This is a genomic window from Arthrobacter globiformis (assembly GCF_046536215.2).
Classification (GTDB): domain Bacteria; phylum Actinomycetota; class Actinomycetes; order Actinomycetales; family Micrococcaceae; genus Arthrobacter; species Arthrobacter globiformis_E.
This window is the reverse complement of record NZ_JAWMWD020000002.1, coordinates 1-115,343: the sequence shown is the minus strand read 5'-3', so window position 1 is coordinate 115,343 and position 115,343 is coordinate 1. Positions and strand designations below refer to the sequence as shown.

Annotated in this window: 102 protein-coding genes and 6 pseudogenes; 59 read left to right on the top strand and 49 right to left on the bottom strand. The window is 61.9% G+C overall.

Features of this window, described 5'->3' with window-relative positions; genetic code table 11:
* Positions 1 to 252 precede the first annotated feature (252 nt).
* Complete coding sequence (locus tag R5O87_RS23405; protein ID WP_410554574.1) at positions 253 to 1,359, top strand: ATP-binding protein; 1,107 nt, start codon at positions 253 to 255, stop codon at positions 1,357 to 1,359.
* An 87-nt stretch (positions 1,360 to 1,446) separates the two neighbouring features.
* Here R5O87_RS23405 and R5O87_RS23400 read toward each other — a convergent pair whose 3' ends face one another.
* Entirely contained in the window at positions 1,447 to 2,055 is a 609-nt protein-coding gene (locus R5O87_RS23400; RefSeq protein ID WP_410554757.1) for a LacI family DNA-binding transcriptional regulator, read from the bottom strand.
* Positions 2,056 to 2,070: 15 nt separating this feature from the next.
* On the opposite strand from R5O87_RS23400, the pseudogene R5O87_RS23395 reads away from it, so the two are divergent.
* Positions 2,071 to 2,357 (top strand): annotated as a pseudogene (locus R5O87_RS23395) (citrate/2-methylcitrate synthase); the annotation flags it as partial.
* Between the two features lie 516 nt (positions 2,358 to 2,873).
* Here R5O87_RS23395 and R5O87_RS23390 read toward each other — a convergent pair.
* Positions 2,874 to 5,375, bottom strand: coding sequence for a beta-glucosidase family protein (locus R5O87_RS23390; protein WP_410554573.1), 2,502 nt, complete (start codon positions 5,373 to 5,375; stop codon positions 2,874 to 2,876).
* Between the two features lie 263 nt (positions 5,376 to 5,638).
* On the opposite strand from R5O87_RS23390, the gene R5O87_RS23385 reads away from it, so the two are divergent.
* From R5O87_RS23385 to istB, 11 genes are all read left to right on the top strand, one after another.
* Positions 5,639 to 7,189, top strand: a complete 1,551-nt coding sequence (locus R5O87_RS23385; protein ID WP_410554572.1) for an ABC transporter substrate-binding protein — start codon at positions 5,639 to 5,641, stop codon at positions 7,187 to 7,189.
* Positions 7,190 to 7,247: 58 nt separating this feature from the next.
* Entirely contained in the window at positions 7,248 to 8,189 is a 942-nt protein-coding gene (locus R5O87_RS23380) for an ABC transporter permease (protein WP_410554756.1), read from the top strand.
* Positions 8,186 to 9,997, top strand: coding sequence for a dipeptide/oligopeptide/nickel ABC transporter permease/ATP-binding protein (locus R5O87_RS23375; protein ID WP_410554755.1), 1,812 nt, complete (start codon positions 8,186 to 8,188; stop codon positions 9,995 to 9,997). The genes R5O87_RS23380 and R5O87_RS23375 overlap by 4 nt, the downstream gene beginning before the upstream one ends.
* Positions 9,990 to 10,853 carry an ATP-binding cassette domain-containing protein gene (locus R5O87_RS23370; RefSeq protein WP_410554754.1) on the top strand — a complete coding sequence of 288 codons (864 nt, stop codon included), beginning with the start codon at positions 9,990 to 9,992 and terminating at the stop codon, positions 10,851 to 10,853. The genes R5O87_RS23375 and R5O87_RS23370 overlap by 8 nt, the downstream gene beginning before the upstream one ends.
* Entirely contained in the window at positions 10,853 to 12,625 is a 1,773-nt protein-coding gene (locus R5O87_RS23365) for a sulfatase (protein ID WP_410554753.1), read from the top strand. The genes R5O87_RS23370 and R5O87_RS23365 overlap by 1 nt, the downstream gene beginning before the upstream one ends.
* A gap of 130 nt (positions 12,626 to 12,755) precedes the next feature.
* Entirely contained in the window at positions 12,756 to 13,361 is a 606-nt protein-coding gene (locus R5O87_RS23360; RefSeq protein ID WP_410554752.1) for a PadR family transcriptional regulator, read from the top strand.
* Positions 13,362 to 13,390: 29 nt separating this feature from the next.
* Entirely contained in the window at positions 13,391 to 14,353 is a 963-nt protein-coding gene (locus tag R5O87_RS23355) for a formylglycine-generating enzyme family protein (protein ID WP_462836454.1), read from the top strand.
* A 2-nt stretch (positions 14,354 to 14,355) separates the two neighbouring features.
* A complete protein-coding gene (locus R5O87_RS23350) occupies positions 14,356 to 14,757 on the top strand; it encodes a YidH family protein (protein WP_410554751.1) in 402 nt (133 codons plus the stop codon).
* Between the two features lie 10 nt (positions 14,758 to 14,767).
* On the top strand, positions 14,768 to 15,115 hold the full coding sequence (locus R5O87_RS23345; protein WP_410554749.1) for a DUF202 domain-containing protein: 348 nt from the start codon (positions 14,768 to 14,770) through the stop codon (positions 15,113 to 15,115).
* A gap of 268 nt (positions 15,116 to 15,383) precedes the next feature.
* On the top strand, positions 15,384 to 16,619 hold the full coding sequence (gene istA, locus R5O87_RS23340) for an IS21 family transposase (RefSeq protein WP_410554747.1): 1,236 nt from the start codon (positions 15,384 to 15,386) through the stop codon (positions 16,617 to 16,619).
* Positions 16,616 to 17,374 (top strand): IS21-like element helper ATPase IstB, encoded by a 759-nt coding sequence (istB, locus tag R5O87_RS23335; RefSeq protein WP_462836453.1) that lies wholly within the window; start codon positions 16,616 to 16,618, stop codon positions 17,372 to 17,374. The genes istA and istB overlap by 4 nt, the downstream gene beginning before the upstream one ends.
* A 651-nt stretch (positions 17,375 to 18,025) precedes the next feature.
* Here the strand turns inward: istB and R5O87_RS23330 are convergent.
* The 3 genes from R5O87_RS23330 to R5O87_RS23320 are packed head-to-tail and all read right to left on the bottom strand — an operon-like array spanning position 18,026 to position 20,771.
* Positions 18,026 to 19,159, bottom strand: a complete 1,134-nt coding sequence (locus R5O87_RS23330; RefSeq protein WP_410554745.1) for a mandelate racemase/muconate lactonizing enzyme family protein — start codon at positions 19,157 to 19,159, stop codon at positions 18,026 to 18,028.
* On the bottom strand, positions 19,156 to 20,109 hold the full coding sequence (locus tag R5O87_RS23325) for a dihydrodipicolinate synthase family protein (RefSeq protein WP_410554744.1): 954 nt from the start codon (positions 20,107 to 20,109) through the stop codon (positions 19,156 to 19,158). The genes R5O87_RS23330 and R5O87_RS23325 overlap by 4 nt, the downstream gene beginning before the upstream one ends.
* Positions 20,106 to 20,771: a GntR family transcriptional regulator gene (locus R5O87_RS23320; RefSeq protein WP_410554742.1), complete on the bottom strand. Its 666-nt coding sequence runs from the start codon at positions 20,769 to 20,771 to the stop codon at positions 20,106 to 20,108. The genes R5O87_RS23325 and R5O87_RS23320 overlap by 4 nt, the downstream gene beginning before the upstream one ends.
* Before the next feature lie 171 nt (positions 20,772 to 20,942).
* Here R5O87_RS23320 and R5O87_RS23315 point away from each other — a divergent pair, with 171 nt between their 5' ends.
* From R5O87_RS23315 to R5O87_RS23300, 4 genes are all read left to right on the top strand, one after another.
* Positions 20,943 to 22,238 carry an ABC transporter substrate-binding protein gene (locus R5O87_RS23315; RefSeq protein ID WP_410554741.1) on the top strand — a complete coding sequence of 432 codons (1,296 nt, stop codon included), beginning with the start codon at positions 20,943 to 20,945 and terminating at the stop codon, positions 22,236 to 22,238.
* A 4-nt stretch (positions 22,239 to 22,242) separates the two neighbouring features.
* Complete coding sequence (locus tag R5O87_RS23310) at positions 22,243 to 23,172, top strand: carbohydrate ABC transporter permease (protein WP_410554740.1); 930 nt, start codon at positions 22,243 to 22,245, stop codon at positions 23,170 to 23,172.
* Positions 23,169 to 24,068 (top strand): carbohydrate ABC transporter permease, encoded by a 900-nt coding sequence (locus tag R5O87_RS23305; protein WP_410554739.1) that lies wholly within the window; start codon positions 23,169 to 23,171, stop codon positions 24,066 to 24,068. The genes R5O87_RS23310 and R5O87_RS23305 overlap by 4 nt, the downstream gene beginning before the upstream one ends.
* A gap of 73 nt (positions 24,069 to 24,141) precedes the next feature.
* Entirely contained in the window at positions 24,142 to 25,770 is a 1,629-nt protein-coding gene (locus R5O87_RS23300; protein WP_410554738.1) for an aldehyde dehydrogenase (NADP(+)), read from the top strand.
* 238 nt (positions 25,771 to 26,008) lie between these two features.
* On the opposite strand, the gene R5O87_RS23295 is transcribed toward R5O87_RS23300, so the two are convergent.
* From R5O87_RS23295 to R5O87_RS23255, 9 genes are all read right to left on the bottom strand, one after another.
* On the bottom strand, positions 26,009 to 30,175 hold the full coding sequence (locus R5O87_RS23295) for an NACHT domain-containing protein (protein WP_410554737.1): 4,167 nt from the start codon (positions 30,173 to 30,175) through the stop codon (positions 26,009 to 26,011).
* 304 nt (positions 30,176 to 30,479) lie between these two features.
* The gene (locus tag R5O87_RS23290; RefSeq protein WP_410554736.1) at positions 30,480 to 30,902 is read right to left on the bottom strand and encodes a DUF4913 domain-containing protein; all 423 of its coding nucleotides are present in this window, start codon (positions 30,900 to 30,902) and stop codon (positions 30,480 to 30,482) included.
* Positions 30,895 to 32,664 (bottom strand): type IV secretory system conjugative DNA transfer family protein, encoded by a 1,770-nt coding sequence (locus R5O87_RS23285; RefSeq protein ID WP_410554735.1) that lies wholly within the window; start codon positions 32,662 to 32,664, stop codon positions 30,895 to 30,897. The genes R5O87_RS23290 and R5O87_RS23285 overlap by 8 nt, the downstream gene beginning before the upstream one ends.
* Positions 32,664 to 34,283, bottom strand: a complete 1,620-nt coding sequence (locus R5O87_RS23280; RefSeq protein ID WP_410554734.1) for an ATP/GTP-binding protein — start codon at positions 34,281 to 34,283, stop codon at positions 32,664 to 32,666. Before R5O87_RS23280 ends, R5O87_RS23285 begins: the two co-directional genes overlap by 1 nt.
* A complete protein-coding gene (locus R5O87_RS23275) occupies positions 34,283 to 35,794 on the bottom strand; it encodes an SCO6880 family protein (protein WP_410554765.1) in 1,512 nt (503 codons plus the stop codon). The genes R5O87_RS23280 and R5O87_RS23275 overlap by 1 nt, the downstream gene beginning before the upstream one ends.
* 1 nt (position 35,795) lies before the next feature.
* Positions 35,796 to 37,010 (bottom strand): hypothetical protein, encoded by a 1,215-nt coding sequence (locus R5O87_RS23270; protein WP_410554733.1) that lies wholly within the window; start codon positions 37,008 to 37,010, stop codon positions 35,796 to 35,798.
* Positions 37,011 to 37,100: 90 nt separating this feature from the next.
* The gene (locus R5O87_RS23265) at positions 37,101 to 37,823 is read right to left on the bottom strand and encodes a hypothetical protein (RefSeq protein WP_410554732.1); all 723 of its coding nucleotides are present in this window, start codon (positions 37,821 to 37,823) and stop codon (positions 37,101 to 37,103) included.
* Between the two features lie 12 nt (positions 37,824 to 37,835).
* The gene (locus R5O87_RS23260) at positions 37,836 to 38,123 is read right to left on the bottom strand and encodes a hypothetical protein (protein ID WP_410554731.1); all 288 of its coding nucleotides are present in this window, start codon (positions 38,121 to 38,123) and stop codon (positions 37,836 to 37,838) included.
* A gap of 15 nt (positions 38,124 to 38,138) precedes the next feature.
* A complete protein-coding gene (locus R5O87_RS23255) occupies positions 38,139 to 38,732 on the bottom strand; it encodes a DUF6668 family protein (RefSeq protein WP_410554730.1) in 594 nt (197 codons plus the stop codon).
* A 167-nt stretch (positions 38,733 to 38,899) separates the two neighbouring features.
* Between R5O87_RS23255 and R5O87_RS23250 the strand changes: the two genes are divergently transcribed.
* The 6 genes from R5O87_RS23250 to R5O87_RS23225 all read left to right on the top strand — a co-directional run bounded on the left by R5O87_RS23250 (position 38,900) and on the right by R5O87_RS23225 (position 44,744).
* Positions 38,900 to 39,172, top strand: a complete 273-nt coding sequence (locus R5O87_RS23250; RefSeq protein ID WP_410554729.1) for a helix-turn-helix domain-containing protein — start codon at positions 38,900 to 38,902, stop codon at positions 39,170 to 39,172.
* A gap of 33 nt (positions 39,173 to 39,205) precedes the next feature.
* Positions 39,206 to 40,288: a CHAP domain-containing protein gene (locus R5O87_RS23245; protein WP_410554728.1), complete on the top strand. Its 1,083-nt coding sequence runs from the start codon at positions 39,206 to 39,208 to the stop codon at positions 40,286 to 40,288.
* The gene (locus R5O87_RS23240; protein WP_410554727.1) at positions 40,285 to 40,800 is read left to right on the top strand and encodes a hypothetical protein; all 516 of its coding nucleotides are present in this window, start codon (positions 40,285 to 40,287) and stop codon (positions 40,798 to 40,800) included. Before R5O87_RS23245 ends, R5O87_RS23240 begins: the two co-directional genes overlap by 4 nt.
* A gap of 6 nt (positions 40,801 to 40,806) precedes the next feature.
* On the top strand, positions 40,807 to 42,249 hold the full coding sequence (locus tag R5O87_RS23235; protein ID WP_410554726.1) for a MinD/ParA family ATP-binding protein: 1,443 nt from the start codon (positions 40,807 to 40,809) through the stop codon (positions 42,247 to 42,249).
* Positions 42,250 to 42,464: 215 nt separating this feature from the next.
* Positions 42,465 to 42,701, top strand: coding sequence for a hypothetical protein (locus R5O87_RS23230; RefSeq protein ID WP_138605593.1), 237 nt, complete (start codon positions 42,465 to 42,467; stop codon positions 42,699 to 42,701).
* A 201-nt stretch (positions 42,702 to 42,902) separates the two neighbouring features.
* On the top strand, positions 42,903 to 44,744 hold the full coding sequence (locus R5O87_RS23225) for a MarR family transcriptional regulator (protein ID WP_462836456.1): 1,842 nt from the start codon (positions 42,903 to 42,905) through the stop codon (positions 44,742 to 44,744).
* A gap of 157 nt (positions 44,745 to 44,901) precedes the next feature.
* Here the strand turns inward: R5O87_RS23225 and R5O87_RS23220 are convergent, their stop codons facing one another.
* Positions 44,902 to 45,372 carry a hypothetical protein gene (locus R5O87_RS23220; protein ID WP_410554724.1) on the bottom strand — a complete coding sequence of 157 codons (471 nt, stop codon included), beginning with the start codon at positions 45,370 to 45,372 and terminating at the stop codon, positions 44,902 to 44,904.
* Positions 45,373 to 45,641: 269 nt separating this feature from the next.
* On the bottom strand, positions 45,642 to 46,583 hold the full coding sequence (locus R5O87_RS23215) for a ParA family protein (RefSeq protein WP_410554723.1): 942 nt from the start codon (positions 46,581 to 46,583) through the stop codon (positions 45,642 to 45,644).
* Between the two features lie 1,136 nt (positions 46,584 to 47,719).
* On the opposite strand from R5O87_RS23215, the gene R5O87_RS23210 reads away from it, so the two are divergent.
* Positions 47,720 to 48,046, top strand: a complete 327-nt coding sequence (locus R5O87_RS23210; RefSeq protein ID WP_410554722.1) for a hypothetical protein — start codon at positions 47,720 to 47,722, stop codon at positions 48,044 to 48,046.
* A 68-nt stretch (positions 48,047 to 48,114) separates the two neighbouring features.
* Here the strand turns inward: R5O87_RS23210 and R5O87_RS23205 are convergent, their stop codons facing one another.
* Positions 48,115 to 48,384, bottom strand: a complete 270-nt coding sequence (locus R5O87_RS23205) for a hypothetical protein (protein WP_410554721.1) — start codon at positions 48,382 to 48,384, stop codon at positions 48,115 to 48,117.
* Positions 48,385 to 48,602: 218 nt separating this feature from the next.
* Between R5O87_RS23205 and R5O87_RS23200 the strand changes: the two genes are divergently transcribed.
* The 5 genes and pseudogenes from R5O87_RS23200 (at position 48,603) to R5O87_RS23180 (ending at position 54,477) form a co-directional block, all read left to right on the top strand.
* Entirely contained in the window at positions 48,603 to 49,562 is a 960-nt protein-coding gene (locus R5O87_RS23200) for a DNA methyltransferase (RefSeq protein ID WP_410554720.1), read from the top strand.
* 151 nt (positions 49,563 to 49,713) lie between these two features.
* A complete protein-coding gene (locus R5O87_RS23195; protein ID WP_410554719.1) occupies positions 49,714 to 50,736 on the top strand; it encodes a DNA methyltransferase in 1,023 nt (340 codons plus the stop codon).
* Positions 50,737 to 50,742: 6 nt separating this feature from the next.
* A complete protein-coding gene (locus R5O87_RS23190) occupies positions 50,743 to 53,544 on the top strand; it encodes a DEAD/DEAH box helicase (RefSeq protein ID WP_410554718.1) in 2,802 nt (933 codons plus the stop codon).
* 60 nt (positions 53,545 to 53,604) lie between these two features.
* Positions 53,605 to 54,321 (top strand): annotated as a pseudogene (locus tag R5O87_RS23185) (SOS response-associated peptidase).
* Positions 54,322 to 54,330: 9 nt separating this feature from the next.
* Positions 54,331 to 54,477 (top strand): hypothetical protein, encoded by a 147-nt coding sequence (locus R5O87_RS23180; protein ID WP_410554717.1) that lies wholly within the window; start codon positions 54,331 to 54,333, stop codon positions 54,475 to 54,477.
* Here the strand turns inward: R5O87_RS23180 and R5O87_RS23175 are convergent.
* The 4 genes and pseudogenes from R5O87_RS23175 to R5O87_RS23160 form a co-directional block, all read right to left on the bottom strand.
* A complete protein-coding gene (locus R5O87_RS23175; RefSeq protein WP_410554716.1) occupies positions 54,474 to 55,496 on the bottom strand; it encodes an ATP-dependent DNA ligase in 1,023 nt (340 codons plus the stop codon). The genes R5O87_RS23180 and R5O87_RS23175 overlap by 4 nt on opposite strands.
* A 25-nt stretch (positions 55,497 to 55,521) precedes the next feature.
* Positions 55,522 to 55,836, bottom strand: a complete 315-nt coding sequence (locus R5O87_RS23170; RefSeq protein WP_410554715.1) for a hypothetical protein — start codon at positions 55,834 to 55,836, stop codon at positions 55,522 to 55,524.
* Positions 55,837 to 55,872: 36 nt separating this feature from the next.
* Positions 55,873 to 57,171 (bottom strand): Y-family DNA polymerase, encoded by a 1,299-nt coding sequence (locus tag R5O87_RS23165; RefSeq protein ID WP_462836452.1) that lies wholly within the window; start codon positions 57,169 to 57,171, stop codon positions 55,873 to 55,875.
* Positions 57,172 to 57,179: 8 nt separating this feature from the next.
* Positions 57,180 to 57,610 (bottom strand): annotated as a pseudogene (locus R5O87_RS23160) (LexA family protein).
* Positions 57,611 to 58,058: 448 nt separating this feature from the next.
* Here R5O87_RS23160 and R5O87_RS23155 point away from each other — a divergent pair.
* A pseudogene (locus R5O87_RS23155) lies at positions 58,059 to 58,777 on the top strand (HNH endonuclease family protein).
* A gap of 53 nt (positions 58,778 to 58,830) precedes the next feature.
* On the opposite strand, the gene R5O87_RS23150 reads toward R5O87_RS23155, so the two are convergent.
* The 3 genes from R5O87_RS23150 to R5O87_RS23140 all read right to left on the bottom strand — a co-directional run bounded on the left by R5O87_RS23150 (position 58,831) and on the right by R5O87_RS23140 (position 60,346).
* Entirely contained in the window at positions 58,831 to 58,974 is a 144-nt protein-coding gene (locus tag R5O87_RS23150; RefSeq protein WP_410554713.1) for a hypothetical protein, read from the bottom strand.
* A 321-nt stretch (positions 58,975 to 59,295) separates the two neighbouring features.
* Entirely contained in the window at positions 59,296 to 59,967 is a 672-nt protein-coding gene (locus R5O87_RS23145; protein ID WP_462836451.1) for a helicase associated domain-containing protein, read from the bottom strand.
* Positions 59,968 to 59,977: 10 nt separating this feature from the next.
* Positions 59,978 to 60,346: a hypothetical protein gene (locus R5O87_RS23140; RefSeq protein ID WP_410554711.1), complete on the bottom strand. Its 369-nt coding sequence runs from the start codon at positions 60,344 to 60,346 to the stop codon at positions 59,978 to 59,980.
* Between the two features lie 476 nt (positions 60,347 to 60,822).
* On the opposite strand from R5O87_RS23140, the pseudogene R5O87_RS23135 reads away from it, so the two are divergent.
* Positions 60,823 to 62,025 (top strand): annotated as a pseudogene (locus R5O87_RS23135) (IS110 family RNA-guided transposase).
* Positions 62,026 to 62,055: 30 nt separating this feature from the next.
* Here R5O87_RS23135 and R5O87_RS23130 read toward each other — a convergent pair.
* The 5 genes from R5O87_RS23130 to R5O87_RS23110 form a co-directional block, all read right to left on the bottom strand.
* A complete protein-coding gene (locus R5O87_RS23130; RefSeq protein ID WP_410554710.1) occupies positions 62,056 to 62,529 on the bottom strand; it encodes a Mov34/MPN/PAD-1 family protein in 474 nt (157 codons plus the stop codon).
* A complete protein-coding gene (locus R5O87_RS23125; RefSeq protein ID WP_410554709.1) occupies positions 62,526 to 64,250 on the bottom strand; it encodes a ThiF family adenylyltransferase in 1,725 nt (574 codons plus the stop codon). The genes R5O87_RS23130 and R5O87_RS23125 overlap by 4 nt, the downstream gene beginning before the upstream one ends.
* A 589-nt stretch (positions 64,251 to 64,839) precedes the next feature.
* Entirely contained in the window at positions 64,840 to 65,655 is an 816-nt protein-coding gene (locus R5O87_RS23120; RefSeq protein ID WP_462836455.1) for a nuclease-related domain-containing protein, read from the bottom strand.
* Between the two features lie 669 nt (positions 65,656 to 66,324).
* Entirely contained in the window at positions 66,325 to 67,230 is a 906-nt protein-coding gene (locus tag R5O87_RS23115) for a YaaC family protein (RefSeq protein WP_410554763.1), read from the bottom strand.
* A gap of 148 nt (positions 67,231 to 67,378) precedes the next feature.
* A complete protein-coding gene (locus tag R5O87_RS23110) occupies positions 67,379 to 68,023 on the bottom strand; it encodes a DUF4145 domain-containing protein (protein WP_410554707.1) in 645 nt (214 codons plus the stop codon).
* Between the two features lie 89 nt (positions 68,024 to 68,112).
* On the opposite strand from R5O87_RS23110, the pseudogene R5O87_RS23105 reads away from it, so the two are divergent.
* The 6 genes and pseudogenes from R5O87_RS23105 to R5O87_RS23080 form a co-directional block, all read left to right on the top strand.
* Positions 68,113 to 68,361: pseudogene (locus R5O87_RS23105) on the top strand (hypothetical protein); the annotation flags it as partial.
* A gap of 329 nt (positions 68,362 to 68,690) precedes the next feature.
* Positions 68,691 to 69,599: a DNA-processing protein DprA gene (gene dprA / locus R5O87_RS23100; RefSeq protein ID WP_410554706.1), complete on the top strand. Its 909-nt coding sequence runs from the start codon at positions 68,691 to 68,693 to the stop codon at positions 69,597 to 69,599.
* A gap of 567 nt (positions 69,600 to 70,166) precedes the next feature.
* Complete coding sequence (locus R5O87_RS23095; protein WP_410554705.1) at positions 70,167 to 71,192, top strand: DUF4192 domain-containing protein; 1,026 nt, start codon at positions 70,167 to 70,169, stop codon at positions 71,190 to 71,192.
* Between the two features lie 183 nt (positions 71,193 to 71,375).
* A complete protein-coding gene (locus tag R5O87_RS23090) occupies positions 71,376 to 71,528 on the top strand; it encodes a hypothetical protein (protein WP_171059168.1) in 153 nt (50 codons plus the stop codon).
* A 236-nt stretch (positions 71,529 to 71,764) separates the two neighbouring features.
* Positions 71,765 to 72,514, top strand: coding sequence for a MerR family transcriptional regulator (locus tag R5O87_RS23085; protein ID WP_410554704.1), 750 nt, complete (start codon positions 71,765 to 71,767; stop codon positions 72,512 to 72,514).
* A 539-nt stretch (positions 72,515 to 73,053) separates the two neighbouring features.
* Complete coding sequence (locus tag R5O87_RS23080) at positions 73,054 to 74,400, top strand: ParB/RepB/Spo0J family partition protein (RefSeq protein ID WP_410554703.1); 1,347 nt, start codon at positions 73,054 to 73,056, stop codon at positions 74,398 to 74,400.
* A gap of 328 nt (positions 74,401 to 74,728) precedes the next feature.
* Here the strand turns inward: R5O87_RS23080 and R5O87_RS23075 are convergent, their stop codons facing one another.
* Positions 74,729 to 74,956 carry a DUF2188 domain-containing protein gene (locus R5O87_RS23075; protein WP_410554701.1) on the bottom strand — a complete coding sequence of 76 codons (228 nt, stop codon included), beginning with the start codon at positions 74,954 to 74,956 and terminating at the stop codon, positions 74,729 to 74,731.
* Between the two features lie 605 nt (positions 74,957 to 75,561).
* Between R5O87_RS23075 and R5O87_RS23070 the strand changes: the two genes are divergently transcribed.
* The 5 genes from R5O87_RS23070 to R5O87_RS23050 all read left to right on the top strand — a co-directional run bounded on the left by R5O87_RS23070 (position 75,562) and on the right by R5O87_RS23050 (position 77,837).
* On the top strand, positions 75,562 to 75,828 hold the full coding sequence (locus R5O87_RS23070; RefSeq protein ID WP_410554699.1) for a glutaredoxin family protein: 267 nt from the start codon (positions 75,562 to 75,564) through the stop codon (positions 75,826 to 75,828).
* 5 nt (positions 75,829 to 75,833) lie between these two features.
* Positions 75,834 to 76,730: a single-stranded DNA-binding protein gene (locus R5O87_RS23065; protein WP_410554762.1), complete on the top strand. Its 897-nt coding sequence runs from the start codon at positions 75,834 to 75,836 to the stop codon at positions 76,728 to 76,730.
* 123 nt (positions 76,731 to 76,853) lie between these two features.
* Entirely contained in the window at positions 76,854 to 77,216 is a 363-nt protein-coding gene (locus R5O87_RS23060) for a hypothetical protein (RefSeq protein WP_410554698.1), read from the top strand.
* Between the two features lie 61 nt (positions 77,217 to 77,277).
* Positions 77,278 to 77,544 carry a ParB family protein gene (locus R5O87_RS23055; RefSeq protein ID WP_410554697.1) on the top strand — a complete coding sequence of 89 codons (267 nt, stop codon included), beginning with the start codon at positions 77,278 to 77,280 and terminating at the stop codon, positions 77,542 to 77,544.
* Between the two features lie 2 nt (positions 77,545 to 77,546).
* Positions 77,547 to 77,837 carry a helix-turn-helix domain-containing protein gene (locus tag R5O87_RS23050; RefSeq protein WP_410554696.1) on the top strand — a complete coding sequence of 97 codons (291 nt, stop codon included), beginning with the start codon at positions 77,547 to 77,549 and terminating at the stop codon, positions 77,835 to 77,837.
* 101 nt (positions 77,838 to 77,938) lie between these two features.
* On the opposite strand, the gene R5O87_RS23045 is transcribed toward R5O87_RS23050, so the two are convergent.
* Positions 77,939 to 78,247, bottom strand: coding sequence for a hypothetical protein (locus R5O87_RS23045; protein WP_410554695.1), 309 nt, complete (start codon positions 78,245 to 78,247; stop codon positions 77,939 to 77,941).
* Between the two features lie 694 nt (positions 78,248 to 78,941).
* Here R5O87_RS23045 and mobC point away from each other — a divergent pair.
* The 3 genes from mobC to R5O87_RS23030 are packed head-to-tail and all read left to right on the top strand — an operon-like array spanning position 78,942 to position 81,700.
* Complete coding sequence (gene mobC, locus R5O87_RS23040; protein ID WP_410554694.1) at positions 78,942 to 79,334, top strand: plasmid mobilization relaxosome protein MobC; 393 nt, start codon at positions 78,942 to 78,944, stop codon at positions 79,332 to 79,334.
* Complete coding sequence (locus R5O87_RS23035) at positions 79,334 to 80,893, top strand: relaxase/mobilization nuclease domain-containing protein (protein ID WP_410554693.1); 1,560 nt, start codon at positions 79,334 to 79,336, stop codon at positions 80,891 to 80,893. The genes mobC and R5O87_RS23035 overlap by 1 nt, the downstream gene beginning before the upstream one ends.
* Positions 80,894 to 80,911: 18 nt before the next feature.
* Entirely contained in the window at positions 80,912 to 81,700 is a 789-nt protein-coding gene (locus R5O87_RS23030) for a hypothetical protein (RefSeq protein ID WP_410554692.1), read from the top strand.
* Positions 81,701 to 81,809: 109 nt separating this feature from the next.
* Here the strand turns inward: R5O87_RS23030 and R5O87_RS23025 are convergent, their stop codons facing one another.
* Positions 81,810 to 82,166 carry a helicase associated domain-containing protein gene (locus R5O87_RS23025; protein ID WP_410554691.1) on the bottom strand — a complete coding sequence of 119 codons (357 nt, stop codon included), beginning with the start codon at positions 82,164 to 82,166 and terminating at the stop codon, positions 81,810 to 81,812.
* Between the two features lie 514 nt (positions 82,167 to 82,680).
* Between R5O87_RS23025 and R5O87_RS23020 the strand changes: the two genes are divergently transcribed.
* A complete protein-coding gene (locus R5O87_RS23020) occupies positions 82,681 to 83,277 on the top strand; it encodes a DNA-binding protein (protein WP_410554690.1) in 597 nt (198 codons plus the stop codon).
* A 100-nt stretch (positions 83,278 to 83,377) separates the two neighbouring features.
* Here R5O87_RS23020 and R5O87_RS23015 read toward each other — a convergent pair whose 3' ends face one another.
* From R5O87_RS23015 to R5O87_RS22960, 12 genes are all read right to left on the bottom strand, one after another.
* On the bottom strand, positions 83,378 to 84,049 hold the full coding sequence (locus R5O87_RS23015) for a hypothetical protein (protein WP_410554689.1): 672 nt from the start codon (positions 84,047 to 84,049) through the stop codon (positions 83,378 to 83,380).
* A 126-nt stretch (positions 84,050 to 84,175) separates the two neighbouring features.
* Positions 84,176 to 84,556 (bottom strand): hypothetical protein, encoded by a 381-nt coding sequence (locus tag R5O87_RS23010; protein WP_410554688.1) that lies wholly within the window; start codon positions 84,554 to 84,556, stop codon positions 84,176 to 84,178.
* Positions 84,557 to 84,768: 212 nt separating this feature from the next.
* A complete protein-coding gene (locus R5O87_RS23005) occupies positions 84,769 to 85,092 on the bottom strand; it encodes a tudor domain-containing protein (RefSeq protein ID WP_410554687.1) in 324 nt (107 codons plus the stop codon).
* Between the two features lie 446 nt (positions 85,093 to 85,538).
* Entirely contained in the window at positions 85,539 to 85,871 is a 333-nt protein-coding gene (locus tag R5O87_RS23000) for a histone-like nucleoid-structuring protein Lsr2 (protein ID WP_410554686.1), read from the bottom strand.
* 802 nt (positions 85,872 to 86,673) lie between these two features.
* A complete protein-coding gene (locus tag R5O87_RS22995; RefSeq protein WP_410554685.1) occupies positions 86,674 to 87,045 on the bottom strand; it encodes a hypothetical protein in 372 nt (123 codons plus the stop codon).
* The gene (locus tag R5O87_RS22990) at positions 87,038 to 87,769 is read right to left on the bottom strand and encodes a hypothetical protein (RefSeq protein WP_410554684.1); all 732 of its coding nucleotides are present in this window, start codon (positions 87,767 to 87,769) and stop codon (positions 87,038 to 87,040) included. The genes R5O87_RS22995 and R5O87_RS22990 overlap by 8 nt, the downstream gene beginning before the upstream one ends.
* Before the next feature lie 151 nt (positions 87,770 to 87,920).
* On the bottom strand, positions 87,921 to 88,610 hold the full coding sequence (locus R5O87_RS22985) for a MerR family transcriptional regulator (protein ID WP_410554683.1): 690 nt from the start codon (positions 88,608 to 88,610) through the stop codon (positions 87,921 to 87,923).
* A gap of 554 nt (positions 88,611 to 89,164) precedes the next feature.
* The gene (locus R5O87_RS22980; protein ID WP_243542965.1) at positions 89,165 to 90,436 is read right to left on the bottom strand and encodes a M20 metallopeptidase family protein; all 1,272 of its coding nucleotides are present in this window, start codon (positions 90,434 to 90,436) and stop codon (positions 89,165 to 89,167) included.
* Between the two features lie 148 nt (positions 90,437 to 90,584).
* A complete protein-coding gene (locus R5O87_RS22975; RefSeq protein WP_243542966.1) occupies positions 90,585 to 92,078 on the bottom strand; it encodes an aldehyde dehydrogenase family protein in 1,494 nt (497 codons plus the stop codon).
* Positions 92,079 to 92,134: 56 nt separating this feature from the next.
* Complete coding sequence (locus R5O87_RS22970) at positions 92,135 to 93,241, bottom strand: Zn-dependent alcohol dehydrogenase (RefSeq protein WP_243542967.1); 1,107 nt, start codon at positions 93,239 to 93,241, stop codon at positions 92,135 to 92,137.
* A gap of 161 nt (positions 93,242 to 93,402) precedes the next feature.
* Positions 93,403 to 94,830 (bottom strand): aminotransferase family protein, encoded by a 1,428-nt coding sequence (locus R5O87_RS22965; RefSeq protein ID WP_410554682.1) that lies wholly within the window; start codon positions 94,828 to 94,830, stop codon positions 93,403 to 93,405.
* Positions 94,831 to 94,919: 89 nt separating this feature from the next.
* Positions 94,920 to 96,440 carry an APC family permease gene (locus R5O87_RS22960; protein ID WP_166186468.1) on the bottom strand — a complete coding sequence of 507 codons (1,521 nt, stop codon included), beginning with the start codon at positions 96,438 to 96,440 and terminating at the stop codon, positions 94,920 to 94,922.
* Positions 96,441 to 96,823: 383 nt separating this feature from the next.
* Between R5O87_RS22960 and R5O87_RS22955 the strand changes: the two genes are divergently transcribed.
* From R5O87_RS22955 to R5O87_RS22910, 10 genes are all read left to right on the top strand, one after another.
* Entirely contained in the window at positions 96,824 to 98,197 is a 1,374-nt protein-coding gene (locus tag R5O87_RS22955; RefSeq protein WP_166186467.1) for an aldehyde dehydrogenase family protein, read from the top strand.
* On the top strand, positions 98,187 to 99,893 hold the full coding sequence (locus R5O87_RS22950) for a diflavin oxidoreductase (RefSeq protein ID WP_166186466.1): 1,707 nt from the start codon (positions 98,187 to 98,189) through the stop codon (positions 99,891 to 99,893). The genes R5O87_RS22955 and R5O87_RS22950 overlap by 11 nt, the downstream gene beginning before the upstream one ends.
* A 221-nt stretch (positions 99,894 to 100,114) precedes the next feature.
* Entirely contained in the window at positions 100,115 to 101,560 is a 1,446-nt protein-coding gene (locus R5O87_RS22945) for a glutamine synthetase family protein (RefSeq protein WP_243542968.1), read from the top strand.
* A gap of 65 nt (positions 101,561 to 101,625) precedes the next feature.
* The gene (locus tag R5O87_RS22940; RefSeq protein WP_021470782.1) at positions 101,626 to 102,399 is read left to right on the top strand and encodes an SDR family NAD(P)-dependent oxidoreductase; all 774 of its coding nucleotides are present in this window, start codon (positions 101,626 to 101,628) and stop codon (positions 102,397 to 102,399) included.
* 1 nt (position 102,400) lies between these two features.
* Positions 102,401 to 103,141 (top strand): gamma-glutamyl-gamma-aminobutyrate hydrolase family protein, encoded by a 741-nt coding sequence (locus tag R5O87_RS22935; protein ID WP_166186465.1) that lies wholly within the window; start codon positions 102,401 to 102,403, stop codon positions 103,139 to 103,141.
* Positions 103,138 to 104,331 carry a cytochrome P450 gene (locus R5O87_RS22930; RefSeq protein WP_243542970.1) on the top strand — a complete coding sequence of 398 codons (1,194 nt, stop codon included), beginning with the start codon at positions 103,138 to 103,140 and terminating at the stop codon, positions 104,329 to 104,331. The genes R5O87_RS22935 and R5O87_RS22930 overlap by 4 nt, the downstream gene beginning before the upstream one ends.
* Before the next feature lie 5 nt (positions 104,332 to 104,336).
* Positions 104,337 to 104,573 carry a ferredoxin gene (locus R5O87_RS22925; protein ID WP_243542971.1) on the top strand — a complete coding sequence of 79 codons (237 nt, stop codon included), beginning with the start codon at positions 104,337 to 104,339 and terminating at the stop codon, positions 104,571 to 104,573.
* Complete coding sequence (locus R5O87_RS22920; RefSeq protein WP_243542972.1) at positions 104,570 to 105,730, top strand: NAD(P)/FAD-dependent oxidoreductase; 1,161 nt, start codon at positions 104,570 to 104,572, stop codon at positions 105,728 to 105,730. The genes R5O87_RS22925 and R5O87_RS22920 overlap by 4 nt, the downstream gene beginning before the upstream one ends.
* A gap of 4 nt (positions 105,731 to 105,734) precedes the next feature.
* Positions 105,735 to 107,519: a helix-turn-helix domain-containing protein gene (locus R5O87_RS22915; RefSeq protein WP_243542973.1), complete on the top strand. Its 1,785-nt coding sequence runs from the start codon at positions 105,735 to 105,737 to the stop codon at positions 107,517 to 107,519.
* A 206-nt stretch (positions 107,520 to 107,725) separates the two neighbouring features.
* The gene (locus R5O87_RS22910) at positions 107,726 to 108,490 is read left to right on the top strand and encodes a type 1 glutamine amidotransferase (protein WP_243542974.1); all 765 of its coding nucleotides are present in this window, start codon (positions 107,726 to 107,728) and stop codon (positions 108,488 to 108,490) included.
* Positions 108,491 to 108,655: 165 nt separating this feature from the next.
* On the opposite strand, the gene R5O87_RS22905 is transcribed toward R5O87_RS22910, so the two are convergent.
* The 3 genes from R5O87_RS22905 to ald all read right to left on the bottom strand — a co-directional run bounded on the left by R5O87_RS22905 (position 108,656) and on the right by ald (position 111,077).
* Complete coding sequence (locus tag R5O87_RS22905; RefSeq protein WP_243542975.1) at positions 108,656 to 109,150, bottom strand: HtaA domain-containing protein; 495 nt, start codon at positions 109,148 to 109,150, stop codon at positions 108,656 to 108,658.
* Between the two features lie 488 nt (positions 109,151 to 109,638).
* On the bottom strand, positions 109,639 to 109,896 hold the full coding sequence (locus R5O87_RS22900; protein WP_264962717.1) for a hypothetical protein: 258 nt from the start codon (positions 109,894 to 109,896) through the stop codon (positions 109,639 to 109,641).
* A 65-nt stretch (positions 109,897 to 109,961) separates the two neighbouring features.
* Positions 109,962 to 111,077 carry an alanine dehydrogenase gene (ald, locus tag R5O87_RS22895; protein WP_243542976.1) on the bottom strand — a complete coding sequence of 372 codons (1,116 nt, stop codon included), beginning with the start codon at positions 111,075 to 111,077 and terminating at the stop codon, positions 109,962 to 109,964.
* A 92-nt stretch (positions 111,078 to 111,169) separates the two neighbouring features.
* Between ald and R5O87_RS22890 the strand changes: the two genes are divergently transcribed.
* Positions 111,170 to 111,697 carry an Lrp/AsnC family transcriptional regulator gene (locus R5O87_RS22890; RefSeq protein ID WP_410554681.1) on the top strand — a complete coding sequence of 176 codons (528 nt, stop codon included), beginning with the start codon at positions 111,170 to 111,172 and terminating at the stop codon, positions 111,695 to 111,697.
* Between the two features lie 587 nt (positions 111,698 to 112,284).
* On the opposite strand, the gene R5O87_RS22885 is transcribed toward R5O87_RS22890, so the two are convergent.
* A complete protein-coding gene (locus R5O87_RS22885) occupies positions 112,285 to 112,710 on the bottom strand; it encodes a GNAT family acetyltransferase (protein ID WP_243542979.1) in 426 nt (141 codons plus the stop codon).
* Between the two features lie 299 nt (positions 112,711 to 113,009).
* Positions 113,010 to 113,642, bottom strand: coding sequence for a hypothetical protein (locus R5O87_RS22880; protein ID WP_243542980.1), 633 nt, complete (start codon positions 113,640 to 113,642; stop codon positions 113,010 to 113,012).
* Between the two features lie 354 nt (positions 113,643 to 113,996).
* Here R5O87_RS22880 and R5O87_RS22875 point away from each other — a divergent pair, with 354 nt between their 5' ends.
* Both R5O87_RS22875 and R5O87_RS22870 read left to right on the top strand, forming a co-directional pair.
* On the top strand, positions 113,997 to 114,128 hold the full coding sequence (locus R5O87_RS22875) for a helix-turn-helix domain-containing protein (protein WP_316963924.1): 132 nt from the start codon (positions 113,997 to 113,999) through the stop codon (positions 114,126 to 114,128).
* 391 nt (positions 114,129 to 114,519) lie between these two features.
* Positions 114,520 to 115,173, top strand: coding sequence for a plasmid pRiA4b ORF-3 family protein (locus R5O87_RS22870; protein WP_243542981.1), 654 nt, complete (start codon positions 114,520 to 114,522; stop codon positions 115,171 to 115,173).
* Positions 115,174 to 115,343: the final 170 nt, after the last annotated feature.

Below are 115,343 nucleotides of genomic sequence, written 5' to 3'. Positions count from 1 at the left end.
CCGCACGGTACTCTATGGAAGCCTTGGCTCCGGCATTCAGGGTCAGCGTTACCGTTGCAGGGCTTGTGCGCCAGCCCTGGTCGTTGGGCTGGCTGCCCGTCGTGGCGGCCGAGACTTTCAACAAAACGGGACTCGGACCATCCTGACGCCGCCGCAGCTGACGACATAAATGACGAGAGCCCGAGGATTGTAGGACCACAGCGATGAGGAAGTAGACTCACAGCGACTCACAAGACTCACAAGGACTCACAGATGCCCGCGTCGCCCAATCCCTTCCGCCCCACCGCGGGGGCTACTCCCCCGGAACTGATTGGGCGCGAGGGAATGCTTGATGAGTTCGAGTATGGCCTTGGGCTAGGTTCTGGCGCGCCAGGACTGCTGACCATCATCACCGGCGCCCGCGGTATCGGGAAGACTGCGCTGCTGAGCGCGGCCCAGGACAAAGCCCGGCAGCAAGGCTGGATTGTCGTATCCGAGACCGCCACGCCCGGTTTTGTGGGCCGGATCGGCGAGACGATGCGGCTTCATCTGGACGAACTCGGTCCCGGGCCGGCCGGACGCCGAATCACCGCCGTTGGCGTGGCCGGCTTCACGCTAACCACCCAGCTTCCGCCCGAAAGGCAGGTTGACTGGCGGAGGTTGGGCGGCCAACTCCTGAGTCTGCTAGCCGAAAAGAAGACCGGGCTGCTTTTCACTGTTGATGAAATCCATTCGGCTGACCGCACGGAACTGTCCCAGCTCGCCGCGGACGTCCAGCACTTCATTCGCGACGGGCTGCCGATAGGTTTGATTTTCGCGGGGCTCCCGGCGGCAGTTTCGGACCTGCTGAACGAGGGAGTCGCCACGTTCCTGCGCCGGGCAGAACGGATCGACCTGCATGCCGCGGCCGTCATCGAAGTTCAACGCTCCTACGAGGACACGTTCCGGCAGGCCGGAATCAGGATCAATAACGAGCAGATCCGGCGTGCAGCCGAGGCGACCGGCGGCTACCCCTTCCTGATCCAGCTCATCGGCTATCAGTTATGGCGCCAAGCCGAGATCAACGATCTCACCCTGGAGGCGGAGAACGTCACCCAGGCCATTGCTGCAGCCCGTCGCCGCCATGAGATGACGGTGATTGAAGCCGCTCTTTCCACTGCCTCGGAGAAGGACAAGGACTTCCTCCGTGCCATGGCAGAAGACGATGGTGCTGTTGCCGCCGGCGACATTGGCAAGCGGCTCAACGCCAAGAGCAACGTTGTGGCCAACTACCGGGCTCGGCTCATCGCCGCTGGGCTCATAGAGGCACCCGCGTACGGCAAGGTCGATTTCGCCATCCCAGGCCTTCGCGAGTACCTCCGCAAAACACGAGCCACGTAGACGAACCAATCGGGCATAAAGCAAAATCTGGCCGCCCAACCCGACAGAATCTTCAATATCGGCCTTAAGAACGGGCAGGAGAGTCCGCTACTTGTCCTCATGCTTAGCACGAGACGAACTGAAGGGTGTCCCACTGTCGCTGCAGCCCGCCGACTCCCTCTCGGCAACGTTCGGCCCGCGTACACTGCCGCGGAGGACGAGCGTAGGCGGCGGCGTTTCGGCTCTGACGAGGTGGCCGGCGCGCGCCTGTGTGATCGCATCGCCAATCATCTGCCCTATCTGGCGGACGTCGTGACTTACCGCGACCAGGGGCGGGTCGGTCATCTGGCAACGAACGGAGTCGTCCCAGGCGACGATCGAGAGATCGTCTGGTACCAAGCGTCCGCTCTTGCCCGCTTGGGCGAGGCCTCCGAGTGCCATTAGGTCGTTATCGAAAATTATCGCCGTGGGTGGTTGCTCGACGGCGAGCAGCGAGCGAATGGCTTCGGCACCTGATTGACGAGAGTAATCCCCCTGCGTTTCCGAGTGGGCTATGCCGAGCTCCGCCGTCGCCTCCACGAACGCTGCGGATCGCCCTACGTGCCAGGGAGTGCCTGAAGCGTAGGGGGAGCCCGATACGTGCGCGATAACGCGGTGACCTAGATCGTGCAAGGCCACGACGGCGAGCCGCATCGCTCCCGCGTGGTCCGTCCAGATTGCGGGGCGCTCCCCAGACCGGAACTCTTGCGGCTGTACAACGGCCTTGAGCAGGCTATGGAGGAGGCGAAGGCCATCAAGCCAACCTCGATTACCCCACTGGACCTGCATACCACCTTATGGGCTTCGACACCCCGATGTTCACTCCTGTGTTCATTGCCAGCCGTATTACTGGCTGGACGGCGCATCATGGAGCAATTGCCTCGAACTCACTCATTCGTCCGCTAAGCGCATACAACGGGGCAGAAGAACGACACATGTCCTCTGTCTACCAGTACCTGCGACACGCCAAGCCGGACTGAGAGGTACCCCAGGCGAGCGTCGCTAGGTTACAGAATCACAACTATCGGCTCTTTTATTTTGATCGTGGGAGGGGCCGGAAGGTTGCACTGCGCCATCACGCGGCTTTTCCGCGGCTGCTGCACTAGGTCCCCGAGCACGGTGTTGTTCCCACCGATATGGCCAGGGCTGGTGGTGGGAACAACATCGCTTCAAGTCGCTTCGTCTGGGGCTGGGGTTATCCGTGCTGCTGCCGAATAAGTCCATAGGGAACGGCTGGGTGAGCCCGGACAATGTAACTGCCGGCACCGGTCCGGGTGACCAGGACCCCGATACGGTGATGTCTCGCGGCTTCGGTGACAACCGCAATGGCATCTTCCAAGGCTTGATCCACCTCGGCAACGATGGCCACGTTCACTTCCACCATGCCCGGGCGGCTATCGCTCCGGCCTTGGACCGCGCTGGCGGGACCCGGAGTTGACGCGCCCCCGCTCATGAGTTGCATCGATGCGGCTCCTTTCTTCAGTCTTGCGGTGGCCTCAGGCGAGACGGACCGTGGTTGCGAGGGGCAATTGGGTCACGGAGGTGCCGATGCGGAGGGTGTAATCACCGGGTTCGTAGGTCCATTCGTTGTCCCAGTAGGCCAGAAGGCGCGTGGGGAAGTTCAGGACAGCACTGATGGTTTCGCCGGGTTCTGCCCACACCGGGCTGGACGCGACGAGCCAGCGGACTGGGCGGTCAACCGTGGAGCCTTGCTTCTCTGCGTAGACCTGCACCAGGTTCTTGCCCCTGCGGTTGCCGGTGTTGGTTAGCGTCACCATGAGGGGAACGGTGGTGCCCGGAGTTGCTTCAGGGGCCGCCTCGGCGCTGTCCAAAGTCCATTCGGTATAGCCGAGCCCGTAGCCGAATTCGTAGGCGGGGGTGGTGCTGGCTTTGAGCCAGGCGCGGTAGCCGATGTGGATGCCTTCATCGTAGGTTAGGGTCCCGTCTGCCGCGGGCGTGACGTTTATGACGGGCAGATCCTCCTGCGTGGCGGGCCAGGTGGTGGGGAGCCTGCCGCCGGGTTCTATGGTGCCGGTGAGTATGTCGGTGAGGGCGTGGCCGAATTCCTGGCCGCCGAAGTAGCTGATCAGGGTGGCGGCCACCTCGTCGCGCCAGGGAAGCAGGACCGGTGACCCGGAGTTGACGATGACGATGGTGCGGGGGTTGGCGGCGGCGACTGCGTGGACCAAGCGGTCCTGCAGGCCCGGGAGTTCGAGGGTGGTCCGGTCGTAGCCTTCTGATTCGACGCGGGAGTTGGTGCCGACCACGATGATGGCGATATCGGCAGCCTGCGCGGCCTGGACGGCTTCATCTATCAGCGTGTCCGGGTCAGAGTCATCCGACTCAGTGCCGATGGTGATGCTGAGGGCGTTGGACAGCGGTCCGGTGCGATCATCGGTGTCCAGTTCCACTCGTACGTCCAACGGGACCCCGGCGGTGGTTTGGATTTCTACTGACGCTGAGGGCGGTGCAAGGAATGCAGCGCCCAGGTCCGTTCCGACGGGAACGATGTGCTCTTCATGGCGCAGCACATCGTCAACGAAAATCCTGCCGTTGCCTACTGTGGAGAAGCCCAGCCTGATGGTTCCGGTCTCGTCCGGGGTGAATATTGTGTGAAACTCAATCATGGACGAGGCTTCAATCGGAGCGTTACCTCCGAACCAGACGAGGGCGGTGGCTCGGCGGTCCTCCGCAAAAAGCTCCGTTCCCTGGGCATCAAGGAAGCGTACCCGCATCCCTGGATCTTCCGTCTCTGGGTTCTGCAGCCGGTCCAGGGGCAGTTCGGCGATGCCTTCTTGGACCACCGCGCCGACGCTGTAGGTGACCTTGTCGGCGCCGAACACCTCCCGGATACCCGCCAGAGGGGTCACGATCTTTTCGGGCACTACCGTGGCCGAGCCCCCGCCCTGGGTGCGCGCGTAGCGGGCGTTGTGACCAATCACCGCAACTGTCTTCACTGCAGTCGGGTCCAGGGGCAGGACGCCGTCGTTCTTCACCATCACGGTTCCCGCCGCTGAGGCCTCCCGGGCGAAGGCAATAGGGTCTTCCACCTCCGCTTCCTGCAAGCCCACGGCGTCGAAGCCTTGCAGCGCCCCGACCCGGGCAGCGAGCTGCAGGATCCGCAGAACTTTCCGGTCGACGCTTCTCTCCTCGACTTCCCCGGCCTTCACCGCAGCGACCAAGGCTTCACCCCAAGGCCCCTCGGGTCCAGGCATAACAAGATCCTGGGAATGTCGGGCGCTGTTGATGCTCCTGACGGCCGTCCAGTCGCTGATGACCACACCGTCAAAGCCCCATTCGCTGTTCAGCGGGGTTTCCAGCAGCTCGTTTTCGGTGGCAGTTGCACCGTTGATGGAATTGTAAGCGCTCATCACCAGCCAGGCGCGGGATTCCACTATGGCCTTTTCGAACGCCAACAGGTAAAGCTCCCGCAGGGAACGTTCATCCACCAGCACATCAACAGTGAACCGGTCCGTTTCCGAATCATTTGCCACATAGTGCTTCGGGGTGGCACCGACGCCGTTGCGCTGGACGCCGGCTACGTAGGCTGCCGCCAGTTCGGCGGTCAGGACCGGATCTTCACTGAAGGCCTCGAAGTGCCGTCCACCAAGCGGTGAACGGTGCAGGTTGATAGTCGGGCCCAGGACGACGTCGACACCTTTGCGGCGCGCTTCAACTGCGGATGCGGCGCCAAGGCGGTCAGCGATGGCAGGGTCCCAACTTGAGCTGATCGCAGTCGCGGACGGAAAGTTCATGGACGGTTGACGCTCGTCCCACACTTCACCGCGTACGCCCGAGGGTCCGTCGGAAACGAGTACAGGGCGCAAACCGATTTTCTCCATCGGCCACGTCGTCCAAAAATCCCGGCCAGTCAAGAGCTGGACCTTTTCGTCCAGCGTGAGCTTAACCAGCAGCGCTTTCAGGCGCTTGTCAATGCCCTGGTCTTCATTCTGTGCACGGTTTGGGTCAGCGCTCGGATCAGTTGGGAGGGTTTCCATGGACGTCCTTGTCATTTGTTTCGGCGTCGCCGGCGATGGGTCTCTGATAACTGCCAGCTCAGGCTTGCTATGGGAATAGTCCTATAGTAGCGAGTGCATGTCGTCTGTCAATGGGGTCCCGGGCGCCTTCTCTGTACTGGTCATATGAAAGTTGTGATCTGAATTACGCTGCACCCTTGACAACCTCCAGGAGCGCGCCCACTATAGGACTATTCCTATAGCGCCGCCGCGATCGGGGGCCGGAACATTCAAAGGAGAATTCTGTGCAACTAGGTAAACGTGCGGCGGCCGTTCTCGCAGCTGTAACAGTGAGTGGTCTCTTGCTCACCGGTTGTGGTGGCGGCGGAACCTCAGGGACTGGGACTAAGTCGGGGGGCGCCGGCGCAACCGGGGGCACCCTGACACTGGCCAGCCCCTTCGATAACAATTCGTTCGATCCGGCGGCCCTTGAAATCGGTAACAGGGTGCACTACTGGATGCCGGTCTATGACACCCTTCTGGTGCTAGATGAAAATGCGAAGCTTCAGCCAAACCTTGCCACCGAATGGTCATACAACGCCGATAACACGGTTCTGAATCTCAAATTGCGCGAGGGTGTGAAGTTCACTGACGGCGCCCCCTTCGACGGTGCAGCGGTCAAAGCCAACCTTGAGCACCTCAAGAACGGCAAGGGCCAGAACACCTACATGGCGGCATCGATCGCAAGTGTCGACGTGGTCAGCCCCACGGAAGTGAACCTCAACCTCAGCGCTCCGGACCCGGGCCTGGTGTTCTACCTCGGCGTGGTGGGAGGGGCTATGGCGAGCCCCACCGCTGAGTCATCACCGGACATTGCTTCGACCCCCGTCGGCAGTGGTCCCTACAAACTCGATAAGAGCGCAACAACAGCCGGCAGCCAGTACACCTACACCCGGAACCCGGACTACTGGAACAAGGACGCCTTCCCGTACGACAAGATCGTCGTCAAGCCCATCTCCGACAACACCGCCCGGCTCAACGCCCTGAAGTCAGGGCAGGTCGACGCAGGGATTATCGAAGCGAAGAGCGTAAAGGAAGCAGAAAGCAGCCGGCTGAAAATAAGCACCGAGCCCGTGGACTGGCACGGTCTTTTCATCGCCGACCGTGAAGGCAAGACCGTTCCCGCCCTCGGAGACGTGCGCGTACGTCAGGCTATCAACATGGCCATTGACGCCGATTCGATCCTCAAAAACCTCCAGCAGGGCCAAGGCGAGGTCACGGACCAAATCTTCAACACCAAGAGCCAGGCTTACGTGAAGGACCTGGACAACAAATACTCCTTTGATGTCGATGCAGCGAAGAAGCTAATGAGCGAAGCAGGATACGCGGGCGGGTTCGAGGTCCTGATGCCTGACCTCGCCACGTTCCCCCAGATCACGCCGATCATCGAACAGCAACTCGGCGCCCTGAACATCAAGGTCAAATGGCAGAAGGTATCCGCTGACGCATCGATTTCCGAGGTGCTTTCCGGTAAATTCCCGATGTTCTTCTTCTCCCTCGGCAGCCAGTCCGCCTGGCAGGACTTCCAGAAGGTTGCCCTCCCGACCTCCCCGTGGAATACAGCCAAGGTCAACAACTCCGAGCTGAACGCCCTCGTACAGGCGGCGCGCGTTGCCAAGCCGGGAGAGGAACAGGACAAGGCGATGCAGAAAGTCAACACCTGGATGGTGGACAACGCCTGGTTCGCCCCGTGGTACCGGGTAGATAATATCATCGCCACCAGCGCCAAGACCCAAGTCACCGCACAGCCGTGGAACGTGGCGCCCTGGATCCGTAACTACCGGCCTACTTCCTAATCAACCAGAAGGTGGTGGCCCGCCAGCCCCCCCCCCACCACTCCAAGACGGTGAATCAATGATCAATTTCCTGGCACGTCGCCTGCTCTCCGGCGTCGTCCTCATCCTCGTCATCACCACGATCGCTTATGCGCTCATCTACTCCAACGCCGGCAACGCAGCCCGCAACATCCTCGGCGAAAGCGCCACGGCCGAAGACGTCGCCGCAAAAGCCCGGGAGCTCGGCCTGGACCGGCCACTCCCCGTCCAGTACTTCGACTGGTTCTCCCACGCCATTTCAGGCGACCTGGGGGTCTCCTGGTTTACCAGCGAACCTGTCAGTGCACTCCTGGCGAACCGGCTGCCGGTCACCCTTTCGATGGTGATCCTCGCCGTGCTCGTCACCGCAATCATCAGTGCCGTCCTCGGTGTAACAGCCGCCGTACGCGGCGGCTGGCTCGACCGGCTCCTGCAGGTTGTCAGCGTCATCGGATTCTCGTTGCCGAATTTCTGGGTCGCTCTGGTCCTCGTGGTTCTCTTCGCCGTGGCAGTCCCCATCTTCCCTGCCACCGGATACGTGCCCGCCGCCGAATCCCTCACTGGCTGGTTCCTTGCCTTGATCCTGCCTGTGACCGCCCTGGTCCTGGGCGGTATCGCCTCGGCCGCACAACAGATCCGCGGCGCTGTCATCGACGTTCTGGACATGGACTACGTCCGCACGTTGCGTGCCCGCGGCCTCAGTTCAACCAGCGTGCTCCTCAAGCACGTCCTGCGGAACGCAGCTCCCCCGGCCTTGACCGTTCTGTCCCTGCAGTTCATTGCCCTCCTGGGCGGAGCTGTGGTAATCGAGCGCGTTTTCGCCATACCCGGCATGGGCACTTTGACCATCAACTCATCCTTCCAAGGTGACGTGCCCGCCCTGATGGGTGTTGTGGTGGCCCTGGTGATCCTCGTCGTGATCGTCAACCTTGTCATCGACCTTGCCAACGGCTGGATCAACCCGAAAGCGCGCCTGCAATGACCGAAGCAACGACAGCCCTTCCCAGTGCCCCGCTGCCTGCAGCGACCGGACGTGTGTCCATCACGCGGACCGTTCTGCGAAACCCGCTGGGACTCATCGCCCTCATCATCCTGGCCCTCATCATTTTGATCAGCATCGTCGCACCATTCTTCGCCCCCAACAGCCCGACAGAGGTGAAAATTGATAAGATCCTCGCGCCGCCTTCTGCCGAGTACCTGCTCGGTGGCGACGGCGCCGGACGGGACGTGTTCAGCCGTCTCATTTGGGCCGGCCAGAACACGCTCCTCGGAGCTCTGATCGCGGTATCCATCGCCCTCGTGCTCGGCTCCGTTGCCGGTCTGGTCGCCGGGTACTTCGGGAAGGCTTTCGACGCGACCTTTAGTTGGGCCTCAAACATCCTGATGGCACTGCCGGCCATGATTGTCCTGCTAGCCCTCTACCAGACGCTCGGCGGGTCGGTGTACTCCACTATGGCGGTGTTCGGCGTCATGCTCTCACCCGGATTCTTCCGCCTCGTCCGCAACCAGGTCATCGCCGTCAAAAACGAACTCTACGTCGACGCCGCGCGTGTCTCGGGGCTCAGCGACACCCGTATCATCAGCCGCCACATCCTCCGTGTTGTCCGCTCCCCCATCATCATCCAGACCGCCGTCATCGCCGGCATCGCCATCATTATCCAGTCGGGCCTGGAGTTCCTCGGCCTCGGGGACCCAGCCACCCCCACCTGGGGTGGAATGCTGCAGGACGCCTTCAGCAACATCTACATCAACCCACCCGGCATCCTCTGGCCCGGCCTGATCATCGCCGCGACAGTGGCCTCCCTCGTTCTCCTGGGCAACGCCATCCGCGATGGACTCCAAGGCCCCCGTGCTGCCGCTGCCCGCCCCCGCGCCGTCAAGCAGTACGGCCAGGGCTCGGCCACCACTCCCGGCATCGAAGCTCTGGATACCGTCCCCGGGAAGGCGCCCCTGCTGCGCGTCCAGGACATCCAGGTCGGATATGGCAGCGACGCAAACCCGCTCACTGTTGTCAGAGGCGTCAGCTTCGACGTCGCTGCCGGAGAAATCCTGGGAATCGTCGGTGAATCGGGTTCCGGCAAGACCCAGACGGCGTTCTCGATCCTAGGCCTGCTCCCACGTGGCGGCCGGATCCTGTCCGGATCGATCCAATTCCGCGGCAGGGACATCACCTTCGCCCCTGAGAGCGAGATGCGAAAGCTCCGCGGACGGGAAATTTCCTACATTCCGCAGGAACCCATGAGCAACCTGGACCCGTCCTTTACCATCGGCCACCAGCTGGTCGAGCCGATGCAGGCCGTCCTGAAAATCTCAAAGGAGGAAGCACGCAAACGTGCCCTGGCTCTCCTGGCCCGCGTCGGCATCGCCGACCCCGAGCGGACCTTCCGTTCCTACCCCCACGAAATCTCCGGCGGCATGGCCCAGCGCGTCCTCATCGCCGGAGCCGTCTCCTGTGAACCAAAGCTCCTGATCGCTGACGAACCGACCACCGCCCTGGACGTGACAGTGCAGGCCGAAGTCCTGGACCTGCTGCGTGACCTGCAAAGTGAAATGGAGATGGGCATCGTCATGGTCACCCACAACTTCGGCGTCGTCGCCGACCTGTGCAACCGCGTCGTGGTGATGCAGAACGGGCGGGTTGTGGAAACCAACGACGCTGAGACGCTCTTCTACGCACCCCAGGAGGCTTACACCAAGGCCCTGCTGGGCGCGACCCTCGACGACGCCCCGCCGCGGCCCCCGCTCGAGTTGACATCCGCTTCCACCAGCAAAGGAAAAGACCATGCTTGAAACCGACTTAGTGGCTCCCCTGCTGGCGGCCAAGGACGTGGTAGTCGAGTACCCCCGGAAAGGGTTCCGCAAAACACCCGTCCAGGTCCTGCACGGAGTTTCGATCGACATCCTGCCGGGTGAAACTGTCGGGCTGGTTGGCGAATCAGGTTCCGGAAAGACCACCCTGGGCCGAGCCATCCTGGGCCTTGTCCAGCCGGCTTCGGGAACCATCACTTTCGACGGCCAGGACATCACAGCCCTGCCCCGCAAGGAACGCCGTAAGTTGAGCGACTCGATCCAGGTGGTGTTCCAGGATCCCTACACCTCCTTGAACTCCACCATGACGGTGGGCGACATCCTCAGTGAACCGCTGCTGGCGAAACCCGAACTGAAGGGTACCGCCCGTGCCCGCATCAGCGAGCTGCTGGAACAAGTTGGCCTGCCCTCCGGTGCCGTGGACAAGTTCCCGCGTGAATTCTCCGGCGGCCAGCGGCAACGCGTGGCCATCGCCCGGGCGCTGGCGCTTTCGCCCCGCCTGATCGTCTGCGATGAGCCTGTCTCGGCCCTGGACCTCTCCACGCAGGCGCGCGTCCTGGATCTGTTCATTGAAATTCAGGAGCGCACAGGCGTTGCCTACCTCTTCGTCTCCCACGACCTGTCCGTGGTTCGGCACATCAGCCACCGTGTCGCGGTGATGTTCGGGGGCGACATCGTGGAGTACGGCGAAGGCGACCAAGTTACCTCCCACCCATCACACCCCTACACCCAGAAACTCCTCATGTCCGCACCGGTGGCCGACCCCCGGCGGCAGCGTGAGCGAAGGATGGAACGGCGACTACTGCTCTCCGCCACCGGATCGGAAGGTCAGCCCTGATGAGAGCAATCGTCGTCATGTTCGACAGCCTAAACCGCAAAATGCTCCCCCCCTACGGGGCCGAAGGCGTCCATGCCCCAAACTTTGAACGCCTTGCCCGGCAGACGGCCATGTTCAACAACTGCTATGCCGGGAGCATGCCCTGCATGCCCGCGAGGCGTGAAATGCACACCGGCCGGTACAACTTTCTGCACAGGTCCTGGAGTCCGCTCGAGCCCTTCGATGACTCTGTTCCCGAGATACTCAAAGGTCAAGGCGTCTACACCCACCTAGTGACGGACCACCAGCACTACTGGGAGGACGGCGGCGCGACCTACCACAACCGCTTCAACACGTACGAGTTCTTCCGGGGCCAGGAGGGAGACGCCTGGAAAGGGCACGTGGCCAAAGCAATCCCACCAATTACCCTGAACGCCGACAACCAGTTGACCCGGCAGGACTGGATCAACCGCCAGTACCTCACGAATGAAGCGGACCACCCCCAGACGCGTACCTTCAACGCCGGGCTGGAGTTTATGCAAACCAACATCGATCAGGATCAATGGATGCTGCAGATCGAGTGTTTCGATCCGCACGAGCCATTCTTCAGCTACGACGAGTACCGGAAACGGTACGGCTTGGAGGACGCTGAGGGACCCGTTTTCGACTGGCCCTCCTACCGCAGGGTCATCGAAGAGGATGACGTCGTTGACCGGGCCCGGAACGAGTACCTGTCGTTGCTCTCGATGTGTGACCAGTCCCTGGGCCGAGTCATGGACTTCATGGACCGGAACGATATGTGGGACGACACGCTGTTGATGGTTTGCACCGATCATGGATTCCTGCTCGGAGAACATGGCTGGTGGGGCAAAAGCGTTCAGCCCTGGTACGACGAAACCATCCACACCCCGCTTTTCATCTGGGACCCTCGAGCTAAGGTGGCGGGAGAGACACGGGACAGTTTGGTCCAGACCATCGATTTCGGGCCGACACTACTGGAGTTCTTCGGCATCGACCAGACGCCGGACATGCAAGGCAAGCCACTTGTGTCCGTCCTTAAAAAGGATGAGCCGGTCCGGGAAGCTGCACTGTTCGGCATCTTCGGTGCCCACGTGAACGTCACCGACGGGCGGTATGTGTACATGCGGTCGTGCGCTTCAGAGGGCAACGAGCCCTTGTTTGACTACACCCTTATGCCAACCCATATGCGCAGCCGTTTCAGCGTGGAGGAACTGCGCCAGGCCAAGCTGGTGGATGGGTTTTCCTTCACGAAGGGCGTCCCACTGCTTCAGGTGCCGGGATGGACCATGGGCAGCCCTTACGGCTTCGGCACACTTCTTTTCGACCTGGAAACCGACCCGCACCAGGAGAACCCCTTGAACGACGAGGACCTGGAACTGCGGATGGCAACTCTCTTGGTCGGGTTGATGCGGGCAAACGACGCCCCGCCCGAGCAGTACGTCCGCCTCGGCTTGCCGCCTACCGAGCCGGTCGGAAAACAGCACCTGCTTATTAACCAGCAGTGGCCTCAGGTTCAGTCCTCCCGGGAACCAGCCGCACGTGTTCCGGACTTCCCTGCGGAGTCCATTGTGACAACAGTCCCTATCGCCGAGCTGATAAAGGACGAACGACGCCGTCGGACGTTGGTAGAGGCGATTCCCACTTTGGGAAACGAGGCAGCCATGGCAATGTTCGCCGGTCACACAATCCTGGAAGCCGCCGCAATGACCCCAAACCTTCGTTCCCCCCAGATCCGGAAATTGGAAGCGGAACTGGCTGAAACAACTAAGTAGCGGTGTCTGGCGCCCCATCGGTGTAAGTTGCGGCGCCAGGCCCTGGTATAGATGCAGCGGTAAACTGGCGGTCAGCATATGGGCCGCCGAAAGCTCGGCTCCGGCCGGGGCTGAAGACGGGAAGCAAGAAATGAAGTTTGAAGAGATCCTGCTGGCGTTGATCGCCCGGGCGCCCTGCAGCGGGTACGACCTCGGCCGGTGGCTCGGGACGGAAGGGCAATTTGTTCGAGCTAACGCTGACCAGTCCCAGATTTACAAAACCCTGAGTCGGTTGCTGAAACACGACCACATCGAATTTACTGTCGAGGAGCGTGAGGGTGCGCCCGATGCCAAGGTCTACCGCCTCACCGATACCGGTGTTGAGCATCTGACCCGGGTAACCGAGTCACAGTACGTCCCTCCGGCGCGATGGCAGGAACCGGACTTCACCGCCCGGCTGACCTGTCTAGTGCCCCTGAACCCTCCCACCGTTCTCCCGCTCATCGAAACAGAACTCGCATTCCGAAAAGACCAGATCAAACGCTACAGAAATCGCGACCGAGGCGTCCTCCTCGAGCAGAGCCGCTTCCCTATCGACGTTGAATTTATGGCTGAGCTCCTCAACGGAGCGCATAACTACAACGCAGCCCAAGCCGATTCCTGGGTAGCTTGGCTCGAAGCCCAGCACCGGAAATGGACCGCTTACCTCGGCGCCGGGATCGAGCGTTCCGCAACGCTTAACACCACTTCGAGGTGACCTCAGATTAGGATGACTGAAAGTATTTCGTGGATAAGACGACGCAAGCGCCCGAGCCAAGCTGCTGCTCCCCCGAACGAACAACAACGGCAGTGCCCCTGCTGCAACAGATTCCCGGACCCGCCAAAAGACATGTATCGCAGCATGCGGAAGTCCTGATACCGGCGGGGACTTTTCAGATGGGTGACAGCTTTAACGAGGGCTACCCCGCCGACGGCGAGGTCCCAGTCCACGCCGTGGACCTGAAAGAGTTCAGGATCGATACCACGGCTGTAACTAACAAACAGTTCGCAGCCTTCGTGGACGCCACGGGGTACCGTACCGAAGCGGAGAAGTACGGCACGTCGGCCGTGTTCCACCTGGTCGTGCAGGCGGAGCGGAAGGACGTTCTCGGCGCGTCTGCTGGTTCGCCTTGGTGGCTGAATGTTAAAGGGGCGGACTGGGCGCACCCGGCCGGGCCGGGACAGCACTGGTCCGAGATCCCGGACCACCCAGTCGTCCAGGTCTCCCATGATGATGCCCTCGCCTATTGCCGGTGGGCGGGCCGCCGCCTGCCGACCGAGGCCGAATGGGAGTATGCCGCCCGCGGCGGTTTGGAACAGCAGCGCTACCCGTGGGGTAACCAATTGCACGCGGCTGACGGGGCCCATAACTGTAACATTTGGCAAGGTCTGTTCCCGGAAGTCAACACCCGGGCAGACGGATATCTTGCGACCGCCCCGGTCCGTAGCTTTCCCCCGAATGGCTACGGGTTGTACGAAGTCAGCGGCAACGTCTGGGAATGGTGCTCGGACTGGTTCCTGCCCAAGTACTACAGAAATTCACCAGTCGCCAACCCCCAAGGGCCCACCATCGGCAGGGGCCGTGTCATGCGTGGGGGTTCCTACCTGTGTCATGATTCCTACTGCAACCGCTACCGGGTGGCGGCGAGAAGCTCCAACACCCCTGACTCGTCCAGTAGTAATTGCGGATTTCGAACGGCCGCTGACTGAACGTGTCCGCCAACAAAACGCCCGGCACGGCCGCTCCCGTCCCGCCGTCGCGCGGGAAGATCGCCGAGCGCCTGCTCCCTGGCGGCACCGAGCCAGACCCCCGGTTTACGCTGGCTAACGAGCGTACTTTCCTGGCCTGGATCCGCACCTCCCTCGCCCTCTTGGCCGGCGGAATCGCGATCGAGGCGTTCGCATCAGAGCTGTTTGTTGAGTCGTTACGGAAGGGCCTTGCTTCTGTCCTGCTCATCCTCGGCATGCTGCTCAGTGCCGGCTCAGCTGTTCGTTGGCTCCGCGTGGAGCGCAGCATGCGCAGCAAGGAACCGCTTCCACTGCCGATGATCGTACCGCTGCTGGCCGGAGCAGGTGCCCTGGCCGCTGCCGTCATCGTGGTTGTTATCCTTTGAGGGAAGGCTCATGAGGCCCAACCACCCGCCTACCGGCATGCACCGAGACGCTGGTCTGCAACCGGAACGAACCACGCTCGCGTGGGGCAGGACCATGATGGCCCTCGTGACTGTCAGTGCCATATTCCTTCGCTGGCTCCCCCATCACGGGTTCCCCATCCTTGCACTGTTCGCGGTCGCAGTCGCGGCCGCCGCCGCCATCTACTTCACGCAGCGCCGCCGGTACAGCACCAGCTCGCAGGGCATCGCACAGGAAAAGGTGAACGCCGATATTTCATCAGTGCTGTGGACCGCCTTCGCAGCAGCCGCCATGGGAGCAATCGGTATTGCCATCGTCCTCGCTGGTGACGGCAGGTAGGTCAAACGTCGACAGCCAGAAGGCCGTTAACGGGTACAGACCGTTCACCGTTGATCAGCTTCTTGGCTTGGGGATAGTTCGGGGGTGCTCTGGATGGCAGCGGCACTTACTCTGCTACAAGGAATCAGCTCGCATCAGGCCGCCGATTTACTAGCCGGCTACATATTCGATTTCGAACTATTCGCGCACTCTGAACAAGCTGTTGACGCCAACCGAAAGTAGGGCCAATAACGCCAACTGAAAATGAGGCCACTGACCATTATGGAAGGTGATCACATTGGATGTTTGGGCGCAGATACGCCACCGATACGCGACGGAGAAGATCTCCAAGAGGGAGCTGGCTAAACAGCTCGGGGTTTCGCGGGGGACGGTGGACCGGGCGTTGGAGGCGGAGCGGCCGCCGAAGTATGAGCGGAAGCCGGCCGGTTCGAGCTTTGATGCTTACGCGCCACAGGTGCGTGCCTTGTTGGTGCAGACGCCGACGATGCCGGCTTCGGTTCTGGCCGAGCGCGTCGGCTGGACGGGCTCTGCATCCTTGTTCCGGGACAAGGTCCGTGGACTCAGGCCCGAGTATATGCCGGCGGATCCGGTGGACCGGCTGGTTCATGAACCGGGCCAGGCGATGCAGTGCGATTTGTGGTTTCCTCATGAGCCGCTGCCTCTGGGGCACGGGCAGGAGGGCAAGCCTCCGGTGTTGGTGATGACGAGCGCGTTCTCCGGATACATCCAGGCCAGGATGCTGCCGACCCGCACGACCTTTGATCTGCTGGGTGGGATGTGGTCGCTGCTGAAGGAGGCCGGTGCAGTGCCCAAGCAGCTGGTCTGGGACAACGAGTCAGGGATCGGCCAGGGCCGGCTGACCGAGCCGGCGGCGGCGTTCGCTGGCGTGCTGGGCTGCGAGATCCGGCAGTTGCCGCCACGGGATCCGGAATCCAAGGGCATGGTAGAGCGGATGAACCGCTACTTCCGCCAGGGCTTCATGCCCGGCCGGACGTTCGAGTCCCCGCTGGATTTCAATGCCCAGCTCGCGGATTGGCTGCCGAGGGCGAACGCCCGCTACTCCCGGGCCCGGCACGGGCGCCCGGTCGAGCTTTTCGTCCGGGACCGGGATGCAATGCGGCCGTTGACGCCGGTGGCGCCCGAGTTCGCCTTCCGCAGCAGCGTCCGTCTGCCACGGGACTATTACGTGCGGGTCTTCTCCAACGACTATTCCGTGGATCCGGGCGCGATCGGGCGGATCGTGAACGTCAAAGCAGACTTGGAAAAGGTGACTGTGAGCGCAGATGGCCGGCTGCTGGCCACGCACGAGCGGCGGTGGGCCAGACACCAGATCTTCACCGACCCCGGCCACGTTGACAAGGCCGCCTCTCTTCGACGGATCCACCGCAGCGTCAAGGCCGGACGGTCCACGGTGGTGGAGGAACGGGACCTGTCGATCTATGACGACCTGTTCGGCGTCGCCATCCCCGACGATGCCCGCGAGCTCTCCAGGGCCGGACGGTGAACGGGGCGGTGAAGGACATCGAATACTACGCCCGCGCACTGCGCGCCCCGCGGATCGCCGACGGCTACCGGACCCTCGGCGACCGGGCACGGGAGGCAGGCTGGTCACACGAGGAATACCTCGCCGCCGTCCTCTCCCGCGAGGTCGCCGAACGCGAAGCCTCCGGGGCCGCCCTGCGGATCAGAGCCGCGAGGTTCCCAGGACACAAGCTGCTGGAGGAGTTCAACTTCGACCACCAACCTGCCGCGGACCGGAACCTCGTCGCGCACCTGGGAACTGGGGTGTTCCTAGAGGAAACCAAGAACGTGGTCCTTCTCGGCCCGCCCGGCACGGGGAAAACCCACCTGGCCGTCGGGATCGGGATCCGGGCCGCACACGCCGGGCATCGCGTCCTGTTCGACACCGCGACCGGGTGGGTATCGAGACTGGCCGAAGCCCACGACCGCGGACGCCTGCCCCAAGAACTGGCCAAGCTACGCCGATACAAGCTGCTCATCGTTGACGAAGTCGGCTACATCCCCTTCGACCAGGACTCGGCCAACCTGTTCTTCCAGCTCGTCTCATCCCGCTACGAACACGCCTCCCTGGTGCTTACCAGCAACCTCGCCTTCAGCAGGTGGGGCGAAGTCTTCAGCGACGCGACAGTAGCCTCAGCGATGATCGACCGGATCGTTCACCACGCAGAAGTCCTGAACCTCACCGGCAGCAGCTACCGGCTCCGGAACAAGACAAGAACCCAGCTCAAGGCACAATAGAACAGCAACCCGTGGCCCTGTTTTCAATCGGCAAAACTGGCCCTATTTTCGGTTGGCGTTAACACAAGCCTGCAGGGCGGCGCTTGGCCAAAAGTTTGATGAACACGGGCTTGTGCGATCGAACTCATTCGGTCTGGGGAGCATGGTTCACGGGCGGGGAGCTCGTCAGACCGTCTGCCAAGGGAAAACACGGACTGCGGGCGTGGTCTCCCGGGGTCACCTTGGCCGCAAGTCAGGACAAGGGTTCTTCAACCACGACTAATTCACCGATACAACCCTCAGTGAGATCACTCCGCCGGAACGTGTTGGAATACGTCACCCGTAGATGGGGACTGCTCATCAAGAACTGCGCAGCCTTTCCGGAAAGATCCGTACACAATGCAGAGCTTCTCCGCAACACTCCCTGACCTTGATCACCGCAGAACCCGAGCTGATTTAGCGCAAGGACTCCTGGCCGGCGCCCATCAAACCACGCCGGCCGCGTTCCCGCACGTTGTGTCACGGGATCCCGCAGGGAGAGCCGGAACCTCGCTGACAGCGACCCATCCGCCTTTCCAGCATCGAGGCACTGCATCAGATGCTTCTCCCCTTGGCAGAGCTCAGATCGGGATCCGCCGCAGGCGTGGAAATCTTCACCCCGCGATGGTCCTCCTAGCAATAGGCCAAGGATCCATCAGGCCGGACGGGAAGCTGCCGCTCCCAATGGACATAGTCATCAGTGCCCAATGCAGCTTCGTTGATCTCGATTCCCCAGCCGGGACGATCAGGGCGGAGTTGGAGGTGGCCGTCGACGGGGATGTAGGGGTCTGGGCACCACGTGGTTTCTTCGAGTTTGTATTCGAGGATGGAGAAGTTGCTGCAGGCTGCAGCGAAGTGGAGGTTGTGGGCGACTGCCAGGGGGCCCATCGGGTTGTGGGGGGCCACCGTGGTGAAGTGGGCTTCGGCGATGGTAGCGATTCTGCGCATTTGCGAGATCCCGCCCACGACGCAGATGTCCGGTTGCACGATGTCTGCTCCTGAACCTGTGAGGAGGTTGAGGAATTCGTTGGGCGAGAGGCTTTCGCCGGTGGCCAGCGGGACTTTAAGTTCTGCGCGGAGCCTGTGCCACGCGGGGAAGTATTCGGGCCGAATGGGCTCTTCGAAGAAGAGGGGTTGGTACGGTGCGAGGGCGTTGCCGAGTTGGATGGCCTGGTAGGGCTCGAAGATTTTTGCGTGGGCATCGAAGGCGAAATCCCATGCGTCGGAGCAGGCTTCCCTTACACCGGCGAAGTAGTCGGCGGTTTCTTTCACTACCAGCCCCCAGCGTCGGTTATGCAAGTCTCCGCGGAACGGGCTCAGTTTGAATGCGGTGAAGCCGTATTGTTCGTTGAGTTCTTGCGTGATCTCCCTGCACTGGGCCGGATCTGGGGCTGAGTAGACGCCGGCGTAGACGGAGACGCGGTCACGCACGGCCCCGCCGAGCAGGGCGTAGACCGGCACGCCGAGTGCTTTTGCCGCGATGTCCCACAGGGCATGGTCCACGGCGGAGATGGCTGCCAGGCCGATGGCTCCTTGTGGAAACCGGGCTTTGCGAATGAGTTTTTGCGTCACGTACTCCACGCGCCGGGGATCATCGCCCTTTACCTGTTCATAGAGGTAGTCCAGGACCGGCACCAAGGCCCAGTCCGGGCCGTGGTTGTACGCTTCACCCCATCCGGAAATTCCTTCGTCGGTGTCTATTCGGAGGAGCAGTCGCGGTCGGTTGCCGACCCGCTGCATGAAGGTTTTGAAGCCGGTGATTTTCATGCGACTACTGCCGTTTCGGAGGGCCGGCGCTGTGCGGGGAGGAGGTTGTGCGTAGTCGCCCAGTCTGCGAGGATGTCCGCGATTTCGTTTCTGTCGGAGTCGTTTACTTCGCGGCTGGGTGGCCGTATGAATCGCTCGCAAAGGCCTAGCTGGGCGAGGGCTTCCTTGACCACGCTCACGTTGTTGGCCGAGCGGTGTTCGGCCCGCATTTCCTCAAACCTGGATATCCGGGCGAGCAGCAATCTAGCGAATGCGTAGTTTTCGTCGCGCAGGGCGTCCCGGAGGGCAAGGGACAGTTCCGGGTTGACGTTGACGAGTCCGGAGGTAAATCCTGCTGCCCCGTGTGCCGCGTAGGACAGGGCATAGGGTTCAGCCAGACCGGCGACCCACACAAACCGGTCGGCCCCTGCCAGGTCCCGGATCCGTGCGAACTGAGTTGGGTCTGGTACTGCGTATTTGATGCCGATGATGTTCGGGCAGCGATCGGACAATTCGACCAGCATGGACGCAGTCACCCATTCGTTGCGGATGTAAAGGACGAAGGCCATGTCCGGGACAGCTGAGGCAATCTGGGCGTGGTATTCAACCCAGCCTGCAGCGGAGATGTGCGGGTGAGTGGGCTGGTGGATCATGGCCATCGGGATGCCCATTTCCCTGCCGAGCCGTGCGTCTGCAGTGGCTGTTTGAATGTCATGTCCGATGCCGAGGAGCAGGAAAGCTTCATCTCCCGCCGCTTCGGCCGACGCCTCAATCAGGGCATGGCGTTCTGCCGTTGTCAGAGCGTAGAACTCACTCGTATTCCCGTTCGGGGTGATGGTCGTGACGCCGCTATCAATCAGCCGGCGCAGGAGCATCTTGAACGTGGAGATGTCCAGGTCGCCATCCCTGTAAGGCGTCACAGGGATAGCAACGACGTCTGCCAGCGCTGCCCGGAGTTCGGTGAAAGTCATGATTGCCCCTTGGTAATCTGCGCGACAGCGCGGACAGCGAAGCTTTTGATGTGGTTAAGTACGAGCTCAGCGGCCCTGCCGGCGTCTCCGCTTCGTGCGGCTGCCAGGATTTCTGCGTGCTCGGCCGCTTCTTCCTCCCAGGAGTGCTGCTTAATCCAGGCATTCGCTGAAATGAGAGCTGTCTGTTCCCGGAGCCCGTCGAGCATCTGAGTCAGAACGGTATTGCCGCAGTTTGAGTAAAGCAACTGATGAAAATCCCGGTTCGCCAGGCTCCGCTCGGCTTCGTCCACGGCTTCAGCTGCACGGTCGAGCGCCACCTGGGCTCGGTCCATGTCGAAACCCCTCTCGACCGTTCGCGCCACCGCGACGGGCTCAAGGAGGGAACGAACGTCGAAGACGCTCCTTGCCATCTCCTCATCGACAACGCGGACCGTGGCGCCCTTGTATTCGCTCATCGTCACCAAGCCGGCGCCCGCCAAGGTCTTCAGCGCTTCCCTTACCGGCGTCTTTGATATTCCAAACCGGCGCGCCAGTTCCGTCTCGACCAGAGCCTGCCCGGCGGGAAGCTCACCGGTCAGGATAGAGCGGCGGAGTGCCTCCACGACGAGGTGTGTCCTAGATGCGGCAGGCAATAAGGCGCCGGGGACGACTTCCGTACTCACAATAGATTCCTTTCGACTAAATGATCATATCAGGAACATCGTATGTAGTATACGATGTACCAGCAGCGGCACTTAGATGCCGGACCCTCACCGACTTGCATTGAGAGGAACGCGATGAAGCGTAAGAACAATGGGACTTCATTCACTAGGGGCCGTCGCCGTGGACCGGCATTGGCAGTTGCAGTACTGCTCACGGGCGTACTGGGTCTCACGGCCTGCGGTTCCGGCAGCGGCGCGGAGAAGTCGGCAGGCGACAGTGGTCCTGTCACGCTCGAACTCTGGGATACCGACACCCGCCCCGAACGGACTGAAAACCTCAAAAAGCTGATCAGCATGTTCGAGGAGAAGAATCCGTCGATCAAGGTGAATTACCTTGGCCTGCCGACGGACTCCTACATGCAGAAGATCAGCACAGCCATCGCCACAAAGGCGACACCGGACATCATTACCCCTAAGGCATCCGACATTTCCGCGCTTGTGGCCCAGAAGGCGCTGGCACCGCTGGACGACAAGTTTCAAAGTGGTGGATGGAACGACAAGATCTCCCCGGCAATGACGCAGTCCTCCAAAGCCGCAGCGCCCGACGGAAAGCTGTACCTGACCCCCGCCACGAGCCTGGCGGACGTCATCTACTACCGCTCAGACTTCTACAAGAACGCCGGATTGTCCGCCCCCACCTCCTGGGACGACTTCTATGCCGCGGCGGACAAATTGACCGACAAGTCCGCCGGCAAATTCGGCTACACATTGCGCGGCGGCAACGGCTTCTTCTCCCAGTTCGTACAGATGGTCTACCCGCAAGCGGGGGTCGACAAATTCTTCCGGGAGGACGGAACCTCCACCCTTGACGATCCCGCAGTGATCGCCGCTGCGCAGGACTATGTTGACCTGTACGGCAAGGACACCGCTGAAAGTGACCTGACCGCTGACTTCAAAACGATGGTCGCCCAATTCGGGGCCGGCGGAGCTGCCATGCTCAGCCACAGCATCGGCTCATACCCCACCCATGTTGCCGCCCTTGGAGCGGACAAAATCGCAGCTGTTGCGCCCTTCCCTTCCAAGTCCGGAAAGTCTGTCCTGACGGGACGGATGACCACAGGTTTTGCCATGTTCGAAGCCAGCAAACACAAGGAAGCCGCCTGGAAATTCCTTGAGTACACCATGAGCACTGAAGGAAACAGCTTCTGGGCCCAGAAATCCGGATACCTTCCCGGAAACCTCGAAGTTTCCAAAGAAGCATGGGTGACCGACAACCCCGCGATGCAGACGTCCATTAAGGCCGTTGATAACAAGGACGCCGTTGTGCTCGAACAGCCGTTTTACCTGCCGGAGTTCAACTCCATCACCACCACAGACATGCTCCCCGATTGGCAGCGTGTCCTTCAGAACCAGCTCTCAGTCAAGGATTTCCTGACCCAATCGGCTGCGAAGCTGACAAAGGCCCAACAGAAGTACATGAAGAAGTGACGCCATGACTGTCATAACCCCCAACAGGCCCGGACGCCTGACCCAACCAAAAGCGAACGCTCGGCTGCGGCGCTTCTACCCCTACTTCCTGATCGGCCCAGCAGCGATCTTAACACTGGTGTTCCTCGTGTACCCGGTCGGCAGCGTCTTCTACTACAGCCTCCAGAACTCGAACGTGACCCAGCCGTGGAACGACGGATTCGCCGGCCTTGGCAACTTCGTGGCCATGGGCGGAGACCCCCTCTTCTGGCGAAGCCTGACCTTCACCCTCCAGTGGGTGGTCGTCGAGGTCGGACTACAGTTCATCTTTGGTCTGGCGTTGGCGCTCCTTATCAACAAGACCTTCGTAGGACGAGCCATTGCGCGCTCACTGGTCTTCTCACCGTGGGCTGTTTCCGGCATCCTCACCACCACCATCTGGATCCTGATCTACAACCCTTCCACAGGGGTCGGCCGTTATCTCGCAGACATCGGGATTGGCGAATACGGCGTCTCCCTCCTCTCAGGCAGCGGGACAACGTTTTGGGCCGTCGTACTCGCCGAAATGTGGAAGGGGATCCCCTTCTTCGCCATCCTGATTCTGGCCGACCTCCAATCCGTGTCCTTGGAACTCTACGAGTCGGCTGACGTCGACGGGGCAGGCACGTGGAGGAAATTTCTATCCATCACATGGCCCCATATCCGGCAGGCTGTTGTCGTCGCAGGTTTACTTCGGGCTGTGTGGGAGTTCAACAACGTTGACCTGCTCTACACGCTGACCGGTGGCGGCCCTGCAGGAGCGACCACAACTCTGCCCCTCTACGTCGCGCAAACGGCTATCCATGACCGCGACTTCGGCTACGGCTCTGCACTCACGGTGGTGGCCTTCCTGATCCTGACCTTCTTCTCGCTGGTCTATATGCGCATCACCAAGTCCAAAGAGGATGACAAATGACCTCCTTGCTTCCCCAAACTGCGCCGCCCCGCCTCCAGGCTGAGGACCACGGCGCGTACCGGCCACTCAGCCCCCTGAAGAAGCGCGCCCGACGCATCGACCGGATCCTGACCTACCTACCGCTGGCCTTGTTCCTTGTCTTTACGCTCGTACCGTTCTACTGGATGTTGCTTTTCGCATTCCGGCCTACAGGATCAACGTCCTTGGTCCCGTGGCCAATCACGTTCGAACACTTCGAGACGGTATGGAACGGGTCCGGGTTCGGGATCTACTTCAAGAACAGCCTCTTCGTCGCTGTCATGAGCCTGCTGACCTCCACCGTCATCGCCCTCCTGGGCGGCTACGCCCTTGCCCGATTCAAATTCCGCGGCAAAACCTTGTTCCTGGTAGCCATGCTCTGCACGCAATTCGTACCAGGGGCCATGATGCTCATCCCACTCTTCGAGATCTTCAACGCAGTCGGCCTCACCAACAGCCTCTGGAGCCTCATCATCTCGGACACCGTCTTTCACCTTCCGCTGTCCCTGATCCTGATGTCAGGGTTCATTAGGAACGTCCCCGTGGAACTGGAAGAAGCTGCCTGGGTCGATGGATGCACCCGCATCCAGGCATTCCGGCTGGTCGTCCTGCCCCTCCTGAAACCGGGAATCGTTGCTGTTGGTTCCTTCGCCTTCATTAGCGCCTGGAACAACTTCCTCTTCGCGATCATGTTCATCAGCAGTCAAGACCAATTCACCGTCCCCGTCGGCCTCAGCTACCTCTTGGGAGAGTTCGGCGCCGACTTCGGGGCCCTTGCCGCCGGCGGCGTCATCGCCATCATCCCCGTAGTGCTCCTATTCGCTTACGTCCAGAAATTCCTGGTGCAGGGACTGAGCGCGGGAGCTGTCAAGGGGTAAACGGCAGCGGCAACCGCCGCCGCCGTTTACCCGGCAGCTCCCCCTGGCCGCAACCAACCTCCGAGGAACCACAGTGACCTTTACAGGACAATCACTTATCGCCGGACAGCCCGTTGCGGGTGCCGGCAAGACCACTAACGGTTTCAATCCCGCCACCAACGAGCCCCTGGAACCGGCCTACACGCTGCTCACGGAAGACCAGCTAAAGACCGCCACGGCCGCCGCGAAGGAAGCCTTCCCGTCCTTCAGCAGCCTGGACCCGGAGGCCCACGCATCCTTCCTCGAAGCCATCGCGGACAATATCGAGGCCATCGGCGACGAACTCATCACCCGCGCCGGCCAGGAAACCGGGCTGCCGGCCGCCCGCCTGCAGGGCGAACGTGCCAGGACCACGGGCCAACTGCGCCTCTTCGCCGGCGTGGTCCGGCAGGGCGACTTCCGCGGCGTCCGCATCGACCCCGCCCTCCCCGACCGGTCACCGCTGCCCCGCGCCGACATCCGGCAGCGCCAGATCCCCCTGGGTCCCGTGGCAGTGTTCGGCGCCAGCAACTTCCCACTGGCCTTCTCGACGGCGGGAGGGGACACCGCCTCCGCCCTCGCCGCCGGCTGCCCCGTGGTCTTCAAAGCCCACAACGCCCACCCCGGCACCAGTGAACTCGTAGGCCACGCGGTCACCAAAGCCGTCAGGGACGCAGGGCTGCACCCGGGCGTGTTCTCCCTGATCTATGGCCCCGGCGCCAGCATCGGCCAGGCCCTCGTGGCCGACCCCGCCATCAAGGCCGTCGGCTTCACCGGATCCCAGGCAGCCGGCATCGCCCTGATGAAGACGGCGGCTGCACGCCCCGAACCTATCCCGGTCTACGCCGAAATGTCCTCCCTCAACCCCGTCTTCGTGTTCCAAGGCGCCCTCGAAGGTTCCGCTGAAGACATCGACGCCCTGGCCCAGCAGTACGTCGCGTCCGTCACCGGCAGCTCCGGGCAGCTCTGCACCTCCCCCAGCCTGCTCTTCGCCCCCGCCGGCGAGGCAGGGGACAAACTCGCTACCGCCGTCGGACGCGCCATCGCAGCCTGCCCCGGACAAACGATGCTCACCGAGGGCATTGCCTCTTCCTGGAACGCCGGCACCGAGGCGCTGGGCTCGGCCGACGGCGTGGCTCTGATCGGCCAAGGCACCCCCGGGCCCACCCGGAACGCACCGGCACCCACCATCTTCGGCACCGGGGTGGACCAGTTCGTGTCCAACCACGTCCTGCACGAGGAAATCTTCGGCGCCGCCTCACTGGTAATCCGCTACAACAGCACCGCAGACCTGCTCCAGGCCGCCGCCCGGATCGAAGGCCAACTCACCGCATCCCTGCAGCTCACCGAAGCCGACTACCCGGCCGCAGCGCCCCTGATCCCGGTACTCGAACAGAAAGTCGGGCGCATCCTCGTCAACGGCTGGCCCACCGGCGTGGAAGTGGGCCACGCCATGGTCCACGGCGGCCCCTTCCCGGCGACCTCCGATTCCCGGACCACCTCAGTGGGCACCCTGGCCATCAAGCGGTTCCTCCGGCCGGTCGCCTACCAGAACCTTCCCCAGGAACTGCTCCCGGAGGCGCTGCAGGACGCCAACCCCTGGCATTTGAACCGCCGCATCGACGGTGAAGTTGTCCCCGCCGCAGAGAAAGCAGAAGCAGTCGGCGCGACGAAACATTACTAGGCGACCCGCAGCTCAGCGGGAGAAGACGCGACAACAGAATGTCGGCTGGATCACACCCCAAACTGACGTCAGGCAGCGGGCGAAATTGCCGTCAGGTTAGGGGTCAAATGTCCATTTTGGACAGGTTTCGATGAGACTCTAGAGCTCAGCCGGACACTTAATCTGACGCCAATGGCGTGATGAAGCACGAATCCGTAACGTCGCCTGGACAAAATTCCGACGGACTCCCGGCATACGATCACTCGTCATGGGGCGGGACAAAATGCCAACCGGGTCGTGATGTTTGCTTGTCGCTTCCCGTCGTCGATGAATGCACTTGAGAGCGGGTGAGCGCTCCTTGGAAGGGGCCGGTACCGCCGAACCCCCGGTAAACATCTTTACCGGTGTTCTCCACCCATATAAGTGACTTTTGTTCGGCCTCGAGCCACTGTCCGAGCCAGTCGGCGTCGATCAGGAGTTCGTTCTGGCCAGCCTTGACGCTGTGGCGGAGGACGGCCACAAGAGAATCTTCGTCGTCAATCCAACCATTACGGCCGTTCCAGTGGAGTTTGCCGGGTGCTTGGCCGAAGAAATCGGGTGCAGGGGCTATCAAAGAGATGGTCCCGTGATTTCCGGGAGCGTACTCATAGTCGCCGAGGATGTTCCAGGCTGCGGGCCGGGTAGGGACCTTGAGTGAATGACGCGACTCATGGTCTATGAGGTGGATGGTTGCACCGTGATGGTGGCCGTAGGGGAACTCGCCGACGTATCCGTCGTCGGTTTGCGGGAAGTTGGAGAGGTCGTGCCCGATGAGGTCTCGTCCTTCGAGATCGGCCAATGCGACCGGGAGATCTACAGTGTTGACCAAATGCGTGTAGAGGTGCGTCCAAATGCTGCGAGAGCGCTTGGAACTGTCGGTGCCGTTATTCCATTCGTAATAGCCTGCCAAGACGACACAGGGGCGTCCATTGTGATTGGCGGCGGTAAGTGCGATGTTGGGAAGATCGGTGTCGTCGGCCACCCACTGGGTATCTGGCTCGTCGGTCGTAGACGCCCAGTCGTAAGTTGGCACCCAGGGACGTGGTGCATCGCCGGCGGGTTCAAATTCAGTAATGGTCGGGTCGACCTGACGGAAGACGGTGCTCGCCGGCCCGGGGACCGGCGCCGGTGGCGGATCCCAAGGGTTGGGTTTTTGGGGGGCGTGGTCGGAGACATACCCAATGAGCCGACTAAGGGCAATCCACTGGTACTTCTTACCGATTCGTTCAATCCATGCGGGCTTTCCTCGGCCTTGGCCGTACTCGCCCAACACGTAGTCATCAAAATCAGCGTGTTGTTCAGTGTTGTACCCCAGGCGAATAACTTCAGCGACTATCCACCTTGCTGAGGCTGCGACGTCCACGCCCGGCCGATCCTTGAGATCGTGCTCAAGTTTGTACCGGTAAAAGTCGTCCCCAGTAGCGGAGAACACGAGTTTGGGGTATTCGGCGGTCTTGTATGGGGCGATGTCCTCCTCGGTGGGCCATTCAAGCGGCCACGCACTCGTGTATGGCGGCCGGAACTGTTCCTCTGTCACGCCATCGGGCAGAGGGCCTCGGTCTTTGGCCGCTTCAAGGATGCAACGGGCAACGTCGCGGACAGCCACGTTGGGCGTGATGTTGGAAGGTGAGGAAAAGAAAATGTTCCACACGTTCTGGGCCGCGGCAGCCCAGTCCACCTCACTGCCCTTTGCAAGAAGTGCTGAGTACACAACCTCAAGGGCACGTTCGACGACCCACTCGTCATTGACGAGACTGAACCGTTCCAAGATTGCCTCGGCCTCCCCAGGATGCCTGGCTAGAAGGCGGGCAGCGCCAACGGTTGCGGGTTCACGGACGCGGTGGTCGGTGGCGCTTGTGGTCCACAAGAGCGCAGTCACCCATAGGCGGGTCGTGGCCGCGCCGACATCGTGGAGAGGCTTTTCGTTCGCCCAACGGATGAGACGGTCGACGGCCCCACTCGTGCCGTGGGTTGTATGTAGCCACCAGGGGAGAAACTGGTCACGCGAACCCATGTCCAACGTGCTGAGGAACTGATGCAAGAAGTCCGAATTTAACGGGTGACCGGGGCGCGCAGCCAAACGGAAGAGCATTGTAAGCCCGGCGTCGAAAGTGTCTTCGCGCGTGAGCCCGTCCAGAATGATGTCGCCGGTCTCATTGGTGATTGAGAGTACCGAGCGCCAGCCGGTGCCGGCGATAGTGGCGGCCGCGATAGCCTCAGGGTTGCCGATCTCGTCTTCAAAATCCGTTAGTTCAAAGCCGAAGCGCTCGGCGACCACGACGGAAGTGGCTTCTAGAATACCGAGGTCGATGGTTCCGCCGAGCCCCAAGAGGTTCCCCAGACGCCCCGCGAGTTGGTCGCGGACACCCGCCGCGTCGGTCACTTCGGCGAGAGCGTCGGACACGATCAGGTGGTGCCCGATTCGTTCGAAAGTGATGGCTATGATGTCGGCGCCGTAAGGGCTCCCATCGGGGATTACATCTTCCTCGACCAGACCTTGTGCGATCAGAGCATCGAGTAGAGATTTTTCTCCGCTGATATCGGCCCAGATTGGCGTCAGGACGGCTTGAGCGCGCGTGCGAGTAAGTAGGGCGCCCCCTTCGTCTGCTATGGCTTTGGCCAAGGCGTTCATGGCCCGGTGGACCACGCGGTCGGAGGGGGAGGCATCAATTCGATCGCTGATGATGTTGTTCGCGTTGTCGAGAACCATCTTGGCGAGTTCGTTGAGACCCATGTTGGCTTGGTCGAGCGAGAGCCGGTTGTTGGCACGTAGTGCTTCGCACACCAGTCGTAGGTAGAGAGGATTGTCGAATTCCCCATGGATCGGCGGAGATGTCGGTGCCTCAAGGCCATAGAACGCTGCGTACTCGCTGACGGCCTCGAACTCGACTCCCTCGAATCCCGTGTGCTCAAACCTAGGGAGGTCGAGCCCGTTCGGAAGGACCTGGCCGACGTAGTGCGTGCGTGCGGTGAGCAGCAGCCGGACACGCGGGTACCTCCTGATGACGGAGATGAGTCGTTCAAGGTTATCCCGCCAGAGGGATCGAGGGCGGGTGTCATTTAGCGCGTCAATGACTAGCAATGCCGGGGTGCCAGCTATGCGGGCACTCTCGTCTAGCAACGCTATGGCTTCCTCGCTGGTCAGGTCAGACGGCATCTGGAGAAGGTCGCGAAGGTGCGCGAGCGGCTCGTGGTTCGTGAACCAGCGACCGTGAAGCGCGACGCTGGGACGGCTTTGAGTCAAGCGCCGCTGAACGGCGTCTAGAGCAAGGTAGGTCTTGCCTATGCCGGCGGGGCCCGTCATAAGGGCGACTTGAGTACCCGCCAACCGGCCGACGGGGCTGACGAGGAGCCCAGTCGCAGTTGTGAGACTTGCCCCCAGCTTTCGCAGCGCGTCGACGGCCGCTGCGGGGAACCGAACCATGTACTCGCCCTGGAACTGTCGCCAGCTTTCGCTGTCCCAGTTTCCATACTTCTCATCCATAGCCGCAACCTCGAGATTTATCTGATCTCTGACAGTGGCTGTGGCTGCATCCAGAGCTTGAGCGAGGTTGTTGAGTCCAGCGCTTGTCCGCGAGGTGTGCCATGCGTTGAGTGCGTCGGTGACCGTGGCAGCTGCTGCGCGGGCGGCATCTATGTCGGCGGCCAGAACTGCGGCGTCGGCGTAACGGAGTTGGTCAACGGCTTTCGAGACCTTGTCGACTTGGTCGAGGACGACCTGCCACCACTCGTCGTCGGAACATAGGGCAGCGATAGATTGTGCTGCGGGTACCTGGACGTTCAGCTCCGGTGTGTACCGAGGGCGGGCGGCCGCGACCGCTTCCTCCAGGCGGTCGTCCCACCACTTCCTGGGAAGGACATCGACATCGAACCAGAACCGTCGCTGGATACCGGACGTATCCAGACGGTTTAGGCGCGTCACGATATTCGTTTCCCACTCGAGCTCGAACTCTACGTTCAAGCTTCGGTCGGTGGCCATTTTCTGCCACCCTTCGAACCAGCCTTTGGAGTCGTAGATTTTCTCCAGCAGCGACTTACCGCGACCGCCAGTGCGGCCCGTCGGGTCGGTAGGGATCGCAATCGTATATTTCGTCAGCTTCGGGTGCTGATCGAGGGCTGTCTCGACGGACGCATCGAGCTGAGACTTGCTGACGTCGCTATGGGCGGTCCAGTACTTGGCCTGCCAGCCATGCTCGGAGCCGTTCTCAAGAGTCCAGTAGCACTCGACACCCCCGTCGCCACCAGCCCCATGCAGTGATACGAATTTCGAACCATTAGCCGGAGACTCCTGTGCGACCTGCTGGCAGATGAACTGCTCGTACCCGTCGCGCTGTCCGCCAGGCCCTAGCGACCGGATACGAGTGAAGTCGATGTCGGGGATGTTCATTACGTTCCTTCACTTCGTGCGGCCGCTTTGAGTCGCGTCAAAAGACAAACGATATCTGGTCACTCTTTCAAAGAGCTTGGTGCCACGTCCCACGCCTTCTGTCACCGGTTGATCAATGCCACCGCCGCCGCGATCCTTGAGTCCCCTGCCCACAGCTGGGGACAATCCTGGTGGGTTATCCACCGCTACTACTACTGAGGGAGCTTTCCGGATGGCTCCCGATTCCAGCCGTGGATAACCCGGATCGACCCCAACTGTGGACAGCCCGCGTGGTCACCTTGAACGTTGGCTACTAGCGCCAGGTTTAGAACAGCCCTGCAGGTGGTTCCTCGCACGGCAGTGGCGCGAGTTTGGAGCGGTGGCCGTCGTCCGGGGTGCAGCCTTTAAAGGGACCATCTGTTGAGAGCAGGACGGGCATGTGGTGGTCTGCGTGGTCGCGCCACCAGACGCTCATTCCTGTGGTTCCGTCGAGGCGCAGGAACTCCCAGGCCCGCCAGAGTGCTTCGAGGCGGCTGATTGCTTCGGCGTGTTTCCACCATTGGGGGCACCAGGTCACACCGCCTTGGACGTTGAGTTGCCGGCGGTAGGTGGTGGCCACCTTGTTGCGGACGAATTCGGCGACGTTTGGGTAGAACAGCTCAGGGGCGTCTGACTCATCCTCGGCCGGCTCGGTGGGGTCGGCAGTGTCCCCGAGTTCGTCGTCCCACTCCCCCAGGCCCTCACTCATGAGGGGAACCTGCGGCGATCCACCGGTTCCCGGCTGCGGCCGGTGGTTTGTTCGCGGGGTCGTGTGCGCTGATGGATGCCCGCACCGCTTCCGCGTGGGGTCCGTTCATCCAGGGCACTGTTTCCAGGAGTGCGGCAGGGGCGCCGGAGGCGAACATAATGGCCCGGCCGCGGGGGAAGGCGGCGAGGTCGGAGACGTCGAGGGTGCGTTCTTTGCGATCGTCGTCGTGGCTGTAGGAGGTGCCCTGTTTGGAGCGGCTTCTGGTCATGTTGGAGTACCGGTACTCCCCCACGAGTTGTGCGAGCTCGTTGAGGAACTCGGCTTCGGCGACGCCGCCGCCGTAGACCTTGATGTTGGATGCGGACCAGAGTTTGCGCATCCCGTCGCGGCCCCACACTTCAACGCCTTGGGACCAGGACTGGAGGATGGTCATCAGGAGGATGCCGCGGGAGCCGTAGTGGCTGTAGAGGTTGGGCAGTTCGCGCCAGCGGCAGACGTTGGCGGCTTCGTCCAGGACACCGAGCATGGGTGTGGCGAGCCGGCCGCCGGGTGAGTGGACGGCGAGTTCTTCGGCGGCCTCGACCGTGGCCACGGTCAGGGCGGTCACGAGTGGGCCGGCGGTGCCCTTGCCTTCCTTGGACAGGCTGTACAGGGTGCCTTTGGAGCGGACGAATGCTGCCGGGTCGAACTGGTGCCGGGTGTCGTGGTCGCCTTGGGGTGTGACCCATTGGGCGACTTGGCGGTTGGTGAGGCAGGAGGCCATTTGCAGGGCGGTGCCGTACACGCCGCCGCGTTGCTTGTCGGGGGCGTTGATGACGCCGCCGACGGCGTTGGAGGTCTGGGTGAAGCCATGCGCTTTGAGGATGTCCACCGCTTCGTCATCGGCGGGGCGGGTCAGCCAGGTGTGGACCTGCGTGATCGGGCGGTTATCGAGGGCGGCGGCGAGCAGGAGCCCGGCGAGGAGATCCTGGCCGGCGGGGTCGAAGTAGGCGTCGGTTTTGGCGTCCGGGCCGCGGGAACCGGCGGCGAAGTGGTCTGCCAGGCGGGCGGCTTTCACTTCGTCGGTGACGTAGGACAGGGGGTTCCACCACCAGGAGGGTTCCTCGTGGGCGACGGATTGCGGGTCGAAGACCCACACGGGGCCTTCGGCGCCGCGGACGTCGCGGGTTCCGTCGACGATGTCCCGCTTGTTCGAGGTCACCAAGGCCGCGCCGGGGGCGGCGAGGATCGCCGGGATCGCCCGGGAGGTGGTCTTGCCGGTGCGGGGTCCCCAGATGTCTATGTGCATGTCTTCCCAGGAGCCGTAGACCATCTGCCCGCCCAGGACGGTTTTGCCGACCGGGACGCCGGGTGAGCCTTTCACGCCGAGACGTTCGGCGGTCGCGGTGGCACCGCGCAGGCTCAGGGCGCGCAGGTCGCGGCCTTTGGCCATATGCTGGGCGGCGGCGTCCACGCGGGAACGCTTGGCCCCTCGGCGCAGCACCGCACGGAGTACCAGGATGGCCAGGATGAGGGCGAGGGTGCCGAGGCCGGCCAGGATCCAGGTGGCGGCCGCGGGCCAGGTGACCTTGTGCGAGATGAGGCCGAAGACCAGTTCGAACGGGTTGATCGGCAGCGTCTGTCCGTCACCGGAGAGCTTGGACCCGAGGTGCACGGCGCCGGCCACTGACCCGACACCAATGCCCACGACGGCGATGAATACCCAGAGCAGCATCGTCTGGGGGTCGAGTTGCGAGCGTTTGCCGCTGTTGGGGGCGCCCATCAGTTCTGCCCTTCGCCGTTGTTGCCGATGGTCCAGCGTTTGTTGGTGTCGTGCAGCCGCTCTTCGACGCTGGTTAGCTTGAGCGCGACCGGGATCCCGGGGCGGCCGCCGACTTTGAAGAGGAATTTGCCCAGGCCCGGGCGGACCGGTTTGCGGGATCCGCCGACGTCGGTCCATGACCCCGGGTCGGCCCAGGAGATGAGCCGGGCCTGCTCTGCCCGGGAGAGGGTGACGGCTTTGTTGAGCTTTTCCATTTCGGCGCCCGGGAGGGCGCCGCAGACGACCATGCCGGAGCGTTCGACGAAGCCGCGGGCTTTCATCCGCTCGGATTCGGTGGGCAGGGCTTCGAGGTCGCTCATGGTGTGCGTGATCATGGCCTGCCCGACACCTTCGGTGCGGTTCAGCCGGGTGAGGGAGTCGACCCGGTCGACCATGCCTTCCCCGGAGCGCAGGGCCCGCCAGAGTTCGTCCATGACGACGAAGTAGTTCCGGCGCGGCTCGAGGCCGGCGTCGGCCAGAGTGTGGGCGACCTGGACGGTCGCGAACCCGGTGGACCAGCAGGCCAGCAGGCAGGCGGCCTGGACGTCGCGTTGGGTGTCGGAGATCCCTGAGAGGTCAAAGACCACGGGTTTGGTCAGGTCCATCGGCTGGTCCGTGGGCCGGGAGAACATGTCAGAGAACCGGCCTGACCCGTTCAGGGAATACAGGGACTGGCGCAGTTGGTCGGTTGCGTCCAGGTATCGGCTCATATCGCCCCGGTCCAGGGCGATGGCCCGCAGCTCGTCGGGGGCGTCTTTGATGACCTCGATCAGATCCCCAATCAACGGGACCCGGTCCTGCCGCTCGTCCAGGATGTGCAGGGCCCGGTCGATCAAGGACTCCTCGTGCGCGCTGGGCTTGGCGTTCCGCACGATCGTGATCAGCGCCGTGATCATGTTCAGGCGCCGGTTGTGCGAGTCGGCCATCAGCTGTTCGGCCAGCTTCTCCGCCTTCACCGCCGCGGCGTGAAGCTCCCCGGCCGCGGCCTGGCCAGCCTTTGGATCGTTCAGGGCCCGGTCCGCGGCGGCGCGGTGCTCTTCGGCTGAGGCGAGCAGCCTGGCGGCGGCCTCGGTGGCTTCACCCGGGTCCAGAACGTTCAAATGGCCGCGTCCAGGGCCGAGGCTGATGACCTGGCCGCCGAGGGCTTCGATGAGGTCAACGTAGTCCGGTTTCAGGTCACCGAGGATCAGCGGGTTGATGCTCCTGCCTGCCAGGCCGAGGACGATGTGCCGGACCAGGGTGGATTTGCCGTAGTGCGGCAGGCCGAGGACGAACATGGAGGGGTTGTTGATCATGCCATGCATGAACCAGCTGATCGGATCGGCGCCGAAGGGTGCTCCGGTGTCGGTGTGGACGCCGATCGGCACACCCAGGATCGGAGTGCCGGACCCGCCCACGAACGGCCAGAGACCGCAGACCTGGACCGAGGTTCCGCGCCATTCATCGGCGGCAGTGACGTAGACGGCTTCGCCCTGCCCGCGGCCCCGCCAGCCCCGCAGGCCCGGGCGGCGGGCGACAGCGGGCGCTAGCTTCGCGGCAGGAGCCTTGGCGCGCTGGTGCTTTGTCTTGCTGCCGAACATTACATGGCCTCGCGGATCTCTTCGGGGACCTTCAGGTGCTTGGGCAGGACCAGGCCCAAGGGCAGGGACGCGGCGAACGCGGAGTCCTGTGAGCCGTAGGCGCGTCGCAGGAGCAGGCGTGCGGACGGGCCGAGGTTGCCCTCCACGACGGCGACGGCGTCCTCAAGGTCACGGGAGGACAGGACCGTGGCGGTGACGACCATGCCGAAGTTGACCAGCCCGGCGCCCTTGGCTTCTTCGGCGGCGGTGGCCTGTGCCGCGCGGGCATCGACCAGGGCGCGGGCGGTGGGCCGGTTGGTGGAAGAGGCGCGGGTGAGGGCGCTGGTCTGATCTGATTCGACGATGGTGGCCGCGCGGCCGGCGTCGATCGGACGGTACAGCAACGTGACGCGCTTGCGGGCGATCTCCCCGTGCGGTGCGACCAGGCGGCCCAGGGCCGATGCGAGGATGTGGCCGCGGGGCGCTCCCGTCATCGTCCAGGACACAGAGTGGCCGGAGTCGTGGCGGTAGCCGTCCCAGCCGGCCTGATGGGCGGACGGTCCGACCTCGCCCCAGTCCAGGTCAACAGGCGTGCCCTGGTAGTGGGCTTCGTCGATGAGCCGGGCCGCTGCAGGATCGTACGCGACCCGAACGACCTCGCACAGTTCCTGGGCGTTCAACGGCGCGCACGCGCCGGCACCGGTGGACTCGAGCCGCTCGGTCAGGCTGGGAAGCCGTGAGGCGAGATCCTTGGCGATCTCGTCGGCGGTGCGCCGTTTACCGCCTGCCCGGGCGGCGGCGCTGAACGTCAGCGCGACCCAGGCCCGGATCGTGGCCGACCCCTGCGGGTAGGTTTCCAGAGCCTCCCGAAGCATGGCCTTGGCAATGTCCGGGGCGTCCTCGTGAATGTTGGACTCCACTTCCCGGCGCAGCCGTGCCCCGGAATCCGGTGCGGTTTCAACCGTGACCGATGCTGCCACAACGGCAGGTTCATTGGACAGCGAGGCGAGCCAGCCGCCCCAGTTGGCCACCCAGGCATCAATTTGCTCGGGATCGACCAGCGATGCCCCGTCAGGCTGGGTGCCGAAGACGACCGTGTAGTGGGCGGTGGAGGGAAGGTGGATCAGCGCGAACGGGCGGCCATAGGAGTCGGTGAACTCGTACAGCTTGGACCCGGCAGCGATGCCCGGAAGCTGGAACTCACCCCACGGTGTCAGCCCCAACGGTCCGGAGCGGTAGATGTTGGCCCTCTTGCGCTGCGCGGAGCGGAACGCCAACCGGGCGAAGGCCCGCTCCCCCACGGATTTGTTGTGCTTGTCGGTCACCGAGACGACGGACAGCAGCACCCCGAGAATGACGAGTGCGACGAGTCCGGCGAGCCAGCCGCCGACAAAGAGACAGATCACTGTGATGATCAGGCCAACAAACAATGCGACGGTGGCCAGCCCGCCAAGCGTGCCGAGACCTGCTTTGCGCGGCCGCCGCCAGTGGCTGTAGGTCGGTTCCCTGTAGGTGTTCTCAATCGCTGCCAACTCAGGCACCCCCCGTGGATTCTTCACTCATGTCTTTGATCGCCCCGGACGCGGCCTGTCCTGCTTCAACGCCCTTTTGGGCAGCCAGCACGGCGACGCCGCCTGCGCCCGATGCCACAGCGCCACCGCTGGCGGCCGCTCCGCTGCCGGAGGCACTGCCCGCACCGCTGGGCGCTGCCGCGCCAGAGGCTTCGCTACCCCTGGAACCGCTCTTCCCTGCCATCCCGGACGTTCCTGCCGATCCTTGGCTTCCAGTCGCCGAGAGACCCTCAGCTCCCGGGCTGTGGCTCGAGGTGCTGCTGGTCGTCATCGAGCCGGTGGCTGATCCACCGCCCCGTCCCGCGCTGCCCATGCTGATTGCCCCCGATGCCAGGGCGCCGACCGTTCCCGCTGCCATGCCTCCACCGCCGCCGGCAACAGCACCGACCATGGGGGTGACGAACCGCATGAGGGCTGGCATGGCGAACAAGGCGATGATCATCAGAGCCAGCCCTGTGACCGTTGACAGGAGTGCGGAGCCGAAGTCCTTGCCGTCACCAGCGTTGCCGAAGATCTTTGTGCCGCTGAGCTGGAAGGCCGTGGCATAGATGATGGCGGCCGCAGGCTTGTAGAGGATGAAGGCGATCAGCCAGGCCGTGCACCTCTGGAACCAGCCCCTGCCGGCCTCGGTGTTGGTAAAGGCCGCCGCCGTGGGAAAGATACCCGTCAGGATGACCAGGAGGCCACCGCGGATGATCATGAGCACGATCTGCATGACGGAGGCCAGAATCGCGATCAGTCCCAGAAGGATGATCATGATCGCCCCGATCGGGCTGGTGGCCGAAAGCGCCAGCATCGCGGTGATGTTGTCGTTGAAAGAGGTCCCGTCCGTGGAGTTCTTGATAATCCAGGCAGAGAACTGATCCGCCGCGACCGTCAGCAGACCCACTGCCGCGACACCCGCACCGGAGACGACAACCAAAGTCGCAAGTGAACGCGCCAGATCCCGCAAGGGTGCACCCCGGCGTTCGATCGCCATCTTGGCCGCCCCGACGAGGACGGAGAGCACAGCAAGGGACGCCGTCCAAAAGTAGAGACTGTTCTGCAGAAACAACACCGGATCACTCGCGGTGGACCCACCAGGTGCCGAGGTTAGGGCGGGAGTTCCGACATTCACCCAAAACGTTCCCAGCGTCTGCACGGTCTGTCCGACGGCATCGGCAATCGCTTTAGCCATGTTCTTGACCGAGTCGTTTGCGACGTCCTCAATTGCCGCACCTGCTTGGCAAAAGGGATTAATGACATTCAGGCCTGTGCATTCAGCCATCTAGACGCCGGACCATTCGATGTAGCCGCCCAAGTCTGTAATCTGCCTTGCACCAGTGTCTCCGGTAGCAGGGACGACGAACTTCCAGTCGCCGGCGTACCACTGGAGCGGGACTGGAATGGAGACGAAGGTGCCGTTGGCTCCTTTGAAGGCAAGATCAATCACGGCTCGGTCAGCGTCATAGGAGCGAAAGGTGAATCCGGCCAATTGAGCGGTGACGGAGCTCGGGGCAGCTGAAGGCGATGATTTCAGCACGGCATCACGCTCCGGGCTGGGGAGTGCCAACTGCTCATAAACGAGGTTTGCTTTTCCAGCTGCCGACAATGCGGTCATGTTTGCTGCTGCGTAGAGGGCTCCGGTGGGTGAGTGTGCGAAGCAGGAGCGGAGTCCGTTGGCTTCGGTCTTACCGGGCCCGTATTGCATGGGCGCTGTGGGGGCGGCGATCTTTCCGACGAGTTCCCATTTGGTGTCAGTGGGTGTGGTGGCTGGTTTGGTCTGGTCGCCCGGGGGCAGGCCGCAGACGCTTGCTGCTGCTTCGCTGGACTGGGTGCTGGTGGTGGTGGAGCCGGGATTGCTTGGCTCGGCTGTCGAGGTTCCTCCCCCGCGAGGGAGCAGGGCCAGGATGATCCCAAGCGCGACAATGAGCGCCACGACAACGGCCGAAATGATGAACTTAGGTTTGGTTAGCGGGTTTTGGTCTTCGTTCATGGTCGGTTCAGTCATGGCTGGCGCTCCTTAGGCGAGGAGGCCTACGACGCCACTTGCGGAGCCTGCCAGGGCGCAGCCGGCCAGGATCCACCCGAGGGCGGCGGCATGCTCACCACCCTGACCGCGTTTGTTGTTGATCATCATTGTTCCGGCGGTGATGAGGATGCCCGCAACAGCCAGGCCGAAGACGACCCATGCGATCCATTTGAGGATCGTCAGCAGGCCTTCAGCGCCGGGAGGGGCCTCACCCATGCCGGGGTTCGGTATCTCGGTGATGGCAAAGCTCGACCATTCGAGGGCTTTGGAGAACAACATGGGTGTTTCTTCTTTCTACTTGGCAGGGAGTCCAGCGGCGGCAGTTACGGCGAGGCGCACCTGCTCAAGGACGGTGCGGGCTTCTTTGGGAAGGTCTTCAGGGGCAACATCGTGGCCGTAGCGCCATGCGTCGACCCAGGGGAAATGCCAAACGTGGGGTACTCCCCCGCCCACGACGCGGGCGAAGTCGCGGATTTCTTTGGGGAGCCGTCCGGGAGCGTCGGCCATGACCACGAGGCCGGCGACCTGGATCCCGGGAAGGGACCTTGATGCCCATTCAGTGGCCGCCAGGCGTGCCGCGCGCAGGCCGGGGATATTGGAACGGGCAACGAGGACAACGACGGAGCCGGCCTCGGTGACCGGCCAGTGGTGCCCGGCGGCCTTGGTGTTCTTGTCCAGGCGGGTAAGTGAGGTTTCACCGGCGCCGCCCTGGACGCCAAGCCACCAAAACCCCGGCTCCCTTCCGGAGACGTCCCGTCGGGGAAGCCTGTCCGCATGATCTGGCTGGGGAACACTGAGCTGCGGCCTCGTCGCCCCCGTGGGGACGAACGGGGGCTCTTCCGGGAGGACCAAAATGGGTTCGTCGATAGTGTCAGCGCCGGGCGTCACCCAGCGATTCTTTGAGACCGGCATTTCACATCCCCTAGTAATGTCCGCAAAGATCGTATCGGTACCATCCGACACGAAAGGCCAAAGGTGACCCCGAACAACAGCTTTAATACCTTTCAGTCACTCCTAGTACATCACAGTACCAATTTATGGTCTACGATGGCTTCATGCGGTGGGACGGACTGAGCGTGGACCCGAAGTACCTGGAAGCTCTCTTCGCAAAGTACCCGGAGCGTCTGACGCCCCAGGACCTCGAGGAGATCTTCGGGCTCTCCCGAAACACCGTCTACCGCTGGCTCCAAACCGGAGTGATTCCTGCTTACCAAGTCGAGAAGACATGGTTGATCGCCAGAGATCAAGTCAAAGACTGGGTCTGGGAAAACCGGAACACTCTGCGGAAGGGCCAAACACCCGGGGAGACCGAGGACAACCAGCAGTAGCGCGAAGCAGCCAAGCGAATGTGAGGGGGACACATGCAGTCGAGATCAAACGCGCCCGTACTGGCTGCCGGTGCCGCCCTCGCACCCATCGGGCTCGTGCTGTCCATCATCCTGTTCGGCGGCGGCTCCCAGGCCGCGGCCGACGTGTGCTCACCGACCGGCCCCGGCGTCAGCGTTGACGCGAATCAGCTGCCCAAAGTAGCCATCGCCGGCTATGAGGGCGAGCAGCTGAAGAACGCGGCCCTGGTCATCAACGCCGGCAAATCCCTTGGCCTGTCCGTCCGGGGGCAAACCATCGGGGTCATGACGGCCATGGGAGAGTCCGGACTGCGCATCCTGGACCACGGCGACGTCCCCGGCCCCGACTCCCGGGGCCTGTTCCAGCAGCGCGACAACGGCGCCTGGGGCACCTACCAGGACCGGATGAACCCCGCCGCCGCCGCCACCAACTTCTTCAAGGCCCTGCAGAACATCAACGGCTGGGAACAGCTCGACCCCGCCACCGCCGCGCACAGGGTCCAGCGCAACGCCGACCCGTTCCACTACCAGACCTACTGGCCCGCAGCTGTCGAGGTCGTCGCAGCCCTGGGCGAGGTCAAGATTACAGACGCCGGCGGCACCAGCTCCTGCGGCATCCCCGGCGAATCCGGCAAAGGCGATGACCTGCCCTGGCGCACCGCCCAGATCTACGCCGCATCCCCATTGGGCATGTTCAACCGCGAATGCGTTGACTTCGCCCTCTGGCGCATCAACCAGCAGCTCGGCAGCACCAACGCCCCCTACAAGGCGCTCAACGGCACCTTCCGGCCCGACGGCGCCCTCCTCGGCTCCGCCCTGACCTGGAAGGACGGCTGGGAGGCCAAAGGCTGGCCCACCGGCACCACGCCACGCGTCGGCGCCGTCGTCTGGTACTCCCCCGGTGCCGGAGGCGCCGACAGCACCTACGGCCACGTCGCCATCGTCAAAGCCGTCAACGGCGACGGCAGCTTCCTCGAAGAGGGCTACAACGGCAACCCCGCCCCGAACGACCACACCTACTACACCCGCACCGTCCGGAACGGCACACCGAGTGCCTTTCTCTACCTGCCCGGCAGCAACACACCGGAGAAACCATGAAACGCACCCTGACAGCCCTCACAGCACTGCTCCTGTGCACCGCGTGCGCGCCGGCAGCCAGCACCACGCCCGCCGAACCAGCACCCGGCACGTCCACCGCCGCACCGGCCACCCTCAGCGCCGGCGGTAAGTCCCAGGCCCCCGGCGGCACAGCCCCGGCCACCCTCGGCATCGGCTGGGACGAGGCAAGCAAGACATCCGCGCTGGACACCGCGACCAAGGCCATGGCCCTCTACGCCCGCCCCACCGTCACGGACAAGGAATGGATCCAGGACCTCGGCGAGGTCCTCACCGTCCAGGCCACCGCCGACTACCAATACGTGGACCCCGCCAACATCCCGGCCACCAAGGTCACCGGACCCGGCCAACTGAAGATCGATGAGAACAACGGGTTCGGCTGCCATGTTGTGTTCCCCACCGATGCCGGCGACTACGACGTTCAGCTGCTCCGCAGTGCCGCCGATAAGCCCTGGCAGGTCAACCGCTTCACACCCCCGAACGGCACAAAGTAAGGACAGATGATGGAAACCCAAGCACTCGACTTCCCCAAGATCAACGCCGTTCTCCGCACCAACGGCACCGGTGAAGTCACCATCAACGGAACCTCCCACGCGATCGAGGCCGCCGACGAAGCTGCCGTCCTGAACGATGCGCTGCGCCTCATCACCGAAACCGCCGTCCAGCTCGGCCGACCCGTCCGCGTCAGCACCACCGACCCCGACGGCCAAGGCCTCATCATCGTCTCCCCTGACGGCGTCGTCAGCGAAGCAACCCCGATCAAGCCCACCTCCCGAAGCGGGCAGGAGGCCTCGCCCGTTCCGGCCGCCCCTTCACCCGAGCGGGCCGAAGCCACAACCGCGCCCGCTCCAACTCCCGGCGTGCCTGGCCTCGAGGAATCGCCCGCACAACCAGCCGGTGACACGCCGGTGACCTTTGGGGCTATCACGGCCGCGCCCGCCCAGGAGACCGCCACGGCCTCCCCAGCAGCGGCCGCTGAGCCTGCTGCCCGGCGCAGCCTCAAAGACACGTCGTTCCTCGTCAGCGCGCCCGTGCTGCAGCCAGCCACGCGCGGCTGGCGCGGCGCCCTTAGCCGCCTCGGGTTCCGCATGGACCCTTCCCCCGAAGAGCTGGCCGAACGCGACGACATCCGCACCGTCAGCCAGCACTGGCCCGGCCCGCGGACCGTGGCCGTCGTTAATCGCAAGGGCGGCGCGAACAAGACACCCACCGTCGTCATGCTCAGCGCGATCCTCGCCCGCTACAGCGGAGCTGCGACCGTGGCCTGGGACAACAACGAATCCCAGGGAACTCTCGGGTGGCGCACCGAGAAGGGCGGGCACGACAACAGCGTCCTGGACCTCATCGACTCATCCCAAGCGCTGCTCTCACCCAGCGCCCAGGCAGCCGAGATCGCCCGGTTCGTCCACCACCAGACGGCAGACAAGTTCGATGTCCTGCGCTCGGACGAAAACGACGAAGGCGACCACGAAGTGACCGCCGAAGAAGTGGACATCGCCCATCAGGTCCTTACCCGTTACTACCGGCTCATTGTCATGGACTCCGGAAACACCGCTCGCGCAGCGAACTGGCGCCGCATGATCCACCACACCAACCAGCTCGTCGTCCCAGTCACAGCCATCGAAGACCGCGCCGAAGCCGCCCGCTTGACCCTCCAAACCCTCGAATCCCGGGGCGGCCACGATGCCGAATTGGCCCGCAACGCCGTCGTCATCGTCTCCGAATCCACCGACGCCAAACGAAGCATGAGCGGCGACGCGCTCAAACGCGCCAAAGACGAAGCCCAAAGGATCGCCGGGGCTTTTACCCCGCACGTACGGGCTGTGGTCCGCATCCCCTACGACCCCGCACTGGTCAACGGACCCATCCGCTACGACGCCCTCCAACCCCCCACCCAACGCGCCTGGCTCGCCGCCGCGGCCGCCGTGGCCAAGGGCTTCTAAGCCACGCTCCGCCGATGCTCCCCACCCTAAGAAGGCCAAAGCAGCAGGTCACAAAGGCGACACGCTCCCGTTTTCTGAAAACAAATCCTGAGAGGCGTTACTGGCCGGTGATAGTTTCAGAGCAGTCGCAGGGACATGCAAGTCGTCTTGGTGGCAGGCAATACAACGATGAAGCTGTAGCCGTTTACGCGGCTACAAAATCAAAGGACAAGCAAATGACGGCAGTAGCAGTTAATCGAGGCGGCGGGCGCCCCAGCAAAGGCCTGCGTAAGTTCATTGGTTTTCGCTCACCCGAACCCACCGCTGACGGTATCGCCAAAGTGGCAGCCCATAAGGGCCTGACCGTCACGGAATACCTTCTGTCCGTTGTCGAGCCACAACTGAAGGAAGATCTGGCCGCCCTCGACCAGGACGACTATCAGCAGGAGCTGCCCATCCGCATCGCCTCATAACAAAAGAAGGCCCGCACTAGGCGGGCCTTCGAAGCTTGAGACTTACCCTCTGGATTGCTTGCCGGCGGATCAGATTGTAAGTCGTGGAGGGCCCGAGAAGGCCATCCCTTGTGTTGCTATAAAACCGATCTGGCAGGATCGGCCCTTTTTCGTACCTCAATCCCCGAAAGGATTACTCACATCGTACATCAGTACATCTCCGTGCTTCCAGCATGCCCAGCTAGAGGCGTGTCAAATCAACGAGACACAGCATCTAAAGCATGGGCAGCTCTAACACCGCGGCTGGCCGGCCAGCCGCGGGTTCGGCTTTCAAAGGACGCGGGCAAGTCGTATCCGCAAAAACATGAACGAAACCTCACGGAGGCTCTTCCTTCTGTTCCGGCCGCGGTCCGGATTTTTGGTAAGGACGGGACCTGCGCTGCAATCTTCCTTGACTTCGACTCCTCAGTAGCTGGCCAGGACTGGGTTCAGGCCGACGTTCGAGCCGTCGAGACCTGGCTGCACTCGGTGGGTGCCCGCTGGATCGAGGACTACTCCCCCAACGGCGGCCGCCACGTCTACGTCCCGCTGGCGCAGCGGGTCGCCTTCTCTGAAGCGCGTGATCTTGTCGAGGCGCTGGGCACCCGCTACCGGACCCTGGACAAGACCCCGCACCAGAACCTGCTCCACGGCTGCATGCGAACTCCCGGCTCACCGCACAAGCGCGGCGGTTACCAGGAGCTGGCAATGAGCTTGTCCATGGCCTACGACATCGTCCGCCGTCCCAACAGTCCAACGGTCTGGGCGGCGATGACCAAGGACCTGGCCGCCGAGATCAAGGCAGTCCGGGCCCTCCGCCAGGAGGACACCTTCACGCCTGTCACATCCGACCCGCCCGCGACCAACCACTCTGCTGGCCGCATGTCCCGGACCATGCAGGTACTCGCACAGACGGGGTTGTACGACTCGAACAGCTACGCCACAGACTCCGAGGCACGACAGGCGGTCATTGTTGGCGCCGCAGCGGCCGGCCTCGAGCTGATCGATGTGGAACGTCGGATGCTGCAGGGAACCTGGCCCGGGCTTGCCTCCTTCTACGCCCGGTACACCGCCCGGCACCGGCTCCCAGCCCTGCGACGGGACTGGATGAACGCCCTCACCTACCTCAGCAAAAACCCGACCACTGGAGACGGGAAAGACAATGTCCGCAGATCCCCCACAAGCCAGCCAAATACACAGGGGGCAGGGATAAAGGGTTCAAACCCAACTTCAAATCCCGATGCAGAGCATCGGTTCATCCGGACCTGGCGAAATGCGCTCAGGATCAGGGAAGTGAACTACCAACAATCCAGGACAGGGATGGCCAGAAGGATGGTGCTGCGGGCGCTGGGAGAGGCAGCCCATATGACAGCATCGCGCTTCATCGAATTTGGCGTCCGCTCCATTGCCGTGGCCACCGGTCTCGATCACACCACCGTAGGTCTTCACCTGCGGGAGTTACGTTCCGAGAAGGATCCTATGGTCACCTTGATTGAAGAAGCCCGTGGAACAAAGGGCGACTTGTACATGCTTACCATCCCCGAGGAGCTCAAGATCGCGGCTGAAGACGCCACCTGGCAGAAAGGTAAGATCCACGCCCTCCGGCCGGTCTTTCGGGAACTGGGTTTGCCGGCGGCATTCGTCTACGAAGCACTGGAGCACTCCCCCGGCCTGTCCACCACCGGAATCGTCAGCGTTACCAGGTTGTCCCGGTCTGCGGTACATGAAGCCCTCGAAGTCCTCGCCGGCTGGAACCTTATTACACGCGACGGCGCGCGCTCATGGTTCACCGTCGCCGCGACCTCACTGAGGCAGCTCGCGGAACACTTCGGGGTCTTGGAAGCTGTTGCTGTTCAGATACAGCGCTACCGCAACGATCGCATCATCTGGCGCGAATGGCTCGCTAAAAACCTCAACACCGTCGCCGAGCTGCTCTCCCCCGACGATGACTATCCGTGGGACATGTTTGAGGGGCCACCTGACGAATGGTCGTTGTCCGACATGGCCTTCCGTAGAACCGGATAAGGTCTAGGTCAAGGCTTGGTAGATGTCAGTTCCGTTGGCGCTGCGGCCTGTTCACCTCGGTGGTTTCCGATTTCGTGCCATAAGCCATGCCATAGTTCAAGCCATAACAAAGGCGGGATTTATCCCCTTGCGCCCTAAGTCGGAAGATGCAGCAACATCACTCCGATGAATCCTGGATATATAGCTTGAACACGATCGAGACCAAGGCACTGCGTGACGGTGCGTCGAATTCCGTGACCTTTTCATCGAGCCAGGCCACTTGCAAGCCGTCGAGACGGAGCTGGATCTGAATGCCCGCCTCTCCTCGCTTCCGCGGGGCTCGGCGCGGCATGCCCGATCTGGTTAGTACGGTCTCCGTGGTGAACTCCTTGGCGATCTGCTTGTCGTCGACCGCTTCGAAGGCATCAATTAGCAAGTCTGCGTACGTCGTCCGTTTTTGGTAAACGGCGTCCTTTACTTGAGCGAGGAGCTCCGGAGGTAAGTAGACTCCTACATTGCGCAGTGCCCCCGAAACCAGTTGGGAAGCTCGGGTCGAGTTAGCTGCCTTTTTAGCAACAGGTTGCTGCCCACCAGCGTCCTTTGAGGCCTTGGCAGATGCGGTTTCGGGCTCCTCCCGCTCCCCTGCCAAGTCATGGCGCGTCTCCCTAAGGCGTTTCTTTTGAGTGGGCGGACTATCCGTCGGCGGGCCCCCGGCAGGTAATCTCGTTCCAGCCGGGTCGCGTGTTTCTGCTGGCGGCGCTTGGACCAGTCCTTCGGCCGGTGCCTCCGTAGTCTCTTCGGGCCTTGGTTCCGCGGCAGTGGCTCCCCTCCCCCGCTTTGGAGCCAACAAGCCTTGGAGTGCTGCACCGCGGGTAGTCGTTACAGGCGCGAATGCCCCGGCGAGGCTTTGCCTGCCGCTCATGCCTGGTTCCCGCTTTCGATTTCGTTCAGTCGGGCGAGGATTTCGCCTGTCAGCTGCTCATATTCTTCAGCAAGCCCCCCGGCATTGCGGGAGAAGAACCCATCCGAGGGCTTTTCTCCTGCACGGAGCGCTTTCAGACGGTTCTTTTGAGCGTCCGTAACGGCACCTTCAAGCTCGTGGAAGAGTAAACCCTTACGGCGGGCGTCGGCGCTTGCGCTCTCAAGATTCCTGATACGAGTTTCAAAGACCGGGGCAACGGTGCCAAGCATCTCTTCTAGGGTGTCCCGGACACTTCGTTCCAAGCGCAGAGAGCGTGGTCCAACACCGAACAGGACAATGCCAGCCAACTGCAGCGATGGGTTCCGGTCGCGGACGGCCATAAACCGTCGAGCTACACGTTCGACGCCGTCGATGCTCGCATCGTCTGAGCGGGTGGGGATGACGACAGCGCTGGAAATTGCGAAGGCGCCTTCTACAAGAATCCGCTCCCCCGGCGGGGTGTCGATAAGAATCAAGTCGTAGTCATCTGCCAGGGGCGCCAGGACGGCGTAAAGCATGTCGCCGAAGTCGCCGGCGTCGGACCTGCTCGAGCGGGAAACCATGAGGCCCTGAATGTCTTCGAGGTCTTGGCCCCCGGGAATGACGTCGAGGTTTTCCCGCACGTCGCGCAGGATCAACGGCGTCGTGCCGGCGATGAGAGCCTGAAAAAACTCCCTGCCTGTTTGCCGTTCATATCCGAGGTCTCGGGCCAGATCGCCTTGGGGGTCAAGGTCTATCAGTAACACGCGAGATCCGGCCAGTGCCACATACCCGCCGACATTGGCCGCGGTGGTCGTTTTGCCAACTCCACCTTTGCCGTTTGCCAGAGAGATGACGCGGTCAATGGCGCGTGTCGCTTGCGATCTCGGGTTTACGGGGGTCTGCAGTGATCGTGCCATCGGCCGAATGGTCTCCTAGTTATCGACTGGAATGCTGTCCTGCTCTCAACGTTATGTGCACTCCACCTTGGATACGGGTAGTGACACGCATGCGAGGGCAGGCAGTGCGTCGCACAATGCCCACCATGTCACGGTGCGTTGTTAGGGAGGCAAGACGCGATGCTTGCATAGACGTGTTTGGTCGCGCTTTATGCGCCACGAAGGGTCCTATTTTTTGTCCTACTAGAAAGCCTGTTGTTTCTCATGCTTTGGACAACGCTTTGCGCCACGTGTGGTGTCACGCATGTGTTCTCGCCGCTTCTCCTGCTATGCCACATGTGCGTCATTACATGTTGTTACCAATGGCTTCTAACACATCAGTTCATGTGAGAGCTCAAACTACTTGCCTCGTTGTGCCCCGGACAGGTGTTCGAGTAGGAGCATCGGCGTCCCGTCTAATAGTACGTATGGCATGTCTTATGGCATGAACGCGAGTTAGGGGCACAATGGAGCAACAACTATGCGATCGTCCAAGCCATGACTCATGCTATCCAACGAGCAAGGAGAGCTTCACGCCGCAGGCCCAGGCGTGAAGTTACCCCGATGAAGCTATTCGATCAAGGACGGCTTAGTAGCGATACAGAGATTGAGAAAAGCAGGCGCGCCGTGCCAGTAGGGGAGCGCGGCCGCAAGGCCACACCCTGCGGCACTCGAGCTTGAACTGAGCGGGTCGATAACGACCATTTCTGACTGCGCAGTTTGCAGCCATGGGGAGCCGTGCGATTTGGGCTCCGTTCCCCCCGCTGTACCGTCGAAGGCCGCTGTTGTCTTGCAGGCAGGGTTCCCTGCTTCGACGGCCAACCGCCGTTGCCGGGACACTTCTGTAGCCAAACGGCAGTTCAGGAATGCAAGGCCAAGGAAGCGAGCCTGAGATGCCCACTTCACATTTTGAGGATTTCCTCAACGACGCCACCGCAGGGATAGCCCGCCCGATTGTCGGCCGGCCTATCGGCGACACAAAGAGCTAATCCAGACTAACGAAACACCGGGTGCAGCAGCGACCCGCCCCAACATTCTGGCAATGCTGGAGGAGGAGTCGCCGACGGACATGTCGGACAGCAGACGAACTGCCTACCTCTGTCCTGGCAGTATCATCGATGTCCGTGTACGACGAGCCTTCCTTCCTCTTTGACATAGATGAGTCCGCCCCATCTTCCAACGTCCTTGCTCCTCTTCCGATCAAGCCGGGGCAGATTGAGGAGATTCGTGCTGCTTTTGAGGAGGCCGGGGTGTCCAGCCAGGACGAACGCAGGGCATTGATTGAATCAGTCGTTGTCCGTGAGGTCGCAAGCCTTCGCGAACTAAAGGCCGTCGAGGTTCGACGAATTCTTCAGCGCATCACCGGTGTGCGTGGTCGCAACCTAACCGCCACCGGATCGGCATGGGATAACCGCGAGGAAGATACCTGGATAGACAAGCTCTAGGGATGCCCTTGCATAAGGCAAAGCCCGACAGGCCGCACCTACGGCCGGCGCAGCTGCAGCCAGAGATGCTAAGCGCTGGCCTCATCTTCATGCGTTGCCTGCAGGGCGTTAATTTCCTGAAGTGACAGGTACGTATAGTCATCGGTCTCGCGCAGCTTACGGAGCCGTTCGCGCATGGCAGGACCGGCGGCAAGCCAAAGTGCATCCCACTCACGAAGCAGGTATTGCAGTTCGATCCATCGGATCTTGACGAACCGTGTCCGTGGCCGCTGCTTAGCGGCCTGACGCATCCTCATCAGCCAATGCGGCTCGGGAGATTCAATTCCAGACTCAGCCATGCCTTCAGGGTAATTCGGCAGCCCGAGACGGAACCGTGTTCCAGAAAAATTTGGGAGAAACTGCGGTTAGTCAATGGCCCAGTAATCGTCGCGTCCGCTTCTGCAGGGTGGCCAGTGAGTCAGCGACCGAACCTGCAGCCGGCGGCGGGTAAAGTCGATTACGCCCGCGCGGTGCCTCACGGGGCGGCGTTGGCCTGACTGACTTCAAGGAGTAATGGGTGGCACACCTCGACACGCTGATCGCGATGATCCCGGACGAGAAGCTCAGGGGCGCGATTGAGGAGCAGATCGCTCGGCTGCATGCCAAGACGAGCTTTGGCCTGGTGTTTGAAGAGCATCGGCCGGAGACCGTTCAGCTGCCTGGTTTTGAGGTAAAGCGTGGGGACAAGGTTGTCTTCAAGGACGGTTCAGTGCTGGAGATCTGGACAGTGTTGAGGCTGGACGATGGCAATGCGGTGCTCGTAAGGAACAGTGACCACGTTGAACGTGTCACTGCGCCGGTCGCGGATCTCGTCGTTATTCGCGAGTTCGGCGATCCAATTTATCCGGGCCTTCAGAGTGTCGGGGCGGTCAAGCGAGGTGGCGATAAGCCATTTCACACGGTCATCAACGCTGAGAACTTTCACGCCACTGAAATGCTTCTCTATCCCTATGAAGGGAAGGTCGATGTCATCTACCTTGATCCTCCCTACAACACCGGAGCGAAGGACTGGAAATATAACAACGACTACGTCGACAAGAAGGATCAGTACCGCCACTCCAAGTGGCTGTCATTCATAGAGAAGCGGCTTGTTCTGGCGAGGCGTCTGCTCAACCCGAAGAAGTCGGTGCTCATCTTCACGATTGACGAGAAAGAATACCTGCGTGCAGGGCTCTTGCTCGAGCAAGTCTTCCGTGGGTGCACTATCCAAATGGTCACGAGCGTGACAAATCCATCTGGATCCCCCCGCGGAGGTGGGTTCGCCCGTGTGGACGAATACCTTTTCATTGTTTTCCTGGGCGAGGCTGAGGCGGCTCGGATGAAGACCGACATGCTCTTCGTTGGAGACGCTGACGATGATGATCCTGATGCCGAAACCGAAGATGCAGGCGGAGCCATCTGGGATTCGATGCTGCGACGGGGTACGAATGCTCGCCGTATAGATAGGGAGAACCAGTTTTACCTTCTTCGTCGATGAGGAGGCCAGTCGAATTCATTCGGTTGGTGAACCGCTGCTGCCGCCGACGGTGGACCGCAAAACAGTCACGCCGCCTCCCGGAACAGTTGCCGTTTGGCCGATCCGCTCCGATGGAAGTGAAGGACGTTGGAAGATTGGTCGGGGCCTCTTTGTGGCAAATCTGGCAGAGGGAACCGCGCGGCTCGGTCGGAAGAACAAGAAGACTGGCCGTTGGGCCATTAACTACTGCTATCAGGCAATCAAGGACCGCATCGCCTCAGGTGAGATCGCGGTGCTGGGCAAGGATGCAAACGGTGCCCTGATTCTGGAGCGGCGGGGCGGATCTGAGAACGGATCGGTCGTCCCAAAGACAGTCTGGAACCAGGCGTCACATGACGCAGCCACCTACGGCAGCTCCTTGCTGAGGTCGCTCATCCCAGGCCGTAAGTTCCCATTCCCGAAGTCTCTCTACGCTGTGGAAGACACCCTCAGGTTCTTCGTCAAGGAGAATCCGGAGGCGTTGGTCCTGGACTTCTTCGGTGGGTCCGGCACAACGGCACATGCCGTGATGCGCCTCAATCGTCAGGACGGCGGGAAACGCCGCTCCATCATCGTCACCAACAATGCTGTTTCGGACGAAGAAGACAAGCAGCTGCGGAAACAAGGCTGCGAGCCGGGGGACGATGACTACGAAGCACTCGGAATCTTCGAATACATCACCAAGCCGCGCCTTGAGGCTGCGATCACGGGGAAGACTGCGACCGGGACGCCGATCAAGGGCACTTATCGGTTTATCGACGAATTCCCAATAAGTGAAGGCTTCGAGGAAAATGTTGAGTTCTTCAAGCTGACCTATGAGGACAATCATCTGGTGCGTCTCGGGCGCGCGTTCGCGGCCATCGCTCCGATCCTGTGGCTGCGCGCCGGTGCCGAAGGGGAGCGCATAGACGAATTGCCAGCAGACGGCTGGGCACTCCCGAAGAAGGGCTACTACGGCCTGCTAACCGACATCGATCAGTGGGAGCCGTTCGTGGACGCCGTCAATGCGCGTGACGATGTCCGGTCCGTCTTCATCGTCACGAACTCTCAGGCCGAGTTCGAGGCCATCAACGTTCAAATCGACCAACGGATCGACTCAGTCCGGCTGTACTCGGACTATCTTCAGTCGTTTGAAATCAACACAAGGCAGGGCTAAAACTCCATGAAGTTCAAACTCCGCGGGTACCAAGCAGTTGCCAAACGCGATGTTCTCGAAGACATCGGCGACTCACTCGAGCGCTACGTCGAGACCGGCCGCGAGCGGGTCACTGCGGTGCAACTGACGGCCCCCACCGGCTCAGGCAAGACGGTTATCGCTGCCGCTGTGATCGAGACTGCGCTCTTCGGCGCCGAAGACGTTGTCGCGAACCCGGACTGGACCTTCCTCTGGGTGTCAGACGATCCGTCCCTTAACGAGCAGACGGCGCGCAAATTCTTGACCGCGTCGGACAAGATCTCGCACGGCACCATTGAGATCATTGAACCGACGTTTGACCAGAAGGTGCTCGACAGCGGCAAGGTATATTTCCTCAACGTTCAGAAACTGAACTCGAGCGCCAGGCTATCCAAGGCGGGCCAGGGCGATCTGCGGGAGTATTCGTTCTGGCAAACTTTGTCGAACACGATCGACACCAAGCCTGACAAGTTCGTCATCATGATCGACGAGGCACATGTCGGTATGAAGGCTGAGCGCTCCAGGGACACGATCGTGTCGAGGATTATCGGGGGCGCGAAGACGGGCCGACCAGCAGCGCCCGTCATAGTCGGCATCACGGCAACCCCGAAGCGCTTCGAAAAAGCCATGGATACGATCCATCGCCGCGTTCGCCCGACCCGCATTGGGGTCGAGGAGGTGCAAGCATCGGGTTTGCTCAAGGACGGCATCGTGCTGGCGAGGCCGGAGCATCTTGGGGCCAATTTCAACGAGTCTGCGCTGCTTCGTCACTCTGTGGCGACGGTGCGGCAGTACGAGGCGGAGTGGGCGGCCTACTCCACAGCCAACAGTGAGCCGCAAGTGCTTCCGGCACTGGTCATCCAAGTGGGTAACGTCCCGACGGATGACGAGCTGACCGGGATCATCGACGTCGTACTGGAAGCCTGGCCGGGTCTCAAGACTCGCAATATCTGCCACACGTTCGGTGAGCACGGCGTACTGAATGTCGGGAGCTACGCCATCCCTTACTCCAATCCCGAGGACATTCAGGACGATCTCGATATCCGAGTGGTGCTCTGCAAGCAGGCAATCACGACCGGCTGGGATTGCCCGCGCGCTGAAGTGTTGCTGTCTTACCGGAAAGTTGAGGACCAAGACGCCATTACCCAGATCATTGGCCGCATGATCCGGACTCCTCTGGCCCGGCGCGTCGACCATAACGAAGCGCTGAACTACGTCCACTGCTTCCTGCCTCGTTTCAACAAGGAGGGCGTCAAAAAGATTAAGGACCGCCTCCGTCTGGGTGACGACACCTTTCGCGAAGAATGGGTGCACCCTGAGGTCGAGGAACCGGAAGCCCTCCCGGGGCTACTGCCGCCGATCCCGAGCACTGAGGTGACTCTGGCGGGCAGTACTCTGGCCAAGCGGGCCACAACCGTCAACACGGGTTTGCGTGATGAGCGGCTGCGCCAGCAGGAAGTCGAACGCGATCTCAATGCCGCGTTTTTTGAGGATGAAGGGACGGATACGAAAATCGCTGCCGGCACGGCGAGTCCCGAACCGGAAGCCGCCGAAGAACCGATTGTAATAGGCGAGCAGGAGGACGAGGAGAATCCGGGAGCCACTGGTGTTACGGTCTTCACGAACGAGACCGTTCGCTTGGTACGCAACCCGAAGATCGACGAGCCCATCTTCGAGCTGCTGATTAGCCTGCCGTCGTATGTGATTCCCGGCTTCCAGTACCGGACGCAGGTTGACCGGCTCAAGAATTTTGCCACGTTGCTCACGGGCGGTGGCAAGAACGCTGTTTTGCAGGGTGCCACCAAGATTGCCAATGAGCGGCTTCTGAACGTTCTAAGGGAGACGCGCGTTCAGCTGGACGAAAGCGACTCCTTCCAGGGAGCGGCCGACAAACTTGCGCATTTCTTCATCGAAAACGAAGTCACAACGCTGTTCGACGGTAACGCCGTGCTGGAGATTGACCAGCTAGAGGAAGTCGAGATCGACAGCAAGGGTGTCGAGCAATTGTTCGCCCAAGCGGAGCGGCGGATCGGTCGCACAATGGCCAACGCCTACCTGAATGAGCGTTACGGAGTCGATGGCGACACATTCACGATGATGATGTCCGTGGCAGTCGTGGCGCACCAGCCGGGCGTTAGGGAGAAGCTCGAACAGGTCGCCAACGCCACCATCGTCGAATGGTTCAAGGAATACCAGACCCAGATTAACAAGGCACCCTCGGCCTTGAAATCGCAGATTGACGAGGTGCGGTCTGAGGCGACCGAGCCGGAGCAGTCGGTCATCTCTTTGCCCGACAACAAACCGTTCCCGGTGGCTGAAGTGGTATGGCCACGACATATTCTTTCCTCACCGACCGGCGACTACCCTGTAAAACTCAACGAGTGGGAGATTCACGTCCTCAACACTGAGCTGGCTGATTCTAGGTGCCTTGCGTGGTACCGCAACCCAACGGGTGGCCCCAGCTCGCTGAAGGTGCCCTACTTCATGAACCGGCGGCATCACGGCGTCAGCCCAGACTTCGTATTTTTCCACCAGACCGATGACGGCGTCGTGGCGTCGATTCTGGACCCGCACGCTCAGAACCAGAGTGACTCAGTGCCGAAGCTCAAGGGCTTGGCGGCCTACGCGCAGGCACACGGTGACGAGTACCAGCGCATCGAGTCAATCATCAAGATCAAAGACATTTACTACTCTCTCGACCTGAAGGACACGTCTGTCCAGGCAGCGGTGGAGGCATACCGTGATGCCCGGCCCGAGGGCCTCTACCTGGAACACGCTGGTAAGTACTAGGAGCCATCGTGTCTTGCGATGGGCAGATAATGGCCAGTACGCGTCAGGCAGAATGGGCTTATGTGCGGCAGATACGTCATGTCCAAGGCCACGAGTGACCTCCTGAACTACTTTGACGCCAAGGAGGTGGAGGGCAGCCCGCCGCCGCCGAGCTGGAATGTGGCACCTACTCAGGCTGTGCCGCTGGTTGCCGAACGCCTGGATGAGGGCACGATTGACCGGCATCTGCTGATCGCCCGCTGGGGTCTGGTGCCGTCCTGGGCGTAGGATGTCAAGATCGGCTCGAAGCTGATCAACGCCCGCAGCGAGTCCATCCTGGAGAAGCCGTCTTTCCGGAAGGCTGCGGTGAAGCGCCGTGCAATCGTGCCGGCTGAGGGCTATTACGAGTGGCAGAAGACCGAGGACGGGAAGAAGATCCCGAACTACCTGTACTCGGAGAATGAGCCGCTGTTGGGTTTCGCCGGCCTGTATGAGTGGTGGGCTGACCCTTCGCTGCCCGAGGATGATCCGGAACGATGGCTGCTCAGCTGCACTGTGCTCACCACAACCACCCAGGACGCCCTGGGGCACGTCCATGACCGTTCCCCGGTCATCATCCCGCGGGACCGCTTCGCGGAATGGCTCGACCCGGACCTGACCGACAAGAGCGACATCCAGCACTTGCTGGACTCCTTGCCGGAACCGACCTTAATTCCTCGGATTGTCAGCTCCCGGGTCAACAGTGTGCGTAACAACGGGCCAGAGCTGATCGAGCCCGCCGAGCCTGCAGCCAAATAGACTCATGCGGTGATACTCACCGGCACCATTACCAACCCGGACGGAAGCTACAACCACATCGAGGCGGCAGGCGACACTTATGAAGAAGCGCGGGAAAACCTCTATGCGCTTCTCGAAGAAGGGCAAAACCTCTTAGTGATCCGCACGGACCGCTAACCCGCGTGAAGCCGGTCCGGCAGCGCGACGTCGGCAGGGGACAGCTCCGGCCTCACGCGGAGTAGCCGCAAGGGGTGCCGGAAGGAACTTCCAGACCATGCGGTGTCAGCGGAGACCTCAACAACCACGGGGTCAACGAGCGTCAGGGCCACAGGCTCCTTGTCCCGGTTGAACCTGTCCAAAGCCGTACCTTTCACCCTGGCCGGCCAGGGATGGTCACCCACGGGAGGGTGCAGCCACCGCGCCAGTTCCCGGCTGTCCCTCGCCTTCAGTGGCGTGGACCGTCCCACGATCCGCAGCTTCCCATCCAGGATGAGGCCGGCAACGACTTCTCCGGGTTGGCGGATGGGTCCGATCACTGCCCCACAGATGATGTCCAGGGTTTCTCTGTGTTTAAGCTTCAGCCACGAGCGGGCACCGGGCGTGTAGGGCTCATTCAGATCTTTGATGACCAGCCCTTCGATCCCTGTGGGTGGCAGGTCTTCGAACCACTGTGCCGCCACGTCCAGGTCCGTGGTGGTGGGCGAGATGGACAGTGGGGGATTCCAGCCGTTGGCGAGTTCTTCAAGGAGCGCCCGCCGCTGGCTCAGAGGCAGGGTCCGGGCATCGTGACCGGCAACGGCCAGAACGTCGAACGCCACGTAATTGGCTGGCGCCGCTGCTACAAGCCCTGGAAGGGTTTTTGCTCCCGTAGCTAGGCGTTGCTGCAGGGCGGTGAAGTTCAGCCGGCCCTGGTTCCAGATCACGGCTTCGCCGTCGATCACGCATCCCGGGGTTACGGCCGAAATGATCGCGGCGCAGAGTTCAGGGAAGTACCCCGACAGTTCCTTTCCTTGCCGGGACCACAGCGTGGCCCCGCGGTCATCGCGAACCGCAACACACCTGTACCCGTCCCACTTGGGTTCAAACAGCAGGTCCCTGTGCGACGCGCCACCACGAGGCATCTTGTCCACGGCGCGAGCCAGCGCGACTTTTACCGGCGGTGCAAGCCCCGGCGGCAACCCGGCCGTGATTCCCATGGCCCTACGCTACGCAGGAGTTGGTTCAGCTGTCAGTGATGGTCTCCAGTAACCACTGCTCGGCTAGGGGTTGCCGGCGCAGCTCAAAGGTTCGTAGCTGCGAGTCGGAGCCGCCGAGGCGAACCTGAACACGCCAGTGTTCGATGTCGACGACGTTCCCGACGCCTACGGGAACGCTTCGGCGGGTCTCCCACCATGAGTCCCTGGTGAACCAGTGGACAGGTTCTTCGGTTACGGCCCAGATACGTCCGTCGTACCGGACGGCCAGGGGAGTGCCGGCCTTGGTGAAGCGAACGTCCACCGGGGCATTGAGGGTAGGAGCTTCTGGGGTGATGGTCATGAGCTTGTTGTCTTCCTGGATGGTGCAGAGGGTTGGTCAGGCGGCTTTGACGAGGGGCAGTTCGCCCCAGTGGGTGGTGTATCTCGGGGAGAGCATGTCCCGTTTCATCGTCCAATCCGGGCCGCCCCGGATCCCGCCATGGCCCAGGCCGATGGACCCGCGTCCGTAGCGGCGGGTGACGTCCTCCAGCAGGGTGCCGATGTGCCGTTCCTCGTGGGGGTTTTCGAACAGGGACAGGGGTGCCTGGTTGCCGCTGGGGCGCAGGTCGGTGACCATGATCCCTGCCCTGGCGTATCGGACGCCTTCGACAATCCGGGGCAGGAGGGCGTGCCCGGCTTTCGTCAGGATCACCGGGTCGGCGGTCGGCATCGGTAACGGCACGCACACCGACGGGTACGAGGTGTCTTTGGGGTTGAAGTGTGAGGTGCCGGCGAACGCGGTCAGGACCTTGGCCTGCAGCCCGTGTTTGGCCAGCCGCGCCGAGGCCTGCTGCCCGTACACACTCATGACCTGCCGGATGCCCGCCGCGGTGGTGATGGGCTTGGCGAACGACCGGGAAAAGATCAGCTGGTCCCGCCCGATCCGTTCCTCCTCCATAGGGATGCAGGGCGTGCCCTGCAGCTCCAGGACGGTACGCATCACCACGACGTTGAACTTGTCCCGGATGGCCACCGGATCGGCCTGGACCAGATCAGCGATCGTGAAGATACCCATCCCGTTCAGCCGTCTCGTCAGCCTGCCGGCGATGCCCCACACCTCCTCAACGGACAGCCGACCCAACAACGCCTCCCGCTCCGCTGCGGGAACGGAATCCCAATGACACACCCCGGCAAAGCCCTTGTTGTTCTTCGCCCACTTGTTGGCCAGCTTCGCCAGCGTCTTCGTCGGGGCGATCCCGACGCAGACCGGCACGCCGACGTTCCGCCGGACGGCCGCCTTCATCGACCGGCCCATCGCCAGCAGCTCTGCCGGCGAGCCTTTGACACCGAGGAAGGCTTCGTCGATGCTGTAGACCTCCAGCCAGGCAGAGTACCGGCCCAGCAGCTCCATCACCCGGGCACTGATGTCCCCGTACAGTTCGTAATTGCTGGACAGCGCGACCAAGCCCCATTCCTTCGCACGCGGGGCGAGCTTGAACCAGGGGTCACCCATCGCGATCCCCAGGGCCTTGGCCTCGGGGGAGCGGGTGACAGCGCAACCGTCGTTGTTGGACAGCACGATCACTGGCTTCCCCTCCAGTGAGGGGTCGAACGCCCGCTCCGCGGAGGCGTAGAAACAGTTCACATCTACGTGGGCGATCTGCGGCATGTGCCGCATCAACACCGGCTTAGACATCGCCGGCCCTAAACGCGGTGCAGGCATCGCGTTGCCACGCCCCAAATGGTCAGGTCGGCCAGCGCCGGCACATGGATGTCGGGGTAGGCCGGGTACTCCGCCTGCAGCACCACACCTGTAGGGGTGATCCGCAGCCGCTTGATCGTCAGCTCCCCGTCGAGAACCGCAACGACCACGGCACCATCGTGAGGCTCCAGCGCCCGGTCTACGATCAGTTCATCACCGTCGCTGATCCCGGCGTCCCTCATGGACTCCCCGGACACCCGCACCACAAGGTGCTGGTGACGTCCTTGATCAGGTGCGCGTTCAGGTCGATCCGGCCATCAAAGTAGTCCTGCGCCGGCGACGGGAACCCCGCCGCGGCCGGCACCGGAGAGACCAGCACCGACAACAACGAAACGCCCGCGTCTATCACACAGGGACCGACAATAACGCCCACAACACACCTTTATCCGAATATATGTTCGAGTAATGAGTGTACGCGCAGGGGCAGACAGTCGGCAGTCCCCGGGCGAATTGCATGTGATGCGGGATTGCCAGCGCTGCCGGGGGAGGGCCGCTGCCCACCGCCGGGGACAATCCTGTCCGGGTTATCCCACCGCTACGACTGCCGACGGGAGCTTCCCCCGGGCTCCCAGGAAGGACCAGCCGTGGATAACCCGGATTGCCCCCAACCGTGGACAGGAGCAGCGCGACCTGGAGGCCTGTCGGGTGGGGAGCCGCGTGATCGTCCAGCGAAGGGGTGCGAATGAAGGCTCACCCGCGGGAAAGCTTTCCGGGCGTGGGCGGCAGGCCTGGGCCGGAGTGTGACAGGCATCATGCTGCCGGTTCCCCCGGGAGTGTCGGCAGGCGCCGCTAGCGTGAATCTTTAGCTACCCATGAGGACCATGAAGATCACCCACACCGCCGCAAAGACACTGACCGCCTTGACTGCCCTGCTGCTGGCGGGGTCCCTGGCCGGGTGTGAAGCCGCCGCACAGGCTCTTGAGGCCGCCGAGTCCGCGCCCGGCACTGATACCGCCTCTCCGGGCCCGGCCGGTGCCAACGATGCAGCATACGCCACCGCTCTGCTGGAACACCTTCCAGTGAAGGGCCGGGCACCGAAAACCGGGTATACCCGCGAGGCGTTTGGGCCGGCCTGGGCCGATACGGACCATAACGGCTGCGACACCCGCAACGACATTCTCGCCCGGGACCTCACCAACGAGACCTTCAAGCCCGGGACGGACAACTGCGTCGTCACCACCGGCACCCTTGCCGACAAGTACACCGGTACGAGGATCGAATTCGTCCGCGGCCAGGACACCAGCACGGCGGTGCAGATCGACCACATCGTCCCGTTGTCGGACGCCTGGCAAAAAGGTGCCCAGCAACTGAGCGCCGACCAGCGCAAGAAACTCGCTAACGACCCGGTGAACCTCATGGCCGCCGACGGGCCAACCAACGCCGCCAAGGGCGACAAAGACGCCGCCACCTGGCTGCCCCGAACAAGGCATTCCGCTGCGAATACGCCACCCGGCAGGTAGACGTGAAAACCAAATACAACCTCTGGATCACCCAGGCCGAGCACGACGCGATCGCCGGCATCCTCGCCACCTGCACGTAGAAGCCACGTCCTTCGACCAGTTGCGCAGACGGCTCCGGGCCGTGGCGGGAGAATCAGGACACACGCCGGAAGAGCCCGGGCTTCACCTGGACCAGGATAGGCAGCACCAGCTGAACAGGGGCCGCCCCGACGGGCTCCTCGAGCAGCTCATTGATCGAGGCCTGCCCTTTCAGTTCCCCGGACGCGTCCCTTTCCATGCCTCGACCCTAGACACGACCGGGCGGCGGAGGTCCCCACGACACGGATACGGGAAAGCAGCTCACAGTGTCACGGATCCCGCGCCGGTTCCCCGCGACGGGGAGAGCCGTCGGTCACCGGGTCCGTGAAGGGGCCAGGGCAAAGCACTGGCCAACTGCGCTGCACCAGAGATTCGGGCGTCCGCGGGCGCGGGGTTCGCTGTTGGGTCCAGTGCCGCTCCGCGGAGCACCGCCGTCATCGAACGAATGGGCCAGGAACCTAAAACAGGTGGGCGGCGGGCCCGCAGTCTCTGGGCGTCCGTCGGCCCTGGCTGAAGCGCCCTATCGTGGCGCGTTCCGGGGTTTGCGGCCGCCGCGGCGGCCGCGGCCTTCCCGCCAGCCGGGCAGAAGCCGGTTCAGCTGTTCTTCCTTGGTCGGGTCCATCCTGCCGGCGCGGTAGTCGATCCGTTGCTGATGCAGCCAAACCCCCAGGGTCCGCTCTTGTCTGTCGTCCGTCTTCTGGTGCCGGGGCCACTCACCGCCGGCAGCCCGGATCCGCTGCAGCTCCTGGAGCCGCTGCTGCCAACGCTCCGCATCCCGGGCCTTCCGGGTCAAGGGCGTATCCCACTCCGGAATGACTGCCAACGCCTCCCGGTAAACGGGGGAGAGGGCCCCCTCGCTGGCCTCCCGGCGGCGGTTCGCCAGCCATGAGGCCAGCGCGCGCTCCCGCGCCGTTTTGCCGTGGCCGATCGGCACGCGCCCCTGGGCTTTGTGAAAGGCCAGGACGGCCGCAAGGTTCCGCAAGCCCACCTCGGTGGTCCGCGGTTGTGGCGGCGCCAACGCCGCCTTGTGCTCATCCCGGATAGCGGGCTCTTGTTTCGCCGCGAGCTGCAGGTGGTACCGGACGGTTGTTTCCGCGACACCGGCCCAGGCCGCGATCTTCGACGTCGGCGTCCCCGATCGGTACAGCAGAACGAACTCAGGGTTGGGTGCCGCCCGGCGCTTGGCTGTCATCGGCTCTTGTCTAGGAGCAATCGGTGTACCTCTGCTCGGGCCACTTCCAACGGCCATCCGGTTCAATGCTGTAGTTCATTTGGCCGAAGAGCATGTCACTCGTTCCCGCGGTGTTCCCTCCGCGGGCTGCGTAGAGGGCCTTGGCCTGAATGCCGCGGCGCTTCAGGCTCCTCAGAGCTAACCAAACTGCAGTCACCGCGCCGGCCAGGGGAATGCCGATCAGCGCCCACTGACGCACCCCAAGCCAATGAAGGAGGAAGAGCGGCGCTACACCCGTAAGGGCAACATAGATGGTCAGCCCGAGGGCCATGTTCACCCTCAGTTCCCAGTTGGCCGGCCGGTTGTGGATGTCATAGAGCTCATCATCGGGTGAAGTCACAACGTCCTTCCTATCAGGATCCGGCGCTCCTACTCGATCAAGTTCGTGTTGTGGGTGGCCTCGCCCCGGATTGGGCCGGTCGTCCGAGCACGGGAGGCTGGACAAAGATGGTGCTCGCAGGGCTCGCACTGTTTTGGGCGTCCGCTGGCGCGGCCGGCTGTTGGGTCCAGGGCGCACCGTCGCAGAGCTCCGGACCTCCTGAACCTTGTGTGTCTACGACGTTTTTTGGCTGCTGTCCTTATGTTGTTACCGGGACCAGTTCCTCGGCCGTTGTAGGGTCGTGGCTACCCAGGGGAGGCGGGTATGGCTTTGGTTGCTGTGCCGGACAATCGCGTGACGGCTTCGAAGGATTGGCCGCCTGCCACCCCGCGATGACCCGACCGCTAATTGAGAGACGCGACATGATCGCCGGATAAGGACACGACGGCGCGGTTATCTGCTGGGCTCTAACCCATCCAACAGACTGGAGGCTGTTCTTGGTGCAACTTTGGGCCGGCATCGACGCCGGCAAAGCCCATCATCACTGCGTTGTGATCGACGCGGACGGAAACCGTCTGCTCTCCCAACGAGTCCCGAACGATGAACCAGCCCTACTCCAACTCATCGCCCGTCCTTGAGATGGCAGGCGGGGAGGAAGTGGTCTGGGCGACCGACCTGAACCATGGTGGACCGGCGCTGCTGATTGCCCTGCTCGTCGGCCATGGCCAGGACATTCTGTACATTCCTGGCCGGACGGTGCACCACGCTTCCAAGATTTACCGCGGCGAAGGTAAGACCGACGCGAAGGACGCAGCCGTCATCGCCGACCAGGCACGAATGCGGACTGACCTGCAAACCCTACGTGCGGGGGATGAGATCAGCACAGGGCTGCGGCTCCTAACTGCCCGCCGTGCCGACAAGTCCGCGGACCGGGTACGAGCGATCAACCGTCTGCAGGCGCAGCTGCTCGAATACTTCCCGGCGCTGGAACGGGCCTTCGACTACAGCCGGTCCAAAGCCGCACTAACCCTGCTGACCAGGCATCGCACGCCGGACGGAATCCGCCGCGCCGGGCAGACAAGGATCCACTCCTGGCTGAAGAGGCAGGGGCCCCGGTCTTCGGCAGCTGTTGCCGGCACAGCGGTAGAGGCTGCCAAATCCGAGCACACGATCGTTCCCGCCCAACACATGGGGGAGGGAATCGTCGCCGCCCTCGCCCGTGAAATCCTCACCCTTAACGAGGAGTTGGCAGAACTGGATGCATTGATCAGCGAGAAAGTCATCGAACACCAGCACAGCGAGGTGCTGCTGAGCATGCCTGGCTTCGGACCGGTCCTCGCAGCGGAATTCTTGGGTGCCACCGGCGGTGACCTTACCGCGTTTCAGTCTGCCGACCGGTTCGCCGGAGTTGTCGGACTGGCCCCCGCACCCCGGGACTCGGGGAGGATCAGCGGCAATCACCATAGGCCCAGACGCTACGACCGACGGCTCCTACGCGTCTTCTACCTCTCAGGGCTCTCGGCACTGAAGTCTTGCCCCGCTTCGCGCGGCTATTACGACCGAAATTGGGTGGAAGGGAAATCGCACATCCAAGCAATGCTCTCGCTTGCCAGACGCCGACTCAAGTCCTTTGGGCTATGCTCCGCGACGGCACCACTTATACGCCCGTAACTGTGCCAGCCGTGCAATCTGGTGCCTGACGACGTCTGCTTGCTGCAGCAGTTTCCCGCTCAGATGTCCAAGCAAATGAACGGTGACTCCAGAGTGGATAGTTCCGGCCCATACAGAAAGGTTCTCTCCGTCCAAGTTTTGTTCGCCTGGCTGGAAAGAATGCACATCAGTGGCCTGGGACACCTACTCTCCGGTGAGTGGGCAATCGACGTGAGAAGATCTATGTCAGTCTCACTTGGATATGAAATCCCTTTAGGGTGAGTGTGCCACTCCCCGAGGTACTCGATGCTGCCCCTAGATGCAGCGAAGAGCTTATCGATTTCGCCGTATTGCCAATCACGGTCGGGGGTGAATGCATCGGCCTTATGTTCTGCTTGAGGACCAGGGCCAATCACGTGGGTGATTAGGGCGGTTCCATCTTGCCAGTGGCCCATTAAGAGGCCGCCGGTTTCCTCTGGAAAAGCGTTGCAGGCCTCTGCGGTAAGGGCAGATCTAAGACCTTCACCCCACTCGACGGTGAACCTTTCCTTCATGTCACCTCATGCGCACTGCATTTCGGGTGCCTTGTAACTGCAAAGCCCCGCCATGTAGGCGGGATTGGCCGACCATCCCTTTCACGAAGACTGAGAATGTGTGCGTCATACCCGTCTTGTGGGTAGCCAGCTGGGTTTGAACTAAGGAGAGAGCCAACAGCAACTCGGGCAGCTTGCAGCGCTATGACTGCAAGATCAAATCCCGTACCTGTGAAGGTTGGCGCCGCGCAACCGATTGGTTGAACCAGCGCGCTCTCGACTGCAGTGGCCTCCGGTATGGATCCTTCGTATTGGTGCCACTGAAAGCATGCAAAGCAGGCGTCGGAATCAGCCCGGATACTAACAACACTCCCTCCGCCAACTCCAGGTGATCCTTCAAGCGATATCCACGTAGTTCCGACGTCTCGGGCGATAAGGCTGGTGTACTGCTGGACTCCGACTTCTACCGTAGCGTCAATGACAAGGTCTACGGAGCTAAATAATCTTGTCAGAATCTCAGTTTCTGATTCGCCCTCAACGAGCGCAGCTTGACCAATATGGAATTTCATCGGCTTTGCGTCTGCATAAGGATTTATTTGGCTGATCCGGTGTGCCAAGGCCGCGCTCTTGTCGATACACATCGTGTCGAGAGCGCCTGCATGGCGGGCAAGATTTCCCGGCTCCAATGTGTCTTCGTCCAGAAGATGGAACTCACCGACTCCTGCCCGACAAAGTTGTTCTACAAGAACGCTACCGATGGCACCGCAACCCAGGACCGCCACGGATTTATTCTCAAGTCCATGAGTCTCGGGGGCCCGGTACATGAGATCGGAAGGTCCAGCTCTGTACGCCCGAACTAGCTTGTAGGTATCAGGAGATCGGTTACCTACGGTTGCCTTTTTGCTTGCCCTTTTGGGTTTGTGAACTCCACCTGGTTCCTTCACCACGAGGATCCAGCCGGTCCCGGTGACTTTCCAGCCATGCTCCTCAGGGAATGCCACTGCACGTACTTCAATGGCGTGGCTAGTGCCGTTGCTTTGCCGGAAGTGATTGGGTCGCGTGCCTTGGAAATCAGCATTGCGAGCTAGTTCCCAAATTTCTCTGGCGTCGCTCGTTGCAGGAGGCTTCTCTAGCGCACTCCACCTCCCGGTCAACTTGACTGGCGTGTGTGGTGAGAAGGCTGCATGTAGGCCGACGGGAGCTTCATAGGCCACTTCGCCTCCCTTGATCAGCCGATCCAAGATTATGAGCAGTCGCTGTGCTCTTCCTACGGTTTGGGTAAATGACGCTTCAAGGTCTCCAGAGGCTCCAATGGGGATGTTGGCGCGCTCCGAGTCGATCAGAAAACCGGCAGAGTCCGCGTATGCGTAGTAGGCACTATAGGGCTCTCCCTGTTGGAATTCGTCGCGTCCTTGACCTTGGACTGCCCGGCCCGCCGCAACTGCCCGCTTCAGCTGGTTGTCCAAGAGGCCCGCAAGATGCCATTCCGGAATCCAGTTTTCAGTAGACCGTTCTAGGAGGCAGAGGTCTTTTGCAAACGGATGTTGATGGTGAGCGAGATCCACGTCTTTCGTGGATACCCTCGGCGGCAGCAATGGGTATGAGGATGGAAGCGTAATCGAGAGCCTAAGGGGACCAACGCCGGTTTTCTCATCTGGTGCAAGCACGTTCAAAACCCAAAACGTCTCATCCTGTAAGTCTTGGCTCTCAACGTGGTACCCAGCCTTCTGGAGCAGAAACACTTCCTGCTCCAGAAGGCCATCCCGCAAGGTGCGGATGGACGGCATACTTAGCCGACCTTGCCCGGCTTTGGCGGGCGGGGAGGGAATCCTGGGTTATTCGGTGTGCCCGGATGCTCCGGGTGCTCCGGGTGCTCCGGGTGCTCGGGCTGGTGGGGCTTGTCAGGCTTTTCAGGCATGTATTTGTCCCTTTCTTGTAACAGACGTGCGAATCACGTTCTTGATCACAGTCTGTCCTATGGCACTGACAAATTGCGTTACCAGGGGGAGTAGTCGCCGGACTTGTTGACGGCACCGATGTAATAAGCAGGAAGTTTGTCTGCGAGGGGCACTCGTACCAGGTGGACACAAGGATGAAAGAATCAGCGTGGATGCCACATCCGGACTTGTCAGCTAGCACACCAACGCGACCCAATACCTACTGTCTTGGAATTTAACAGCTTTTCAAAACACCAATCCAAGGATCGAATGAGTGGACGGGGCGTGAATCTTAGCGATAATGGCGGCGTTATTAACAGCGCTAAGTTATCCCGTGTGCCCGGACCACTCTCCGTGGATGCTCCCGAACAGCTTTGAACGTCGGCTCCTGATGTCACGCAGGTTTGAAGCGCGAGGCTATGGATTCACGCATCCTGGCTACATCAATGTCGCCGACTGTCTGCTCTGTAAGCACTTTGGCTAACCGTTTCGGCCAGAGCACGTGAACGCCTTGAGTCGAGAATGCGCCTCCGATCAGCGGCCAGTTTGCTTCGATGAAGCACAGTGCCCCGGTGACTGGAACATCCCCGACGAGGTCGCGCATGACGTCGACCTGTTTGAGCACTCCCTTGACTAGTTTCGTGCAATCACGCCGGCCAACAAGGAGCTTCTCGACGCGTGGGCGAAGGATGGCGCCCTCAATCTTCAGTTCAGGCCGTCCCTTGTACCTTTTGGCATCGATCACCCAAATTCCACGGGGGGTGATGGCGATGTGGTCGATGTTGGCTTTCGAGCCGGGGATCCGTCGGTCGTGGAGGACAGCCAGGCCATCGGCGGCCAGGGCGTTTAGCCGATCGCCGAGGCGCTCCTCACCAATCGCGCCTCTATCCCAGGACTTTGTGTGCGGCCGCTCGTCAGAGAGGGCGACTGCGAGGCCACCGAATCGACCCCAATTTTCGCGGAGCTTTTCCTCGTCCTTCGCTTTGCGGCGCTCATATTCACGTCGGGCGGATGCCCCAGCTACTCCGGGCTCAGTGGACAACAACGCATCGCGAGGTGGTTCCAGATCGGGGTCGATGGCTTCCCCCGGGGCCTTGGTGGCACAGTCCAGGCAGCGGATGGTCTTCGTCTCGCTCTCATAGATCGCTTTTGTCCCGACCGGAAGAGAGGCACCGCACAGCCGACAGGCTCCGGCGTACCGGATATTCATTTGTTTCATGACGATGCGCTTTGGATCATTGGAACGGCCCTAATCTGCTTGTAAATCACGCCGACGGTTAGGCTGCCTCCTGCGCTTTGGTACGTCATCTGCATCAGCTTAGAGCTGCAGGGGTTCTGCAACACGGTGGGGAGTGAGCCGCTTGGGACCATTTGGGATCGAGCCTTCTTTAGAGCAGGCCTTGGTGCTTGGCTGAGGTTCTTCGATCGATGAGGTTTAGGGCTCCGATGAGTATCCACTCGGGGGCACCGATGAATCCTCGAATGAACCAGCGGATGAGGCGTGGCAGAGAAAGGACTGCGGCAACGAGGACTCCCGTGATAACGCCAACGCCCACTTGAGAAGCAGACCATGCGAGAACTAGTGCCGTTACTGAATCTATAGTCATGAGCGGAGCATAGTTTGAGCGTGGGACATTTAGGCGCAATGCCGGGCCGCAGGGATCCTTTAACCCGATGCTTCTCATTGACGAAGGATTCCGTGAAGCCAGGCAATCGAGAACAAGGCGACTTGAGATTGGCCCCGCCCCAGGGCACGCCAGCCCTACGGGCATCTGTCCAGTTTTGTTTGCCCGAAGCGAATCGCAGCGCTAAATGGCACCCGAGCCCATCCATTCATCGGACGGCAGCGGACATAGCTTAAACGGGCGTCGGCAGCATCTCAGCACTCGCTCTCTAAGCGTGGTGGTCGATTAAGGAGCGACAGGATCTGGTCTGGTAGCGCCTCACTGGCCTTCGAAAGGACTGTCTCCAGCGGCACTGCGTGATGGGACTGGTTAACGTCTACCGCCTGCGTCCACACAACCGGCTTGTAGCGTGTAATCATCGACAGCCCGTAGAGCAGTACCCACCAGGCAAGAATTGGATCCAGTGATTTCTGCCCTGGAACGGCCGCCGGCATGAGTACCGTGGACCTCCTGTAGCCGCGGAGGTGTGATTCGAAGTTTTCAAGCTCGAACTTTGCTAGATCAAGGCGTGAACCCGCATCATCGATGTTCTGTCCGTTGCCGGTAGTTGTAAGGAGTAGGGCCGGTTCGAGGTCGGGGTATCGCCGCTTTATAGCCGCAGCGTTGTCCTCTGCGTCTTGTTCGCTCAGAGGGATCGTGAAGTAACGCTGGCTGTACTGCCCCGGAAGCGAACCGTCATAGACACGATTAACGAAGAGTGGAAGGGGGTAATTGGGCTGTGGGAAATCTAGAGAGACTTCGAGAATCATGTTCCACGTTGCAGCCAGCGACACAGGCGTCTTTAGTGGATCTGAATTGAGCAACCATACGAGCCTGCCGAATGATGAGTCAGTTCCGCCGTCTCCTCTGATCTCGCAGCTAAAGAGAGCGTCCGTTTTGAGGCTGTCTAGCTGCAAGAGTTTGAGCCCATGCCCCCGCACCTCCGGAGACATCGTTTTATCGGCGGGAGTTAGGACTGCTGATATCGCCCTTCCTGCCTGAGACAGCCCGTAATACAAGTTAAGGGACCTTGATTCGTAACCAATGTGCTCAGCCGCCTTAAACTGCTGTTCAGCCTGTTCTAGAGCGCTCACAAATAGTTGTTTCCGGCTCTCAGGCATCCAGGCAGGAGGTCTGGAGCGAAGTGCACGGATTCTGCGCCAGCTTTCTTTGGAATCCTCTGAGTCACCTTCGAAGATACGTCTTGGCATCAGACCATCTTCCGCTAAGTTGCAGCTCTTTTGGGGAATGTCAGCTGCGGCCCCTCTGCTATCCGTTGGCGCGGGCAGCAACCCTCGCCTGCAGAGCAGCAAGCTTGGCCGGGTTCTGAAAAACTTCGGCGAGGAGTGCGTCCATGAACTCCAGAACCATATTGGCGTCTTCCTGGTCCACTGGGAGTTCGATGTCCCCATGCGCCATATCATTACCAAAGCTGCGGATAGCGTGTGCCGTTGTTTTGGTGAAATCCTGGATAATGTTCGCTGCCGCAAGGGCATCGATCTTGTGAAACAGGGTGCCCGACGTTATTTCCTTGTTTTTTGCAGTAGCTTCAACGACCGTTCGGGCCATCAGTATCGTGGACTTCAGGTTTCCGATGCTGAACGACTTGTGGGCCTCGCCAGCAGCTTCAGCAATGTGCTGGGGCACGTCGGAAAAGACTTGCCCTTCAACAAAGGTTGGGTGCCATTTCTGCGGTTGTTGGTTATTCCAGAAATTCTTCATTGACTCCATGGAAGCCGTGGTGGGCTGAACATCAAACTCACCTGAGCCAACCGAAAGTCGCAGGCACTGGTCACAGGAAAAGGGCGTCTCAATAAGCCATGCTCGAGAGCCCGTGCCCTCCGCCACGCGACCGTTACCAAAGACTGTCATGTGCGTGGAGTTCCCGCACCATCCGCATTTATTGACCGCCATGCTTCGTGTTCCTTCCAAAGTGCTATCCCGGATCAGTTTATGGGTGGCCGCGGGGAGCATCGCCCAGCACCGCGATGTCTCTCGAAAGTATCGCCGCAGCACGCCAGAACGGCACGCGCTTCGGCCGGCCGCTGTCCGACCCAGCCGTTATCGCCGACAAACTCGCAATCGCCCAGGACGCCCGAGCCAAGGGCCGCACCGCCGAGGGCGCCGCCCGTCTCGTTGGCTGGAGCCGCGCAACGTTCTACCGCCACCAGCAAGCCCATGCTGCAGGCGAGAGCACCAGGACCAAGCCCAGAACTAGGCGCGGCCTGACTCGGGTTTCCGGCCTCAATTAACCAGCGCCCGGGCCTAACTGCACGGACCTCGCTTCGCTCGGACTGTAGAAGCATTTTTCTGTTTTTGCTGCTGTCCTGCGGATCATACGTGCCCGCTCCACCGGCTTAACCGTCCTGCGGACGGCTGCGCCGCCGATGCCTTGTGTCGGCGCTTCGCTTATTTCCTCTCACAATCCATCCGCTGCTTGCCCTTCGGGTTGCCCCGGCTCCGTCGGGCACAGCTACGCGCTGCTCCGCTAGCAGGCAAAAAACGCCCGGGGGAGACAGGGAGCTGGCCGGTCACCTAGGCCGCCCCACCCACCGGATCCTCAGCAAAGGACGAGAAGTTCATGAATGATCGCATTGCACGCGCAGCCCTGACCCGCCTGATTGAACCGGGCGACCGTGTCGGGCAGGCCCTCGTCGGCAGGCTCGGCGCGTACGCCGCGTTGAGGCTCGCTACCGGCGCACAGCCCGCACACACTCTTCCGGACGTGACATGCGAGGAGCTGGCCGCCGCGTTGAAGCGCTGGGCACCCCGCGTGCCGGATGTCGACCCGGAGAAGGACCTGGCCACGATCGAACGCTTGGACGGCGGGTTCCTGATCCCCGGAGATGATCACTGGCCGGAGGGCCTGGACGATCTGCCCGACGCCCCGTACGGGCTTTGGTACCGGGGCAACATCGACATCGGCATCCCGGAGCCTTCGAAGTGTGTGGCCCTGACCGGATCCCGGGACGCGACCAGCTACGGCGCCTCCGTAACAGGGGACATGGCTTACGGGTTGGCCCAACGTGGAATCTGCGTGGTCTCAGGGCTGGCCTACGGCATTGATGCGCACGCGCACCGGGCCGCGTTGGCCGGGAGCCAGGGAGCGGGACCGGCAACCATCGCAGTGCTGGCCGGAGGCCTGGACCGGGACTACCCGTCAGGTAACGGTGATCTCGCGGCCGCGATCCGTGGTAACGGCCTGACGCTCTCGGAGCTCCCGCCGGGTTCCGCCCCGACCCGGTACAGGTTTCTGCAGAGGAACCGCATCATTGCCGCCCTCGCCGGAGTGACCTGTGTCGTGGAGGCGCGCTGGCGCTCGGGTGCGCTGAACACCGCGCACCACGCGGAGACGATCGCCCGGCATGTGGCCGCCGTCCCCGGCAGCATCCACAGCGCCAACTCTGCCGGATGCCACCGTCTCCTGAAGGAAGGCGGAGCCGTGCTGGTCTCCGACGCAGGGGACCTTATAGAGTTGCTCGCCGGCTAAGACTCCCAGGGTGGCCGGTCTTTCCCGGGCCGGTCACCGCGGGCGGTCCGCCGCCCGTTGGCAGCTTGGCATTGGGTCGCCGGCGGCGGACCGCCATCCGCAAAGTCGGATGCTGTTCAGCTGCCGTCCGCACCCCCGACCGTGCCGACGCACTTTGGGGATCCGTGGCCAGGGGGAAGCATGTTCGCAGGGCTCACCCAGGATCGGGCGTCCGCTGGCGCGGCCGGCTGTTGGGTCCAGGGCGTGCCGTCGCAGAGCTCCGGACCCCCTGGCCCTGTCTTGTCTACGACGTTTTGGCTGCTGTCCTGACGGATTGTACGTGTCCGCTCCGGCCGGTCTAGCCCCTCCTTCGTCGGGGCCTGCGGTTCAGGAATTTCCCTGCGGCGCTCCTTCGTCGCTGATTTCCTCCGGGAATTTCCCGCCCCTTGCCCTGCGGGTAGACAGGCCTCCGTCGGCCACAGCTCCGCAAGCTTCGCCAGCAGCCAAAACAACAACGGGGGAGAGGGGACGCTGGCCGGTCACCACGAGCCGCCCCACCCACCTAATCCTCAGCAAAGGACTATCAACATGACTGACGCAATCCGCATCTCCAGCCCCGCCGACATCCTCGGTTTCATCCCGCACTCCCTCGGGTTCGTCCCGCGTGAATCCTTTGTGTTCCTGACCATGCGGGGCAAGACGCTGGGAGCGACCCTTCGCGTCGACGCCCCCGCGTCCGCGGAACCCGCAGGGTTCGCGCGCTCCATGGCCGACTACCTCGCCCTGGACACTCAGGCCACAGGTGTGCTGCTGGCCATCTACACGGCAAGCACCCCTGCCCCCGGACAGGTGCGTCCGTTCCATGACCACGTCGAGGCCGTCATCGAGACGCTGGAGGCTGCCGGTACTCCGCTGCAGGACGCGTGGCTGGTCACCCCGTCGCACTGGCAAAACCTGCTGTGCGACAGCGACGCCGGATGCTGCCCGCCCGAACCGCTGGAAGCCATCACCGACGGTCAACTGAACGCCGAACTGGTGTTCCGTGGCAGCAGCTACCAAAAGAAGCCCGGCACGACCTACGCGCCCTTCTCAGGCCCAGCAGACAGAGAGGAACAGATCCGTCAGGCACTCCCGGGAGTGCTCGGCGCGGAGCTGGGCCCGGGCCGGGAACTATGGGCAGAGGCCCTGACCCAAGATGGCTGGATGGACCCGCAGACAGCGGTGGAGCTGCTGGCCTGCTTCCAGCGCCCTGACCTGCGCGACACGCTGCTCTGCAACGTGATCGACCCCGAACTGCCGGACGCCGAGGACAGCGGAAACCTGCTCGTAGGGGAGGGGATCGCCCCCGACTGGGACCGCGTGGACCGGGCACAGGACACCGCGAGGGACCTCATCGACGCAGCCCCGGAAGGCTACCGGGCGCCCCTGCTGACCTTGATCGGCTGGCTGGCGTACCTCAAAGGCCAGTCATCCGTAGCTGCGGACCACTTCAAACTCGCTATGGCAGACACACCGGGCTACCGGCTCGCCGAACTGATGGAGGAGCTGGTGGGCCGGGGCACCATCGCGCCGGTCGCGAAGAACCAGGCAACAGCCTACAAGCGGCACCGCTAGAACCAACGGGGGCCGGGCCGGGAAGAACGGCCCGGCCCCTTGGGTGCGATGGCGGCCTCCCCCGCAAGCTCCTCCGGCCGCCGATCACGCTGCCGCGGGCGCAGCACCACAACCGGGCAACGGGCCAGAGGCCGGGCTACAGTGGACAAGGAAGACAAGCCACTAAAAGCCTGGGGGCAGCACATGAGCCACGAGTACATCCTCACGGACGATGACGCCGCACCTGCCGATGCCACCCACGCCCAAGACATTCTCGAGCTCTCGATGTTGACCATGCCGCAGCCCGGCGCCCCCATCGTCGATATCTCTTGGGAGAAATCACCGCTGGACCTGTAAATTCCGCAGCGAAGACGCTGCACCACTGGGTTTCCTTTTGCTGAGGGAAAACTGATGTCGGCCCCAAAGGTGCCGGCATCAGCCCTTTTAACCGCTGATGAGGACCTCGCTCCGCTCGGCCTATAGAAGCATTTTTCGATGCTTCTATAGGCGTCAAGTTAGGTTCGCGGTTCGATCCCGACCTACAGCGCGCCGGGCTTGATCCTGACGTTGCGTCAGGTCCTACGCTGGGGAACATGTTGGAGACCGGCGGTCAGTGGAGCATTGGTGAACTGGCGACGTTGTGCGGGGTTACTGTGCGGACCTTGCACCACTACGACCAGATCGGACTACTTCGCGCAACAGGGCGAACCGGCTCCGGGCACCGGCGGTATTCGGAGGACGATGTCCGCCACCTTTACCGCATCAGGGCGCTACGTTCGCTGGGCCTGTCGCTGGAGCAGGTCCGCGAAGTCCTGTCGTCATCGCCGAACGACGCCGACGCCGTGCGGCGGCTCCTCACCGCTCAATTGTCGGCACTACATAACCAAGCGGAACAGGCGCGGCGCCTCCAGCACCAGATCCAAGCCCTGCTCGACAACATGGGCAGCACCATGCCGGGCGTGGATCACTTCATATCAATTCTGGAAGGGATGACCATGTACGAGAAGTACTTCACCGAGGAACAGCGCACCGAACTTGCCCAACGCCGGGCTGAGCTCGGCCCGGCCGCAATCGATGATGCCAAGGCCACGTTTGCAAGCCTTATCAAAGAAGGTCTGGGATATGTGGCGGCAAATACGCCGGTAGACGACCCCGCGGCACAGGACCTTGTGAGGCGCTGGGATGCACTCGGTTCCAAGTTCCACAGCAACGACGCGACCATGACTGCGGCGCGGAGCATGTGGCAGGACAACAGCCCAGAGCTGAGCGCCAGGCTGCCATGGCCGGCGGACGGACTCCAAGAACTGGTCACGTATCTCCAGCGGGTCCGGGAGGCTGGCTAGAGCAGCAGCTCCGGCAAATCGTTCATCCACCAGCAAGATGCAGCGATCTCGGCGGGGAGAATAGACGCTGCACCATTTGGTTTCCTTTTGCTCAGGGAAGCTGAGGCCGGCCCCTTTGGGGCCGGCCTCAGCCCTTTAACCACTGAAAAGGACCTCGCTTCGCTCGGACTGCAAAAGCGCTTTTCTGTTTTGGCTGCTGTCCTGACGGATTGTACGTGTCCGCTCCGGCCGGTCTAGCCCCTCCTTCGTCGGGGCCTGCGGTTCAGGAATTTCCCTGCGGCGCTCCTTCGTCGCTGATTTCCTCCGGGAATTTCCCGCCCCTTGCCCTGCGGGTAGACAGGCCTCCGTCGGCCACAGCTCCGCAAGCTTCGCCAGCAGCCAAAACAACAACGGGGGAGAGGGAACGCTGGCCGGTCACCACGAGCCGAGTCCGCACCCGTTCCCACCCGCTTGACAGACATAGAAGCGTCGGGGGAGAGGGAAGCTGGCCGGTCACCATTGATCGCCCGACCCCCCACGTCTCTGCAAGGACAAAAACCATGAACGCAACACCCACGCTCGAAATGCTCGACCCGGCAACCCTGACCGTTGACATCAACGTCCGGAAAGACGCTGCCCTGACCGCCGATTTCATCGCCAGCATCAAGGAACACGGCGTGATGGAACCCGTGATCGCCCACCGCAAGGACGACGGAACCGTGCACGTCCTGATGGGCCAGCGCCGCACCCGCGCCGCCGTCGAAGCCGGACGGCCGATGATCCCGGTAATGATCATTGAGTCTCCCGAGGAAGCAGAACGCATCGTCACGCAGGTAGTGGAGAACATCCAGCGCGCCGAACTCACCGAAGCCGACGAGGCCGACGCCTACCACCAGCTGTCCCTGATCGGTGTCTCGGCGGCCGCGATCGCCAAGAAGACCGGACGGACCAAGACCACCGTCGAGTCCGCCCTCAAAGCCAAGTCCACCGAGACCGGAGCCGCCGCCCTGGGCAAGGGATACACCATCGAAGAAGCCCTCATTCTGGCCGAGTTTGAGGCCGACGAGGAAGCCACCGCCGAACTCGAGTCCGTCATCACGGACGAACCCGACATGCTCCTGCATGTCACCCAGCAGCTGCGCGACAAGCGCGACCGCGCTGCCGCGCTGGCCGCACTCACCGCAGAGCTGGAAGCAGCCGGAACCATCGTTGTCCCCGAATGCGGGTACGGGGAGGACAGCGAAACCCTTCGCGTCACCTCGCTGAAAAGGGCCGACGGGGAACCGGCCACGGACGAGGACGGAAACGCCGTCTCCATCGAGACGGACTATCGCGGCCAGCACTCCACCGTCGCCGTTGTGACCGGCTGGAAAGACCTGGGCTTCACCCTCCGCTACTACAGCGGCTACGGCACGTCCTCGGCCCCGAAAGGCCCCATGACCGACGAGCAGAAAGCCGAACGGAAGACCCTGATCGAGAACAACAAGCTGATGCAGTCAGCGACCACCGTCCGCCGCGAATGGGTCAAAAACCTGCTGGCCAAGAAGCAGGCCCCCAAGGGCTGGCAGTACTTCACCCTCCACGCCATCACCCACCACCCCGAAACCGCCAGCGGCTACGAGGGCAAGGTGGCCGCCGAGATGGTCGGAGCCAAGGTCGAGGAATCCAACCAGTGGGCGTGGAACCCGCTCAGGGATCACGTTGCCAAAACGACTGCACGCCCGGAGTTCGGCCTGATTGCTCTGGTCTGCGCCGGGTATGAAAAGACCATCCAAAAAGACTCGTGGCGCTCACCGTCCCAGACCCACCGGGACTACCTGAACCAGCTGGTCCTCTGGGGATACACGGCAAGCGAGACTGAGCAGATCATCATCGACAGCGGCGAAAAGACCGAGACGGTCGGATAGACCACGGCTCCTGTGCCGGGTGGCGCACCCCGAACCCCGCCCGGCACAGGCCCAAACCCAATCACCACAGGAAGGCCAGGAACCTCGCAGAAGTCGGGCGGTCCGCCGCCTAGGGCGAACCACAGCAACCACTCACCAGCGGCGGACCGCCGTAATCGCAACAGCCAGGATCCAGAACAAGAGCCGCGCTGCAGCAACGACGCTGAGCAGGAACGCGGCCACCACCTCAGCTAGAATGACCATAGATTTCTTGCAGAGAAACCCGAAAGGAGCCGGCACATGCCGGCTCCTGTCGGGTTAACAAGAGAACCCTAGTCCCCGCGTCGACTCAGCCCGGGACGTTCCTCGGATCGTTGCCATAGCTGTTCTTGGAACTGATTTGACCGTCCTGGTTCCTGATGACGTGCTCCACCTTGTCAGCCTGGGCCGCTGCCCGGCCCGCAGTCACCGCTTCGTCCTTGGTGCCATAACCGGCACCGAACGCGCGGCCGGTGCCCTCGCGCTTGTTCTTCCATGAACCGTCTTCGTAGTACGTCTCGATATCGCCCTGAGCCACTGCACACTCCCTCTGCCGTTCGGATCTGCTGCGTAAAAGCGGATAACGGAAAACCCCGCAACACCGGGGGGAGTGGCGGGGCCTTCCTGACACCCTCCGCCTGATGGGGGCCAGGCGGAGAAGCTGACACCAACCTAATAGCAAGCATGCTTACTTTTCAAGTTTCACGCGCCCGGACGGTGGCCGGCAACCATACCCATGGACCAAGACCTGGGGGGCAGGACACCTCTCACTCTGGGTCGATCTTCTTTCAGCAGGGACGGCACACACCCACTTCCACCTTCCACCATGGCCCGCAAGTCACCGAGCCAGTCGGGAGCCTTCCAGGGCACAGGGGGGCTGCTGCTTGGGGGAGCCTGCGGGGATGACCACAGTCGCTGGCGGCGGCACGAGCCTTCCTCTCGTTGCCGCCTTCAGGCGTCGTCTGCACAAAGCGTGATTCTGCATTGGGTGAATTGCATCTATATTGGGTTGAGTATTGGATGGAAAAAACCCCGAAAAACTGCGGTAAAACCCCTATTCATTCAGTTGAATGATTGCTAGAATTGAGGCAGCAAGTCAGCCAGACGAACGAAACTTATTTGATACGAAACCAGGTGCTGAAAATGACTGCTTCACCCACCGCTTACACGGTCTACACCAAGCCTGACTGCCCCAACTGTGAGAAGACGAAGGACTACTTCGGCTCCAAGGGCATCACCTACACGGCCGTGGACATCACCGAAGTGCCGGCAGCGCTGGAGTACATCACCGCCGAACTCGGCTACTCCCAGGCGCCCGTTGTCGTGAACAACTCCGATGACCAGGACCACTGGTCCGGCCTGCGCCGCGACAAGCTTGTCCAGGCGGCCATGAGCCACAAGGCGGCGTGAGGACCATGGACGGACTGCGCCCGGTCGTCGGGTTCAAACTCAGCCCACGCATCCCGTTGGAGGTGGACCTGTTCCGGCGGGTCAACCCCAGCGGCAGGATTCCCTTTGAGGTTGTCAACCCCTATGTTGTGGAGCCGGCCATTGTGGAGCCCGTAGATGAGGACCTCTACGACGGGTACTCCGTCCCGGACGAGGCAGCGGATGACCGGTTCCTTGAGGCGATCAGCCGCGCGCCGCTGGGGGAGGGCGGGCTCTGGGACGAGCACACCGCGAACCAGTACCAACCCAACGACCTCACCCACGACGAACCGAGTCGGACCGAACCTCAGAACGAACCCACAACAGACATCGAGAACATCACCAGCACACGAGGAAAAGGAACCATCATGGCCGGGGAAACCACCATTACCGTCGTCGGAAACCTGACATCAGATCCAGAGCTGAGATTCACTCCGTCGGGATCCGCGGTGGCCAACTTCACCATCGCTTCCACGCCCAGGACTTTCGACCGTCAGTCCAACGAGTGGAAGGACGGGGAGACGCTGTTCCTCCGCGCCAGTGTGTGGCGGGAAGCAGCTGAGAACGTGGCCGAGTCCCTGGCCAAGGGCATGCGCGTCATCGTCACCGGCCGGCTGAGGTCCCGCTCTTACGAAACCAAGGAAGGCGAGAAGCGCACCGTGATCGAGCTCGAAGTGGACGAGATCGGTCCCTCACTTCGCTACGCCAACGCCAAGGTCAACCGCACGCAGCGCGGCAACCAGGGCGGCCAGGGGAGCGACTTCCAGGGTAACGGTAACAACCAGCCGCAGACCGGGCCGCAGGAGGATTCGTGGGCCGTGCCGGCCAACAGCAATACCGCCGGGGGATGGGGCAACGGACCCGACTCTGAACCGCCTTTCTAAAACAGCCCGTGCGTCGGGGTCAGCCGATACGCTGACCCGACGCACGACTGTCCGAATTCCGGTCAGAACAGCAGGGAGGCGCGGCGTGAAGCCGCACTTCCCATAAGAAGCGAGGAGCCTTCCATGAGTGATGAAACGCCGGCCGTTGTCCAAGAAGCCGATGCCATCTATGACGCGGTACGGGCGATCTGTCACATGAGCCAGACTCACCCGGCGCCCACGGTGTACAAGGTGCTGGGAAATCTGAAAGGAGCCACGGGGCACATGTTGGCCCAGGCCCTTCAACAACTCGCGGAAGGTCTGGAACGGTCGCTGACCGAGTACAACGTCTACGAGGATGACGGCCGGGATCCCGCTGGGTCTGCCGCCGCGGCCGCGGAGCATATGCGTGCTGCCGCTGGCCTCGCTACACAGTTGGGCGAACATTTGGCCGAGGCACAGAACGCCATCGCCGGACAGGGGTACAAGTCAGAGGGCGAATCATGATTAGTGCCCTGTCCCCGGGGTCCGAGTTCTCTGCCTTCTGCTTGCGAGCCGAGGCTTCTTGATGGCAAGCCCCAAGAAGGTTCCCGCGTTCACGCCTTACTACACAGAGGATCAGGCGGGGCAGGTCCGGGCCGCGTTCAAGGCCGCCGGCCTGCAGGAGGGCGACGCGAGTGTTTCGGACCTTATCGTCAGGGCAACGATGCGTGAAGTGAAGCGTTTGCAGCGCAAGTACAACGGCGGCAAGTCATGGCCTCCGGTGAAGGCCGGCGAGCTTCGCCGGGGTCAGAGAACGATGGATGAATTGAAGCACCGAAACGAGGGAGCATAACCGTGGCCAATCGGACCGAGGAAGTAAGCAAGAACGGCGCGCCGGTGGCCGCACCGTTTTCCAAAATGCTGACGCTGGACCAGGTCGAGGAAGTCCTGAACCTTGGCAAACCGCTGGTCTACGCGCTGGTCCGCAGTGGAGAGTTGCGGGCGGCGCAGTTTGGTGGACGCGGTGTTTGGCGGGTCCGGGAAGATGACCTGGCCGCATACATTGACGCGGCGTATGCGAAGACGGCAGAGCGTATCGCAGCCGGTCAGATCAGCGAAGGCGATGACGCTTCCGCCGAGGACTGATAACGGAACCCGGAAGCGCCGAAGGCCGACACCCGCACGGGTGCCGGCCTTCCGCGTTTTCCTGGGGCATGTCGTTTCAACTGCAGCGTGGATTAATGGCGCTACTGTTCGCCCATGGATGAGGCCGCTTCCGGGTCGGTTCCCTGTTCAGGTCCAGTGGAACGCTTTGCTGTCCGGCGGCGCTTTACCGCTGCTGGTTCGAGGCCAAGCTTCTTGAGTTCGTCTGCGCTCCATCCGTCCCGGGTTGCCTGAACGTAGGCGCGTTTGTCGTCGCGTTCGGCGGCCACAAGTTGGTCCCGGAGCTCCGTGATCCGCTGGCGGCTCCGCACGAGGGCGGTGACGGATTCGATGCGGGTGTCCAGCAGGGCGCGGGCTTGGTTTCGTGTCTGTTCAATGTCGAGGTTCGCCATGCCTCCCAGCCTAACGATCATCGCGTTGCCGTCTGTGGCGGACGCGCCCGTCCCGGCACGATGTGTCCACGTCCATTGGAGCCTTCTCGGCTCCAACCAGGTCAGCGTTCCCGGGGTCGTTGAACCAGTCCTGCAGGTAGTCGTCGCAGTAGCTGACGGTCCGTGTTGTGAACTGGAAGTATTCGGGGCCGATACCCTGTCGCCGCCACTTTCGCAGCAGGGCGGGGGAGACTCCGTATTGCCTGGCCACTGTGGTCGGTGAGATGAGAGCCAAAACTGTACCTTTCGCTAACCCTATGCCGCGTTCCTTTCGGCACGCTTGCCGAAACTTGACCGGTGAAGGAATTGGCCAGTCGGAGTAGTCGGACCGTGGAATACCGGAGCGTAGCGAGGATATGCCGCGAAAGCCGGCTGCGCAGACTTGCCAAGGAAGGACCGGGCAGTAGCCTCACACAGCCGAAACGGAACGACGCAGTCGTTTGAACAAGTCAGACGCGCAGCGTCGTCCAGGGAAGTCCCCGCCAACCACCCCGAGCACCAAAAACGGGCGCAGGTGATTTTCCGGAGCAAGCTAGGTGGTTATGTGCCATAACCCGCGTGTTGCTCCACGGCCTGCGGTCGGGGATGCGGCACACTCGTGAGTGTGGCCCGGAGGTTCCGGGGCGCTGCGCTGGGCATGGGGGAGGGGACCGGGATGACTGAGGAAGGGAAGTCTTCGCGCCGGTTCTCCCGCCGCCGCCGGGCGAACATCGACGGTGATACCCAGTACGTGCGGGTGTCGATGTCGGAGTTCGAACGCGCACAGTTGAAGATCCTGGAAGAACAGACCGGGCGGAGTGCGTCGGAGATCCTGGTCAGTGCTGCCCTGTACGCGGAGAACTCGGAGTCATTGGCTGAACGCAGGGCGATGGCCGTGGAATTCATCGCCGCCCGCCGCTACCTCGCTGCCCTGTCGAACAACGTCAACCAGCTCGCCCGGCACGCGAACGCCACCGACGAATTCCCGGAAGCTGCCCGCACCGTGTTGACCCGGGTACGGGCGGTCGCTGACCGGATCAATACAATGCTCGATGCGATGGTGCGCTGATGATTCCCAACATCACCAAGGGCACCCGCATGCACGGGCTCATCGCCTACCTTGCCGGCCCGGGACGGGCGAACGAACACACAGACCCGCACCTGGTCGCGGGCTCACCGTCGATCATGGCCTGGCACAACGACGACGAACTGAACGTCGACACAGCCCAGGCCATCGCGAAGGAACTGGACCGGGCCAGGGCCGTCCTGGGCACCGAGATTCCCGGCGGGCACGTCTGGCACTGCTCCCTGTCCCTGCGCGCCGAAGAAGGCGACCTGAGCGACCAGAAGTGGGCTGACATCGCGCAGGAGTTCATGGACGAGATGGGCTTCACCGAAACCAGCGGACGCGCACCGGTTCAGTGGGTAGCGATCCGTCACGGCCACAGCAAAGCCGGGAACGACCACATCCACATCGCTGCGTCCATGGTCCGCGAAGACGGCACGAAATGGAGCAGCTGGCGCGACTTCCCCCGCGCACAACAAGCCGCCCGCGGCCTGGAGAAAAAGTACGGCCTGGAAGAACTCTCACCCACCCATTCCACCCGTGGCCTCCGCCCCGGGGAACGTGAAGCATCCGAGCGGCGCGGGGCCCCGGAACCTGAACGCCGCTCCCTGGAACGCAAGGTCCGCGCCTGCGCCACCTCGGCCCGGGACGAGGCCGAATTCATTCGCCGCCTCCGCCGGACCGGTGCCCTCGTCCGGCCACGCTACGCGTCAGGCCGGGACGACGTCGTGGTCGGCTACAGCGTTGCCGAAAGGCCCCCGAAATGTGGCCGGCCTGTCTGGTTCGGCGGAGGCCACCTCGCCAAAGACCTCGCCCTTCCCAAGCTCCGCGCCGACTGGCCCGACAGCCCGCAAGGCGCCGCAGAGGCTGTCGCTGAATGGCAGGCAGCTGCACGCGGCCGCCGCCCCGTCACGGTGGGTAGGGAAGCCCACCAACCCGACCCGCAAATGTGGGAGGAATACAGTGACGAAGTTGCCCGGCTCCGGGAAACACTGCGCTCCGTCCCTCTGGACGATCACGCAACCTGGGCGCACGTTGCACGCGAGACATCGGGTGCCTTCGCTGCCTGGTCCACGGCCACCGAATCAACCCCAGGCCCGCTCGCGGCCGCAGCGGACGAGCTGTCCAAGACCGCACAACTGCGGCGCTACCCGGTCCGTCCCGTCCGCAGCGTTGGCCCGTCCGCCCGCGGAGCGTCCCTGATGCTCATGGCAGCCTCGATGGGCGGTAACGGAACTGCTGCGCAGGCGGTCATGTTGCGTCAACTGCTCAACGTCGCCAAGGCCGTGCACGACATGCACAAGGCATCGAATGACCTGCGCCGCGCACAGCAGATCAGTCACATGGTCAAGCACCACCTGAGCCAGGTCGCGGCCGCACTACCCGCCGTCCCCGCGACCACGTCCACGGCCGATAGCGAAGCGGCCGCAGCCGTCCGTGCGAGTGCAGCCGGGCAGGTTTCGGGCCGGGCCACGGGTCCGGTGCTGCCGCCGACATACGTGCAGGCACGAACCCACGCAAACACCCGGAGCGGGACAACCGGTCCGGACATCGAGAGATAACACCAACGAGGGGGAACCATGAGTGAATCCGACGGCATCGAAGAAGCAATCGAGGGAATGTCGCGCGTTGGGCTGACCGTCGCAGGCCGGCTCGGTGAGCAGCTGGCCAGGGCACGCCAACAGGAGCTGCGCCGCGCCCAGGCGGCAGAGGAACAACAGGCCCGTGAGCTGCAGGCACGCTTCGACGCAGAACGCGCAGCGGCCCGCGCCCAGCTCGCCCCCGTCATGGACAACCGGTGGTGGGACACCGCCAGCGGCCGCGACGTCGAAAGGTTGCACGAGACGGCCACCGCGTGGAAGGACCACGACCCGGCGGCACGCGACGCGGCCGATGTCATCCGCGACCAGGTACAGCGCCGCTACGGGTTGGACGTCGACAACCTCGGGGCCGATGAAGCGTCCGTGGCGGAAGCCCTGGCTAAAGCTGAACGGGACCGCGCACAGGCAGAACAGGAACGCCGTACCGGCCGTGAAGAGAACGCACAGGCTGGGCAGCTGCTGGCCGAAGCCGACCGGGAGGACCGGGACCGTGAACAAGACGTCACCGAAGAGACCCAGCGCCCCGAGTCACTGGCAGAAGAGGCCGGCCTCAAGTACGACTCGGCCGAGCGCCGGCAGGACTTAGCCGCCAGCCTGGAAAACGTTGCCGACCGCGAGGCCGTTCAGGCACGACTCAGCGCCGACCAGGACCAGGCAACCCCGCCCAGCGCCGCCGTCGCCAAGGCTCCAGGACGGAACCCGAAGGCCCGCAAGACACGCGGAGCCAACGGCCAGACGAAGCTCCTTCAAAAGGGCATGAGCCGCTGACGACGGGCGCGGGCGGGCGACCGCTGTACCCCGACGCGCGACCGACGAACAGCCGCTGGATAGGGGCTGAGCCTGCTGCCCCCCCGCCCGGGGTGTCCGCACTGCCGGGTTATGAGTTCCGGCTGTGGCCGCCCCTGCGGCGCCGGCCCTCGCGCCACCCGGGCAGAACCTTATCGAGCCGCAGTTTCTTTTTCGGAGCCAGCTTGCCATGGTTGCAGTTGATGCGCTGGCCGTGCAGCCAGACGCCGAGGGTGCGCTCGAGCGGATCATCAGTCTTCTGGTGCCGCGGCAATTCACCAGTGGCCTTCCGAAACGCTCTTACTTCCTTCAGCCGCCGCTGCCACCGGGCCTCGGCCTCAGCCTTTTGGGACGGAGCCTGGTCCCAGCCGGGATGACGTCCAGGCCTTCCCGAAGAACGGGGGAGAGGGTTCCGGCTGCTGATTCCCGCCGCCGACGATGCAACCATCCAGCCAGAGTCTGCTCACTGGTGGATTTCGCGTGGCCTGCCGGCAGACGCCCTTCCGTCCGGTAGAACGCGACCAGGTCGTGCATCCGCTGCAACGTCGTACCGGACGGGACCTTTGCGGGTGCAGCGGCGGCATGCTGGGCGCGAAGACCAGGATCGGCCTTCGCCGCGACCTGCAGGTGATAGCGGACGGTGGTCACCGCAGCACCGCAGACGTCAGCGATCTTCGCAGGTTCAATGCCCCGCCGGTACATCTGCACCCACTCCCAGTACGGAGCACGGCGCCGCGCATGCTGAACCGCATCCTGAGCCACAGTCACCCCCCAGACGTTCTGCCCTGCAAAGGAGCCTAGGACAAAATCATCCCCGGGCACACCGGCCCCGGAGACTCAGTGCGCCCAGGAGGAACTCGCGGATGGCCCTTGCACGGGAGCGGGGCTGGGCGTGTCCATTGCCAGTGGGTAGTAGTAGGAGTAGTTTTGATACTACTCCTACTACTACCGAGGATTTTCGAATGAGCTCGACCGCTAAAGACCGGGTTTTCGCTGCCGCCGAGCAGATCAGCGCCGAACGACGCCCGACCGTGTCCACGGTCCGCGCGGCCGCGGGCGTCAGCAACGCCGACGCCACCCGTTACCTGAAGGAATGGGCCGAAGAGAAGCAGTCTGCCGGCGGCCAAGTCGCGGCGACCCCGCCGGCCATCCTCGAGCAGGCGGCCCGCCTGGCCGGGGCTGTCTGGGCGGAAGCGTCCTCCCTTGCGAACGAGCGCCATTCAGCCGAGGCCGAGCTCTGGGCCCGGGAGAAAAAGGAGTTGAATGAAGAAGTCGCCGAGCTTGTTGCCGACCTCGACAAAGTCACGGCCGAAAAGGAGTCCGCTGTCACCGAACTGACGGCCACAATAGAGGAGCTGGAACGCCGGCTGACTACCAATGCCGAGCAGCTCGAACAGGCCCGGTCAGCCGCCCAGGAAGCAACGGCCGAAGCGGCCGCCGCAGCAACCCGCGCGGCCGCCGCACAGGCCCGCGCAGACGCGCTCCAGGAAGCCCACGACGCGCTGCTGCAGCGAATCACCCCCGAGCAGCCTCAAAGTGCTGAAGAACCCGAAACCTGATCCATTCGTCGGAGCCCTCTTTGCCGACGGCCGGCAGCCCTGCAGCCCGACGGCAGTGTGGACGGCCGTTGGCCCCGGCGACCGGAAGCGTTCCCCGATGTCAGGGGCGGGCGCCGAGGACCGGCAGGCCGTACAGTTCGGCGGTGCGGTGGAATTCAGGGTCAGGTCCGACATTTTCTGAGGTCAGCTGCAGCAGGCCGTTACGGCTGGGGGAGAGGCCTTCGTCAGCCCGCCGGTCCCAGTAGGCCCAACACCTTCCCGTCAGTGTTTTTGACGGGTAGCTGATCCCCAGTGGTTCTGAGCCGTCGTCCAGCACGGTGCCGCGCATGACGTGGGAGAGCAGGGTTGTCAGGTCACGGTCGTCACCGGTGAGGGAACCGGCTGTGAGAAGCTGCAGTCGTTCGCGCGGTGGTCGGTGTGAGGACTTCCAGGGCGCGGAGGGTGGCCGCATCGTCGATCTGAACCCACCATCCCTGACCGGGGAGCCGGATCTCGTATATCGAACGGTCCATTTGCCAGTCGACAGAGATGGCCCAGGGGACATCCCCCCGTTCTCCTCGGCCTGCGCCCGGACACTGGTGATGTAGTCATCCACAGTCCACCCGATGGATTCAGCGGCCTTGGCCACCGACGCGCCCTGCTGCCGGAAGCCGAGCAATACCTCGGCGTAGGCGCACTGACGGGAGTCCGCGAGATAGACCGTCGAGCCGATGCTGTCGTAGCGGCCCCGGGAATCGGCCGCCTGGGACTGTTCCAATAGGCAGCGGGCCAACGATGGAATTCTTCCTGACCGACAACGCGCCGTAGCGATCCTTGGCCACCCTGAACGAAATCTCCCCGGCAGCCCTAATAAGAGTGAGCCCCGTCAAGTCGCACCGGCGCACCTTGTCGGTCGTGATCATGCGGCGAAAGTATCATTCACGAACGCTTCAGCGGCTCCCAAAACCTCACGTGAACGCAGCTGCTGAATGTAAAGGACGGGAAGTTCCTCGTCCAGGCGCGGGTTGGCCCCCATCAACCAGGCCAACGCAACATGCTTGCCCTCGGCAAGCTCAAGCGTCTTCCAGACACGGTGCCCGAGGCGCAGCCGGGATTCGACCTCCGGGCGGGGCTCCGGGCCGTCAGGCTTCGCCCAACGAAACGGAGACGTGCGGTCCTTTACACCGGCCATCGTCTGGACGACCGTCGTACCGACATTCTCATTAAGTTCGCGCACAAGGTCATGGATATTCATCCGGGTCGTACCCAAATGAATGTCATTCCGGGTCGTTGCTTCCATGCCTCCATTGTCCCCGCACTGCAAGGCTAAAGCAACTGAAAAGCAACAAGAAAGCAGGGGTCCGCTGCTCGTCGGGTCGTCAGGTCAGGGAGTTGGCCGGCCGGACGCCGAAAGGGCTCTTGGTGGGCAGGACACCATAGGCCGCGATCCCGGGGATGGAGGATCTCCACCCTGCCGGGCAACCACCCACACGTGAGTGCGTTATCCGGCTCTCAGGAGGCTGGTGAGGCCGACGCAGGACGCAGTTCCTCACGGCTGCGCCACGCCTGCTCTCCGTGGCCGTACTCCACGGTCCATTCATCGACGCCGACCCGTTCGACGATGACGGCAGGATCCCACCCTGAATCGTCGTGCCGCAGCACCTCTACGGCCGTCTCGTCCGGGAAAGGGTTGTGGACGCCCAAGTACTCCCGGACGGTCTCATCAACTGAGGTCGTCCCGCCGCGCGGGGCTGCATTGACCCACTGTTCAAACGGATCGGCGCTTGCCCACTGCGCTGCCAGTCCTGCCACGTAGTTGTCCCCGGTGCCGCTCATGACAACCTGCCTCCTTGGTAATGGTGCTGCCCGATCAGCTCTTTACCTTGCTCTGCTGCGCCCTGGCCCAGCCGGTATCCCTGAAATGTGGAGCTGCCAGGAAACTGGACTCGCCGCACACCAGTTTGTTTGCCCAGCGTTGCTGCCCCAATCCAAGGTGTCTCGGGTTCATGCCGCAAGTATGTCAGCGAGCGGCGACATGAAGAACTGCCCAATGCGTTGCTGAAACTGGCCTACTGAGTTTCCGCTCGCCCCCTGGGCCGGTTCTACAACTGCGACATGAAAGAACATGGCGGCCCCGGACGCCTAGAACCAAAGAAAGTGCCAACTGGCTGGTTCCCTGACGTGCGAATAATTCCCTTTAGCATGGGTCAGCTGCAGGAGCTAATAAAAAAGTCAGGACCGGAATCACGTATAGATTCCGGTCCTGATTTGATTTTCTGCTTCTAATGGGCGGCTTCGTACTTTTCAATGACGTCCGCTTGGATACGACCCCGCGTATTCACCTGGATGCCATTCTCAACCGCCCACATCCGCACCGCCCTAGCATCCGGACCGCCTTGCGAGGACTTCGTCCGGGCCGCCGAACGCCCACGACCCCCCCCGGATACCCTGCGCCCAGCGTTGGTAAAACGGCTCAGGGCACCACGCAGTTCGTTCGCGTGACCTTCGTTCAAATCAATCACGTATTCACTGCCGTCGAGGGCGAAAGATATCGTTTCGCTAGCTTCGGAGCCATCAAGATCATCTTCCAGAACCACGACTGTCTTTTTTGCCATAAAACAAGGTTAACAGCGGGCTGAACCAACGGATGCGCCACTCGAGCAGGCAATTGTCTGGCCTAACCGAATGGGCCAACGACGGCTGACACTAAAGTTAGCTGGGACAATATGAGCCAGGGTACAGGTGGTGGGCGTCCCGCTGCCGGGCAGGCCACCCATGATTGGCCACGAAGGGAAGCGTATACGCGGCTGTCCCGGAACTGGACTGACCCTGGGAGGATGATTACTTTGACGCAAAAACCCGAAGAGGGCAACTCTCAACAGAACTCAGGCCGGGGGGAGTGATGACGAGGTCATTGCCGAAGCCCTGCAGTTGCTGGCCGACTTCGACAACACGCCCCTGCCGCACATGACCCCGCTGTTCTACCAGCACGGGTACGAAGAGTTACGGATGATCACCCGGGACCTGCTCCAAATCCTGGGGTATGACCCCGACGCTCAGAAGTTCCGATAAATGTGGGACGTCGCATTAGAAAAGTCCAAAGCACTTTGGACAATTGCCAGTTGCTAGGTGGGCGTGACATTAGCGGGAGCAGTTTGTTCAGAGACTGTCTGCACAAACTACTCACCGGAGTCTCGTAGCCAACTCATCAGCCAGGGAGCGGCGACTACTTCCCTTGCCGGCGCATCTTTATCTGCACTCCAGCCCGTAGAGCGAGAGAACATGCTTTAGATCGGCATCATTCCGATGGATCTCCGCTTCGGCTTGGACTTGGACCGGGTCGGGGCCGAGCCGGTTGTCCTGGCGTCGTAGCCAACTCCCCCATGGAGTAATCGAGGGCCGATCCACGCTGACCTTTCACCCTGAAAAGCCGTCCGTGGTCATGGCGGTAGCGGCGCCCATCACCGCTCTGGCCCGCATCTCCTTGATCGCCTCAACGGGGGAGGCCCCAGCGAGCCACGGATTGGCACCCATGAACCACAGCCTTGCCACGTGTTCGCCTTCCACGCTCGAGACACTGATCCAGGTCTGGTGGGCGAGTTGCAACCGAACCCATGCTTCGGGGTCGGGCTCAGGGCCGCCGGTGCGAGCCCACTGACGGCTTATCGCCGGGTCGTAGCTGCCCGCCAGCGCCGAAACCAGGGTTGGACCGAGTCCGTTATTGAGCTGCCTGACGATCTCCCGGATACCCACGACCCTGATATGGCTTTCGGGGGTGCCCTCAGCCACGGGGGCCTGCGTTCTGGTGAGAGTTGCGCTCATCTTGGTTGTCGTCCCTGTCGCGGTCAGGCTTCACGGCATGGGCTTTGAGTTGGTTAATCGGCGGCACGTTGTGGTTGCTTGCCAGGATTCTGAGGGCGTCCATGGCCGGTGTCCTGTCACCGAGTTCCAGCAGCTGCCATGAGCGATGTCCCGGGTCCGAAAGCTCCCGGTGCAGGGCCAGGATCCGTGACCGGTCACTGCCCTTCAGATGGGCAGCCGTGATGAGGGGGTTCCTGATGGCGGCGCAGAGAACAACGGCATCGTCGAGATGGCGGTCCCTGTCGCGGGAGTCTTCCCTAAAAGCTGCACCTTTGAGCACCAGCGCACCAAGCGGGTTGGGGATGCTGATGATGACAGGGTCGCCATCGACCTGTAGGCGGCAGTTCACCGTGCGCTGCAGGGCCTGTGTGCCCCCGGCAATCTGGAAGGGCTTCCGGCCGCCAAGGGTCGGGATCTTCCCCGGGGGCAGGTGGTCTGCAACCATTACATCGACTTGCTGGGTTCGGCGCACGAAGCGGTGGGCCGGCGCTGCTCGATCGATGGATGTCTGTATCCTGTAGCCAAGCCGGTTCAAGGCAGCAACCACTGACGACGTGGTCGCGGCCCCGGTCTCAATATGGAGAACGATATCGACATCGGCCGTTGGGCGGGATACGGCCAAGCCCGCGGCAGCGGCGTGCAGTTGGACCATCAGGCCGCCAACGAGTGTCCACTGCCTCGATGGAAGCTCCCGTGCTAACTCGACGCACTGCGGCCATGGGGTTCCCCAACCACCCGGCGGTACCGGGACATCCCACAGTTCGCGGCCATCCGTAGGTTCGGGGGTTCGCTGCGTCCTCCGCTCAGCCATGGAGGAGTTCCCTGATAACGCGCTGGCCGGCGCTTCGTTCACGGATGGAGAGGCTGCCCATGAGGTCGACCGCGATCGCCGCCACGGGTACATGACCAGCGGCGAAGGGCTCAGTTACATTCACTTCATGGATGACGACGTTTCCCTCCGGGTCTTCGGCCATCCCGAAGGCCAAGGCGAGCTGCTCGGCGTCGCCCTGCACGACATACCCCTCCACCAGACCGCTTCCACCGGTCAAGCCGAACCTGGCTGCCACTTCTTCGTTTCGAAGGGCCGAGACGCCACCCAGTAGTAGGTGCTCGTGAAGGAGTGACAGTCCGTCAGCTGTCACCCGATAGCGGAAGATCCGGTCTTTGTTCCGGGCCAACACGGCAACGTCCTCTGCTGTTTGGGTGCGGAGACGGGTCCTGAGCCGTGACTTTTCCGACGCTGAGATCCAAGACGGGTTGCCGCCGGAGAGCATGGTCAGCGCCGCCCAAGCGATCCTTGGGGTCCAGGCACGCCCACGCCGACTCCCCGCCGCCGCCCGCCGTTCCACGGAAGAGCGATCGAGCAGCAATGCCCGCCCGACCTTGCCGACCACCGTTAGCTGGCCTGAGTCGATCAGTTGGCGAACAGACGTTTGAGTGATGCCCAAGCGCACCCCCGCTTCGTGCGTCGTCAGGCCCTGCAGTGAGCTCATGCAGAAATGCTTTCTTATCGAAGCATAAGTGTCAATACGCTAAAGCTGTCTTGAAGCGGTAATAGTGTAAAGCGCCCTTAGCAAGAACTGGGGAAGGCTCCCTCGTTCCCGCGGAAGCGGGCCTGCGTGAGTGCGAAGCTGACGAGCGTGGGCCGACTACGATCGACTCCACCCGAATCGGGTTCAGTATTGTCAGGTTGAGTTCTAGGAGCCTGCTGGTCCTACGTCAGATGAGAAGAAAACCGATCCTATTCTGACGGCTTCACCCCGGGTCGCCTGACGTCAGGTTGGGGTGTAGCTGAACCTGAAGTTCGGCGTGTCCGCCTGCAAGGTCTTTTCATCGCGTCGCGTTAGGCCAGTTGTGTGGAAGTGATTCCCAAGGTTCAGACAGCAAAGGGACTGCACTCACCCCCGGCGATCCGTCCTGATGTTCTTTTGCAGCACTTCGTCTGGCAGTCAGTCACTGCAGGGCTATCCCGTTCCCAACACTTGTAAAGCCCGTCCTGCTTCAATGAGGCGCAGGCGGCCCGAGAAGCTACAAGCTGCACCCGACGCTACCCTATGACCCCGAGCTCCTCGAGCTTTGCAAGCGCCACGCCGGCAAGGAATTGTGCGTGGTCGACCAGGACACCGTCGTCAAACACTGCCCGGGGCGAGTGCATGGGCGCCCACTCTGTGGGGTCAATATCCGGAGACCCTGCTCCGAGGTGCCCGTATGCTCCGGGGACCTCCACAAGGACTCGGGAGAAATCGTCAGAGCCGGTCCTAGGGGACGGACTCTGTACAAACCGCTGCTCTCCAAAGAAAGTGCGTGCAATCTTGCCCCAGAGTTCCGCGTCACTGTCGTGATTAACGGTCGGCGGCATTATTGGAGTGAACGTTGCCTCGGCTGTCAATCGATGAGCTGCCGCAAGTTGGCGGATAAGATCCGGCAACTCCTGTGCGAGCCGCGCTTCCACACTTTGGCTGAAAGACCGGACGCTGGCTCTGAATTCGGCCGATTCAGGTATGACATTAGAGGCGGAACCGCCATGGAATTGACCCACGGACAGTACAACGGGATCAAAAACGTTGAATCGCCGCGTGATGTAGGTCTGTAGCGCGCCCAGCATTTCGGCAGCAACCTGGATGGGGTCCAGAGCCTGGAAAGGACGAGAACCATGCCCTCCACGCCCGATAACTTTGACAGCCAGCTCGCCAAAGGCAGCCATGTAGGAGCCGGCACGGGTTGTGAACACGCCTGACGGGACGTCCGAAACGACATGCAGGGCGTAGGCCGCATCCGGTCCCCTGCCTGCTGCGCCAAGAACGCCTTCCTCCAGCATTATGCGCGCTCCGTCATGCCCTTCTTCCCCCGGTTGGAACATGAAAATGACGTCACCCGTCAGGCTCTCACGTACGGACGAGAGCAAGCGGGCAGCACCAATCAAGCCTGCCGTATGCAGGTCGTGGCCGCAGGCATGCATCGCTCCATTGGTCGAGGCAAAGGGCAATCCCGTCTTTTCTGCGACGGGAAGTGCGTCCATGTCACCTCTGAGCAGTACAGCTGGGCGGGCCCCGAGGGGGGCCCCGGTGGCACCTCCCCGTAATACCGCAACCACGGAGGAGGCTGCTTCTCCGAGGGTTACTTCGAGGTCGAGAGCATTGAGCGCTTCAAGGACCCGGGCCTGGGTGCGGGGCAGGTGCAGGCCAACCTCAGGGTCTGCATGCATTTCCCTGCGGAAATCAACCAAGTCGCTTCCGAAAGAAGGGATCACTGCTGTTGCGCCCTCAAGGAAACTCAGCGATGAAAAACGCCCCGCATCTGTCGTTGAAGTATCTGTCATTAAAGGACTCTCTCGTGTCGACCGTCCCCGACTCGCTCACATTCCTGAAGTCTGGGAAGACCCGCTTCTTGGCTGCGGGTCGCGGTTCCGGATTCTTTTGCTGGAAGCCCCGCCGGGGCTGGCTTTTGCTTGCTGGGGTCGGAAGCCTTTAGAGCGGGAGGTTTGCTTTGTCCACGCCAACGACCCGGTCGCCGGTGAAAAAGCGCACACCGTACTGGGAACCATGGCCTCCAATACCGCTGCTACCCCAGAAGCTTTGGCGGGAATTGCCGGCCAAGTCGCTCATGAAGGTGCCGTTGATGCGGACCTCACCGGCACGAATACGGGAGGCCACTTGCACCGCCCTAGATTCGTTGCCACCGAACACATAGCCGTCCAGACCGGTTGCGGGACCGTTTGCGTGGCTAAGGGCCTCCTCCACCGAGTGCACGGGATGTACGGTTACCAGCGGCCCGAAAAGCTCCTCCGTTGCAGCCTCGGCGGCACATCCGACGATCATCCCCGGGGCCATGAACCAGCCGTCAAGGTCGGGCAACTCGCAGCCAGTTACGAGCTTTCCCCCCAGCTCGAGGAGCCGATGCACTGAGGCTTTCAAACCATCACGCTGCCGCTGGAATGCCAAGGGGCCCACTTGCGTCGACTCATCCAAAGCGTTTCCGACCCGAAGCTTACTCAGTTCGGACCTCATAGCTTCAACGAAACTGTCGTGAATCGACTCGTCCACCAATATCTTGCCGGGCGCCTCACACCACTGGCCGTTGAGACGGGTCATGCCCTGCACGATGGACTGTGCCGCTGAGATGACATCGGCATCCTCCAGAATGATCACGGGATTGTTGGATCCGAGTTCCATCTGCATAACCGCCAGATTCGATGCCGCGGCCTGCGCGACTGTGCGGCCTGCGGAATCGCCACCAGTGAAGGAAAGAGCTTCGATCCGGGGGTCCGATGTCAGCAGTGCTCCTGTCTCCGAATTGCCATGAACGAGCTGAAACGCGGCGCTCGGGTAGTTCAGTTCCGTCATGGCAGACACGATCGCCTCGGCGAAGAGCTGGCAACCGCTGGGCGCGTTCTCGGAGGGTTTGAGGATGACGGGGCAACCGGCCGCCATGGCTGCGGCCACCTTGCCGACCACGGTGAACGTTGGGGCATTCCAAGGACCGACGATGAGGGCCGGGCCGAGGGGCTTGCGCAGGATGACCACAGACCTGTCATGGTCAAGTGTCTCCGATTCCCCAAGCTGTTCCGCTTCAGCAATAGTTCCACGGACTCTGTCTCCCAGTGCACCGGCAATCAGGCGGGTGGTCCGGATAGGGACTCCGGTGTTGATGCTGTCCTGGAGCGCGATTTCTTCGCTCTGGGCATCGAGAGTTGCAGCTACCTTCGTCAGGAGCTCAAGACGGTCCCGGAGTTTGATGTCTTCAAGCTTCCAGGACCTGTGCAGTGTCGCCGCTGCGGCGAGGGCGCGCTCAACATCAGTGTCGGCAGTCTTGCGCATCGGCTGCCGGGGTTCGCCGGTATTCGGGTCGGTGAGGTAGCGGTCCACTTCCTCGAGCTGCAGCCAGGTGCCATCGACAAAGGAGCGTTGCTCGACAAGGTCGGGGGCGATATCAGTCAGTTGTGCTAGTCCTTCAGCAGTCATTTTGGCTGGCTCCTCTGGTTTTCGTTTGTGATCCACGGGTGGTCCGGGTCAGAGTTTTAGTCGGTCATGGTCAGCACAACGCGGATGGTTGACGCTTCCGCCATCGATTCGAATCCCTCGTTGATGCGTTCGAAGGGGAGTTGCTTTGTAACCATTGCATCGAGGTCCAGCCGGTTGTTCAGGTAGTGGTCCGTGAACATGTCGACATCACTGAGGAACCGGTTCGCCCCCATGTAGGCGCCTTGCAGGTGTCGGTCTCCGTAGACGAGAGCATCCGCGGGGATCCGCAGTTCCGACCCAGTGGGCATGAGACCGAGAATGGTCGCGGTTCCGCCCGGGCTCAGGAGCGAAAAGGCGAGTTCGGCGGTCTGGCTGCGGCCCACCGCCTCGATTGCATGGCTAACACCTTGGGAAAGAAGCGACCGGACCTGGCTGAGTGTTTCCCTCGGATCAGGGGAGGCGGCAACAGTGTCCGTGGCGCCGAAGTTGCGGGCAAGTTCCAGCTTCGCCGGCGCGGCGTCGATAGCAATGATTCGTCGTGCGCCCGCCAACCTGGCACCTTGAATGGCCGCTATTCCGACACCGCCGCAACCGATCACGGCAACGGTGTCCTCTGGGCCTACCTTTGCGCCGTGAATGACCGCGCCGACTCCTGTGCTGATGCAGCAACCGAGAAGACATGCAACGTGGGCAGGCAGATCCGAACCAACGACTGCGACCGATGCCTCTTTCACGAGGAAGGCCTCTGCAAAGGCGCCGATACCACCGAGCGACTCAACGCTTGATCCATCAGGTGAAAGGAGCCTGGGCCGGGGCCGCTCACGCATCGAGTCGACTCGTTCGCACTGGGTCGGGCGCCCGCTGATGCAGCTGCGGCATGCCCCACAGGATGGCGTGACTGTTGCGACGACCCGGTCACCCGTCTTGACTCTCGTTACGGCGGAGCCGACGCGCTCGATAACGCCTGCGACTTCATGTCCGAGGACAGCCGGCAGGGAGATATCGAGTGAGCCTTTCAGGTAGTGCAGATCGCTATGGCAAAGACCCACGCGCTCGGTCCGGATGAGGACTTCATGGTCCTCCGGATCATCCAGCAGGAGCTCGCGGATCTGGAGAGGGGTTCCGGGCTTTTCCAGCACGGCGGCAAGAATCGGTGTAGTCATTTGGCTTCCTTGATGGTTGAGGCCCTTGGAGACGGTCGCTGCGACCATCTTCAGCCTTGGCTGAGTTTCAACTGTGTGTGGAGGGAACAGCCTCTACGACCACTATGTGCAAGGTGACCACCCCAGCCCATGAGGACCAGCAGGCTGGCCGGGATAAGAAGTCACTGTCCGATTCCGACGCGGGATCCGCTCCTGTTTCCAGCCACAGCCGACCACCTCCTAACGTGACGTTCCATGGCACGGAGGGCTTCCTCCAGCTTCGTTAGCAGTATTCGGGTCTCTTCCTCGGTGATCACCAAGGGCGGCGACAGTATCGCGGCGTTGTTCAGCGGAGCGATCCCGGCAGGATAGACAATGAGTCCTTGGGCCAGGCATTCCTGCACAAAGGTGGTGGCCGCTCCAAAGGCAGGATCGGGAGCCTCCCTGCTTTCCTGGTCCATAATGAACTCGAAGCCCCACAGCAGGCCGCGGCCCCGGACATCTGCCATACAGGGGTACCTTGCTGCCAGAGATAGCAGGCCGGCTTCCAGCTGCTTCCCACGCCGCCGAACGTTAGCGAGGACGTCCCTGCCTTCCATGAAGTCCAGGACCGCAAGACATGTGGCTGCCCCCAGGGGGTTCCCTGAAAAGGTGTGCCCGAACGGTGCGACGCCGCTGCCCTCCCTGAGCGCCTCGACAACATGGCTTCGCAGCAGGATGCCGGCAACAGGGTAATAACCGGCACTCAGTCCTTTGCCGATAAGAAGAAGGTCCGGCACGACGTTCTCGTGGGAACTCGCGAACCAGTCGCCCGTCCGCCCGATTCCCGTGATGACCTCATCAATGATCAGCAGCACGTTCAACCGGTCACAGATTTCGCGCAGTCGGGAGAGGTAGCCGGCCGGAGGTATCAGCACTCCGCCGGCGGCTCCTACGATTGGTTCGACGATGACTGCTGCAACCGTGTCAGGGTCCTCATCCCGAATGGCATCTTCGAAGGCTGTCGCAGCCCGCTGCGCGTATGCTTCTTCGGTTTCACCCGGCTGCCCGAAGCGATATGCGTAGGCGGGCGGGGCGAAGGAGAATGCATGCAATAAGGGCCCGTAGTCGGGGCGGCGCGCTGCGTGTCCGGACATGGAGAGGGCCCCCATGGTCATGCCGTGGTAGCTAATGTTCCTGCCGAGGACTTTGACTTTGCCAAGGATGCCTCTGTCCCGCCAGTAGCTGACCGCTGTCCGAATGGCGAACTCGGACGCCTCTGATCCACTGTTGACGAAGAAGGCCCAGTCAAGGTCGCCGGGGGCGAGGTCGGTGAGACGCCGCGCCAGGGCCTCTGCGGGCAGATTGGTGAACTGCGTCCGGTAAGTAAAGGCCACACGACGGCACTGCTTTTCCATCGCCTCTGCGACGTCTTCCACCCCGTGGCCGATGTTCGCAGTCATGGCTCCGCTGCAACCGTCCAGGTACTGCCGGCCGTCTGAGTCATACAAGTAGATTCCCTTGCCATGCGTAACTACCGGGTACGTCTTGTCAATGGTCTGCTTCAACAGATCGCTCATGGATATGGAAAACTCCTTTAGGGGTTTGGCAGTCTTTGCTGGCACTCCCATGTCGGCTTCAATGAGACAGACACGGCGGCAGAGCCTCCGATGCCTGCGTCGTCATTGGTGACATCACACGCACCGGAGGCGGGATGTGTTCAGCTCTTATTCCGCGGTGGCGGGGTTCCGGCTTTCTGCCGGTCGCGCTCTTGGCCGACGACGGCCGGCAGAAGCGCGGCGTAGGCATCAGGCCGCCTCGAACGCATCACCAGGGCGGTCACCAAACCTCCGGCAAACAGGGCTCCCATCACCGACAGCAGGATGCCTGCAGCGAGGTCACCGCCGACAAGTAGACCGAAGTTCTGCAGGACCAGGAAGACGATCCCACCGAGACCGGTCACCGCAAGAGCCGGGGCGAACAGCGTGGCCCAAAGCTTTCCTGTTGCCTTCCTCCTGAAGAACACCAGCACGGAAAATGACGTAAGAGCCATCAAAACCACCACGCCAAGTGTTGCTGAACCCGAGAACCAGGTGTAGGCCTCCGTCACCGGGTCAAGCCCAATCAGCGCCTCGACCCCAAGCAGGGCAATCGCCACGATCGAAACGGTTAAGGAGGCCTTTGACGGAGCGCGGTGGCGAGGATGGACGGTGCCAAGCCCTGCCGGCAGCACACCCTGCGATCCCAAGGTGAACAGGTAGCGGGTGAGTACGTTCTGGAACGTCAGAATGCACGCGAAGAGGCTGCTGATCAGGAAAACCTGAAGAAGCGTGGCAAGGATAGGCGAGACGTACTTGCCAGCCAGACCGACCACGATGCTGGTTGGATCGTCCGTTGCCACTTCGACGATCTGGCTGTCGCCAATGCCCGCCTGCATGGCCCATGCGGTGAAGGTGTAAAAAATGCCGACACCGAGGACAGCGATGTACGTTGCACGGGGAATGGTCCGGTCGGGGTCCCGCGCTTCGTTACGGAAAACAGCGGTCGCTTCAAAGCCGATAAATGAGAAGAAAGCAAACATTACGCCCAGCGGGGGTACACCTTCACCCAGGCGCGCGGGCGACAGCGAGTCGGCGCTCAACCCCTCTGCACCGCCATGCACCACCACACCAATATTTACTGCCAGCAGAACGACCGTTTCGATGACCAGAACCACGCCCAGCACCTTGGCGGAGAGCTCCACATCCCGGTAAGCAAGGGCACCGCAGATTGCCATCAGCACCAAACTGCACAGCCACCAGGGAAGATCCGGACCACCCAGATCACGGACAGTGGTCTGGGCCGCCGATCCCAGGTACGAACACAGCGCGAGAAACAGCAGCAGGTACGTGCCCAGGGCAAAGGTTGATGCACCGAGCCCCATGCCGCGGCCGAGACCCGTCTGAATGTACGAGTAGAAGGCCCCCGCGTTCTTCACATGGGGTGTCATTCGCGTGAAACCCACGGCGAACAAAAACAGGATCGCTGTTGCGATCAGGAAAAACAGCGGGCCGCCGGTTCCTTCCGAGGCAGACACCACCACAGGCCAGCCCGCCACGACAGCTGTCATCGGTGCGGCACCCGCGATGACCATGAATACGATGGACCCGACGCCGAGCCCGCGGCCCAGTAGTTTATCCGGGCTCAGGATTCCATTTGGTCCCGCATCCACCGGCTCAAATTCAACATTTTTAGTTGCCAATTCGTCCCTCCCGGACGTTAGAAGCTAGTTACCCGCGATGCTTTCGTCAGGGCAGGAAATGAGCAGCATCGCTAAGGTCCACTTTCAGGTCGTGGCCCCCTTGCCACACCTTCTGTGAACTGCGTTACAGCCTAGAGTTCCGCATGATCCGCCCTTGTGTCAGCCCTGCACACTATCTCCATTACGAATGGTCGCAATGCACAATTCCCGCGCGGATCCTGACGGTGTGCAGATTGCACATGCCTCTCCTCGATGTGGTGCCCGTCGCACTCGCTCATCTGATCGAATGCCCGGCATGCTCGGTAACAACGGAGCTTCCCAGACTTCACATAGGAACTAGGAATCTTCCGACGAAGACCACTCTCCTGAAGGAGCACCCGAGTATGAGCAGCACCATTTCCGTTTATAACCCCGCCACAGAGGAACTGATCGGCGAAGTGCCCTCGCACGACCTGGCAGAAGTCGACGCCGCCGTCGAACGTGCCCGAAAGGCACAAAGCATCTGGGCGCGGAAGCCTATCGCCCAGCGCCGTGATGCCCTCTGGGCCATCGCGGACGCTGTCATCGCCCACAGCGATGAGCTGGCTTTGCTCGAGTCGACCGACGTCGGCAAACCGCTTGCCGCCGCCCGGCAGGAAGTGCTCGGAGTAGCCGAGTGCTTCAAGTACTACGCGGGCATTATCGACAAGATCCTCGGCGACACCATTCCCGTCGATGGTGGCATCAGCATGACCTTCCGCGAGCCGATGGGGGTCGTAGCCGTGATCTCCCCGTGGAACTTCCCTCTGCCGATCGCGTCATGGGGTATCGCCCCCGCCCTGGCTTGCGGCAACGCCGTCATCGTCAAACCGGCGGCCCTGACCCCGCTGTCCACTGTCCGTCTCGGCCAAATCGTGAACGAACTGGGTATTGTCGGCGACGCGTTGCAGGTTCTCACCGGCTCCGGGGCACGCGTCGGTAACGCCCTTGCCGAACACCCCGGCGTTAACAAGGTGAGTTTCACCGGTTCCACCGAAACCGGCCGGTCGATTATCCAGGCCGCGTCGAAGACGATGAAACGGGTCACACTCGAACTGGGCGGCAAGTCCGCCAGCATCGTGTACAACGACGTTGACCTTGCCAAGTGCGTCCAGGCGGCGCCTATGTCCGTCTTCGATAACACCGGTCAGGACTGCTGCGCCCGCAGCCGTTTTCTCGTGCAGCGGGGGGTCTTCGACGAGTTCGTTGAAGGGTTCATCGAATCGACCCGCGCCCTGAAGATCGGTAACCCGCTCGATGCCACAACAAATCTCGGCCCCTTGGTATCGGCCAGCCACCGCGAATCCGTGTCCAGCTTCCTCGGTGATGGACTGAACGTTGTCACCGCGGGCGAGGCACCGGAGGGTCCCGGCTTCTGGATGGCACCGCGGATCGTCATTGCGCCGGACCCCAAGAGCCGGGTGGCAACTGATGAGATCTTCGGCCCCATCGCCTCGGTCATCCCCTTTGACACCGAGGAAGAAGCCATCGCACTGGCAAACAGCTCCATCTACGGGCTCAGCGGCTCCATCTGGACCAACGATGTAGGCCAGGCACTCAGGACAGCACGGGGAGTGGAGTCCGGGGCTCTATCCGTCAACTCCAACTCTTCGATCCGGATGCAAACGCCCTTCGGCGGCTTCAAGCAGTCCGGCATCGGCCGCGGACTGGGCCAGGCGGCCATCGAGGCCTACACCGAACTCAAAACTGTCTTTGTGAGGACTGATCGTGACAACTGAGACAGGGGAACTGGTACGCACCGACCAGGGCATCTCTTCCGAAGTTTCCGGTGCAACAGACACCGCGGTCCAGACCCTGAGCGTGCTTTACGGCAGCCAGACCGGAAACGCAGAATTCCTTGCGTCCAACATCGCCGACAAAGCAAACGCGCAGGGCTATGCAGCCGAGCTCATGAGCCTGGACATGCTGACCCCGGAAGATGCAGCACGCAAGGACCGGCTGCTGATCGTTACCTCCACACACGACAATGGCCATATGCCGGACAACGCGCAGCCGTTTTGGGATCGGCTCCAAACTGCCGGTGATGGCCTGTTCAAGGATGTTCCCTTCGCAGTCCTCGCCATTGGCGACTCCATGTACGAAGACTTCTGCAAGGCCGGAATCGACCTTGACACACGTCTTGGCGAACTCGGCGGCAAGCGCATCATTGACCGCCTCGACTGCGATGTCGACTATGACCTGACGTCGGGCAAGTGGATCAAGGGCATGCTTGAGACCTTCAAAACAATTGTTCCCAGGAAGCCAGGCAAAACCCCGGAAAGCTCCTCCGGCCCGGAGACAAGGCCCACTGAGCAGCCGAAAACGACGCGCCGGGGACCTGATACGGCCACTGTCGCCGAGGCCCGCCTCCTGAGCGCTCCGGAGTCCGAAAAAGAGGTCTGGCACTATGAGCTGGAGGTCAGCGGCGACAGCCGCAACTACCGGCCGGGTGACTCACTCGCCATAATCCCGGCCAACTCCGCCGAGCTCGTCGATGACTTCCTCGCATTCCTGGGCCTCGAGGGAGTTGAGGTGTTCGGTGACGACGGCAAGACAGTACGCGAGTCCCTTCAAAACGACTATGAGCTCCGGCTGCCTCATCTGGGCATCGTGGCCTGGCTGGTTGAAGACCTCGCGCCCGATCATCCCGTGCGGAACCTCGTCGAGTCCGGTGACCGGAATGCGCTGGAGGACTGGATGTGGGGACGGGACATGCTGGACGTCCTGCAGGAAACGAGATCGACAGATGTTGATCCGCAAGAGTTCATCTCAATGCTGCGGCCTTTGCAGCACCGGTCTTACTCCATCGCATCCAGCCCCCTTGCTGACGGTGACCGTGTCCACTTGACGGTCTCTTCCGTGCGGTATGAGGCTGCCGGTCGCCGGCATACGGGCGCTTGCAGCGGTTTCCTCCAGTCCGCCGCGCGGACCAAGACGGCCATGAAAGTGTTCCCACTGCCGGCCCACGAGTTCCACCTGCCCGACGACAGCTCAGCTGATGTGATCATGATCGGGCCGGGCGTCGGAATTGCCCCGTTCCGGGGCTTCCTTCGTGAGCGTGAAGTCTCACAGGCCCGGGGACGAAACTGGCTGCTCTTCGGGGACCGCCATGAGAAGCCGTCCTGGCTCTATCAGGATGAAATGGAAGAACTGCAGACCAGTGGAGTGCTGGACCGGATTAGCCTGGCTTTCTCCCGGGATCAACTGGGCAAGGTCTACGTTCAGGACCGGATCCGCGAAGAAGGCAAGGACGTTTTTGCATGGCTGTCGGGCGGAGCTTCGGTCTACGTGTGCGGCGGCAAACAGATAGCACCTGACATCGACGAAGCCCTGCTGGCGGTGCTGATCAGCCACGGTGCAATGACGCCCGAAAGGGCTTACGACTACCTGCAGTCCATGAAGGGCGAAGGACGTTACGTCAAGGACGTCTACTAAGCTCCCCACCCCTACCCGGTTCCATGGATTTTCGTGCCCTTGGAATCGGGCAGGAACACAGCAAAGCCTTGGCCTGAGTGCAGGGACGCGGTCTTGAATGTGACGTGTCTTACCGGATGCATGTAGGTGGGAATCATGATGTGCACCTTGCACATACGCCCGCGAGACCACGCATTTAGTGTCTTTGGTAACCGATATCAATGAGGATAAAGAGGTACACAGTGAATCCCATCACACAGGTCCCGGAGGACCTCCAAGAACTCGAGGCAATCGACATGCAGGATAAGACCGCCGCAGCGTCAGCCCACGACGAACTGGAAAAGTTCGTCTCCGAGAACGACATCAAAACCTTCAAAGTTGGCGTCGTGGACCTGGACGGTGTGTGGCGCGGTAAGCGCATCCCCGCCCGGTACTTCCTAGAAAGTGTCGCCGAGCACGGCACAAACATCTGCAACATCATCTTCGGCTGGGACATCCAGGATGAGATCATTTCTGATCTCAGCTACACCGGGTGGGACTCGGGCTACCCTGACGTGACCCTGCTGCCGGATCTCAACACCCTGAAGGTCGTTCCGGGGGAACCTGGGGTCGCATCCGTCATTTGCGATACCTACGAAATATCAGGCGAGCCGGCGGCAATCTGTCCCCGGAGTATTCTCAAGCGGGTCGTGAAGAAGGCCGAAGACCTCGGTTACTCCCCGGTCTGCGCCTACGAGTTCGAGTTTTACCTGTTCAAGGGGACTCCAACCGAGCTGGCTGCCAACGGCTGGCGCGACCTGACCCCGATCACGGCGGGCAGCCACACCTACAGCCTCGTCAGGGACACAGGCACCGAGTTCCTCATCGGCGAGATCCGCCGCCGCCTGTCAGAGCAGGGCATTTTCATCGAGGCCAGCAACAGTGAAAACGGTCCGGGCCAGTTCGAAATGAACATCCACTACTCGGATGCTCTCGCAGCCGCAGACAACGCCCTCCGGCTTAAGGCCACCGTCAAGGAGGTCGCAGCCGAAGCCGGCTACACGGCATCGTTCATGGCCAAGATCAACCCGGACTGGGCCGGCTCCTCGGGGCACATGCACCAGAGCCTCTGGGATCCGGAATCCGGCAAGTCAGCCTTCGCCAATGCCGAGGAGCCCGGTGAGCTGAGCGCCATCGGGTACAACTACCTGGCGGGCGTGGTCGAGACGGCGCCGGAGCTCACCGCCCTCTACCTGCCCACCATCAACTCCTACAAGCGGACCGAAGGCGGGCAGTGGGCCGGATCCAGTGCCACCTGGGGCTTGGACAACCGTACCGTCGCCATCAGGTCCATCCCGTCGAAAAGCAGTGCTGCGCGCATCGAAAACCGGGTACCTGGCGCTGACGCCAATCCTTACCTGGTCATCGCCGCCAGCATCGCCGCCGGCCTGCACGGGGTGGACACAAAGATGACCGCTCCCAAGCGGGTGGTAGGCAACGCTTACGCCCTGGAGGAGGGACACCAGGTAAAGGAGCTCCCCGCAACACTCGACCAGGCCATCGAACAGTTCGAGAAGAGCGAGGTCGCCAAGGAGTACTTCGGTGAAACCTTCGTCACGCATTACGTCCAGACGAGGCGCTGGGAGCTCCGCAAGCTTCAGACCAGTGTCACCGACTTCGAAATCGCACGTTACCTGGAACGAATCTAGCGCCCAGTGCCGCGCTAACAAGCGTTTAATACACCGTTTTCCTTACAAGAAAGAAGAAACACCCAATGACTACTCACCCCGGAAAGATCGCTGCAGTCACCGGAGCCGCATCCGGAAACGGCCTTGCCATCGCAGAAAAGCTGCTCAAGGAGGGCGCCACCGTCGTTGCCCTCGACCGTGACGAAGCCGCGCTCGAGCGCCTGGTTGGCCAGCACCCGGAAATGGTTCCCGTTGTTATGGACGTTGCCGACGAAGCCTCGGTCCGCAGCGGCATGGCCGAGATAGACGCCAAGTTCGGCCGGCTCGACACCCTCGTCAACAACGCAGGCATCGTCAAGGGCAGCAACTTCGATGACCTCGGCGTTGCCGAATGGGACCAGGTCTTCGCGGTGAACTCCACAGGCCCGTTCCTGGTCAGCCAGGCTGCACGTCCGCTGCTGGAGAAGGGCGCCGCCGCCCGAGGCGACGATTCAACCAGCGCCATCGTCAACATCACCTCAGTTGAGGCCCACATCGTCATCGCCAGCAGCGGGCACCCCCAGGTGCACTACAACGCTTCCAAGGGTGCGCTCCTGATGTTCACGAAGGCTTTGGCCATCGAAACCGCGGCTTCCAAGATCCGCGTCAATGCTGTTGCGCCGGGCTTCATCGAGACCCCGTTCACCAAGTCCGTGCTGGAGAACCAGGAGGCCGTAAAGTTCCTCCTCGACCGTACGCCGCTCGGACGTATCGGCCGCCCGTCCGACGTTGCCAACGCAGTCGCGTTCCTGGCCAGCGACGAGGCCAGCTGGGTGACCGGTACCACCATCCACGTCGACGGTGGTTGGCTGGTTTACTGACATGAGGGCGCCCCTTATTGCCATTTCAGCGGCTCGGCAAACCGTCGATACCGCCTTTGGCCCGATGCCTTCTACGGTCCAGAACATGGCCTACGCCAACGGCGTCCTTGCCGCAGGCGGCCGTCCTGCCATTCTTCCGTCCACGGCAACAATCCCCGATGCGGCGCTTGAAGGGTTCGACGGGCTCATCCTCACCGGCGGCGGCGACATCAGCCCCCGGCTGTATGGCGAGGACCCGATCGACACGGTCTATGACGTCTGCGATATCAGGGACGATTTCGAGATCGAGCTTTACAACGAAGCCATGCTCCGTGGCATACCCGTCCTGGCGACCTGCCGGGGAATGCAGCTTGTCAACGTCATTCGCGGCGGAACCCTAGTCCAGGAAGTAAGCCCGGACCGAGGGCACTGGCAGGACAACCCTTCACACGAACCATGGCACAGGGTGCAACTGGAACCTGGTTCCGAACTTGCCCGGATCGCCAAAGGCCTGACCATTCCCGTGAACAGCTACCACCACCAGGGCCTGGGAAGGCTCGGAAAGGGCCTTCGCATTGTGGGACGGGAAGGCGACGTCATCGAGGCAATCGAAGCCGATGATGCCAGCCTGATCGGGGTGCAGTGGCATCCCGAACACATGGTCGATTATGACGAAGCCCAGAAGGCTCTCTTCGTGGATCTCGTGGAGAAGGCCGCGGCGCACACACAGTCAGAGCAACTACTTCAGGAGCAATTCTCATGAGCACAGAAACCGAGCGCGGGCTCAGCCACAACAAGTCAGACTTTGACTTCCACGGACGGGCACTCGACAACATTTTCGACGACTACCAGGACATGCTCGCCAATGGTCCGGTCGGTCACAGCGATAAGTACGGGGGCTTTTGGTACATCACGAAGAGCGAAGACATCTTCAATGCGGAGCAGGATCCTGACACTTTCGCTGTCGGTCCCTCCATGCTCCTTCCTGCCTTCGGCACCGATGTCCCCCTTATTCCGATCGACATCGATCCGCCGACCCATGCTGACTTCCGCAAGATCCTGCTGCCGATGTTCACTCCCATGAATGTTTCAAAGCTGGGCCCGGGAATGCGGGAGACCGCCAGGCAGCTGTGCCAGGAGGTCCTTGAGGCAGGCGAGGTCGTGGACGTTTCGGCCAAGCTCGCCCGTCCGATGCCGACAATCATCTTTAGCCGCCTGGCCGGATATCCGGAGCAGGACTGGCCGATTTTCGACCGGTGGATCGACGAGATCATCTATGAGCGCACCGCCCATCCGGAAACGGCGTACGCGGCAGGACGTGAGCTCAACGACTACTTCGACCGCCTTCTCGACGAACGGGAAAAGGCCGGACCGGAAGCAGAGGCCAGCAATGATCTGATCACCCAGCTTCTGAAGGCGGAGGTGAAGGGACGGAAGCTCACGCGTGAAGAGCTGCTGTCGTACTGCTACCTGCTCTTCCTGGCCGGGCTGGACACGACCGCCTGGGCGATCCGTTCCGCTCTTTGGTACCTTGCGGGCAACCAGCAGGCCCAGCAGCAGTTGCGTGAAGACCCGGACCTGATTCCCACGGCTGCAGAGGAGTTCCTGCGGACGCTTTCTCCGGTTCAGGCCATGGCCCGCACGGCAAAAGCAGACACAGTTGTCCGTGGCCAGGAGATCAAGGCCGGCGAACGCGTTGTGCTCGTCTTCGGTGCGGGCAACCGTGACCCTGAGGTCTACGAAGAACCGAATGAAATCAAGATTGACCGTGAAGACAACCGCCATCTGGCCTTCGGCGGAGGTATCCACCGGTGCCTTGGATCGAACCTTGGCCGCGCCGAGATGGTTATTGCCATGGAGGAATTCCTGAAGGCTGTGCCTCACTTTGAACGGGCGAATGATGACGAGCCGTGGCACGGTGTCGGCCCGCTTACCCTCAAGATTGGAGCTTGATCACTATGGGAGAACTTTGGGTCGACGGAGGTCGTTGCCAGGGCCACGCCCGGTGCTGGGCGCTGGCACCCGAAACATTTGAGATCGACGAGGAAGGCTACGCCCACGTCATTCCTGGCCGCGAAAACAGCGGCGACGAACCGAACGTGCGCAAAGCCATCCGGAATTGCCCTGAACGGGCAATCCTTGAACGGGAATCGACCGAGGCCGGCGAGAAAGCCTCAGAGGTTTCGGCGTCGTGACACATCTGCCAGACCGGGTCGCGATCATTGGCGCTTCGGTTGCATCGGCGATGCTGATTGAACGCAGCCGTGAGCTCGGCTTTGCAGGCGAATTTATCGTCATAGATTCAGACCCGAACGCGCCTTACGACCGGCCTCCGCTGTCAAAGCAGTTTCTTCTGGGCACTGGTTCCGTTGAACCGGCCGAGTGGTGGCCGGAGGCTACGCCGATCCTCAACGCAAAGGCAATCGGGCTGCTCCCTGACAGGCGGACTGTTCTGCTGGACAAGCTCGGAGAAGTGGCGGCTGATGCGGTCGTCATCGCAACCGGAGCCGGTTCCATCAGGCTGCCGAATGAGCCCGCAGGCGTTCTCAGCCTGAGAACAGCCGAGGACGCCCTGGCCCTGCGCAATGCCGTGGATGCAGGAGCTGCCAGTGCGATCATCATCGGCGCCGGAACCATTGGTGCGGAACTCGCATCTACACTGGCCCAGCGTGGGCTTGCCGTCACCGTGGTGGATCTGGCTCCGCAGCCAATGCAGCGCTTTTTTTCAGGACATCTGGGGGAAGAAGCAAAGGCATGGATGCACCAGGCAGGTGTTGTAACCCACTTTGGGGTGGCTGTGGAGTCCATTCAGAAAACGGATGCCGAATGGACAGTCCAGGTCAGCGGCCTGGACCTGCACGCCGATCTTGTTATCAGCGCTGTCGGCGCCCGGCCCAATACCGAATGGCTGACCTACAGCGACCTCGACATTTCCAACGGAGTCCGTTGCAGTGCCGACGGGAAGGCACTGCTGACCAGCGGTGAAATCGCTGACGGGATCTTCGCTATCGGAGACGTTTCGGCACGGCAGGCCGAGGACGGAACGTTTCGGCGGTTCGAGAGTTGGACCCAGGCCCAACGGCACGGTGCAGCCCTCGCTGAATACTTCGCCGGATTCGAATCCACGGAACTGGAACAGGCTCCGTACGGATGGACGGAACAGTTCGGTCGAAAGGTCCAGGTACACGGCATGCTTCCGCCGGCGGGCGAACTTGTGCAGGTCTACGCTGCCGAGGAACGCAACGCCGCCTTGTACCGGATCGGATCCGCGGAGGAGGAGACGGCCTGGATTGGCGTCAACGCTCCAAGGCAGTTCAGCCGGGCCTCCATGGGCATGAGCCTCCTAAGCTGAAAAGATGAATACCCCTGCTGAGCCCGCGGCCCCGCAACCGAACGAGGTCATGCCGGCTGACTATCGCCAAAAACTCCAAATAGCAGAGCTCCGGGCAGATACCCTGTCCGAGCTCACGCAGCTAATGATGGAAGGACCCGATCCGCTCGCGCTTGCTCAAAGGGCAGTGGACCTGGTTGCCAGGGCAACAAACTCAGCAGGGGTTTTCGTCTACCTGTGGGATGAACAGGAACAAGTTCTTGTTATGCGTGCAGGTACTGCTGGAGTACAGAGCCAGCAAGTTGGAAGGGTCACCCTTCGCCTCGGTGAGGGGGTAACCGGCTGGGTGGGGCTTACCCGGCAGTCAGTTGTCCTTAACAAAAACATTCAGCAGGATCCGCGGTTCGTCAGCATCAGCGAACTTCAGGAAGAAGATTTCAACTCGATGCTGGTAGTCCCGATCGTGGCTCCGACCGGGACGCTCCTGGGTGTATTCAGCCTCTGGTCGTATGCCGAGGAAACCTTCACCTGGGAGTCAAAGCTGATTGCTGACGAGGTGGGCATGCTGCTTGCCAGCGGCCTGCTGCAGGCTGAGACGGTTGACGACTTGCGGCGTCAGTCTGCAGCAGCGCATTTCCTTGTAGATTTCCCGATCAACTCCGCCACTTCCGTTCTGCAATGCGCTCAAGTGGCCGCCCAGTCGATCCTCAAGCACATGAGCTCCGACGGTTGTGTCATCGAATATTTCGGCCGTGGTCCAGCCACATCCCCGCCCACTGCCATCGCAATGGACAAGGGCGAGCGAAGCGGAACAGTGGTTCGAACCACTCACTCACGAACAGCAACCTCCGAATTTATCGAATCCAACTTCGCCGGACATGAGCGGATATCTGTTTCCTTCGGCCTGACGAGCACCCGGGGCATCGTCACCTGCTACCGTCCACGCCGCTATTCCACCAGGGAACTTGACCGTCTCAGCGCCATTTGCTCTCAGCTGGCCGCCCTGTTTGAAGCAGTAGAACTGGAATCGGTAGGTTCTTCCCATGCTTCACGCCTGCTCCGTAGCGTCGGCACGAGCACATTCGCCCGCATTCTGGAGGAGTCAGGCTGGTCAAAGGGCCGCACCCTGCCTGTCCTGGTACGGGTGAAACGGCTGAAATTCGACTCGGATGCCGTGTCTAGGCGCATTGCCCCCTACCTGCAGGAACTGGCCGGCCCACGGTCCCTCGTCTTCACGGAGGGACCCCTCAGCCTGCTCTTTATCGATACCCCCTTCGGTACGGGAGAGGAGATCCAGGCGAAGCTGGAGACAACTCTTTCTGAGCTCGACGAACACCGCGGCGTTTCAGCCTTCGCCGGCCTCGGTCCGGTGGCCCGCGATGTCGCTTCCCTGCAGCCTGCGCTTTCCGACGCCGAGACCGCACTGGCATGGACAGAACTAGTTGCCAGGACGTCCGGGAGACGGGTCACCTCTTTCAGCGAAATAGAACATCTGCAGGACATGCCGCTCGTAGGGGAAGGGATGTCTGCGGAGATCAAGGACGTGCTCGCTGAACTCAGGTCCCTCATGCGCTACGACGCGGAAAATGGAACCCAGTTGGCCGAAACAGTTGCCATGCTGCTATCCAACAAGGGATCCATTGCGGACACGGTCTCCAAGTTGCATATCCACCGCAACACGCTCCGGCAACGCCTCCAGCGCGTAGAGCAGCTCATCGGTCATTCCTTCGAAGAAGCCGGTGACTGGCTCCCCACAGGCATTGCCGCACGATTGGCGGTGCGGGAAGGCCAGGGCGCGGTTCTTCAGTGACGGCAACGGCCGCCCAAACTGAGTCCTGTTCAAGGATCGTCACATGGTGTGAATAGAGTCGACCCCAGCCAACCGAAGCTCCAAAGTCTCAGCTCTGCAAGCACACACATTCGGATCTCAATGTGCAAATGGCACTGCTGTGGCGGCGATGCTGTTCGCTACGTTGAAGTATTGGAAACTTCGATCGCCCGATAAGGATTTCGAGCATGACCTACCAGCCAGATCTTTCCCGGGGCACCGGCACTTTGCAGGCCCTCGTCATACAGCCGGATCCCTATTGCCCGATCGACCGTCTCGGTCTGTGGCTGCACGACGAGGGTATAACCACCAGAATTGTCCAGCCTTTCAATGACGACGTGATCCCGGAAATACTCCAGGAGGACGCCCTGGTGGTCCTGGGCGGAGACATGAGTTCGCTGGACGACCATGTCTATCACTGGCTTGCTCACATCCGCAGCCTTATGGCAGCTGCTGCCAGCCACAGGAAGCCCACACTTGGGATTTGCCTCGGAGCTCAGCTGATGGCACAAACGTTCGGCGGAACCGTGACCAGGGGCGACCAGGGCCTCGAAGCGGGCGTCGTAGAGGTAGCGTTACGGGCGGAGGCGGCCGAGGATCCCTTGATGGCCGGGTTACCGGGCCCTTTCTGCGCAGGGGCAATGCATGGGGACATGATCGACCACCTGCCACCTTCGGCGGTCTGGCTCGGGATGACCGCCCAGTATCCGCACCAGGCTTTCCGGATAGGCGAGATGTCGTGGGGAGTGCAGTTTCACCCTGAACTGTCGCCGGCAGTCTACCGCCAGTGGTTGTCCCTCGTCGACGAGAATGACGCGGTTGCTATGGAGCGGGCAGGGCGCGGGATGCAGGCGTTCGAGAATCAAGACCAGATTGTGAGGGAGCATACCGAGGCACTGGCGCGACGCTTCGCCCACCTGGTCCGTACGACCGCTACAGTGGCTTCCCAGTAGACCAAGTGGTGTGGCGCGGCGCTGCCCTTGCGGCTTGGGCGTGTCCTGGACATCCGGCGCCGCGTCTCCTGCCCCCGATTCCAAGGGGGGCAGGAACACGCCATATCCGTCGTGGCCGGATGCGCCAGGTATGTTTTGAGCTCCTGGGTAAATTGAACTCCTGCGTCACGGTACTTTCACGGAAGATGGTGCTCTCATGGTCAGCGGAGCCAGTGTCTCTCCGGCTGAGTAGCTGTCTGCAAAGACAGCCGCGCCTGCGCTGGTCAGCGATACCTGGACATTCGCCCACATGGTGACGCCGTCTTCCACCGACACCGCCGGCAAACGCAGATGGGCGAGTTGCACCGTCTCGTTTCCTTGATCGATGAACAGGTATGCCCCGTCCAGCCCGGCTTCAATTTTGGGGTTGCAAATTGCGACCGACATAAGCCCGTGATGGGCGAGGAAGCGGGCGTCTCCACCGAACCGGAGCACAAAGTGGTCACTGTCAGACTGGTCCACGCTCTTGAACGGGAAATAGAACTGCCGGGTATTGGTCACGGCAGCACCGTCACGCAGGAGTATGCGTCCGTCATGCATGGACTGCACATAGCGGACAAAGCTGTCTTTGACCGCCCATGCCATGCCGAGATCTGCTCTTTCAACAGTGAGTTCGGACATCAGGTTTCCTTCGTCGTTGCCAGGTTGCACAGGGTCGATGGCGCTCCCCGCTCTCTGACACACCAGGTAGGGGAGGGGCTTGCCGGCTGTTCATCTTCGACCATTTTCGTGGCGGCTCAGATGATCGACATGTACTGCGGGCACATCATTCGCGCGGACCGTGTGCCTGGCGCCCATCGGAAAGGACGGTCGTTGAGGTTGAGAGCTGCTGGGGGAGCGCTGATGGGCGGGGCCAGTCCGGCCGGGCCTGAATTATCGTGCCATGTTCAGTCGTTCAGACGCGATGCACTCGTATACGAGCCCGGGAGGAATCTGGTGGCAGAGCTCCAGGGTGTAGGACCAGGGGCCGTGCCAGGTGACAAGAACACCTGACGCTTCACTGTGGCCCCGTTGGGAACGCAGCCGGGTGATGGCTGCCGACAATTCATCATCACTGTGGAGCCGCTCCCGACGCTGTACGTATCCAGCCGCGTTGGACTGCCCGCCCCTCATGATGCAGCCTCCCGCTGGAAGTCAGGGCAACGGCTGAACCTATCGGTTTCCCACTTGTAGTCGACCCACACGTTGAAACCGTCTGCCCGGTGAAATAGCCGGCGGGGCTCAGCCCCGTCACTGTCGAGCCACAAAATTTGATCATCGTCGGTGACTGCATCGACAACTCCGCGCCGGATCTCCTGATCCTGAAGTTTAACAATGACCAGCTGGCCAATCAGCGGCTGCCACTTGGGCTGCAGGTGAAATGCCATTCGATGCTTCCCTTTCTGTGAAGCGGGCCGTGTCTGCCTTCTATCGGGCAGACACGGCCGATGCCTTAGACCGTTACGAGGTCCTGCCAGTCGGCGAGGTCATGCCCGTGGGCATCGCTGACCGACTTGTGGGTCACCTTGCCTGCCGCCACGTTCAGACCGCCGGCGAGAGCTGGAAGCCGGTCGAAAGCGCCTTTGACGCCGTGGTTCGCAAGGGCTACCGCGTAGCGGAGCGTGACGTTGGTCAGCGCGTAAGTGGACGTGTTCGGGACGGCACCCGGCATGTTTGCCACGCAGTAGAAAATGGTGTCGTGGACCTTGTACGTGGGTTCCTGGTGCGTGGTGGGGTTGGTATCTTCAAAGCAGCCACCCTGGTCCACGGCGATATCAACGAGCACCGAGCCGGGCTTCATCCGGGCCACGAGGTCGTTGGTCACGAGCTTGGGTGCCTTCGCTCCCGGGATCAGGACGGAGCCGATGACGAGATCAGCGTCGATAACGGACTTTTCGATCTCGTATGAGTTGGACGCTACGGTCTTCAGGCGGCCCTGGTACTGGGCGTCCAGTTCGCGCAGCCGGTTGATGTTGATGTCCAGGATGGTCACGTCGGCGCCGAGGCCGAGCGCCATGGCCGCGGCGTTGGTGCCGGCGACGCCTGCACCGAGGACGACAACCTTGGCGGGACGGACGCCCGGAACGCCGCCGAGCAGCACACCCTTGCCGCCAGCGGGTGCCATCAGCGAGGTCGCACCGACCTGGACGGAGAGCCGGCCGGCCACTTCGGACATCGGGGCGAGCAGCGGCAGTGCCCGGCCTTCCTGGACCGTCTCGTAGGCGATGGCGGTGACACCGGATTCGACAAGCGCCTGGGTCAGTGCGGGTTCCGCTGCAAGGTGCAGGTAGGTGAAAAGTAGCAGGCCCTCACGGAAGTGCCGGTATTCGGATGCCACGGGTTCCTTGACCTTCATCACCATGTCGGCCCTAGCCCAGGCCTCATCTGCGGTTTGAACGATCTCGGCTCCAGCAAGGGCGTACTCCTGATCGCTGATGCCGGAGCCGGCGCCGGCGCCGGTTTCCACGAGCACGTCGTGGCCGTTTGCTTTGAATTCGTGGACGCCGGCGGCAGTGATGGCAACGCGGAACTCGTTGTTCTTGATTTCCTTGGGAACGGAGATGATCATGACTCGTGCTTTCTGACGGGATTGATGCTTGTGGGCAAAAGAATGACAGAAAATGCGGAAACATGAGCGGAGCTCGCAGGATATGCGGCAGAATGAAAACAAATGAACAATTTCCACAATGTGAGGAGCGTTACAGCGTGTCGGACTCGCAGAAACTGCAACAGGTGACGTTGGACGAAGTCGACCAGAAGCTTCTGGGCCTGCTTTCCAATAATTCAAGGCGTACCAACCAGTCGTTGTCGGAGGCTCTCGGACTTGCGCCGTCAACCTGTCTTGCCCGCCTCAAAGCGCTCAAAGACTCGGGGGTAATCAAGCGGTTCACCGTCGAAGTCGCACCCGAAGCGATGGGCCTGCCCCTCCAGGCCCTGGTCAGTGTGCGGCTCAGGCCCGGTGCCCGGCACTTGATGAATGCCTTCGGAAGCGAGTTGCGGGACCTGCCCGAGATCAAGCAATTCTTCGTTCTTGGCGGTTCGGACGATTTCCTGATCCACATCACGGCCAAGAACACCGAGCACATCCGTCAATTCGTACTGGACCATCTGTCATCGAATCCTGCCGTCGCAGGTACCCAGACCAACCTCGTGTTCGAACATGGCCACGGAAGCGCGTTCGGGCTCTAGAAACCTGGGACCAACTGCCACCGATGGCCCAAGCCATTGGGCATCCCCGTTTTTCCCGCATCTGGGGCCCAGGCCGTCGTATATCACAAGAAGGACACCGAGGCCGGAATTACCTCTGCACTGCTCAACTCCGCACAGCAGATCGGTGTTGCCCTCGGACTGGCAGTTCTGGCGGGCGTCGCTGCGACGGTCAGCAACAGCAGCCGGCATTCGGCCCTTACGGAGGAAGCCCAACTAATCACCGGATACGGCAGCGTGCTTGCCGTCGCGGCCGGGCTGCTGGTGGCTGCAGGAATACTGGCTGCGGCTACCTTGCCTTCGCGAACCGCGGCACAGGCCAGCGCCCCCGCTGCGGCCGGAATAGGCGGACCCGGACAGGGACTGTCTCCGGCGACGAGAAGGTACAGCATGCACGCCCTGATGCCTGGGCGTGCATGCTCGTTGGCCGAGGTCCCGGTGACCGGCGCAGCGACTGGACAATGCCGCTACGCCACCACTCATCCGCGGCTCTTTACCGTTGTTTCATGATTCGCAACCCCTTGGGGTGGACATAACCAGACGCAGTCGAGGGAGCCGTCCCGGAAAGATCAGTCGGTAATGAGGCGCCTGGCGAAAGTCAGGGAGTCACTGGATTCAAATCCGACGGCACGCCAAAAATCTGCTGCCGCTTCATTTTTGCTGCGGACGTTCAGATGGATCTTGGGACAACCCAAAGCACCCAGCCGCTGCTCGATATCCTGAACAAGGCGGCGGCCCAGCCCGCGGCCTTGCTGTTCGGGGTGGATAGCAAAGTAGTGGATCCAGCCCCTATGCCCGTCATAACCAGCCATGGCCGTGCCGACCACCCGCAGTCCGTCATGTGCCACCAGAAAGAGTTCTGGCTGCACCTGGAGTTTCCGCTCTATATCTTTTCGGGGATCGTTCCAGGGACGTACAAGGCCACAAATGGTCCAAAGGTCCACTACGGAATCGGTGTCTTTGCTGTTGAAGCTCCCAAGAGTGACTGTCTGCATTGTGGGGTCCTTAGGACGGGTGCGGGGACCAATGAGGAGCGGTCCCCAAGGCGATTCGAAAGTGCATCCCAAAGAATACCCACTGTGTAACGGCTCGTTGCCGCCGTGCAGGTGTCCTTGTCCACGTACGGATGCAAAAGTGGCGCATCAGAGCGCAATTGCGCAAAGCCGGAACGCCGATAACTTATATTCCGTCAAGCAAAAGATGCCAGGTTGGGTGTGACCTACCCCTGGGTCCGCATACACGGATGCTTCTGGATCCCTGGGGGAGTTGTGCGACCTTGCCTCTGGTTTACTGGTTAGAGGGTTCGGTCGTCCTGCAACGGTTGCAGAGTCTCAGGCAGCCATGAGTCCTCAGGCCAGTTGTTGCGCTTCCTAATGTCCTCAGCATGTTCAACGGCGTTGCGCTGCAGGCGCTCGATTACGTCCTCGGAAACACCGCCAAGCCGGGCAAACCTGATGTTGTTGATCATGCCAACCAACCAAGCGGCGGCAGTGGAGTTTGCTTCTAATACGGCCTCGACGTAGTCGGCACGGCGCTTATCGACCTTCTTTTCGAGTGCCTCCCGCATGAACAGGTTTGCCGTAGCCCAGTCTGCCTGCAGCCACTTTCCCACCGCGTCGCCGTCTAGCTTGTCCGCGAGCATCTGCAAGCTTGTACGGGCCGACACAAGCTTCGGCCCCACAGCCTCGGACGATCCGGCGAAATCGAATGTCACTAAGTCGTTTAGGGCGCGTATTGCCTCATCCCACACGATGTCGAGGCGGGCCCGCCTAGCGTCTTCCAATGCCGATTCCGCTATGGCGTTAGCATGATCGGCGCGCGCGTTTGCGCCCCTGGCGATGTCATTGGCCTTACGCGAACTAATCCACGCCAAGCCCGCAACGACTAGGGAGAGAGCCGCGATTGCGACAGAGAACCATTCAGCCATGAAAACAGATTAGGCCAGCTCGCCCGCACCGGCGTTTCCTGGGGGATACCGGGCCCAGTTCTATCCCGTATCGTCCCGACTCCAGAAGGAACCGAAACGAAACGGTTCTGGGCTATAGCGACAACTAGGGTTGCTGTAGCGTTCAACCGGTTCACCTTCTCGGCCTACCGCTGCAGGGTGCGGGATCAAGACCTTAGTGGCGTGGTTGCTTCCCTTGTCCCACTGGGACAGTAGTACTGTCCCACCGTGGGACAAGGGAAGGAAGCTATGTCGTTCGTCAGCTCATCGGAAGCATTTCGGGCAGCTCGGGCTCAGGCCAGCGTTGTATGAGCCGTCGAGTCGGAAGTGCTTCACATGGCTGTCTACGATGGACGCGAGCAGGGCATGACGATTCGGGAGGTGGCGGCGGCATTGCAGTTGCCCAAAAGTACTGTCGCCAGGCATTGGCAGGAGGGTCACAGGTGCCCGGAGGTCCCGCCGGTGTAGGGCGACGAGGCCGGATACGTAGCCACCTGGAATTCGACGTGGAGCCACGATCCAACCGAGCACATCAAGACTTCATCTTGGACGTGGGAAGAATTCGGCGACGGCACCCGTCGCGTCCAGCAACATGCACTCGGCCCAGTCAGGCAGCAATCCGCGGACGACAACGGACCGGAGTGCACAGCCTGAGCTGGTCCTTCATCTGAGCGCTGGGCGTTCCCGCCACTTCGCCCTGATACGCAGCGTCAAAATAGACCGGTTTCTTTCCGCGTGCGGCCGGAGCCTATGGTCGTTCCGAAATACAGATAACCCACGTTTTGTAAGGCTGAAGTTTGATGGCAGGGGAGAGGCTAGCGTCTTTGGGGCCGAAATGCGGGCTGTAAGAATGGCCTGCATGGAGAACGCTTCTACCGAGATGTGCGGGCAGCCGGGGTCGATACTGGGGGTTCGCGTGGAGCTGGCCGACATCGAACCAAAAATCTGGCGCCAGCTGGAGGTCAGCGGCTCCTTGACTCTGGATCAGGCACACAGGGTCCTGCAAACTACCTTTGGGTGGGAGGACATGCACCTGCACAGGTTTACAGCCGGTGACCCCTTTGCGCCGTTGCGACCGGTGGACGGTGAAATTCCTGAGACTCTGCAGTGGCTTCCACGGCGGGAGTGCAACGAACCGGATGACAGGCCAGAGGAAAAGATGTCCCTTGGCCAATTGCTGGACATGGGCGGTGGCGCAGCCTTTTATGAATACGACTTTGGCGACAGCTGGCTGCACCGGCTTGAGCTCGTTGCGCAATATCCTGCGAAGGAAGGCGCCCCGCTGGCCAGAGTGGCCGGGGGCGCCCGCCGCGGCCCGTTGGAAGACTCCGGAGGATTCCCAGGGTATGCAGAGATCCTGGAGGCACTGGCAGACCCGGCTCATCCGGACCACGCCGAGCACTCGGAATGGGTGGCGGAGATCACCGGCTCGGCTGAACCTTTTGATCCGGAGTTCCTGGACATTCCGGCCTTGAACCAGGCGCTGGCAGCCCAGGTTCAAGCACGTGATTAGCGGGCGAAAAGCGCTGCGGTTACGCCGGAATGCAACCCCTTCCGCGGCGTCTCCCCCGGCCGTTTTCGAGCGCCGATAATTGATCTTATGTCAAGCTGTAATGACTCTAAGTGCGAATCGTGCATACCGTGATCTTTCGGGGAACGTATTGACGCTCTCCCCTAATGAGT

Bases quoted from the DNA above. Each gene is read 5' to 3' on its own strand.
- R5O87_RS22900 (WP_264962717.1), bottom strand. From the start codon at position 109,896: ATGGCATTTCACCTGCAGCCCAAGTGGCAGCCGCTGATTGGCCAGCTG.
- R5O87_RS23310 (WP_410554740.1), top strand. From the start codon at position 22,243: ATGACTGTCATAACCCCCAACAGGCCCGGACGCCTGACCCAACCAAAA.
- R5O87_RS22990 (WP_410554684.1), bottom strand. From the start codon at position 87,769: ATGGTCCAACTGCACGCCGCTGCCGCGGGCTTGGCCGTATCCCGCCCA.
- R5O87_RS23285 (WP_410554735.1), bottom strand. From the start codon at position 32,664: ATGGGCGCCCCCAACAGCGGCAAACGCTCGCAACTCGACCCCCAGACG.
- R5O87_RS23390 (WP_410554573.1), bottom strand. From the start codon at position 5,375: ATGGAAACCCTCCCAACTGATCCGAGCGCTGACCCAAACCGTGCACAG.
- R5O87_RS23170 (WP_410554715.1), bottom strand. From the start codon at position 55,836: ATGACCATCACCCCAGAAGCTCCTACCCTCAATGCCCCGGTGGACGTT.
- R5O87_RS23085 (WP_410554704.1), top strand. From the start codon at position 71,765: ATGTTGGAGACCGGCGGTCAGTGGAGCATTGGTGAACTGGCGACGTTG.
- R5O87_RS23260 (WP_410554731.1), bottom strand. From the start codon at position 38,123: ATGTTGTTCTCCAAAGCCCTCGAATGGTCGAGCTTTGCCATCACCGAG.
- R5O87_RS23030 (WP_410554692.1), top strand. From the start codon at position 80,912: ATGAGTGAATCCGACGGCATCGAAGAAGCAATCGAGGGAATGTCGCGC.
- R5O87_RS23325 (WP_410554744.1), bottom strand. From the start codon at position 20,109: ATGACTTTCACCGAACTCCGGGCAGCGCTGGCAGACGTCGTTGCTATC.
- R5O87_RS23370 (WP_410554754.1), top strand. From the start codon at position 9,990: ATGCTTGAAACCGACTTAGTGGCTCCCCTGCTGGCGGCCAAGGACGTG.
- R5O87_RS23265 (WP_410554732.1), bottom strand. From the start codon at position 37,823: ATGACTGAACCGACCATGAACGAAGACCAAAACCCGCTAACCAAACCT.
- R5O87_RS22980 (WP_243542965.1), bottom strand. From the start codon at position 90,436: ATGACAGATACTTCAACGACAGATGCGGGGCGTTTTTCATCGCTGAGT.
- R5O87_RS22875 (WP_316963924.1), top strand. From the start codon at position 113,997: ATGGCTGTCTACGATGGACGCGAGCAGGGCATGACGATTCGGGAGGTG.
- R5O87_RS23095 (WP_410554705.1), top strand. From the start codon at position 70,167: ATGACTGACGCAATCCGCATCTCCAGCCCCGCCGACATCCTCGGTTTC.
- R5O87_RS23130 (WP_410554710.1), bottom strand. From the start codon at position 62,529: ATGAAGGAAAGGTTCACCGTCGAGTGGGGTGAAGGTCTTAGATCTGCC.
- R5O87_RS22935 (WP_166186465.1), top strand. From the start codon at position 102,401: ATGAGGGCGCCCCTTATTGCCATTTCAGCGGCTCGGCAAACCGTCGAT.
- R5O87_RS23230 (WP_138605593.1), top strand. From the start codon at position 42,465: ATGACGGCAGTAGCAGTTAATCGAGGCGGCGGGCGCCCCAGCAAAGGC.
- R5O87_RS23305 (WP_410554739.1), top strand. From the start codon at position 23,169: ATGACCTCCTTGCTTCCCCAAACTGCGCCGCCCCGCCTCCAGGCTGAG.
- R5O87_RS23110 (WP_410554707.1), bottom strand. From the start codon at position 68,023: ATGGCGGTCAATAAATGCGGATGGTGCGGGAACTCCACGCACATGACA.
- R5O87_RS23035 (WP_410554693.1), top strand. From the start codon at position 79,334: ATGATTCCCAACATCACCAAGGGCACCCGCATGCACGGGCTCATCGCC.
- R5O87_RS23020 (WP_410554690.1), top strand. From the start codon at position 82,681: ATGAGCTCGACCGCTAAAGACCGGGTTTTCGCTGCCGCCGAGCAGATC.
- R5O87_RS23360 (WP_410554752.1), top strand. From the start codon at position 12,756: ATGAAGTTTGAAGAGATCCTGCTGGCGTTGATCGCCCGGGCGCCCTGC.
- R5O87_RS23005 (WP_410554687.1), bottom strand. From the start codon at position 85,092: ATGAGCGGCACCGGGGACAACTACGTGGCAGGACTGGCAGCGCAGTGG.
- ald (WP_243542976.1), bottom strand. From the start codon at position 111,077: ATGATCATCTCCGTTCCCAAGGAAATCAAGAACAACGAGTTCCGCGTT.
- R5O87_RS22880 (WP_243542980.1), bottom strand. From the start codon at position 113,642: ATGGCTGAATGGTTCTCTGTCGCAATCGCGGCTCTCTCCCTAGTCGTT.
- R5O87_RS23330 (WP_410554745.1), bottom strand. From the start codon at position 19,159: ATGAAAATCACCGGCTTCAAAACCTTCATGCAGCGGGTCGGCAACCGA.
- R5O87_RS22940 (WP_021470782.1), top strand. From the start codon at position 101,626: ATGACTACTCACCCCGGAAAGATCGCTGCAGTCACCGGAGCCGCATCC.
- R5O87_RS23405 (WP_410554574.1), top strand. From the start codon at position 253: ATGCCCGCGTCGCCCAATCCCTTCCGCCCCACCGCGGGGGCTACTCCC.
- R5O87_RS22965 (WP_410554682.1), bottom strand. From the start codon at position 94,830: ATGGGAGTGCCAGCAAAGACTGCCAAACCCCTAAAGGAGTTTTCCATA.
- R5O87_RS23055 (WP_410554697.1), top strand. From the start codon at position 77,278: ATGGCAAGCCCCAAGAAGGTTCCCGCGTTCACGCCTTACTACACAGAG.
- R5O87_RS23115 (WP_410554763.1), bottom strand. From the start codon at position 67,230: ATGCCTGAGAGCCGGAAACAACTATTTGTGAGCGCTCTAGAACAGGCT.
- R5O87_RS22890 (WP_410554681.1), top strand. From the start codon at position 111,170: ATGAAAACAAATGAACAATTTCCACAATGTGAGGAGCGTTACAGCGTG.
- R5O87_RS23010 (WP_410554688.1), bottom strand. From the start codon at position 84,556: ATGGAAGCAACGACCCGGAATGACATTCATTTGGGTACGACCCGGATG.
- R5O87_RS23175 (WP_410554716.1), bottom strand. From the start codon at position 55,496: ATGGGAATCACGGCCGGGTTGCCGCCGGGGCTTGCACCGCCGGTAAAA.
- R5O87_RS23065 (WP_410554762.1), top strand. From the start codon at position 75,834: ATGGACGGACTGCGCCCGGTCGTCGGGTTCAAACTCAGCCCACGCATC.
- R5O87_RS23070 (WP_410554699.1), top strand. From the start codon at position 75,562: ATGACTGCTTCACCCACCGCTTACACGGTCTACACCAAGCCTGACTGC.
- R5O87_RS23380 (WP_410554756.1), top strand. From the start codon at position 7,248: ATGATCAATTTCCTGGCACGTCGCCTGCTCTCCGGCGTCGTCCTCATC.
- R5O87_RS22930 (WP_243542970.1), top strand. From the start codon at position 103,138: ATGAGCACAGAAACCGAGCGCGGGCTCAGCCACAACAAGTCAGACTTT.
- R5O87_RS22975 (WP_243542966.1), bottom strand. From the start codon at position 92,078: ATGACTGCTGAAGGACTAGCACAACTGACTGATATCGCCCCCGACCTT.
- R5O87_RS23025 (WP_410554691.1), bottom strand. From the start codon at position 82,166: ATGGTTGCATCGTCGGCGGCGGGAATCAGCAGCCGGAACCCTCTCCCC.
- R5O87_RS23215 (WP_410554723.1), bottom strand. From the start codon at position 46,583: ATGGCACGATCACTGCAGACCCCCGTAAACCCGAGATCGCAAGCGACA.
- R5O87_RS23045 (WP_410554695.1), bottom strand. From the start codon at position 78,247: ATGGCGAACCTCGACATTGAACAGACACGAAACCAAGCCCGCGCCCTG.
- R5O87_RS23235 (WP_410554726.1), top strand. From the start codon at position 40,807: ATGATGGAAACCCAAGCACTCGACTTCCCCAAGATCAACGCCGTTCTC.
- R5O87_RS22905 (WP_243542975.1), bottom strand. From the start codon at position 109,150: ATGTCCGAACTCACTGTTGAAAGAGCAGATCTCGGCATGGCATGGGCG.
- R5O87_RS23000 (WP_410554686.1), bottom strand. From the start codon at position 85,871: ATGGCAAAAAAGACAGTCGTGGTTCTGGAAGATGATCTTGATGGCTCC.
- R5O87_RS22915 (WP_243542973.1), top strand. From the start codon at position 105,735: ATGAATACCCCTGCTGAGCCCGCGGCCCCGCAACCGAACGAGGTCATG.
- R5O87_RS23150 (WP_410554713.1), bottom strand. From the start codon at position 58,974: ATGGAAAGGGACGCGTCCGGGGAACTGAAAGGGCAGGCCTCGATCAAT.
- R5O87_RS22910 (WP_243542974.1), top strand. From the start codon at position 107,726: ATGACCTACCAGCCAGATCTTTCCCGGGGCACCGGCACTTTGCAGGCC.
- R5O87_RS23190 (WP_410554718.1), top strand. From the start codon at position 50,743: ATGAAGTTCAAACTCCGCGGGTACCAAGCAGTTGCCAAACGCGATGTT.
- R5O87_RS23165 (WP_462836452.1), bottom strand. From the start codon at position 57,171: ATGTCTAAGCCGGTGTTGATGCGGCACATGCCGCAGATCGCCCACGTA.
- R5O87_RS23145 (WP_462836451.1), bottom strand. From the start codon at position 59,967: ATGACAGCCAAGCGCCGGGCGGCACCCAACCCTGAGTTCGTTCTGCTG.
- R5O87_RS22970 (WP_243542967.1), bottom strand. From the start codon at position 93,241: ATGACTACACCGATTCTTGCCGCCGTGCTGGAAAAGCCCGGAACCCCT.
- R5O87_RS22870 (WP_243542981.1), top strand. From the start codon at position 114,520: ATGGAGAACGCTTCTACCGAGATGTGCGGGCAGCCGGGGTCGATACTG.
- R5O87_RS23280 (WP_410554734.1), bottom strand. From the start codon at position 34,283: ATGTTCGGCAGCAAGACAAAGCACCAGCGCGCCAAGGCTCCTGCCGCG.
- R5O87_RS23240 (WP_410554727.1), top strand. From the start codon at position 40,285: ATGAAACGCACCCTGACAGCCCTCACAGCACTGCTCCTGTGCACCGCG.
- dprA (WP_410554706.1), top strand. From the start codon at position 68,691: ATGAATGATCGCATTGCACGCGCAGCCCTGACCCGCCTGATTGAACCG.
- R5O87_RS23120 (WP_462836455.1), bottom strand. From the start codon at position 65,655: ATGAATATCCGGTACGCCGGAGCCTGTCGGCTGTGCGGTGCCTCTCTT.
- R5O87_RS22925 (WP_243542971.1), top strand. From the start codon at position 104,337: ATGGGAGAACTTTGGGTCGACGGAGGTCGTTGCCAGGGCCACGCCCGG.
- R5O87_RS22985 (WP_410554683.1), bottom strand. From the start codon at position 88,610: ATGAGCTCACTGCAGGGCCTGACGACGCACGAAGCGGGGGTGCGCTTG.
- R5O87_RS23245 (WP_410554728.1), top strand. From the start codon at position 39,206: ATGCAGTCGAGATCAAACGCGCCCGTACTGGCTGCCGGTGCCGCCCTC.
- R5O87_RS23250 (WP_410554729.1), top strand. From the start codon at position 38,900: ATGCGGTGGGACGGACTGAGCGTGGACCCGAAGTACCTGGAAGCTCTC.
- R5O87_RS23205 (WP_410554721.1), bottom strand. From the start codon at position 48,384: ATGGCTGAGTCTGGAATTGAATCTCCCGAGCCGCATTGGCTGATGAGG.
- R5O87_RS22955 (WP_166186467.1), top strand. From the start codon at position 96,824: ATGAGCAGCACCATTTCCGTTTATAACCCCGCCACAGAGGAACTGATC.
- R5O87_RS23080 (WP_410554703.1), top strand. From the start codon at position 73,054: ATGAACGCAACACCCACGCTCGAAATGCTCGACCCGGCAACCCTGACC.
- R5O87_RS23295 (WP_410554737.1), bottom strand. From the start codon at position 30,175: ATGAACATCCCCGACATCGACTTCACTCGTATCCGGTCGCTAGGGCCT.
- R5O87_RS23365 (WP_410554753.1), top strand. From the start codon at position 10,853: ATGAGAGCAATCGTCGTCATGTTCGACAGCCTAAACCGCAAAATGCTC.
- R5O87_RS23290 (WP_410554736.1), bottom strand. From the start codon at position 30,902: ATGAGTGAGGGCCTGGGGGAGTGGGACGACGAACTCGGGGACACTGCC.
- R5O87_RS23270 (WP_410554733.1), bottom strand. From the start codon at position 37,010: ATGGCTAAAGCGATTGCCGATGCCGTCGGACAGACCGTGCAGACGCTG.
- R5O87_RS23060 (WP_410554698.1), top strand. From the start codon at position 76,854: ATGAGTGATGAAACGCCGGCCGTTGTCCAAGAAGCCGATGCCATCTAT.
- R5O87_RS22885 (WP_243542979.1), bottom strand. From the start codon at position 112,710: ATGCAGACAGTCACTCTTGGGAGCTTCAACAGCAAAGACACCGATTCC.
- R5O87_RS23375 (WP_410554755.1), top strand. From the start codon at position 8,186: ATGACCGAAGCAACGACAGCCCTTCCCAGTGCCCCGCTGCCTGCAGCG.
- R5O87_RS23210 (WP_410554722.1), top strand. From the start codon at position 47,720: ATGTCCGTGTACGACGAGCCTTCCTTCCTCTTTGACATAGATGAGTCC.
- R5O87_RS23345 (WP_410554749.1), top strand. From the start codon at position 14,768: ATGAGGCCCAACCACCCGCCTACCGGCATGCACCGAGACGCTGGTCTG.
- R5O87_RS23090 (WP_171059168.1), top strand. From the start codon at position 71,376: ATGAGCCACGAGTACATCCTCACGGACGATGACGCCGCACCTGCCGAT.
- mobC (WP_410554694.1), top strand. From the start codon at position 78,942: ATGACTGAGGAAGGGAAGTCTTCGCGCCGGTTCTCCCGCCGCCGCCGG.